The sequence below is a fragment of the Paraburkholderia sp. SECH4 genome (assembly GCF_030511745.1).
Lineage (GTDB): Bacteria > Pseudomonadota > Gammaproteobacteria > Burkholderiales > Burkholderiaceae > Paraburkholderia > Paraburkholderia madseniana.
The window spans coordinates 57,672-173,014 of sequence record NZ_JALOCP010000014.1 but is presented as its reverse complement, the minus strand read 5'-3'; the positions used below and the strand labels follow the sequence as shown (position 1 = coordinate 173,014).

The window sequence follows — 115,343 nt, the reverse complement described above, 5'->3', positions numbered from 1 at the left end:
GGCTGGAAAACTGTTGCCTGCTGAGGTTGTAAGGGTCTCGGAACTCGACTATCAAAGGCTTCGTTAGATTCCAAAGGTGTTCGAGCGTTTTCCAGGCAATCGAGTCCTTGTCCGGTACGTCAAGTAGGGCAGGCGGGAGGCGAAGTTGGCCCCAGGTTGCATTGGGAATGCTCATTAAGCCGTCAAGTTCGCTAGGCGTGAGTTTCCGAGGCCGGCGTGCGGTTCGCGCTTCGTTGGGCTCTCCGACCCACATTGCGTAAGCACAGTCGTCGAACATATGAGTCAGGCGCAGAAATCGAGTCTGGCCGTTCTCCGTCACGCGCAAAACCATCCCGGGGCGTGGTTTCGAGGTTGAGCTGGATTGAAAGTCACGCATTATTGACCGCGCAGGATCACAGGACAGTTTTTCGCGATCCGTCCTGTCAGAGAGAGGGGGATGCGATGCGACCACGCGCAATACCGGAAAATGTCCAATGCGGTATCAGGCGGGATCCTCAGTACTTTGCGTACCGATTCGACCAGCTCATCGAGAACGAGGTTGTTCTGATAGTGGTCCATGAAAAATTTTGCAAACGTGTCGGCGACCTGGGGATCGGGTACGTACCTGTGGCGGTACCAACCACGTATGAAGCGTAGTGAGTCGAGCACAGTTCTGTCGAGCTTGGAGGTGTCAACCAGACTCCAACCTATGCCATGGTCGTTGCACCACTGCCGTGCCACTTGCTTTAGCCGCTGATTTCTTGCGCTCATTCGACGTGAGTCTGCTGATAGCGCTACGGCTCGAAATTTAAGCCCATCTGGGCCCCTCTCCGTTAGGAGGAAATCGACACAGATCGGCTCTGGAAAAATGTCGTGTTTGGAGTGGGTCACGTCGAACTGGCAGCATAACCGCACGGTGCCGTTGATGTCGAGAATTGGCCAGGATTCTCTGATGTCAACGATCTCTAGCACCCGTTCCAACAGAAAGAAGTAGATCCGGGCGCGTTCGTCGAGAATTTCATAGCGCCGGTCGATGCGTATGCCATGCACGCAGCCAGCCGTGCCCTTGACGCCGGAATTATTAATGGTTCGCCATGGTTTATAAGCGGTAAGCGAACCAACGCCCAAGCCGCGTCGTATGCGGGAACGCAGATACGGCGGATAGAGGGTGGGGTCGGGCGCCCATTCCATAATGGACGAAGAATAGTCAAGAACAGGGAAAAGTCCAGAGATTTGGAAGAAAATCCCATAGTTTTAGGAATTCGACGCCAGATCTTGGGTTGACTATTTCCGAAGCTCGTCTTCACACAGTTCGCCAAAGCTCGAACCGCTCGAAAGGTCGGTCTGGATTCAATCTTCCGCTGAAGGCTAATTGAAAGAAATTGAATGGACCTGATGCACCCGCCAGGCATTGGCCGAGAACCCGGCCAGGTGCCAGACGCGATCGACGCGCGGCGTTATTCCTACTCCGGCCGGCCAATCCGAAGAACGTCACTGGGTTTGCCCTACTGCAAGTGTAGGGGGGTGACCCATCCCAGGCTCCGTCGCTCTTGTTCAGAATCCAGATACGGACTGATGTAACGACGTAACCAGCCCGCATTCGCAGTAGAGCATGACGTCCAGCGCGTATGGCGCTGGCTGACCCCTGGGACGGAGGTCATATGTTCAGTACCCGCGCTTATCACAGCAGTGTTGCCGCGCTGCTGTTCCTGCTATTTGCAGTTCCTTCGTTTGGCCAGTCGTTCCGGGTGCAATGCCCGCCGACCACGCCGGCGCATCCGACGGCGCTGCCGCCCGGTACGGGGGAGCCCGCCTACACCGGGCCGTCCTACACGGGACAGACCTCCACGTCGACCGGCGTCATCAACGGCGCGGTCAAGTGCCAGCAGATCTCGGGCGGCGATGGTTACGCCACGATGGCGAACGGCGTGCAGACCTACCTGTTCGCTTTCGGCCCGTTGTCCGGGCTTGCCGACATCAAGGCCGGTCTTCCTGGCACCGAGTTCGCCTCGGTGTTCAACACCGTCGGCGACCCAAGGTTGGACCCGACCTACAACGGTGCGGTCGGCCTCGTGCCTGATCCGGAATCTGTGCCTCCGGGCCAGTTGACCGGCCACGTCGATCCGCGCCCCATCATGGATATCGGCGTGATGAACGGCAACGAGCCGGCGCCGACGATGGCGATCGACGAGGACGACGAGTTCTTCCTCACGCTGACGAACGTCGGGATGATCATGCGCCCCGACCTGTTCGAGCGGCACACGGTGCACTTCCACGGCTACCCGAACGCATCGTCGTTCTATGACGGCGTGCCGGACGCGTCGGTGGCGATCAACATCGGCGCGAGCTTCACGTACTACTATCTCGCGCCGGATGCCGGCACCTACTTCTGGCACTGCCACATCACACCGCCCGAACACTTGCAGATGGGCATGGTCGGCCAGATCTTCGTGCGGCCTCGCCAGAACCGCGTTCCCGGCGGTGCGTCGCTGTATAGCTCGCTGCTGCTGCAGCAAAAGGATCTGCGTACCGCGTGTGGCAACGACATTCTGTGCACGACACCGCTGCCTCCGGCGAACGGCGTGCTCCACGCGAACAACAAGAGCGGTACGCCGACGCTGTACGCGTACAACGACGGCGACGGTTCGACCGCCTACGACGTCGAGTATCCGGTGCAGATACACGGCTTCGATCCGAACTTCCACTTCATTGGCATGACGTTCAATCCGGAGCCATTCACCGACATGAAGGACAAGCTCTTCATGTTGAACGGACGCAGCTACCCGGACACCGTGAATCCGAACCCGCTGTCGACACAGGTCGCCGATGGCACACCGCACTTTTCGCAACCGCTGCCGACGCTGATCAACATTCCGGCGGGCGGCAGGGCGCTGCTGCGGATCTCGGATCTGGACGTCACTGAGTTTCAGACGCTGGCGTCGCTGGGCATTCCGATGCACGTAGTGGGTGTCAACGCCCGCTTGCTGCGCGACATGTCCGGCAACGACCTGACCTACAACACGAACTCGATCACGTTGGGGGGCGGCGAATCGATCGATGTGATCCTCGACGCCAGCGACACGACGAAATATAAGCCGGGTGCGATCTTTTACCTGTACACGCCGAATCTCGATCACCTGGCCAACGACCAGGAGAACTTTGGCGGCTTGATGACCGAGGTCCACATCTGCAACGCAGTGGACCCGACCAAGAAGTCCTGCACCTAGGAGAAGAGCCGTGGGACACATCAATCACACCACATGGATCGCGAAGCTCGCGCGCTTTGGGCGGCTTGCACGGTTCGGCGCGGCGATGCTCGCCACGCTCGTCTGCATGCACGCGCAAGCCGCCGCGCCCGGCATCACGGGGACGCACTTCGATTTGAGTGCCGAGGCGAACCGTATCACCCAGCCAGACGGCGCGAGCGTTTATTCGTGGGGCTATGGATGCCGCACGGCGCCGTCCGGCTTTTCGCCGTCCACGATCGCGGGCGCGAACTGTCCGAGCATGCAGATTCCCGGTCCGACGCTGATCGTCAAGCAGGGCGACGTCGTCACCGTGACGCTCACCAATAACCTGCCGGCGGCGGCGGGCAACACGTCGATCCTCTTTCCGGGATTCCAGGTCTGCGCCGCGGTGCTGAACCCCGACGGGACCTGTCCTGCCGCGCTCACCGGCTCGCCGGGATTGCTGACCCGCGAGGCTGCCCACGGCAGCACGGTCACGTATAGCTTCGTCGCGGCGACGCCTGGCACGCATGCCTACTACAGCGGCACGCAGGGCGATCTGCAGATCGAGATGGGCCTGTATGGCGCGATCATCGTTTTGCCGACCTCCTCGCCCGGCACGGTTGCGGTGCCTACCGGTTGTCGCGCGGTCGCGGCGACGCTGCCGGACGGGCAGCCGGACTTCCGCAATGCCGGCGCGGCCTATAACCACAGCGCGGCCTGTTACGACCGCGAGTATCTGTTCCAGTTCGCCGAATTGGATCCACGCATCCATGTGCAGGCGGAACAACAGGCGGCGAACGCGTGCACGGCGCCGAACGGCTGCATGACCGTGGAGACGGAGCCCTATCACCCGGCCTATTTCATGGTTAACGGCCGCTCGATGCCGGACGACATGGACCCGAACTACGCGGTGCAGTATCCGCATCAGCCCTACAACGGCAATCCGCACATGCATCCGGGTGAACTGGTGCTGTTGCGGATCATCGGCACCGGCCGCTGGCAGCATCCGTTCCACGAGCACGGCAATCACGTGCGGGTGCTGGCGCGCGATGGAAACATGCTGCTCAGCAAGACGGACCCGACCAAGGTCGCCGGACCGCTGCTGTTCACGACGACCACGACGCCGGGCCTCGCGATGGACGGTATTTTCTACTGGACGGGCAAGGGTCTGAACTGGGATGTCTATGGGCATAAGCCTGGGGACCTGTACACCGATACTGATCCGAAATATGCGGCTTACGTCGGCAAACCGGTCGTCTGCATTCCGGACGTGAACGGCTATTACACGGCCGACCCGCTCGCGCCGAACTACTACGAGTGGTGCGCCGATCACGGCAAGGCGCTCGAAGCGCATCCGTTCGGCAACGTCGGCAGCGGCGGGCCGGTCACCCTGCCGGATTCGCATGTGGTGACCAACGGCTTCTGGTTTGGTGGCAGTCCTTATCTTGGGCCTGACGCGACCATACGCGCCACTGCGCCCACCGGGACCACGCCGCCGAGCGGGACGGTCGCGAATCCACCCGCAACGGAAGCAGGTTTTGCATTCATGTGGCACTCGCATAACGAGCGCGAGATCACTACGAACAACATCTTCCCAGGCGGAATGATGATGATGATGCTCGTCGATCCACAGGTTTTCCTGATTGACGAATCCAATTAGAGGCGGGGAGAAGCGCGATGAGATCCACTCAGTTTAAGGCGACCCTCTTCGCCGTGCTCAAGGCAGGGGTCACAGCGTCCATTCTGCTGACTGCCAGCAGCATATCTTTTGCTCAAGTCGTCAATCTGACGGCGAAGGCGACGACTGCCACGCTGCCCGACGGGCAGGCGGTGCCGATGTGGGGCTACACCTGTACGCCGGCTGCGGTTGCGCCGGCGACCTGTGCGGCGGCAAATCCGGGCGCCGGAGCGAACTGGTCGCCTGTGGTGATCACCGTGCCGCCAGGACCGCTGACGGTCAATCTCACCAATAGCTTGCCCGGTGCCGTGCCGACCTCGCTCGTCGTGGTGGGGCAGTTGGGCGGCGGCCTGGGGACGACGGCGACGAGCATGCCGAGTCCGCCGCATCCGACTCAAACCGCAACAACCTGGCCGATTGCCACCACCGCGAGCGGCGCGACATTCACGCCGCCCGCGCAAGGGCCTCGTGTCCAGTCGTTTGCAACCGAGGTGGCGACCGGCAAGACAACCGCGCTCACCTGGAGCAACCTCAGCCCCGGCACTTATCTGATCGAGTCGGGAACGCATCCGTCGATCCAGGGGCCAATGGGGCTATACGGCGTGCTGGTGGTGAAGGCCCCGGTCGGCGGCACCGTGAGCTGCCCTGTGACGTCGCAGACGTATCAGGCCTATACGAGTCCGGCTATTTGCTACGACGCCGACGTACCGCTTGTGCTGAGCGAAATCGATCCCGTGCAAAACACGGCTGTCGCAGCGGCGGTGACGACGACAGGCTTCAGCGAAACCCTGGCGTGGTCGGGTCAGCCCGGCGGTTGCGGCGATTCGAAGTCGACGGCGTTCGGCACCTGCTATCCGCCGACCGTGAACTACGATCCGCGCTACTACCTGATCAACGGCGTCGCCTTCGACCGCACCAATCCCGGCGGGTCTTCGTTTGCCGCCACCGCGCCTGTTGCGACAGGCCAGGTGCTCGTGCGTTTCGTGAACGCCGGTTTGCGGATGCACGTTCCGTCGATAGTCGGTGCACAAACCGGCAATCCCGTCGCTTCCGGTTTCTCGCTGATCGCCGAAGACGGCAATGTGTTGCCCGGTAACACGCGAGTCCAGTCGGAAGTGTTTCTGGCCGCGGGCAAAACCTACGACGTGATGATCAACGCACCGGCTACAGGCGCAACGGCGCTTCCGGTGTTCGACCGCGAACTGAGCCTGTCTACAAACAATCAGCGTGACGGCGGGATGCAGGCCTATGTCGCCGTCAATGGCGGCGTGCTGCCGACGGCTGGGGCCGCGAATCAGAATGCGATTGCCAATTCCGCTGCCTACTTCTTTGTCCCGGGCACCACGTTGACCGTGTCGGATCCTGCCAAGGGCGTGAAAGCCAAGGACGTGAATGTTTACGGCGTGGAGGTCAAGACGACGACCACCGGCGGCGCGCTGACGCTGAACCCGGATGGCACGTTCGTCTATGTGCCGAATGCCGGTACGACAGCTGACAGCTTTGTGTATCAGGCCAACGGCAATCCCGCGGTATCGGCGACGGTCACGCTGTCAGCCTGCAGCGCCGGCAACGGTTGTCTGTCTGGCCCGCCGGTGGCCAGCAATGGCGCTTACGTCAGCAACATCGCGTCGCGGCTGCAAATCGGCGCGCCCGGCGTGCTGGCCAATGCCTCGGATCCGAAGGGGCTGCCGCTTACCGCGGCGATTTCGGGTGCTGTGACAGGCGGGACCGTCACGCTGAATCCAGACGGATCGTTCACCGCGATTCCGACGACGCCGCCGGTCGGCAGCACTGCGACTGCCACCATGACGTTCAAATACACGGCAAAGAATTCGCAGAACACGTCGAGCACCGCCGCGACCGTGATGGTGACGTTCAAGGGCGGCAGCGGACTTATCGTCAAGCCGCTGGACGCGCCGAGCGCGGCGCCGGGCAAGACCGCGGTTCAGCTTGCCGACTACCGCTGGATCATCGAGGAAGACCGTACCTTCCAGATCGATCCCGCATGCCAGACGACCGCGACAACGCGCCCGGCTACGTGCCCGCCGCTGCCGGTTCCCAGCCTCGGCGCAAATTTCCACACCAGCTACATGCCGGTGGTGGCAGCAGGTTGTGTCGGCAAGGTCGCCTGCGAGTCGGGGCAAACGGTATATGACCCGGCGAGCAACTCGCACTTGCCGGCCGTGTGCGATATCGGCAACGGCGTGTGCCGCACTACGGCTGCGCAACAGGTGCCGGTCAATCCGAGCCAGGTGGCGCTCGATCCGAAGAAGCACTACTACATCTCGATCTTGCCCGGGGACGCCGGTAACAGCTTTGGGAACGGTGCGGGCTTGCCGCAACCGGTTAATCCGGCGAACCCGACCGGGCCGCAGAGACAGTTCGACATTTCCAAAGACTGCCCGTCGGGTCCCGCCGGCGCGGATTTTGCGCCGGGCACGGGTAAGTGCGGCCACACCATGGGTGGCGCCCCGATCGCGCCCGGACAGACCAGCGTCAACGTGCTGTTGCAGGAGACGCCGATGGCGACCGCGAAGGTCTCGGTGTTTGTCTTCGAAGACGACGCACCGGTGAATGGCGAAGTGGACGTCAGTGGCGGTACCGACACGTTCGGCTCGGCGCGCGAACCAGGACTTGGCGGATTCGAAATCAAGCTCTGGGACGACGCGGGCGGCACCGGCGACCCAACCGGACAGATGACGTACGACATGTTCAACATGCCGCTGTCCAATTCCTTGCAGGGGACCATCGATCCGGTCACGGGGCTCAATGCCTGCCCGATTTCGACGGCGACCGACGGAATTGTCGGCATGGTCCCGACGTGTCCGAAATTCGAGTCGGACGGCAAGACGTTGTCGCCGCTCGTCGGCCAGGCCATCATTGCCAACCTGATGCCAGGCCGGTACGGCGTCGTCGCGACGCCGGCAGCCGACCGGATCGGCAGGGGAGAGGAATGGCTGCAGACGAACACGCTGGACGGACAGAAGGCACACGACGCGTTCGTCAAGGTGGGTGGGCCGGCGTACTTCCAGGAGTTCGGGCCGGCAGGCTTTCACGTGGCGGTCGGCTTTGCCAATCCGAAAATCATCAATGCTCGCCTGCCGCTCCTTTGCGCAGGTGCGACGTGCACAAGCGGGCTCAAGGGCAGGGTAACGAACCTGCACTACAGCCGTCCGCCGAACGAGAATCTGTATGGCGCCGGCTCGCGTACCTCGCTGAGTTTCACGCAGTGCTATGTCAGCGTCGGCGATCCGGACGGCGAGGATATGGCGTTCACCAAGTGCAACGCCGACGGGACGTTCAGCTTTAGCGGCTTGCCCGCAGGCACGTTCAGAATCACGATCTTCGATCAATGGAACGATCAGATCGTCGACGGGCTCGCGACTGCGGTGCAACTGGCGACCGGCCAGACTGTGGATGTCGGGGATCTTTCGGTGCTCCAATGGCACACGAATCTCTACACCCGGACGTTCATGGACACGACCGGCTCCGGCGTCTCGCAGACGAGTTCGCCAGGGCTCCCGCTGGTTCCGACCAATATCCGCTTCCGCGACGGCAGCTATTCGAACTTCAACAACACGGACCTGAACGGCTATGCGTCGTTTAACGAAGTGTTCCCGCTGTTCAACTGGTACGTCGTCGACACCGACGAAACCCGCTTCAAGCAGACTGGCGTCCATGTGGTCTACGACGCCGGCGGCCCGCCCGACGGCACACCCGGAGGCGGCACCTCGACCATTGCGGCCAATTACGCCAACACCCTGGAATCCGCGACGGCGCACCTGCCCACGAACCTCCGGGTACCGGGCGCGGTGTATTGCAACGACGCGGACTGCAAGGACCGTACGGGTTCGAATCCTTCGACCGGCAGAGTCGATCCGCCGTGGGTGACCACGATGGGTTGGCAGGGCTTCTCGGGGCAGAGTTCCTTTATCGAGTTCGGCAAGGCGCAGTTTGGCGCGACTGAAAACGGCGGCATCCGGGGCGAAGTCATCTATGCTTCGACGCGGCCGTTCGACGATCCTTCGCTGCTGATCCACACAAAGTGGACGCCGGACGTGCCGAACGTCACGGTGAACCTGTATCAGGAGGGCGTCGCGGCGGACGGCACGACCAGCCTGACGCTGGTGGACACGACGAAGACCGCCAGCTGGGATGACTGGGCGCAGGGCTTCCGCTCCGACGGCGTGCCGAACATGAACTGTCCGGGACAGGAGGCCACTGACCCGTTCTTCTTCACGTTGAAGGACACCCCGCAATGGCTCGACGCCCAGAAGCGTGCGTTGCCGGCGCATTCGCAGTTCAAGTGCTACGACGGCATGCACGCGTTCAACCAGTTGCAGCCCGCGCCGTACGACGGCATGTACAAATTCCCCAGCGTGACGGGCCGGAGTACGACGACCGGCAAGCCGACCGCGACGAACTGCACGGTCTGTGTGGCCAATCCTTCGGGCGACGGTACGCAGATGCTGCCTGCCGGCAAGTACGTGGTCGAAGTGATCGTGCCGCCGGGCTACGAACTGGTGAAGGAGGAAGACAAGAACATCCTGATCGGCGACAACTATATTGCGCCGGTCACGCAGCAGTTCGCCGGTATCGGCGCCATCTTCATCCTGCCCGACCAGGCTGCGGTGAACTCCACCTATAACCGGAACAATCCGCAGAATCCGACCCAGGACCTGGGCTCCACCACCTACTCGCGGGGCGAGGGCGACACGGGCAGCATCGAAACCTCCTGGCCTTGCGTCGGTGAGCTGCGCATCGTGCCCGACTACATCAGCTTGTTCCCGGGTTCGCAGGAAGTCGCGCCGTTCGCGGGCGCCTCCCGGCACCTGTGCGACCGCAAGGAAGTTAACCTGACGAGCCAGTCTACAGTGCTGACGAAGTTCTGGATCTTCAGTTCGACGCACGTGGCCGCGCACTACACCGGCTTCATGCTGGATGACTTCTCTTCGGAGTTCGATCCGTATTCGCCGCAATTCGGTGAAAAGTTTGCGGTGCCGAACGTGCCGATCTCGATGAAGGATTTCGCCGGCAACGAAGTCGCTCGCACATATACGGATCAATGGGGCATCTTCAACGGCTTGAACTATTCGACCTGGCAGGTCAACCCGCCGAACCCCACCGGCTATGCGCCGACGATGATGGTCGCCTGCATGAACGATCCTGATATGCCCGATCCGGCGCATCCTGGCCAGACGATTCGCGATCCTCTGTTTAACACGGCATACAGCCAGTTCTGTTACGAGATTCCGTTCATGCCTGGACAGACCCAGTACATGGATACGCCAGTGGTGCCGGTCTCGGCCTTCGCGGAGGGCTACAACCAGCCTGACTGCGCGTACCCGGATGCCACGCCGGCGATCTCCAGCGTAACGGGCGACTCGCTCGGCGCCGGCGCGGGACCCTGGGTGAGCGCTGCCACCCGCACGCTGACCATCAACGCTCAGGGCAACCAGCAGGTGCCGAACCATGCCTACACGGGTCCTGCCGCGACCACGGCGCCGTTCAATCAGAAGTTCCTGACGCGTCACTATGGCTTTGGCAGCCGGCCTTCGACATGCCCGGCCATCGGCCCGTGCAAGAACGCCACGATCGGCGGTGTTCCGATGAACAATGTTTCATGGAGCGACACCACGATCACAGGCCAGGTGCCCATCCTGGTCGGCTCGCAGTCGAGCTGCACGATCCAGCAGCGTGGCGTGCTGAATCCCACGTCCTGCGGTGAACTCGTCATCACGGCGGCCAACGGCAAGCGCTCGATCGACACGGTCACGGTCACGATCGGTGGCAAGATGCCAACCTACGTGAATGGCGAGAACGCCACCAGCAACGCGATTCAGACCGCGATCGATAAGGCGACCCCGGGCGACATGATCGTCGTCGGTCCGGGCGTCTATAACGAAATGCTGCTGATGTGGAAGCCGGTCCGGTTGCAAGGTGTCGGTGCGACGGCGGTAACCGTCAACGCGAACACCCACCCGTCGGGCAAGATGGACCCGTGGCGCAGGCAGGTGGGCTGTCTCTTCGGCGACGCTTTGAACGGCGGCCTGATCTCGGCGAGCAATCCGTACGATCCGACCGGCACGTATTCCTGTTCGCCCACGATGCAGCGCAAGGTGGATGCGATACCGTTCGAACCCGCTTCCGGATGGGATTTCAACCTCAACGGCAATCTCTCTGAACTGCTGATCGAGCCGACGCTGATGGGCGCATATGAAGGTGCGGCCATTACCGTGCTCGCCAAGGGCGTGAGGGACGTGACGGTGGGCGGCGTGACGCAACCCGACCCGAACTGCACCGCGAACGGCATTTGCACGCCGCTCACGGGCCCGACCCTGCTTCAGCCGAACCCGCCGGATTGCATGAACAACCCGAGCAACTTCCTGTGCAATCCGTCGCGTATCGACGGCATGACCTTCACCAACAGCTCGCAAGGCGGCGGAGGGATCTTCCTGCACGGCTGGAATCATTACACGGAGGTCTCGAACAACCGTGTCTTCGCCAACGCAGGAACGCTCACAGGCGGCATCACGGTAGGTCAGGTCGAAACCGCCGAAGCGACCATCGCCGCGAATGGTGTGACGGAGTTGCCGTTCCTGCTCAACCAGCATGTGAACATTCACAACAACGCGGTGACGTCGAATGCTTCGTACGGCGACGAAATCAACTCGACTACGCCTTCGTCGGCGGGCGGCGTGACCTTCTGCACCGGTGCCGACTACTATCACTTCAACTACAACTGGGTCTGCGGCAACATCAGTGCCGGTGACGGCGGCGGGGTCGCGCACTTCGGGTTCAGCTATAACGGCGACATCTCGCACAACTGGGTGTTGTTCAACCAGAGCAACAACCCGACGCTGCCCACGTACGGTGGCGGCATCATCGCCCAGGGCGTACCGCCTGACGGCACGTTCTGCGAGAACGCGACGGTGGACATCGACTGCGCGCCTGAGCTTTCGGATGGCGTTGGCCCGGGCCTCATGATCGACGGCAATCTGATTGTCGGCAACACGGCGGAAAGCGGCAAGGGTGGTGGGTTGCGGCTGCAGAGCGTCAACGGCACAGACGTGCAACGCAGTCCGAACAACTCGAGCGCGTGGTATCAGGTTCGCGTGACCAACAACATCATCGCGAACAACGTGGCCGGGTGGGCAGGAGGCGGTGTTTCGCTGCAGGATGCGGTGGCCGTGAGCTTCATCAACAACACGGTGGTTTCCAACGACTCGACGGCGTCCGCTGGCGTGCTGTTCAACACGTCCGCGGCCACGCAGGCCAACGTCGGGCCGCCGAACTGCACGACGGTGGGATCGGAAACGACGTGCCCGCCGATCACGACGTCGGTGTTCGAGCCGGCTGGGCTGGAGACCGCGCGCCACACGGGGAACTTCATCGTCGCGTTCACCAATCCGAGCGTGGCGTGTCCGGCGGGGTTGCCCAACTGCACGACGTTCTCGAACCCGGTGCTGACCAATAATGTGTTCTGGCAGAACCGCACGTTCTATATCACCGTGGGAGGAAAGAATCCGAACATCGCGGGCCTGCAGAACGCGGTTACGTTGAACCCATCGTTGAATCAGGCAGGCAAGGCGACGGGCTTCTGCGATCCGAACGCAGTCTATTGGGACATCGGCGCGTTCGGCGACACCTCGGCCAGCAACCGTCAGCCAGGTTTGACGATGAGCCCGAAGTACTCAATCCTGACGGATGCCGGCGACTACCCGGGGGCGAACAACAGCAATCTGAATCCGGGGGTGGTGCACCAGTACTGCAACGGTGCGCGTGTGCCGCCGGAAGCGGGCGGAATCGGCATCACGGTGCCCCCGGGCATTGCGGATACGGTTCTTCCGAATCCGCTGTTCACCCTGCTGCCGTCGGCGACGCCGGATGAAGGCAACAACTGGATCAACATGTCGTACGGTCCGCTGTCGCTGTTCAACGAAGCGCTCACGACGGGCATGACCGGCTATAACGTGGTGCTGGGCAACTACTCGATCACGCCCGCTTCGCCGGCGGTCAATCACGGCACGTCAGCCGGTGCGCCGAATCATGACATCTTCGGCACGTCGAGGCCGCAGCCGCAGGGCGGCGGATACGACATCGGCGCGGTCGAGGTCGTGCAGCCAGGCTTGTTGGGCGGCACCCCTCCGCCGATCGATCCGCTCGCATTGGGTGGCTCGTCGACGGGTGGTCTGCTCGGGCTGTTCCAGTTAGTGGCGCCGAAACTGCCCGTCGTGACGCCACCGGTGCCGCCGCTGACCCCGGCGCAGACGCTGCCTGCGGTCATACGGTGAGGGGGCTGTAATGAAACTTCGGTCCCCCTCGACAAAGCCGGCGGTGCTGTTCACGAGCAGCGTGTGGCTGGCCGCGACCCTGGTTCAAGGGGTCGCGGCCCAGCAGAGCGCGCCGCCGGCGCTCACGGCCAGGCACTCGCCGTATTTGCCGGTGAGTGTGTCGCAGCACGCGAAGAACTACTACGGGATGATGAAGGGCATCGATAACCTGAGTGTGCGCCGCACCGCATCGGGCAATCTGATCCGCTTCAACTATCGCGTGACGGATCCGGTGGCGGCGCATCTGCTCGGCGAGAAGACCGCGACCGCCTACCTGTACGGGCAAACGAGCCACGCGGTGCTCGAGATTCCGGTGATGGACAAGGTCGGGCCGTTGCGCCAGACCGGTCCACTTGAAGCCGGGCAGGAATACTGGATGGTGTTTTCCAACAAGGGCGGGCCGATCAAGGCCGGCGAGCGCGTCGACATTTTCATCGGTTCGCTTCATGTCGACGGACTGATCGTCGAATGATCGCGGCACGGTGATTTGCAACACAAATGGGGGAGGTGAATCATGTCCCGGTTTCTTTTGAAGGCGATTTCGGCGGCCTCAGTGGCCTGTGTTCTGGCATCCTGCCCGGTCGCATACGCGGCCTCGGCCGCAGGAACGGCGCAAGCCGCTGCGGCGAGTCATCTTGGTGCGGCGCAGATCGTCGAGCGGAACGTCGCGGCACGTGGCGGGCTTCAGGCGTGGCATGCGGTCAATACGATCACAATGTCAGGGCAGATCGATGCCGGTGGCAAGAAGAACACCAGGCTGCCGTTCACGATGACGATGAAGCGGCCGAACAAGAGCCGCTTCGAGGTTCGCTTCAACGAGCAGACGGCGTTTCAGGTCTACGACGGCGCGCGGGGCTGGAAGGTCAGGCCCTTCCTCGGACGCGACGAAGTCGAACCGTATACCCCTGCGGAGGCTAAATCGGCTGCGGCGTCGGCTGACCTGGAAGGGCCGCTGATCGACTATGCGAGCAAGGGCTCACGGGTGGATGCTCTGGGTATGGAATCGGTGGAAGGGCATCGCGCGTATGTCCTGAAGCTGACGACGAAAGACAATACGTCACGCCGCATCTGGATCGACGCAAGCAGTTTTCTCGAACTGAAGATCGACGGCGAACCACGCAAGCTCGACGGCCGGATGCACGACGTCGCCATCTTCTATCGCGATTACAAGAAAGAAAATGGGCTCGTCATTCCGCACACGCTGGAAACCGCCGTCAGCGGCGTCAAGCCGACGCACAAGCTGACGATCGACCATGTCGTGGTGAATCCGCCGGCGGACGATACCTTGTTTGCGAAACCGCAACTGGCCATGGCCAAAGTGCCGAACCAGCAGCCGCTGGTGAATAGCCACTAGCCGTTATCGTGCGAGGTCCACTGCCATGACACGAATCGCACTGTGGGTGCTCATCGGCTGCCTGACGGCGGCGGTGTACGCGAGCGAGCAAATACCGGAGCACGATCTGAGCGCGGACCAGATCGTCGAGAAAAATATCGCCGCGAGGGGAGGGCTCGACGCATGGCGGAATATCCAGACGATGGTCTGGGTCGGGCACGTGGATAGTGCGAATACACCCGCGGAGGAAATGCCGTTTGCGCTCGCGCTGAAACGTCCGAACAAGACACGCTTCGAGGTCACCGTGCTCAGCCACCGGGCTGTCCGGGTATTCAACGGCAAACAAGGCTGGAAGGTGAGCCCGAGCGCGACCGGCGGCGGCGAAGCGCGGCCGTACACCATGGACGAGCTGAGTTCCGCGCATGACGAGCAGGTCATCGACGGATTGCTGATCGACCATCAGGCGAAGGGTGTCGATGTCACGCTCGACGGTATCGACAAGGTCGACGGACACGATGCATACCGCCTCGGCGTGAAGTTGCCTTCCGGTGTGACCCGTCATGTGTGGGTCGACGCGCAGAGCTTTCTTGACGTGAAGTACGACCGCGTGGCGCGGGGCCCTCGCGGGCCGGTCACAGTGGAAGTGAAGTACGGCGACTACAGGAGCGTCGACGGTTTGCAGATACCATTCACGATCGAAAGCGGCGCAGCGGCGGCCGGAAAGGGTGACAAGCTGATGATCGACAAGGTGACGCTCAATCCGCCGCTTGACGATGGGATGTTCACGAAACCGGGCTCGCAGGGTCGGCGCAACTCGGTGTCGGTGAATGCCGATGCGTCGTCGCCCGCTCTGAGCCGGCCGGGCCCCTAGCCATGGACTGCGCCCGGGTCAGCCGAGGAGCCAGTGCTCGGGTGCGATGGCTCGCGGCGCTCGCGCTCGTTCAATGGGCATTGCTCGCCGCGTTGATTGTGCCGGTAGGCAAGGTGAACGCTGCCCCCTCGTCGCCGCCCGTAACGACAGCGAACACGGGGCAAGCGATCTTCCAGAAAGGCGTGCTGGGTTCGGGCGAACCGCTTGAAGCGATGCACGACGGCGGCGTGAACCTGCGAGGCGCCGCCGCGGCCTGCATGAATTGCCATCGGCGCAGCGGCCTTGGATCCAGAGAGGGGAATAACAACATCCCGCCGATCACTGACCGGTATCTGATCCATGCTCGCGTAGAGAACCCCGACGAGTTCGACCTCCCGTACATTCCCGGCATGCGCATCAATCGCGAGCCCTACACCGATGCGACGATCGCAAGAGCAATACGCGAGGGACTCGATTCGGAGGGCAAGCCGCTCAGCAATCTGATGCCGCAGTACGCGCTGAACGACACCGACATGACAGCGCTGATCGGCTATCTGAAACGCCTCGATCGACGCAGGCCAGCAGGTGTGACGGACACGGTGCTGCACTTCGCGACGATCATCACACCGGATGCGGACCCGGCGAAACGGCGTGGCATGCTCGATGTTCTCAAACAGTACTTCGATGACAAGAACGTGTTTCCGCTTGGCGCGACGCCACCGCTGCGCGCGTCGCACAAGATGATGTTCATGGTCAATCGTCGCTGGGAGTTGCATGTGTGGGAGTTGAGCGGACCGCCGTCGACGTGGCATGAACAGTTGAAGCGCCTACTGGTGGAGCAGCCGGTGTTTGCGGTGCTGTCGGGACTCGGCGGCAAGAACTGGGCGCCGGTCCACGAGTTCTGCGAGCAGGAGGCCGTGCCGTGTCTCTTTCCCAACGTGGAAGTGCCGGTCGAAACCGACCAGGATTTCTATTCCGTGTATTTCTCGAAGGGCGTACTGCTCGAGGCGGAGTTGCTCGCCAGGCGGATTCTCGATGAAGCCCATGGCAAACCCATGCAAGGAACGACAAGGGTGTGGCAGGTCTATCGCACAGGCGACAACGGCGAACGGGGCGCACAGGCGCTTGCCGCCGCGTTGAAGGGCCATGGCATCGCGGTGTCGAGCCGTGCTCTTGCGCCAGGCGACAGCGTTGCGCGCTCCATGCACGGAATTTCGCATGGGGACGTGCTGGTGCTATGGCTGCGTCCGCCCGACGTTGCGGCGCTCGGGCATTTGCCGCCGCCGTCGGACACCGTGTTCATGTCGGGGCTGCTGGGCGGGCTCGATAGCACACCGTTGTCGGCAAGCTGGCGCGGTGTCACGCGCCTCGCCTATCCATTCGACTTGCCGGACGGACGGCGTGTCCGTGTCGACTATGCATTCGGCTGGTTCTCGATCCGAAAAATCCCGATGGTCGCCCCGCAGGTCCAGGCGGACACTTATCTCGCGTGCGGTCTGCTGGCGGAGACGCTTGGTCATATGGTCGATGCGTTTGAGAGGGATTACCTGATCGAGCGCATTCAGGACATGCTTGAACGCCGCATCCTGACCGGCTACTACCCGCGCCTCACGCTGGCGCCCGGACAGCGCTTCGCGTCCAAGGGAGGCTATATCGTCCGCTTTGCCGAGCCGGACCGAGTCAGGCTCGTTGCCGACGGGGCCTGGATGGTGCCGTGACGATGTCGTGAGACGAAGCGTGGACTGGCGCGCAGGAAATCACGAGACGCTATCGCCCGCGCGGCCGGGCGTCTCCCCTACCGCAAGAATAGGACGTTGACCCATGTCGTTTCCTGTCGACGGTTTGCACAATATAAACGTGGCAAGGGGGCGCGAATACCTCACCGGAATGGGGCGCCGTAGTCGCGAGACCTTCTTCTCATTTCGCTCGTTGCCGTCAGGCGCGACACAGCAACGTAGTCATTGAATTTTTCCGCCGTTGGCAAATGTGTGAAGCACGGCGCAGGGAGAGATAGCCATGGCAAAGACTATTATCAGTATTCCTGCATTTAATCAGATGCTTCGCTGTGGTTGGACGGTGGCCTTCGTGGCGCTTTGTCTGTTCCAGGCTTCTACCGCACACGCCCTGCCTATATTCGCGCGTCAAACAGGACAAAGCTGCGTGGCGTGCCACGCCGGCGGTCAGTTTCCCGAGCTCACGCCGTATGGGCGCATGTTCAAGCTGAACGGATATACGCTCGGCGAACGCACCATCCCGCTCGCCGTGATGGGAACAGTCGATGCGACCAAGACCCGGCACAACAACGACGCTAACGGGAATCCCATCTCGCCCAAAGACGGCAATCTGACATGGGATGCGGCCAGCATTTTCCTCGCCGGGAAGATCACCGACAAGATCGGCGCGTTCACTCAATATACCTACACGAACTACGATCACCAGAATGGCGACGGCAGGTGGATCGGTAAATGGGCATCGGACAACACCGATGTCCGTTACGTGGAACGGATCATCGGCGAAGCGAGCGATTTCATACTGGGCGTAACGTTGCACAACAACCCGACTGTGCAGGACGTCTTTAACACCGCGCCTGCATGGAGCTACCCCTACCTTTCTTCGTCGACGAGCGCTGTTGGGTCTCCGGTGTTCACGCCTCTCATCGAGGGGGCATTGGCGCAGCAGGTCGTCGGCATTGGCGGCTACCTGTACTGGAACAAGATGGTGTACGCGGAACTGACCGCGTACAGCACCGCCGACGGAATCTGGTCGTTTCTGAGTCATGGCAGCAAGGCCGGAGACCTGGCCCACCCGCAGACCTATCTGAAAGGCTACAACCCGTATTGGCGCGTTGCGCTGACCCGCGAATGGGGCCCGCATAACATCATGGTGGGGACGTTCGGCTTGCTTGCCGATGTCTATCCCAACGATCCAAACGCTTTCCCGATCTTCACGCAGGGTGTGACCCGCTATCGCGATATCGGTGTGGATGCGCAGTATCAGTACCTGCTGGAACCGCATACGATTACCGCACAGGCGCGCTACACGCATGAGAACATCAGTGATCCGAATAATTTCGTTTTAGGCGACAGCCAGTCGGCAAATCTCAAATCGATGCTGCTGAAAGTGTCGTACATCTATCAGGCCAAGTACGGCGTGAGCCTCGCTTTCTTCAATGTGACGGGCAGCACAGATAGCGTGGCTTACGCCAGCAGCGCGAACTTTTCGCCTGCCACGCAGGGATGGATACCCGAGATCTTCTGGATTCCGGTGCAGAACATCCGGGTCGGCCTGCAATACACGCATTTCACCAAATACCTTGGATCCCGATCCAATTACGACGGCACCGGGCGAAACGCATCGGACAACGACACGCTGTTCGTCTATTTATGGGCCGCGTACTGGTGACGTCGATGCCGGCGTTTCCCACGCAAGTTAGTCGTACTTGCCCCTGGAATAAAAGGAAGGTGCCTTGCGTTTTTGCAGTATCGGCGAAAGCGAAGGCGTTGAAATACGTACTCATTGCGCCGCGCTTTGTCGCGCAGCCTTTAAGGGCGGTAAGCGCAGTCTGGAGGTTCGTGACATGAAAACGTTGGCGCAAATCATCTCCCTTGGGATGCTGCTTGCAGGATCGGGCTGTCACGAAATGGACCGGTCAAGGGCGGTCGATAACCCGGCAGTGGCCGGCAAGACCATTGCTCTGCAGGTCTGCTCGAACTGTCATGGCGTGAACGGCGTTTCGGTATCGCCGGCCTTTCCCAAGCTGGCGGGGCAACGAAAGGAATACATTGTCGATCAATTGACGGACTTCAAGACGCATGCCCGATCAGACCCGAACGCCAAGAGGTTCATGTGGGGCTTTACGCACCTGAGCGAGGCGCAAATCGACGAACTTGCCGCGTATTTTTCCAGTCAGAAGCCGGCTCTGGGTGAATCCGGCGACCAATCGCTCATGGGCGAAGGCAAAGCGATTTTTGTGTCCGGGTTGCCGGACAAGGGCGTCGCAGCATGCGTTTCGTGTCACGGCCAGCATGGCGAGGGCATGAATCAGTTTCCGCGGCTCGCCGGTCAGCACGCGGACTACATCGTCAAGCAGCTAATGGTTTTCCAGCGCGACACCGCTCAAAGACCTCGCGGTGAGATCATGAAGGAGGTCTGCGGCAATATGTCGGAGCAGGATATGCGCGCCGTGGCGGCCTTCGTGGAAGCGTTTCCTCCAGAGACCGAGGCAGCGGCCAACCCGCCGGCCGATCAATGAACAAGTTGACTTGCGTGTCGCTGCGCCCGTGGACGTGGCGATTCAGAGTCCAGGCGGTCCGTCTGGTCTGTGCAGCGCGGATGCACCGTTGCACGGCAGCGGCACCTGCAAGAACGCCTGCGTCATTGTTGAGGTCGCCTCGGTTGGGGGCATCAGCGGCGATGTGGCGAACAGTTTGCGCACCGTCTCCCCCCGGCGGGCGCTTTTTTTTCAATTTGCAGTGGAAACTTACGGAGCGAATCGGGACGCGGGCGCTCAAGGTAGCAACGGGTTTCCCGGTCACGTCTGGCAGCGCGTTTGTGGGACGGGGACCACTACTGGATGACCGCGCCTTGGGGCGCGGCCGTCGAACGAAGCGCGCCGGGAAAGCAGTCAACTGCGTGCCGACGGCATCCTGTCGACGCGATCGGCGCAATGGAGGGGACCATGAATCTGACCCGATCGTCTCTTGATGCCGGTGCGCCGGACCCGGCGCCCGTGCTTAAGTGGGATGTCTCAACGACCGCGGCGCAAACGGTGGATCTGCTCGACGAGCGCCCCTTCCTCAAGCGTCTCGGTGTCGTCGACTGGCTGTTCGCCGTCGTGATGGTCGCGGGCGCGGGCTTCGCGCTGTCGCGCTATCACCCGTTCATGAACTACTACGACAAACTGGTGTTGTGCCTGGCCGTGCCGGTGTTCGTCGTACTCGGCTGGCGCTGGAAGCCGGTGCGTCCGCTGATGGTGGGCATCGCCGCGCTGTCGTTGCTGGCAATCCAGATCTATCAGGGCGATCTGTCGCGCGCGGATAGCGCGTTCTTCCTTAAGTATTTCCTGTCGAGCCAGTCCGCGATTCTGTGGATGAGCGCGCTCTTCGTCTTCGCCACCGTCTTCTACTGGATCGGCCTGCTGTCGCGTTCACCGACCGGTGCCGCGATCGGTTCGAAAATGACGTGGGCCGCGGTGGTGATGGGCTTTGTCGGTCTGATGGTGCGCTGGTACGAGTCGTACCTGATCGGCGCGGACGTCGGCCATATTCCAATCTCGAACCTGTACGAAGTATTCGTGCTGTTCAGCCTGATCACCGCGCTGTTCTATCTGTACTACGAGCAGCACTACAACACGCGTGCGCTCGGCGCATTCGTGCTGCTGGTGATCAGCGCGGCGGTCGGTTTCCTGATGTGGTACTCGGTCGCGCGTGACGCCCAGCAGATCCAGCCGCTCGTGCCGGCGCTGCAGAGCTGGTGGATGAAGATCCACGTGCCGGCGAACTTCATCGGCTATGGCAGCTTCGCGCTGTCGGCAATGGTCGCGGTCGCGTATCTGGCGAAAGAGCGCGGCGTGCTGGCAGACCGCCTGCCGCCGCTCGATGTGCTCGACGACCTGATGTACAAGTCGATCGCCGTCGGCTTCGCGTTCTTCACGATCGCGACGATCCTCGGCGCGCTGTGGGCCGCGGAAGCGTGGGGCGGCTACTGGAGCTGGGACCCGAAGGAAACGTGGGCGCTGATCGTGTGGCTGAACTACGCGGCCTGGCTGCATATGCGCCTGATGAAGGGCCTGCGCGGCGCGGTGGCGGCATGGTGGGCACTGACCGGCCTGCTGGTGACGACTTTCGCGTTCCTCGGCGTCAACATGTTCCTGTCGGGGCTGCATAGCTACGGCAAGCTGTAAAAGAATGCCGGAGCGCCCGGACCCTTCGCCCGAAGCTCCGGCTTGGCGGCGCGTGGTTCGACGGGCGACACCCACTGCGGGTCTCTACCCATTCCCTTGGGCGAGCATTCCTACTTTATCCCTCTGCCAATCCGCGCGAGAATGAAGTCAGGGGTCCGGATAGACCCCGATCTACGGTCAGCGAGGTCGCCATGAGACGCATATATTTTTTGCTGCCGAGCACGCAATGTGCGCGGATGATTGTTGACGAGCTTCTGGTGAGGCGAGTCGACTGGCGGCATATTCACGTGATTGCCAACCATAATGTACGGCTCGACGATTTGCCGGAGGCCACACTTGCGCAGAGCAGCGACTTGCTTCACGCACTGACGCGAGGTACGGCGGCGGGTTGCGCGACCGGCATGTTGACGGGCCTGGTTGCATTGGCTTATCCGCCGGCGGGCCTGACCATTGCGGGCGGCGTTGTCGTTGCGCTCACGCTCGCGGGCGCCGGGTTTGGCGCATGGACGGCGACGATGATCGGCGTCGATGTACCGAATACGCGGCTGAAACGTTTCGAAGCGGCGATCGAGCGGGGTGAACTGCTGATGATGATCGATGTCCCAAAGGATCGCGTCGAGGAAATTGAAAAGATGATCAAGCTTCACCACGCGGAGGCCGAGATCCGGGGAACGGAGCCGACCATTCCCGCATTTCCGTAATCCGTTCCCGGACCCGGCAACAGTACGGCCAGGCCGGCGGCCGGTCACGCCCGGATGTCATCGATACCGGCGCCGGCTTGCCGCCGGAGCACGCAACGTTAACCCGCTGCGAGCATGCGCCGATAGCGCTCCAGAACCCGTGGCACGTAAGCGCGCGTTTCCCGCAGGGAGGGCACGCGATAGCCGGCCCGAATCACGGCATTTTCCCCAGCGTTGTACGCGGCCACGGTGAGTTCGACATCGTCCTTGAAGAGATCGAGAAGGAAGCGCAGATAGCGTGCTCCGGTCAGCACGTTGTCGCGCGGATTGAGCATGTCTCCACCGGCAAAGCGCCGTGCTGTCTCCGGCATGACCTGCATCAGTCCTTGCGCACCTTTGTCTGAAACCGCCTTCGGGTTGTATCGGGATTCGACGTCGATCACTGCGCGCAAGAGTTCGGGCTGAACGCGAAAGGTGCGGCTTGCTTCGTCGATCACATCGGCGAACCGCGACGCGTCGCCGCTCCCGGACGACGATGCTTGTGCACGCTTCGCATCGCGTTCGGAAGGCGGATCGCCGGCAACGATGACGGCCATCCCTGCTTTGCCAGGTACGTTGGTCAGGACGATTGCACCGTTACTCGCAACCGCTCCAAAAATCTCTGCGCGTGCATCCCCCGCTGATGCCATGCCAAGCATCGCGCATGCGATGAGGATCGCATGTCCTGGTCCGGATGAAAGGCTATAGCGCATGGTTGTGTTCCCCCGCATCTCAATTGTGGTGTGGAGAAATGCGCATCTGCAATGGGGCACCTCCCTACACTTTGAGGCGCAAAACGGACGGGTCGGAGGGCTGTACAAAATCGTTACGTTCGTAACGCCCGGTAACCGTGGGAAATCAGGTGCCGTACGACCCGGCATACACGTTGAAGGGGAATATTCCCGATTTGAACTGGCAAGCGGTAAGTATTGTCCCGTTGCCCAATTCGGCGCGTAATGTCTACTCCATCGGTATTGCTACTAATCTCCCGTCCGGGGAAAATTTGTTCAAATTTGAAACATACACGCAGCTATCCTCGGTCGTTTCAAACGTCATACGAATTTCACATACTGATCCATGCTGGCTCGCAGAGACATGGCGCGAACCTTGCGACGGGCAGACGCATGCAGCGTGGCTGCATAGCAAGTGAAAGTTAGGAATTCGAAGGTAGGGGATGTAAAAAAGACGAGACATGCGGTGGGCGCCGTTTAACGGCTGCACAGCCTTGTCGCGACCGGTTCCTGGCTGCCAGGGGTAAAAACATGAATACCAAATGCCGCGTCTTGATCGCCGAAGACCACGATCTGCTACGAAACGGTCTGCGCTCGATGCTTTCGGCGCAAGGAGGCTATGACGTCATCGGTGAAGCGAGGGACGGCAAGGAAGCCTGTCAAATGGCGATGACGCTGAATCCCGATCTGATGCTGATGGATCTGTCGATGCGAGGCATGAACGGAATCGATGCCAGCGCGGCGATCAAACGACGATCGCCGAACATACGAATCGTGGTGCTCACGGTTCACCAGAGCGAAGAGTATGTGCGTGAGGCACTGCGCGCCGGCGTCGAGGGTTACGTGCTGAAAGATGTCTCGTTCGATGAACTCCTGGTCGCCATGCGCATGGTGATGCAGGGGAAGAAACATCTGAGCGCCGACGTGTACGGGTACATGGTCGACTCGTTCGTCACGGGCCGCGAAGTGCATGCGCCAAAGAAGGCGTGGGACGTCCTGACGGCGCGGGAGCGCAGTGTGCTGAAGCTGATCGCCGAAGGGCGTACCAACCGGCAGGTCGGGCAGTACCTGAATCTCAGCCCGAAGACGATCGAGAAGTATCGAGCCAGCATGATGCACAAGCTCAATATCGCCAATCTGACGGAACTGGTCCTGGTCGCCATCAGCATGGGCCTGCTGACTTCTCTGGCCGAGAAGTGCTCCGAGCCGAACGTTGACGATACGCCTGTCCGCTTGCAGGCCGAGCCGGATCGACCGCCGGAGTCGCCTGAATACTCGGGAGAGCCCAAGTACGGGCTGGGCGGGGCCTGCTGAGTGCGAACGGAACTTGCGCTAGGCGGTCCATGCCGCCGAGACCAGCGTTCCGCTCGTACCGAACGACTGGATTGAAAACTTGCCGCCGTGCGACTCGACCCGGTGTTGCATGCCGATGAGGCCAAGCCCGGTTGTGCAGGCGTCTTCTGTCGACAGCGGACGGTTTTCGTAGCCGATGCCGTTGTCCAGAATCGTCATCAGGAGGCCGCCCGCAATGCGCCGGAAACCGAGCGTGACTTCCGTGGCCGCTGCATGCTTGACGGTGTTGTTCAACGCTTCCTGGGCGAGCCTGAATATGTCGGCCTTCAGATGCTCCGGCACGTCCTCGTCGCCGACGTCGCAGTTGAACACAACTGAGACGTTTTCGGCGCCGTGCTCGATGCGCCGGCATAGTGAACCCAGTGCGCCGGGCAAGCCGAGCTGATCGAGCATCAGCGGACGCAGTTCGCCGCATATCTGCCTCACGTCGCCGATCGTCTCGCGGATTCTGAGCACGGTTGCATCCAGCAACTGGGCCGCGTCGTCGACCTGCCCGCGGCGTATCCGCATCAGCGCGTCCTCAGCCATCAGCTTGACGAGCGTCAATGCTTGCCCGAGACCGTCGTGCAGTTCCGCCGCAAGGCGCTGACGTTCTTTCTGTTGACCCATCGTTAGATACGTCAGATGGTCCCGCGCACTCGCATCGGGCAAACGCGTGGCATTCGCAAGTTCGGGTCCGGAGATCAGCGGCTCCTCAAAAAGCGTCAGCAACGCACTGCGCCCGGTCTCGCCGGTGGGGACCGACTGCTGGTGCAACATGAGCTGGATCGGGTGGCCGGTGCGGCCGCTGAGTACCGCAGGAAAGGAGTGAAATTCTCGATGAGCGCTCACGGACAATTCGCTCGCGAGCGGCGCCCAAAAGCTGTTCGGCGCCATGTCGGCGAGTTGCTTGCCGACCAGGTCGGCATTCGAGTAGCCGAGGAGGGCCGCCGCAGTGCGGTTCGCCGACAGGAACGTTCCATCTGACGTGAGAATGGCAAGTGCCGCGCCGCGCGCATCGGTGACGTTGGCGGTAGCTGGTTTGTGGGTCCGGGCCGCAATGCAAAGCTTGCGCATGGCCTCGATCAGGTCGGCCAGCTTCATCTGCAATCCCGTGGGCTCGTTTGCATCCATTGGAGATCCCGATGCGTTTTCTTAAGGAAACCTTAAGGCTATAAGTAATTGTAGGCCTCGACTAACCCTCGCTGCAACCGGGCAAGTACTGAGTCGCGATGTGGGGACACCCCGGCTGAACGAGGCGGGTTTTCCCGCTGGCGGACATGCCCTACCGTGCTTTGGGGGCTCTCATCCAATGACGCTCGCGCACAAATTCATGAGACTGAATATGCACGGTGGCGCACCTTTCATGCGCTCACGCGGGTATCGACGCCGTGCTCATGATACTTCTGGAGCCAGCGATGAGAACGACCAACGTAGTCCTGATCGGCGCGGTTCTGCTAGCCGGCGCCGGACTGGCAGGTCCCGCGGCATGGTGCGCGGCTGCCGCAGATGCCGCCGATGGCGCCGACGCGCATATGCATCATCACATGATGTCGGGCACCATGCGCTCGACCGTCGACTATACGCTGCCGCCGGTGAAGCTGGTCAGGGACGACGGTAAGACGGTCTCGTTGATCGATGAACTGAACGACGGCCGGCCGGTGATCCTGACTTTCATCTACACCACCTGCACCACCATTTGCCCCATGGTCAGCCAGACGCTCGAGAAGTTGCAAAGCGAGTTGGGCGGCGAGCGGGACAAGGTGCACATCGTGTCGATCTCGATCGATCCTGAGCAGGACACCCCGGCACGCCTTAGAACGTACGCAGCCCGATTCGACGCGGGTCCGGAGTGGCAGCACTACACCGGCACCGTCGAGGCGAGCATTACGACGCAACGCGCCTTCAACGTCTATCGGGGCGACAAGATGAATCACACGCCGGTTGCATTCGTGCGATCGGCGCCCGGAAAGCCGTGGCTGCGTATTGACGGCTTCGCGACGCCAGCGGAACTGCTGAGCGCCTACCATGACGCCGTTGCGTCCAACTAACCGCGCACGGTGCTGTCAGGAGCGACGAAATTGGCTAAACAGCATCGTGTGCTGATTGCGGAGGATCAGCATCTTTTGCGCAGCGGCCTTTGTCGCATGGTGTCCGAACTATGCGACTACATCATCGTTGGTGAGGCGTGCGACGGACTCGAAGCATACCGGCTAGCGATCGCGACGCTGCCCGATCTCATCCTGATGGACCTGTCGATGCCGGGCGGAAGCGGTTTCGAGGCGATCGCCGCAATCAAGCGCCGCGCGCCGCGGATCCGCATCATTGTCCTCACCGTTCACCGCAGCGAAGAACACGTGCGAGAGTCGTTTGCCGCGGGCGCCGACGGCTATGTGATCAAGGACGCGTCTTTCGAAGACCTGGTCGGCGAGATGCGGCTTGTCATGCAGGGCAGGCACAACACGAGTCTCGACGTTCTCGGCCGCTGTGCCGATTCGCTGCACCTCGTTGCGGGTACCCCGCAAAAAGCACACCTCTGGGATGCGTTGACCGGCCGTGAGCGGTCAGTGCTGCGACTCGTTGTCGAGGGGCACACCAATCGGCAGGTCGGCGAGCACCTGAGGCTCAGTCCGAAAACGATCGAAAAGCATCGTGCGAGTCTGATGCGCAAGCTGGGCATCACGAACGTGACAGGTCTTGTGCGTATCGCAATCGACATGGGTGTGCTGACGCTGCCGGACGAAGAACGCGTGCATCACCCCTCCGCATAAGCGCGGCGCAACTGGAGGGTCTTTACCCATGTCTTTGGACGGCTCTCCCTACTTCTTGCCCGTATCGACCTGAACAAGAATGCATTCAACGGCTTCGGCAATGCCGAAGCGGTGGGTCGATACAGGGGGGAGCTGTGCACACTGAATTGTCCTCTATCAAGCCCGGCATGCCCGGGCGTCCGTGGCAGTGCGTCCGCCTCGAAAGGGGCGCGCGACGCAGCCGCGGCTTCACGCTGCTCGAGCTGCTCGTGGTGATGGTCATCATCGGCTTGCTGGCAGGTCTCGTTGCTCCCCGATATTTCGAACAGGTCGGCAAGTCGAATACGAAGATCGCGCGCGCGCAGATCGTCTCGCTGGGGCAGGCGCTCGATCAATACCGGCTGGATGTCGGGTCTTATCCGTCGACCGAAGAAGGGCTGCAGGCGCTCATCGCCAAACCGCAGGATGCGGCGCATTGGAGCGGGCCGTATCTGGCGAAGGCGGTGCCGGTCGATCCGTGGGATCGCCCGTACCAGTATCGCTCGCCGGGTGAGCACGGCGACTACGATCTTTTTTCGCTTGGCAAGGATGGACGAGGCGGTGGCGTCGGTGAGAACACGACCGTCTCGTCGTGGTAACGGTGCGCCGCGCGGTCGCCGCGACGCCGGGCCGGTAGTGGGTGGTTTGCAAGGAGAGTCGACGTGAAGTACGTGCTGCGTGTTTTCGATACCAGTGGTGCGGTCCAGACGCTTCGCATCGATAGCGATTCTTCGTCGACTGCTGCGTCGCTTGCACGCGCCCGCGGTCTTCGCGTCGTATCGGTTCGCGCCGACGCCGCACGGCGGCACTACCGGAAGAACTGGGCGGCGCTGCCCGGCGCCAGGTTCAACGTCGAACTGTTCGCGCGCGAACTCGCGGCATTGCTCGATGCAGGCGTCGGGGTCGTCGACGCATTGCGCACGCTTGGCGGCAATGAGCGCCGCGAGGCTTCGGCGCAGGTGTACCGGGAGCTGTTGCGGCTACTGGAAGAGGGGCAGTCACTCTCCGCGGCACTCGAGCACGCGAGCCACATCTTTCCACCGGTGCTGGTCGCCTGCGTGAAAGCCAGCGAGCAAACCGGCGGCCTCGCGGATAGCTTGACCCGCTATTCGCGCAACAGCGCGATGCTTCACGAACTGCGCGGCCGGGTGGTGTCGGCAGCGATCTATCCATCTGTTCTGTTGCTGGTGGGCGCGGCGGTCGTGCTGTTCCTGCTGGGCTTCGTCGTGCCGAGGTTCGCGACCTTGCTTGAACACAGCGGGCGCGAGCTCCCGCTGCTCTCGCGCTTGCTGATCGCCTGGGGCAGCATGGTGCACGCCCACGGGGCGGAGTTGAGCGTCAGCCTCGCCGTGCTGGCGGTGGTGGCCGGTTTCGCGCTGCGCAGGCCGGCGGTCCGGACCTGGATCACCGATCGCATGCTTGCCCTGCCGGGCATCGGGCAACACTTCCGTGTCTTTCGCCAGTCGCAGTTTTATCGCACGACCGCCATGCTGGTCGACGGCGGTATTCCCGCCGTGCGCGCGTTCGATCTTGCGCATGGGCTGGTCGGCCGCGCGGACCAGGCCGCACTCGCAGAGGCTCTCCAGCAGGTGCGCAACGGCACAAAGATCTCCGACGCGTTTCAGCAGGGTGGACTCGCCAACCCGATTTCCTATCGGCTCCTGACGGTGGCGGAGAAGACCGGCGGTCTTGGGCCTGTTCTCGACAGAATCGCTGCGTTTCAGGAGGCACAGGTGTCCCGCACGATTGATCTGATCTCGCGTTTGATCGAACCCGCGATGATGATTTTTATCGGTGTGGTGATCGGTGGAATCGTCGTGCTGATGTACATGCCGATTTTCGAAATCGCATCGAGCATTCAATAGACCTTCCTGGAGAAAAGACGTGGATTCCGTCAGCACAACTCTGGCAAGCCTCAATGCTGAACCGCGTGCCGAACCGCGTGTCGAGCTGCGCGACGCACTGCGAACGCTCGGCGAGCGGCATGGTTCCGGCATTCGTGCGCTGGAGGAGTTGATGACGCAGACGGCGCTGAGCGCGGACGAGATGCGCGCCCAGTTGGCCGAGCAATTTCGCATGAAGCCGATCAGCATGCGCGAGTTGAACCAGTACGAGCCCGATTTCGACGTGATGTCGTTCGTCGAAGCGACGACTCGACTGTGTGTGTGCTTTCGCGAGGCAAGCGGCGCAAATGGTACAAGCGGCACAAACAGTGGCAACGGTCTTCTGTTCGTCATCGCCGATCCGCTCGACGCGCGCACGCGAGGCTGCGTCGAACACCGCATGCGCTCACGGCCGACCGTGCCGTACGGCTGGGCGCTCGCCAGCGCGGGAGACATCAGCGCGTATCTGGCCGTGCGCGAAAAAGACGTGCGGGCGATGGACTCGCTCGCGTTCGACGACCCGATCCAGAGTGCCGTCGATCCGTCTTCGCTCGCGTTGACGCTGCAGGGCATCAGCAGTGACGACAGCCCGGTGGTGAGGCTGCTCAACTCGACGATCTATGACGCGCTGAAGATGATGGCAAGCGACATCCACCTCGAATGCCGTGCCAGCGGTTTGATGATCAAGTGCCGCGTGGACGGCGTGCTGACTGTGGTCCGCCGGGTGGAAGGCCGCGATGTCGCCGACCAGGTCCTGTCGCGCGTGAAAGTGATTTCCGAACTTGATATTGCCGAGCGCCGCGTTCCGCAGGACGGGCGTTTCAAGGCGCAGTACGCGGGACGTGACATCGATTTCCGCGTGTCGATCATGCCGAACCAGTTCGGCGAGGACGCGGTGCTGCGGATCCTTGACCGCTATCAGCTCTCGCAGGCTTCCGGCGGCCTGACGCTCGAGGCACTGGGTTTTCAGCAGGCCGATACACGCTTCATGCGCTCGGTCGCATCGATGCCGTATGGAATGCTGCTCGTGACCGGGCCGACCGGCAGCGGCAAGACGACGACGCTCTACGCGATTCTTACTGAAATCAACAACGGCCTTGAGAAGATCGTGACGATCGAGGACCCGGTCGAATATCAGTTGGGTGACATCCTGCAGATTCCGGTCAACGAAGCGAAGGGGCTGACGTTCGCGCGTGGACTGCGGTCGATTTTGCGGCATGACCCCGACAAGATCATGGTCGGCGAAATCCGCGATCCGGAAACCGCGCAAATCGCCGTGCAGGCAGCGCTGACCGGTCACCAGGTGTTCACCACCGTGCACGCGAACAACGTGTTCGACGTGATCGGCCGCTTCACGAACATGGAGGTCGATCCGTACAGCTTCGTGTCCGCGCTCAACGGCGTCGTCGCTCAGCGTCTCTTGCGGCAGTGCTGTCCGGATTGCACAACCGATGAGGCGGTCGACGCGGACACGCTGGTCCGTTCTGGCATCGATCCTGATACCGCCGGCAGCTACCTGTTTCATCGCGGCACGGGCTGCGCGGCGTGCCGCGGCAGCGGATACCGCGGACGCCGCGCGATCGCGGAAGCTTTGCGCATGAACGACGAGTTGCGGCAACTGTTGTCGGAGCGCGCGCCGCTTGGAGCTATCAAGGCGGCAGCGATGCGCTACGGCATGCAGTCGCTGCGTACCGCCGCGGTCGAACTTGTGAAGCGCGGCGAAACGACTCTCGAGGAGATTAACCGTGTCACGATGGTTGAATAGTCCGCTTGCAATCGGAGTCGGCACACGCGAGATTGTCGTCGGTGCACGCATGCCCCGGCTGTCGCGCCTGCGCAAACCGGCATCTGCCGCCGAGCCTGCCAGCGTTGCGATTCCAGAGGCGCAGTGCTGCACCGAACCGGGCGCACTCGATGCGCTGCGCACAGCGCTTGCCGACACGCTCATCGCCACGCCCGCGGCGGATGCCGCGTCAGTGCAGCAGGAGGTTGTGCAGAAGCGCAGCGCAACCATCGTGCTGGATGATTTCTGGGGCAATCACGCGATCTTGCGCGGCGATTTCCGCGCGCTGCGCGCGCGCGAACTCGAAGAGATCGCCTTAGCCTATTTCACCGATACCTACGGGATTGACGGCGCGTCGCTGGTGGTGCGGTTCAGTGTGCAGCGCGGCGGTCGGGCTCTGTTTGCCAGCGCGATGTCGCGCGAACTGCTTGACGGTATCCACGACGTGAGCGCGGCCGAACATGTCGGGATTGGCCGCTTGACGCTATGCCTTCCGGAGATGCTCAATCGCGTCGGCGATGCAGCCGAGGGCGGCGAGGCGCTGCTGCTGTTCGTCGCGGACGAGCAGATGCAGGCGGTCATGATTGAGCAGAATCGCTGGGTCGCCTACGACACACAGCGCCTGTTTCCGGGTGATGCGGGCGACGCGTCCCGGCTGGCCGAACTGGCCGAGCAGTTGTTCGAACGCTCGGCGACGCGGGCGAGCCTGAAGCACGAAGACTGCAAGATCCATCTCTTCGGGGTCGAGACCGAACTGGCGCCGTTCGAAGCGCGTTTTGCGGCGGCAATCCGGCAGACGCCGGCAACGGACCGCTCGCCTGCGCATCGGCTGATGGAGTGTGCACAATGATCCCGCGCCTTGACCTCGACTTCAGTGGGCGCCGCGCGACCCCGGCGGCGGCCGGCCTGATCCTGCTGTGCGCCGCTGCCGTGCTGTTGCTCGCAAGCGGCGCGCGGCTCTGGCATGCGCACGCGGAAAACGATCGCGCGCAGGCGCAACTGGAGGCCGTCCGGCAGCAGACAATGGCAAGCCGGCATTTGCTGAAGGCGCCGCTGACGCCGGCCGCCAGGCTCGCGGAAAAGCAGAGTCAGTCGGTTCTGCGGGAACTGACCGTGCCGTGGCAGGACCTCTTCTCGATCGTCGAAGACTATCCCGATCACGATGTCGCGCTGATCGGCATCGATCAGAACCCCGCGCAAAGCCAGATCCGTATCACGGCCGAGGCGAAGAACTTCGACGCGATGATCGCGTACCTGAAGTATTTGCAGAGCAGCGTTCTGCTGCGGGAAGCCGTGCTCAACGATCACCTGATCGAGACGAACGTGCCGGGCAAACCGGTGCGTTTCCAGATCACTGCCGTCTGGAGGAAGTCATGAAAGCGGACCAGCTACAGGACATGCTGTTGACGCTGCGCTTCGAGATGCGGCGCGCGTTCGGCCTGCCGGGACTGCTCGGCGCGCTGGTGATCGGCGCGGCCGCCATCGTGTGCGCCTCAACTCCCAGTGTGGACGCCGGGACGCGCGACATGCACGAGATGCAGGATCCTGCGCGCGTGGCGCGGACGGCGAACGCGCATTACCGTGCCGGCGAGCGCAGCGCGCCGGCCGATGCGGTTGCGCTCGATACCTTGCCGGGACTGTTCCCGGGTTTCACGCAAAGCGCGAGCGATATCGCGGTGATATTCGCGCAGGCTCGCGACAGCAATCTGACGCTCGGCTCCGCCGAATATCAGGTGACGACCGAAGCCGGTGCGCCCTTTACGCGGTATCAGGTGCTGTTGCCTGTCAAGGATCAGTACAGCGCGATCCGGCATTTTCTCGCGGCAGTCCTGAACAACGTGCCCAATGCGGCGCTACAGGCGATCCACGTCGAACGTCCTGCGGTCGACGGCAACATTCTCGATGCGCGGGTCCGCTTCGAACTCATCTATCGGACGGCGCAGCCATGAACCTCGCTCTGGTCAAACGCGTTCGAACTCATCTATCGGACGGCGCAGCTTTGAACCTCGCTCTGGTCAAACGCGTTCGAGCTCATCTACCGGACAGCGCAGCCGTGAAACCCGCTCTGGTCAAACGCGTGTTGCTGACGTTCTGCGCGATCGCCGCCGTGGGGCTCGGATATCGCGCGCAGGTGGCGGCGACCCAGACGCCGACGGTGCTTGCCGCGCTCCACGGCGCGAGGCATGACGACATGCGGGCGCGGCCTGCTTCCGCTCATCTCCAGTCCACCACATCGGCCGCGTCCGCAGCTACACACGCAACGACGCACGCAGTTGCGCCGGCCCCGGTTCCTGCGTCGCACGTCGGCGCCGCCAACGCGAAGCCGACGATAGCGGCGACGCCACGCGCAAGGCTGATCTCCCTGCGCGCGCCTCTGTCCGTCGAATCGACCAACAATCCGTTCGCCGCCTCTTCGTGGCTTCCGCCGCCGCCTCCTGTCGAGGTGCCGGTCGTACCCGAGGTGCGAGCACCGGCGCCGACCGCGCCACCCGTGCCTTTCACGTACGTGGGCGAGCTGGATGCGAAAGCGGCCAAGCCGCAGGTATTTCTTAGCAACGGCGAGCGGTTGCTGATTGTTTCACCGGGCGAAGTTGTCGATGACCAGTACCGCGTCGAGTCGGTTTCGGAATCCGACGTGGTGCTGACCTATCTACCGCTTAACCAGACGCAGTCCGTATCCATACCAAGAGAGGCAAAGTAGATGACAACCTCACGCACACGGGGTGCGGGCCGCAATGGGGACAGCGGCCCAGCGAACCATCTCTTGCCACCTGTCCCATTCCGTGCTCAGCGCAGGCCAATCGCGGGGGTCGCGAGAAAGCGTGCGCTCGCGGTCGCTATCTCCATGCTTGCCGTCAGTGGTTGCGTGCAAATGCCGATCCTGCATGACACTCCAACCGGCGCCGAGGCGAAACTCAACTATCTGCACGACCGCAATGATCAGGTCAACACGCTACTCGATCAGGCCGACCAGTTTCGTCAGAGCTACCAGTTCGATGCCGCGATCCAGAGGCTTTATGCGGCAAGCCAGATCGATCCGACCAGTGAACGCGGCCGCAAGATCGGCGCGCTGATCGACCAGGACCGCCGGGATCTCGCAACCCTGCAGGAAGCGGACCGCATGATGCAGCGCGGCTCGTTTGGGCCGGCGTCCGATCGCGTGCACCGCGTATTGCTGGCGAATCCGACCAATGCGCTCGCGTTGCAGATGCAAAAGGAAATCGACGACAAGATTCGGCAGCAACGCGCGGACAAGGAAGAGCAGCGTGCCGCATCGTCGATCATGCGTACCCCAATCACACTGCAGTTTCGCGATGCCAATGTGCGCATGGTCTTCGAAGCGTTGTCGCGCACGTCGGGATTGAACGTCATCTTCGACCGCGACGTTCGTGCGGACTTGAAGACGACCATCTTCGTGACGAACGCGTCGCTGCAGGATACGGTCGATATGATCCTGATGCAGAATCAGCTCGACAAGAAGCAACTCAACGCGAATACGCTTTTCATCTACCCGGCGACGCCGGCCAAGCAGCTTGAATATCAGGAATTGAAGGTACGCACGTTCCAGTTGTCGAATGTCGACGCCAAACAGATCCAGTCGCTGCTGAAGAGCCTGCTGAAGATCAAGGAAGTCGTGATCGACGAGCGCGCGAACACCGTGACGATCCGCGGCACCCCGGACACCATCAAGGTTGCCGAAGAGATGATCGCCGCGCAGGATTTGCCCGAACCGGAGGTGATGCTGGAAGTCGAAGTGCTGGAGGTGTCGCACGAACGCCTGTCCAATCTCGGGATCGAATGGCCGAACTCGTTCTCGGTGTCGACACCGTCCACCGTGGACACATGGGGCGCATTGCACCATCTTCCCATCAATGCGCTGAATGTCAGCGGTCTGTCCGCGACGGCAAACTTCAAGCTCACCGATACCGACGCGAATTTGCTGGCGAGTCCGCGCATCCGGACGCGCAACAAGGAGAAGGCCCGGATCCTGATCGGCGACAAGTTGCCGGTGATTTCGAGTTCCAGCACGCCCAGCACGAGCGGACCGTCATACACGCAAATGATTCAGTACATCGATGTCGGTATCAAGCTCGAAGTGGAGCCGCAGGTCTATCGGGATGGCGATGTCGGCATCAAACTGAATCTCGAAGTCAGCAATATCACCAATACGATCCAGAGCGGCAATTCGCAAACAGGTCTGAGTTCGCTCGCCTATCAGATAGGAACGCGTAGTGCGTCGACAAGCCTGCGTCTGAGAGACGGTGAAAGCCAGATTCTCGGCGGGCTGATCTCGGATCAGGACCGCAGGTCGGCCGACAAGGTGCCCGGCCTCGGGCAGTTGCCTGTGCTCGGGCGCCTGTTCTCGGACCACAACGGCGACCATGTGAAGACGGAGATCGTGTTGCAGATCACGCCGCACATTGTCCGGCCGCAGCTCGCGGCTGATGTGGACACGCAGGAGGTCTGGTCCGGCACGGACGTCAATGTGCACGCCGACCAGCTTCGGCTCGATCCCGTCATGGCCGCCGCGGCGGTGCCCGGAGTGCCTGCTGTAAAGCCGCTGCCGGGCAGCGTAGGCGGTGGCATGACAGGTGGTAAGTCCGCTCAAGCCGGCGCAGCGGCGAACAGTTCGACGACGGTGCCCGCGACCGGTTCGTTTGGGCAACTGCCGCCGCCGCCGCGCACGACGCCGCCACCCGCACCCTACGGAGGACGCTTTGCGCCGCAATCGACCGCGCCGGCGCCGGTGCCGGTTCCCAATGCGCCGCCGGCAGCGGAGCAGGCGGGAGGCGAGGCCGAGCCGGGCGCTGGGGCGAATGCGGCGCCGGCGGCCACCCAGCCGCCCGCGCCTGCCCCGGCGGCACCCGCACCGGTACCCACGCCCCCTCCGTTGATCCTGCAGATGCCGCCGGGTGACATGCCGACCGAGAACCCGCTTCGCTCGATTCAAAACGGGTATTGAGGCGTGGCCATGCCGACGAACACGGTCCACTCGGGTAGCGCAAGCCGGCTCGATCAGCGTGGGTTCACGTTGATCGAGCTGGTGATCACGCTCGCGCTCGTGTCCATCCTGGCGCTCGCGATCATGCCGTTCTCCGAACTGATCGTGCAGCGTCAGAAGGAACAGCAGTTGAGCGCCGCGTTGCGCGAGATTCGCACGGCACTTGACGCCTACAAGGATTCGAGCGACGCGGGGTTGATCGACAAGGAGGCAGAAGCGTCCGGCTATCCGGCGTCGCTGACCGTACTCGTGACAGGCGTACCCAATGCGAAGGATCCGAAAGGCAGTCTGTTGATGTTCCTTCGCCACGTGCCACGGGATCCGTTTTTTTCCGGCAATCCGGAAACGGCCGCGGAAGACACCTGGAACGTGCGGTCCTATGGGGTGCCGCCGGATCAGGCCGGTGCCGATGCGCCGTCGGGAAACGATCAGGCCGGCAAGGATGTGTTCGACGTGTCGTCGAAATCCGATCGCGCCGGCATCAACGGCGTGCCGTACAAACAATGGTGACGGTGCATCATGAAACCCGCTTATACGCGCAGATCCCGCGGTTTTACGCTGATCGAACTGGTTGTCGTGATGGCGATCATTGGCCTGCTTCTGACGATCGCGCTGCCGCGCTATATGCACAGCATCGAACGCGGCAAGGAGCAGGTCCGGCAGCAGAACGTCGCGGTGATGCGCGATGCGATCGATAAATACTACGGCGACAACGGCCAGTACCCGGATACGCTCGATGAACTGGTGACGAAGCACTATCTGCGGGCGGTTCCAACCGATCCGGTCAACGGCGACGACAAGTGGGCGGTGATCGCCTCGCCCGATGAAACCAAGACGGGTGTGTACGACGTCGTGCCGGCGAGTAGTCCGCAGGGCACGCCGGCCGATCCAGCAGGAGCAGGCAAGTGAGTCGCGGCGCTTTCTCAGTGCGAGGCGGCGCGCGTATTCCGTCGGCATCGAAGCGGGCTGCGGGGCGCCGAACCAGGCCTCGCGCCGCGCGCCAGCGTGGACTCGTGCTGCTGGCGCTATTGATCGCGCTGACGTTGATGTCGATCGCGTTGGCGGGCGCGCTCGACGTCTGGTCGTTGGAACGGCGGCGCGAGCAGGAGAAGCAACTGTTGTTCGTGGGTGACCAGTACCGGCAGGCGATTGTGCGGTATTACCGCGTCGGCCGCGTCTATCCGGCGTCGGTCGACGATCTGCTGGACGACGCGCGCTTTCCGGTTCCGATGCATCATCTGCGTCAGGCATACCCGGATCCGGTCACTGGCAAGACCGATTGGCTCTTCTTGCGGCAGGGCGATCGCTTTTATGGCGTGTACAGCAGCTCGGAGGCGCCGACGATCAAGCGCGCGGAGTTTCCGCGGCGATATGCAGACTTCGAGACGGAGCAGACTTACGGCGGGTGGAAATTCGTCTATCTTGCACCGGGGCTGCGCAACACGCCCGCCAATGCTGTTACCCCAGCGCCTGGTCGTCCGGTGCAGACCTTTAGTCCACAAAACGGCGCGGGACGCGTTCCGTCGAGACTGACTCGATAATTGATGAGACGCTCGAAGCGAAGCAGCCGGCGCCGCAGCGGCTTTGTCATGCGGGCAGTCTGGCGTGGATGCGGCTGCAGCGCTGGAAGTGGCGGGGTGGCGCAAGACATCTTTACATCAACGCGGGGGCCTGAAAAACCGCCGCCTTAAAAAGAAAAACGCCCCGCAGGGCGTTTTCCAGAACCTCGGGGACAGCAAGGAACTCGCGCTCCTCGCCGACAAGGCAAAACTCGCTTAGAACTTGTGACGCAGGCCTGCGCGAACTGCCAGTTGCGTGCTTGCGCCTGCCACCGGCAGGAAGCTGCTCGTGCTGGAGCCGATCTGCGCTTGCAGACCGGTATTCTTCGACGTCTTGCCCGCAGCAGCCTGATAGACGCCCAGCAGGTACACGTCGGTGCGCTTGCTCAGTGCGTAGTCGACGCTGGCGTCGATCTGATTCCAGTGACCGTTGGTCTGATCCTTGGACTGCATGTACGTGTAGCCCAGTGCGCCCGTCAGTGCCGGCGTGAATGCGTACTTGCCGCCTGCTTCGTACGCGTTGAACGTCGTCATGTGACCGGTAATCTGCTCGATGTTCGTGTGCGTCCAGAGAGCCCACATCGTTGCCGCGCCGATCGAGTACTTGGTGCCGACGCCGACCGTGGACAGGTCCTTCGCCGTACCGCTGATCGCCGAGTTTGCGAGCGTCGTCGAGAAGGTGGTCGGCGATGCCGAACCCGGGTAGCGGATGTCCGTGTACGCAGCGCCGATGCCGAACGGGCCGTTCGCATAGTTCACGCCAAAGCTGTAAACCGACGACGAACCGCTTGCGCCCGGCGCGCCAGCAAATGCGCCAGCCTGGTTCGAGAAGCCGTACATGCCGCCGAAGGTCAGGCCCGCGAAGTTCGCGCTGGTGAACTTGACCGCGTTGCTGACGCGGCTCGACGTGAGCTGGTCGACATCGTTGATGTGATAGCCGTAGTTACCAGCGACGGTCTGGCTGCCGTTGCTGTAGACGCCACCCAGAAAGTCGGTCGAGAACGAGTATTGGCGACCGAACGTGAGCGTGCCGATGCCGTTCTGCGACAGACCGACGTATGCCTGACGGCCGAACAGCGAGCTGCCCTGGCCGAGCGCGCCGGTGCCGGAGTTAAAGCCGTTTTCCAACGTGAACAGCGCCTTCAGGCCATTGCCGAGGTCTTCAGAACCGCGCAGGCCCCAACGGCTGGCTTGGGCGACACCGTCGCCGTATTGATAGAGCTTCTGGCCTTGAGGGCCAGCATGGTTGACATAGGTGAAACCGGCATCGATCAAGCCATACAGCGTGACGCTGCTTTGTGCGTGTGCGGCGGTGGCGAAGACGGCGAGCGTAGCGGCGGCCAATACTTTCTTGTTCAAGACTTTCTCCGATTAAAAATTAAGCGATCACCACGCCGTACTCTTTGGTAAGGTCGTGCGATGGCCCGAAATTTAAGGGAACGCAGAGTAAGGTATGTGACAGCTTTGCTTATTTTTGTAATCTGTCGCGCCGGCGCGACACTCACATAGCGTTGCCAGTTGAAATCAAGCAAGGCACGCCGCTCATAAGCTTTTTCCAGATCGTGCGTATAAGCGTGTGAAAAACGATTGGTTTTCGGGTGCATCGGGGGCATGCGAGGATCCGCACCTACCAATCAAAATCGCTTGTGGGGAAACGCATGCAACGCCGCAAAATCATCCAGAATCTGCTCGCTATCGCCGCCGTTTCGCTTACGGCAACGTTTGCGCACGCTGATGACAAACAACTGAAGATCGGCACGATGAGTGGCCCGGACGCACAGATCTGGTCGGTCGTGACCAAGGTGGCGGCGCGCGAAGGGCTGAATGTGAAGGTCATCGAATTCAACGACTACGTGCAGCCGAACGCGGCACTCGACTCCGGCGACCTCGACGCCAACGGTTTCCAGCACCAGCCGTTTCTCGATAGCCAGATCAAGCAGCGCGGCTACAAGATCGTCAACGTCGGCCTGACCTACGTTTCGCCGATGGGCTTCTATTCGAAGAAACTCAAGTCACTGAAGGACTTGCCGGAAGGCGCGAAGGTCGGCATCCAGAACGATCCGTCGAATGGCAACCGCGCGCTGCTGCTGTTGCAGAAGTACGGCGTGATCAAACTGAAGCCGGGCGTCGGCACGAACGGTGTCAACGCAACGCCCCTCGACGTCGCCGACAATCCGAAGAAGATCAAGCTGGTGGAGCTCGACGCCGCGCAATTGCCGCGCTCGCTCGACGACCTCGACGCGGCGTCGATCAACACGGACTACGCGGTGAAGGCGGGCTTGCAGCCGACGAAAGACGCGATCGCGATCGAGGACCTCAAAGGTCCGTACGCGAATCTGATCGCCGTGCGCGCGCAGGATCGCGACAAGCCGTGGGTCAAGAAGCTGGTCGCGGCGTACGAGTCGGATGAAGTGCGCAAGTACATCGACGCGCAGTTCAAAGGCGCGATCATTCCGGCTTTCTGAGCGGTTTTATAGGCGGCTTTCCGGCCGCCTTTGAGCACTCTGCTCTTTCGCAACAGACCCGTAAACGCAAAACGCCCGCAGAAATAGCGGGCGCTCTGCTTTGCTGGCACAGCTTCCGCAGATGAATCCCGGGAAGGCGCGGCTTCAGTTGTTCCTCAGTTGCTCAACAACGACCCGCTTCTGAACGCCTTCGCACCGGCAATGCGCGCGAATTCCAGGCCGGCCGTCGCGAAGCGCGTCAAATGTCGCGCATATAGCACGCCGGCTACGGTGCTCTTCAGCGTGACGACACGATCGGTCAACGGATCGACGATATCGGCGATCTCATGGCCGACATCGACCCAGGTACCGACTTCACAGCGATACACGAGCACACCGCTGATCGGCGCGACGATCGGCTCGGCGCCGGCCAGAGGCGTGGCGGCGAATTCGAGCGCCGGCAGCGGCGCCGGTGTGCCGTCGATCACGCCACGCGAGGTCAGGTACTCGATGATCGCCTGAGCGTCACGCTCCGCGTACTCGTACGACACTTCGCGTTGACCGCGCAGTTCGATCGTGACCGAGACCGAGCCGTTCGGAATCGGAAAACGCTCGCCGTAGCGGCCGCGCAGATCCGACCAGCAGAAGCTGTGGATTTCGTCAAACGGATTGCCCACGGAATTCAGCGCCAGCAGCGAGGCCTTGGCGTCCAGATAGCAGGCGAGCGGCTCGACTTCCGGCCACAGGTCCGGGTTCGTGTAGAGGTGCATCGCGGCTTCCCAGTCGCAGTGCAGATCGAGCACGACATCGGCGTCATACGAGAGCTTTTGCAGCGCCAGACGTTGCGATTCGAGTTCGGTTTCTGGCTTCTGCGCGTCGAGCGCTTCACGCATCGCCGCGCGGATCGCCGTGCGATTGGCGTCGATGTTGTCGGTCAGGCGCGCTTCGATGCCGGGCTGAATCAGCGCCGACAGCTCGTAGAAATTGCGGTTGAAGTTCTGCGCGCTGTTGGTCTCGAAGCGGCCCGTCAGATGGCCGAGAAAGTGCTGATTCAGGCCGATCGGATTGGCCACCGGCACGATCACGACTTCGCCGCGCACCTTGCCGGCCGCTTCCAGCGCGGCGAGCTTGCGGCGCAACGCCCACGAAACCAGCATGCCAGGCAACTCGTCGGCATGCAGCGACGACTGGATGTAAATCTTCTGCCCGCCGCCAGGACCATAGTGAAAACTCGTCAGATTACGGGCGGTGCCGAGCGTCGGGGCAATCAGCGGATGGGTTTGGGTTTGCATGGTTTTCAAATCCGCGGGCATCTGGGGCGTGCCGCGCTATGTCGTTGATTACAAGGGGAAAGGGTGTCTAAAGGTCGGTCATTGGTGGGCGGGTTCGCAGCGCCTCTAGCGCACGATCTTAGCCGATATGACGCGGTGCGTGGTCTTATGCGGCGCGGCCCGGAGCGCACGGCGCGCGGGCCGGCCGGTCCGCTTCGATCGCAGTCCAGGCGGCGCGGCAAAGCGGTCCCGCAAACGAAACGGGCTCCGCGTGATGCGGAGCCCGGTTTTTGCGAGCCGGCAAGCGCGCCGTCAGGCGCGCGTGGCTGGCTTAGCCGCCGTACACGTCGAAGTCGAAGTACTTCTTCTCGAGCTTCTTGTACGTACCGTCCTTGATGATGTCGGCAATCGCCTTGTCGACCTTCGCCTTCAGATCAGCGTCTTCCTTGCGCATGCCGATGCCTGCGCCGTTGCCGAGGATCTTCGGATCGTCGAGGTCCTTGCCGACGAAGTCGAAGCCCGCGCCGCGCGGCGTCTTCAGGAAGCCGATGTCAGCTTGCACCGCGTCTTGCAGCGCTGCGTCCAGACGGCCCGACAGCAAGTCGGCATAGACCTGGTCCTGGTTCTGATATGGCACGACCTTCGCGCCCTTCGCTTCCCAGTACGTCTTCGCGTAGGTTTCCTGGATCGTGCCTTGCTCGACGCCAACAGTCTTGCCCTTGAGCGAATCGGCGGTCGGCAGGATGCCCGAACCCTTCTTCGCGACGAGGCGCGTCGGCGTGTTGAACAGCTTCGACGAGAAGGCGATCTGTTCAGCGCGTTGCGGCGTCATGGACATCGACGACAGCACGCCGTCGAACTTCTTCGCCTTCAGGGCCGGGATCATGCCGTCGAAGTCGTTTTCGACCCACACGCACTTGGCCTTCAGGCGCGCGCAGATTTCATTGCCGAGGTCGATGTCGAAGCCCGCGAGCTTGCCGTCCGAGCCCTTGGACTCAAACGGGGGGTAGCTGGCGTCAACGCCGAAACGGATTGTCGACCAATCTTTAGCGTGTGCGCCAATCGAGACGGTTGCAAGCAGAGCAACCGTCAAAGCCGCTAGCAGTTTTTTCACTGTTTAACTCCTCGGTGTAGTTCGAATACTCCCGTATGCGGTTGTGCCGCTGCGGGACGCCCGGCGCGACTCACGACCAGGCTTGGGTTGAAGCTGCCGGCCGGGGCGGCCAGCAGCGCGCGCCAAGCTTATCAGTTCAAAAAGATAGGGTAGTTAGTGAAACACCGGATAGCGTTCGGGAATAGCTTCGAAAGCCTGAATGTGGTGGAGATTCGACGGCGCCGCCATGCGTCTTGCATGGCCTTGGGATGCTACCTGTTGTCGTGTAAAGAAGCCGTAATGAAGTTGGCTAACCACGGCGCGTTGCCGGCGTACTTCGCAAGACGCGTTGTACCGGCAAAACCAGTATTCAGAATGGCGCTATTACCAGCGCTTATTGCAGACTATTACGGCGAGCGCGATTGTTTCAATTGCCTGTCGACGAGTTAAAGATTTCGCTTGAACAACCGTTAAATACAGATGAGCGTATTTGTTAAATCACACCTGACCGATTGTTTTTTCTCGATTGAGGCGGGGCCGGAACCAAAAATGCATTGCTTGGCGCTATGATCAACGCTCCGAACGGCTGCCGTTGCAGCGTACGATCATGTCGGTATCTGTCTGAACAAAGTCATCGAGCACTACGCCCGCGATTAAATACCGCGCGCCTGTTTGCGTTCGTCTTAATGACCTTCTGCTAAGCGGTTGTATATGCACACGATTTCGATGGCAGACGAAATGCGCTGTTTCAAACCATCGCGCCGGAGCCGAACTGCAGTCGCAGCGGCACGCGCGAAGTCACTGCGCGGCCGCTGGTTTTCCGGGTTTTTGACATTACTGATAAACGCCGCTTTCTGCTGTAGCCTTTTGTCTTCAGCACCCGTCGTGGCCGCCGACAACGTTCTGCGTGTACTGGCATGGCCCGGTTATGCGGACGCCGACGTCGTCAAGACTTTCGAGGCGCGCTACAACGCGAAGGTCGAAGTCACGCTGGTCGATTCCGACGAGGCGCTATGGGCGCAGATGCATGCTCAGGGCACGCCGCAGTTCGATGTGCTCGCTGCGAATACTGCTGAAATCGAGCGCTATACCCGCGCGAATCTGCTGGCGCCGCTCGATCTGGCCAGTTTGCCGAATACGAAAAAACAGTTGCCGCGGTTTCAGGCGCTGTCGTCGATCAAAGGGCTGACCTCGGCAGGCAATGTGTACGCCATTCCATTCACGTACTCGTCGATGGGGCTGATCTATGACCGCAAGCAGATCGCCGTTGCGCCGCGCTCGATGCGCGAATTGTGGAACCCGCGCTATCGCGGCAAGGTTCTCGACTTCAATAGCGCCCAGCATAATTTCTCGTTCACCGCGCTGGCGCTGGGCTATCCCCATCCCTTCCAGCTCGACGCCACGCAGATGGGCGTGATCGCTCACAAGCTCGTCGATCTGCGCCGCAACCTGCTGACCTATTACACGCTGCCCGAAGAAGCGACCGCGTTCTTCATCCAGCATAAAGTTGCCTTGATGTTCGGTAACTACGGCACCCAGCAGGTTGAATCATTGCGCCGCGCTGGCGCCGACGTGGGCTACGTGATTCCCGACGAAGGGGTGCTCGCCTGGCTGGACTGCTGGTCGATGACGCGAACCGCCAAGGATCGCCCGCTCGCGCTTGCGTGGATCAACTACATGCTCGAACCGGACGTCAGTGCGTTGCTGACGCAACGCCAGGGGCTCGCCAACACGTTGACGGCGCCGGCGGAGAACAGCGACAAGGCGCATATCGTCTGGATCGGCCCGGTGGAAGATATTCAGCGGCGCGAAGACCTGTGGAGCAGAATCGTGTCCGGCGACAGGTCGGAGCGTTTTTGATGATGCGCCCCGGCTTGACATTCAAGTTATCGATTCTGCTTGCGTGCATTGGCGTGCTCGCGTCCGGTGCGACCGGTTATTACACGTATCGTGCCAACCGTACGATGCTCGTGAACGAAGCCGGACACAGCCTGCTGACTTCAACGGAGCTGTTGGGCCAGCGCTTTTCCGTGGCGATCGACGATGTTGCCGCGGACGCGCTGGTGCTCGCGAGCTTGCCGTCTTTGGCGGACGTCGCGCAGACCGACGACGGCGTTGGCGCGAATGCGCCGCGCGAACAACTGGCGCAGGTGTATGCCAGCTTCATGATTCACCACCCCGAGTACCTGCAGATTCGTTTCATTACTCGCAAGCACTACGGGCTCGAGCTGATCCGTTTCGACCGCGATGCCGACGGCCTCGTGCGGGTCGAGGGGAACAACCTTCAGGAAAAAGGCCAGTTTGCGTATGTGTTCGACACACTGGCGTTCTCGCCCGGACGCATTTACACCTCGCCGATCGCGGTGAACCACGAGTACGGCGCGCATGCCGCCGAGGGCAAACCGACGCTGCGGCTCGGCACACCTGTGGCGGACGCGAGTGGCGCAGTGGTTGGCGTCGTGATTATCGATATCGATCTGGCCGGACTGCTCAACCGTTTGCAGAGCGATTTGCCGAGCGACTATCAGGTTTATCTCGCCAACGAATGGGGTGATTTTCTGGTCCATCCGGATGCCTCGAAAACGTTCGGCTTCGACAAGGGCCGCCGCGTTCTGATGCAGGACAGCTTTTCCGCTACCAGACCGCTCTTCGATCTGTCAAAAAGCGAAGTTCTGCTGGACGGTCTCGAGCGGCCGAGGCAGGCGGCCGGTCAGGTGCTTGCTTTCGTGCGCAGACCGTTCGGCGCCTCCGAAGGCAACCGTTTTATCGTGATCGGCCTCGCCAAGCCGCTCGAGGATGTATTGTCCGGCGCCACCCAACTGGGTAACAGAATCATTCGCATGGTGTTGATCTTCAGCGTGCTGGCGCTGTTCCTCGCGATTCTGTTTGCGCGCGCCCTGACCAAGCCTTTGCACATTCTCGCGTATGCGGCGACGCATCTGTTCGCCGAGCACGCGATGGAAACGCTGCCGCTCAAACGTACCGACGAGATCGGCATACTCGCGCGCTGCTTCGATCGTCTGCGCCGGGAAATCAAGTCGCAAATGGATGTGCTGCATAACAAGCAACGTGAGCTCGTGCATCTCGCCACGCACGACGGGTTGACCGGCCTGCCGAACCGCATGTTGTTCATGCAGAAGCTCGAGGCGGCGATCGGGGAAGCGACACGGCGTCAGGAAGGGCTTGCCGTGCTGTTCGTCGACCTCGACCGCTTCAAGCAGATCAACGACCAGTTCGGCCATTCGATTGGTGACAAGGTGCTCGCCGCGGTGGCGCAGCGGCTGAAGCAGGTGCTCTGCAGCGCGGATGTCGCCGCGCGCCTCGGCGGCGACGAGTTCATCGTGTTGGTCGAGGGGCCGCGCTCCGCGGAGACCGCACCGGGGATTGCCTCGCGCATCATGGGGGCGTTGAACGAAGAACTGCTGATCGACGGACAAAGCATGACGGTGGGCGCGAGCATCGGCATCAGCCAGTTTCCGGACGATAGCGCCACGGTGGAGGAGTTGCTGCTCCACGCCGACGCGGCGATGTATGCGGCCAAAGCCGGTGGACGGTGTGGCTATCTGCGCTACCAGGATGTGCTGGCGGCGCGCAAGCGGGAACAGGAGCAGGCGAGCGAAGGCGCAACGCAAGGCCGTGAGGCGGAGCCGACCGCCTGACACGCCGAATTTCATTGCAATGCCGCAATGGCCCCTTGCGCGCCGTTTTCGTGAAGCAACTGCAATGCGTGTCGAAGCGCTTTCCTGAACTCGGGAAGGGCGGCCAGATCTTCCGGAAACACCTCACGCACAGACAGTAACGCGTCCATCAGCGCCTGCGGCTCACCTTGCGCGGATGCCTCGAGCGTCTTCAATCTGCTGGCCAGCGGATCGCTGATTTCGTAACGCGTGCCGTCGTCCGCGTGGCCGCGCAAAAATATCATCCAGGCCGCTATCGCCAGCGCGAGACGCGTGAACGGTTGACCCGCGCCGATCCGCGCCGCAATCGTGGCGAGCAGACGCGGTGGAATCTTCTGGCTGCCATCCATCGCGATCTGCGCGCAGCGATGTTTCAGCGCCGGATTCGCGTAGCGTTCGAGCAGTGCGTCCCGATAGGCGGCCAGGTCGAATGATGCGGGCATGGTTAGCGTCGGCGCGATTTCTTCCGTCATCATCGCGTGGATGAGATTGCGCATGGCGGGGTGGGAGATCGCTGCATCGATCGTCTCGAAGCCGCCGAGCATCGACAGATAGGCCAGCGTCGAGTGCGTGCCGTTCAGCATGCGTAGCTTCGCCAGTTCGAAGGGCGTGACGTCCTCGACGAGTTGCGCGCCGACTGCGTCCCATGCGGGACGTCCCCCGGCAAAACGATCTTCAATGACCCATTGCCGGAACGGTTCGCATGGCACCGGTGCGGCATCCGCGTAAACGATTGCGTGGGCTACGGTGATGCGTTCAGCGTCGGTGGTGGCCGGCACGATACGGTCGACCATCGTCGATGGAAACGCAACGTGGGCGGCGATCCAGTCGGCCAGCTCGGGATCGTGTTGCCGCGCGAACGAACAGACCACCTGGCGGAGCGCGGCGCCGTTATGGGAAAGGTTGTCGCACGAGAGCACCGTGAACGGTTTGCCGTTCGCACTGTCGCGCCGCTCGCGCAATGCCGCGACGAGGATGCCCGGCACCGTGCGCGGTTCGAGCGGGTTGGCCAGATCGTGTGCAACGGCGGGATCGTCCAGCGCGACCTCGCCGGTTTTCGGGTCGCGGCAGTAGCCTTTTTCCGTGACGGTCAGCGAGACGATCTGTACCAGCGGATCCGCGAGGCGCGCGAACAGGGCGGCGCGATCGTGCGGCATGGCCAGCACTTCGCACAGCGCACGCACGACCGTTACCTTGGCGCCATGCGGCCCGCGTTCAACCACGCTATACAAGCCTTGCTGCTCCATCAGCGCGTCGCGCTTGCCGACATCGCCTTGCAGCGTGACGCCGCAAATACCCCAGTCGCCGCCCGCGGCAAGCATGGCCTCCTCCGTGTAGAGGGCTTGATGTGCACGATGGAAGTTGCCAATCCCCAGATGAACGATGCCGATGCGCGGCTCCTGCCATTGCGGTGAGAGCAGATGTGTTTGCAGCGTAGGTAGTGCTTGGCGGACGAGGCGAGGCAAGGTAGCTACAGAAATCATGTGACGAATTCCAGGTTGCGGAAAGGCTTCAGACCGACGCCGTTCAACGGGAAAACCCTGATTTGACGTGTCGCTATACTTGTATGGTAGCATCGTTCAAACGATTTGAGACAGGTTGACGAGTGCGATTTTCCACTTCAACCGGCACTCAAAATCGACATGAAAAACAGCCAGTCGCATGCCGCCGTTGTGCACGGTTCGCGACTCGCCTCTGCAAGGAAGATGTCATGAAGATCGTTCGCGCCGACGTGATCGTCACGTGCCCGGGCCGCAATTTCGTCACATTGAAAATCGTCACGGACGAAGGGGTATACGGCATCGGCGATGCAACGCTGAACGGCCGCGAACTCGCAGTCGCTTCGTATCTGAAAGACCACGTGTGCCCGTTGCTGATCGGCCGCGATCCCGGTCGTATCGAAGACACCTGGCAGTACCTCTACAAAGGCGCGTACTGGCGCCGCGGCCCTGTCACGATGTCGGCGATCGCCGCGGTGGATATGGCGCTGTGGGACATTCTCGGCAAGGTAACGGGCATGCCGCTGTACAAGCTGCTCGGCGGCGCGTCACGAGAAGGCGTGATGGTGTACGGCCACGCCACCGGCCGCGACATTCCCGAAGCGCTCGACCGTTACGCGGAACACATCGAAGCCGGCTATCAGGCCATTCGCATTCAATGCGGTGTGCCGAATATGCGCTCGGTGTATGGCGTGTCGAAAGGCAACGGTATGTACGAGCCGGCCACCAAGGGCGCGGTGGAGGAGCAGAGCTGGTCGTCGGAAAAGTATCTCGACTTCGTACCCAAGCTCTTTGAAGCGGTGCGCGACAAATTCGGCTTCGATACGCATTTACTGCATGACGTCCACCACCGTTTGACGCCGATCGAGGCCGCGCGTCTCGGCAAATCGGTCGAGCCGTATCGCCTGTTCTGGATGGAAGACCCCACTCCCGCGGAAAACCAGGCCGGCTTCCGGCTGATCCGCGAACATACGGTCACGCCGATCGCCGTCGGCGAAGTCTTCAACAGCATCTGGGATTGCAAACAGTTGATCGAGGAACAGTTGATCGACTATATCCGCGCGACCTTAACGCATGCGGGTGGCATTACGCATCTGCGGCGCATTGCGGATTTTGCTTCGCTGTATCAGGTGCGAACCGGTTGTCACGGGCCGTCGGATCTGTCGCCAGTGTGCATGGGCGCGGCGCTGCACTTCGATCTGTGGGTGCCGAATTTCGGCGTGCAGGAATACATGGGCTTTCCACCCGAGGCGCTCGACGTATTCCCGCATGCATGGCGCTTCGAGCGCGGCATGATGCATCCCGGCGAAGCCCCGGGCCATGGCGTCGATATCGACGAAGCAGCGGCCGCGCGGTATCCCTACGACCCCGCATATTTGCCGGTCGCGCGTCTCGAAGACGGAACGCTGTGGAACTGGTGAGCTGATTTTGCTTCTTCAACTTCTTTCGCGCAGCACTGAGCGCGAGACCTTTGTCATACCGGAGTCTTTCATGCTCGCAGCCGTGCTTCACGAACCCAAACTCATCCGCATCGACGAAGTCGAGCCGCCTGTACCCGGCCCCGGCCAGGTGCGAGTACGCGTGCGCGCCGGCGGCATTTGCGGCTCCGATCTGTCGTACTACTTCAAAGGCAAGAGCGGTGATTTCGCGGTGCGCGAGCCATTCGTGCTCGGACATGAAGTGGCCGGCGAGATCGATTCGCTCGGCGAGGGCGTGAGCGCGGAGAGTCGTCTGACACCCGGACAGCGTGTTGCCGTCAATCCTGGACTTGCCTGTGGGACGTGCCGCTTTTGCATCGGCGGGATGCCGAATCATTGTCTGAACATGCGCTTCATGGGCAGTGCATCGACGTTCCCGCATACTCAGGGCATGTTCCGTCAATACATCGTCGTCGCGGCGCGGCAATGCGTACCTGTGCCGGATGGCGTCGATTTTGCGCAGGCGTCGATGGCCGAGCCGCTTGCCGTTGCATTGCATGCGGTGAAGCAGGCGGGTTCGCTCGTCGGCGCGAGTGTCTTGCTGGTGGGTTGCGGGCCGATCGGTTGCATTCTGCTGAGCGTGGCGCGCCGCGCCGGTGCTCATCGCGTGGTCGCGCTGGATCTTTCGGATCGCGCGTTGCAGGTTGCGCAGCAACTCGGTGCGGATCAGATCGTGAACGCGACAGACAGCGCCACGATCGATCAATGGTCCGCGCAACGCGGCACGTTCGACGTGGTCATCGAGGCATCGGGCAGTCCCGCCGGACTCGATACGGCGCTGCGTGCGGCGCGAGCCGGCGGCACGGTGATTCAGGTGGGCAATCTGCCGGCCGGCCAGTCGCCGGTGGCGGCGAACCTGGTGATGTCGAAAGAACTCCGCTATCAAGGCTCGTTCCGCTTCACCGGCGAATACGCCATCGCTGCCGATGAAATCGCCTCCGGCAAAGTCGATTTGCGACCGCTCATGACGCATGCATTCGCGATGAACGAAGCGAACCATGCGTTCGAAGTGGCGCTCGACCGCTCGCAGTCGATGAAGGTGCATCTGAACTTCGATTGAACATCGCCCGTGGCATGAGGCGTTGCACGTGAGCGCTGCGCCATGCCTGGCCAATCCAGATACTTAAGCTATTCAAAACGCCCATCAAGAGGCGACCCGAAGGAGACACCTGATGATCAAGAGTCAACGCTGGTTTGTTGTCGCGCTACTGTTTCTGGCCGGCGTCATCAACTATCTCGACCGCGCGGCGCTGTCGATTGCCGCACCGTTGATCCAGAAAGACCTGCACTTCTCGCATGCGCAGTTGGGCATCGTGTTCAGCAGCTTTTTCATCGGCTATGCGCTGTTCAATTTTGTCGGCGGCGTGCTGTCGGACAAGGTTGGCGCGAAACGCGTATTCGGCACCGCGATGGGCGTGTGGTCGGTGTTCTGCGGCGCGACCGCGTTGGCCACCGGCATCGGTTCGCTGATCGTGCTGCGTGTGCTGTTCGGCATGGGCGAAGGTCCGTTCAGTTCGTCGAACAGCAAGATGGTCAATAACTGGTTCCCGCGCAAGGAAGTCGCGAGCGCGATTGGCGTGATCAGTTCGGGCACACCGCTCGGCGGTGCGCTGGCGGGGCCGGTGGTCGGCTTCATGGCGGTGCAGTTCGGCTGGCGCTGGGCTTTTGTCGCGATCATGATGCTGGGACTCTTGTGGCTTGTATTGTGGGCGGCAACGACCACCGAACACCCGCACGAAAACTCGCGCGTTACGCCTGATGAGATCGAACTCATCCGTGCCGGTCAGGCGGACGAACATGCGATCGCGCATTCGGCCGACGGCGAGCGGCTCGGCCTGCGGCACTTCCTGAAGAAGCCGATCATTCTCGCGACCGCCTTCGCGTTCTTCTCATACAACTACGTGCTGTTTTTCTTCCTGTCGTGGTTCCCGACCTATCTGACCGAAGCGCATCATCTGAGTCTGCGCGACATGAGTTTCGCCACGGTGATTCCGTGGCTGCTCGGCAGTATCGGGCTCGCGGCGGGCGGCTTCATCTCGGACTTCATCTTGCGCCTGACCGGTAAGCCGCTGCTGTCGCGCAAGATCGTGCTGAGTACTTGTCTGGGCGCGGCGGCGGTGTGTGTCGCGTTGGCCGGGCGTGTTGCCAGTACTCAGGGGGCGGTCGCGCTGATGTCGGTGTCGATCTTCTTCCTGTATGTGACGGGCGCGGTGTATTGGGCCGTGATTCAGGACACCGTGCCGCGCGAACACGTCGGCGGCGCGGGCGGTTTTGTGCACTTGCTGGCGAATCTGGCCGGCGTGATCGGACCCGCGGTGACGGGCTTCATCGTCGAAGCGACGCACGGGAATTACGCCAGTGCGTTCGTGCTGGCGGGGGCGATTGCCGTGCTCGGCGCGCTGTGTTCGCTGGTGTGGATTCGCGAGCCGCGAGCGAGTGCCTTAAACATGAAACGTGCATGGTAGTATGGTGCGACACACTTTAGTGGATATCCTGGTGGGTATTCATGGTGTGCGCCGTCTCTGTCGCTATTCATTCGTTGCTATCCGCTGCTTTACCCGATGCCGACCAAGAACCTCCACGCCAACGCGTCTTCTTTCTCCTCCGATGCCTCGCTTGCGTCCCGCACAAGGCGTCGCGCGAGCGTGCAGGCCGGCGCGCGTGTCGAACTGCCGGATCTGACCGCCAGCGTCTCGTTCGACTCGCATGAGCCGATCGGCAAGCAGATTTTCCGTGCGCTGCGTCAGGCAATTTTCGTCGGTCAACTGGTGCCGGGCACGCCGCTCTCGGAGAAGGAAGTGTCCGACATGTTTCAGGTGTCGCGGCAACCGGTGCGGGAGGCGTTCATCAAATTGGTGGAAGCAGGTGTGCTTCAGGTATTGCCGCAGCGCGGCACTTTCGTGAAGCGCATTTCGCCGCGCCAGGTGCGGGAAGGGCGTTTCATTCGCGAAGCGATCGAGACGGCGGTGGTGAAGAAGGCAGCCGTGTCGATCACGGACGAGCAGTTGCAGGCACTGGCCGATAACCTTCGTGACCAGAAGCTTGCGGCGAAATCGAACGACACCGCCGCCTTCCTCGCGCTCGACGAGGCGTTTCATTACGCGATCGCCCAGGCGATCGATTGCACGGCGGCATGGGAAACGATTCAGGACATCAAGGCGCAGATGGACCGGGTGCGCTACCTGAGCTTGCCCGACGTGTCACCGCTCGATCTGCTGATCAAGCAGCACGCGAAGATTCTGGCGGGCCTGCGCGCGCACGACCCGAGCGCGGCTGAAGAAGCAATGCGCAGTCACCTGCGCGAGATTCTGATGTCGCTTGGTCCGATTGCGGAGCGCAATCCGGCGTGGTTCGACGCGGACGAACCGGAGCGCGTGCCGCTGTCGACTTAGGCCGATGTGCCGGTAGGCCGCCGGCTTGCTCGCTTACGGCCATATTACGGCCCTAGGCGTAGCCCCCCGCTGCGCCAGCCAATTTCATGCACGCATAACCCGCGGAGCCCCGTCTCGCGGCGTCTCCAGCCCCAATCATCAGACGATTTCAGTGGCAAAAACCCGAGGGAAGTTTGCCTCGATCGGTGCTTCGTCGAGCGCTGGCGCAATCGTTTGCGCCGATCTTGAGGTAACTCTGTCTGATTTGCGCCAATGCGTTTTCCGCCTATCAACTTTTGATGTGGGTTTGCCGAAAACATCGTTACAGCAACGGGATTGACTGGAGACGGGTGTGAAGCGACAGGTGTGGTTTTTGGTAGCCGTTCTCGCGCTGGCCGGGTGCGCACAGATGCCTGCGCAGAATGCCGCGCACACGGACAAGGCGCCCAACGAAGTCATCAGCTTCGAGATTCCGCCGGATGCGCTCGGGGCGCATGACCCGCAACTCACCGCCGTGCTGACCAAGGCAGGCGCACTGGCTGCCGCGCAACAGCAGTCCACGGTCGTGCTGGTCACCGCGCTGGGTCAGGATTTCGCGTACCTGAACCAGGCAGTGTGGAAGGGTGTGCCTGCGCAACGCATGTCGAAGGTGAGCTTCGAGAATCGAACCGCCGGCCTGGGTCAGCCGTATACCGTGTCGATCAGGACGGTGCAATGAAGGAGGCCATCGCGATGCTTCGAATCACCTTACTTACCGTGGCCACGCTGCTCGCCGCGCCTGCTTTTGCGGGCTCACCGGGAACGGATCTGCAGTCGGCCGGCGCGTTTCCTGCCACGTTTCCTCCGGCGGCGGACAAGGTTTATCCACCGTTGCCAACGCTTGCGATGCTGCCACCGTCGAGCGGCAGCGATGATGACTTGCCTGTGAAGCCGACGACGCATCGAAAGAAGTCGCGTGCGCCGATCCAGTCGCAGGAACGCAAGGGAGCGCCGCTGCCGGCTGTCCGGCTCGTCGTGTCCGATGCTTCGCATACGTACCTCGACTCCGTGCAACGGCAAATCGATCTGGCGTTGGCCAAGTAATTCGCCCGCGGCGTGGAGCTCGCCACTTTTGCCGCTATCAAGCGGAAGGATGAATCGTGTCCTTGAAACTCTTCTGTGCCGCGCTAGCGTGGCTGTCGATGTGCGGCGCGGCCTACGCGGCCGACGATTGCTTCAATGAGGCCGCAGCCTATCAGGGCGTCAATCCCTGGATATTGCGCGCGGTTGCATGGTACGAATCGAAGGGCGACCCGGACGCGATACACCAGAACGCGAACGGTTCGATCGACGTCGGCCAGTTGCAGATCAATTCGATTCATTTCGGTGACCTCGCGCGCGAGGGCGTACCGCACCGCGCATTGACCGATCCGTGTGTGAACGTCTACGTGGCCGCGTGGCTGCTGAAGCAGAAGATGGTCAAATACGGCAATACCTGGCGCGCGATCGGCGCGTACCACTCGGAGTCCCCGAAGCAGCGTGACGCCTACGCCCGCAGCATCCAGCACGTGCTGGTCGGATGGGGGCAGTTGCTGCCCGCCCGCCAAACGCTAGTCGCCGATCGCTAGTCACGAAAACGCAGCTTCGCGTGGTTATCATGAGGCCCCCGGACGGCCTCGATTTCACGCACGGCGCGGCCTCATGCATGCTGCATCGTGCGGAGAAAGCGGGGCCAGGCTGTACTTGCTGAGGCCTTCGTTGATCAGATCACATACGCGTAAAGCGGCAGTGTTGGTGGCGCTTGCCGGTATCGGCCTCGCCGGCGGCGCGCCTTTCGTTCTCAATTCGCACGCGGCGTTCGCCGGGCTGCGTAACGTCTCTCTCTACGTATTCGCCGCGCTTGCCGCGAGTGCTGCGATCAGCGCGATGGCAAAAGCGGGCAAGCTGCATCTGATGCAGACCGCGCTCGGCTTCCGGGTCAGTTTCCTGCGCACGTTTGCCATCACGCTGGCTACCGATTTCGCGTTCCTGGCTTCTCCGTTGGGCGCGGCGGGCTACGGCGTCAACATCGGCCTGCTGCAGCGCGCCGGCGCATCCTGGTCGCTTGCGACGACGGTTGTCGGCGCGGATCAGGCGCTCGATCTCGCGTTCTTCACGACCGCCGTACCGGTGTCCCTGCTGTTTGCCTTCGGACCGTTGACGCAGGTGATTCCGCACGCGAGCGCGCCGCTTGTGTTCGGCGTGCTGGCCGGAGCCGCATGCCTCGTCGGTGTCTGCTGGATGAATCGCCGGCGCGTGGCGGCGACACTGGACGCCGCCGGCCGGCGCGTTCACTGGCTCAACGAGCGCCGCGCGAGATTGAGCCGGTTTTTCCATAGCGTTCGCCGGCAATGGCTGGAACTGGTCGCCGGACCCAAGTGGCGGCTTGCCGCGTTGTGTCTGCTCACGACGCTGCAGTGGTTGCTGCGCTACGGCGCCCTCTGGTTTATCTTGCGCGAACTCGGTTACCGGCTGCCGTTGGGTTTCGTTCTGGCCGTGCAGGCCGTCGTGCTGCATGCCGCGTTGTGGACCGGCGTGCCCGCGGGCGGTGGCACCGGCGATATCGCTCTCGCTGCCGCATTCGCGAGTTGGGTGCCCCGCGCGGGCATCGCGACGGCGCTGGTGTTGTGGCGTTTCGCGACGCTTTACAGCCCTCTGGCGCTGGGCGCGGCAGGTTTCGTTGCGCTGGCAACGAGGGGGCGCAACCCACTGTCGGCCGCCGACTGAAACCTCGAGGGCCGGGCTGGAACGGCACAGCGCGGCACAGTGCGGCTCACGGCGTTCGCCAGGTTCGGTAAGCGCTTCAGCGCGGACTATCGGTATCGGGCACTTTGCGCATGCGGGCCGCAAAACTCGCGCGTGAGTCCTGCTCACTGCGTAAGCGAAGCATTTGAAAGGTCTGTGAAATCAGCGCGAGCGGATAGACCGCCTTCAGGAGGTCGGCGATCATGCGCCATTCCGCACGCATGCCTTTCCAGTAACCGAGTTTCTCGGTTTTGCGAGCCTGCGTGACGTGTGGCCAGTGAGTCACCGCAATCGGCAGACGGCGCGCGATGATGCGGCGGTTCATGAACACTTCGACCCCGAAGCGCGGCAAGCCGTGAACCTCCTGCAGGACTTCGCTTAGCAGCGCTTTTTTGACCACGCGCTCGCCGGAGACGAAATCGAGGCCGATGGCGCGGAATGCCAGCAGGCTGTTCTGGCGCAGGCTCATGCTCACTTGCGCGCTGCCTTGCAGGACAGGCAGGGCGAGCGCGCTGATGCTCTCGGCCGTCAGACCCTTCAGGTCGGCATCGAGCAGCATCAACAGTTCGCCACGCGCGGCGGCGATCCCGGTTGCCATGGCGGCGCTTTTACCGCGGTTCTCTGCGCACCGGATCAGCCGCGCCGACGCGAAACGCTCGACCACATCGGCGGTGCCGTCGGTCGAACCATCGTCCACCACGATGACTTCGTCGAGCAAAGGATGCGCGCAGGCCACGGCCAGCACCGTGCCGATGCGGGGCGCCTCGTTGTACGCGCAAATGACGCAGGAGATTCGTGGAGCAGGTCTGAGCGGGGCGCGAGCGGTCATGTAAAGGGCAGTAAAGATCAACAATGGTGCGCTGCAGCACAATGCGTGTTTTTCAGCTATAGTCAGGGCACGGCATATGTCCAGAGAGGTACAGAATGTACGACGCCGAAATCGCCGCCACCCTCCTGAATCGTTGGGCCACACGTTCGTCAACGACTGACTTCGACGTCTACCTCGAGTTGTTGCGCGAAGGCAATCTCAGTTTCACCTACCAATCCGGTCACGTGCGCGACGCCGGCATTGAAGAGGGGAGCGCATTCAATATCGAATCCCTGGTATTCGGCGACGGCTCGCGCACCTTGCGCGTCGAAGCGCCTGACCAGACACCCCGCTGGACGCGCTGGGCCGCGGTGGAACCACTGCTGCCCGTCACCAGCGAGGCCTGACAACATCGTCAGACGATCCGTGCCCCGGCGCGATACGTCGCGCGCGGCACCGGCAACGCGTCGAGCATCGTGACGCGCACGAAGTCCGCGCGCAAACCCGCTTCGATTGCCCCGCGGTCATGCAGGCCCGCCGTGCGGGCCGGCTCGGCGGAAACCGTCGCCATGGCGCGCGGCAGGGTCCAGCCGGCCTTGTTCACCAGGTCGAACACGGCCGTCATCAAACTGGACGGCACGTAATCCGAGGACAGGATATCGAGCAAGTCCGCCTTCGCCAGTTCGAGGGCCGACACGTTGCCCGAATGCGAGCCGCCGCGCACGATATTCGGCGCCCCCATGATGGTCGAAATGCCATGCTCGCGTGCCGCCTCGGCGGCGATGCGGGTGGTCGGAAATTCGGCCAGCACGATGCCTTCGGCCTTGGCCTGTTCGACGTGTTCGATCAGCGTGTCGTCATGGCTCGCCACGGGAATGCCGAGCCGGTTGCAGCGTGCCACGATCTCGCGGCGGTGCGCGTCGGCGTAACGTTCCTGTTCGACGGACAGTTCGACCAAGGCGGTCGCCACGTGTTCGTCAGTCAGCTTGCCGTTGCGCTCCTGGAAGCGGCGCCATTGTTCGCGGTCGTGCCATTGACGTTGGCCGGGCGTGTGATCCATTACCGAGGCGAGCCGCAGCAACGGATGCGTGCACAACGAATCGAACAACTCGACCACGTCGGCGGTGGCGATTTCGCAGCGCAGATGCAGAAAGTGTTCGGCACGCAGCAGCTTGCGCTCCGAGAAGCGCGTGAGGGATGCGGCACATTGCATTTGCATATCGCGGCCGCGCAGCCCTACGTTCGAGCGCGAACCGATCGCGAGGGCATCGAACACCGTGGTGATGCCGGCCGCCGCCACTTGCGCGTCGTGGATCACGAAGGCGGCATCGGTATTCCATTGCACGCCCGGACGCGGCACCAGATGCTTCTCGAGGTTGTCCGTGTGCAGTTCGATCAGACCCGGCAACAGATAGTCGCCTTCCCAATCTTCCGCTTCGCGCGCGGAGGTCGTGCCACGCTCGACGTCGCGAATCACGCCGTCTTCGATGCGTATCACACCGGTAAATACTTCGTCTCGCGTCACGATGCGAGCGTTCCTGATCAACATCGTCTTGCTCCGTAGTCTGTCCTGAGTGTTGCAGTTGAGTGCTTCGACTCGCTGCTTCGACTCAAGGTTTCAGCTCAGTGGTTTAGTTTAGTGCCGTTTCGTGTCAATTAATGGCGTAACGGCGGCTGGAGTTCAAGACGGCGTGTGGCCACCTTGTTGCGGGTATCTTCGTCGTGAAAGATGCCGACGATCGCCGCGCCGCGCTCGCGCGCTTCGACGATCAGATCGGCGACCACGTCGCGGTTCTCCGCGTCGAGCGAGGCCGTGGGCTCGTCGAGCAGCAGCAGCGGGTGCCCGGCGATCAAACCGCGGGCGATGTTCACGCGCTGCTGTTCGCCGCCGGAAAAGGTGGCGGGCGCGAGCGACCACAGCCGCTCGGGCACGTTCAATCTCGCCAGTAGGGCTGCTGCACGCGCACGGGCTTCGTCTTCGGCCACGCCGCGCGACAGCAGCGGTTCGGCGACGAGCGTCAGCGTCGGCACGCGCGGAATCACGCGCAGAAACTGGCTGACGTAGCCAACCACGCCGCGGCGCAGCCGCAACACGTCGTGCGGCTCGGCTCCGGTGATCGACACCGGCGGCCCGTCATCCGCCGCCGCATCGCGAATGGCAATCGAGCCCGCGCTGGCCAGGTAGTTGCCGTACAGACAGCGCAGCAGCGTACTCTTGCCCGCGCCTGAAGGTCCGATCAGCACGACGCACTCGCCGCGCTCGACATCGAGCGACACGCCCGCGAGCGCTTCGATCTGCACGCCGCCCTGGCCGTGCAGCGTGAAGGTCTTGCCGATGCCAACCGCGCGCAGCATCAGTGCGTTGTTCTCGATGAACGCACGTTCGGTGGCGTGGAATTCCTTGCTTGTTTCAATGGATCGCATTTGTGAGCCTCAAACCGGCAGAACCGAGGAAACCAGCGTTTGTGTGTACGGATGCTGCGGATCGTCGAGCACCTGGTCCGTCAGGCCCGACTCGACCACTTCGCCGCCTTGCATGACCATCAAACGATGCGCGAGCAGCCGCGCCACGCCGATATCGTGCGTGACGATCAGCACCGACAGATGCAGCGTGGACGTCAACGTGCGCAGCAAATCGAGCAGACGCGCCTGCACCGAGACGTCGAGACCGGCGGTCGGCTCGTCCATGAAGACGAGGCGCGGACCGGTGACGAGGTTACGTGCGATCTGCAAACGCTGCTGCATGCCGCCGGAAAACGCCGCCGGAAATTCGTCGATACGGGTGGCGTCGAGTTCGACGCGTTCCATCCACTGCGTTGCGGTGTGACGGATGTCGCCGTAATGGCGGGCGCCGACGGCCATCAAAGGCTCGCCGATATTCGCGCCGGCGGAGACGCCGCTGCGCAGGCCGTCGCGCGGATTCTGCTGCACGAAGCCCCATTCGGTGCGCATCAACAGACACCGGCGCGGTTCGGACAAGGCGAGCAGATCGAGCTTTTCGCCATGCGTTGCCGTGTAGTGGAGCGAGCCGCTATCGGTTTCGGTTTTCAGGGCGAGCGCATTGAGCAGCGTGGTCTTGCCCGAACCGGATTCGCCGACGATGCACAGCACTTCGCCCGGATACAGATCGAAGCTGACGTTCCTGCAGCCGTTGCGGCCGCCAAATTGTTTGGTGAGCGAACGGGCGCTCAGCAGCGGCGTCATGCGGTTTCTCCTTTGCGCGCTTCGTAGGCCGGCAACTCGAGGTCCTGATCGCCGCGGCGTTCGTGGCAGTAGTCGCTGTCCGAGCAGACGAACATGCGCTTGCCGGCGTCGTCGACGATCATTTCGTCGAGGAAGCTTTCCGTCGATCCGCACAGCGCGCACGCGTGCTGCCACTTCTGCACTTCGAACGGGTGATCGTCGAAGTCGAGACTGCGCACGGGCGTGTACGGCGGGATCGCGTGAATGCGCCGTTCGCGGCCGGCGCCGAACAATTGCAGCGCGGGGTTCATATGCATCTTCGGATTGTCGAACTTCGGAATCGGCGACGGCGAACTCAGATAGCGGTTGTTGACGATCACCGGGTAGTCGTACGTGGTGGCGATGCTGCCGTGATGGACGATGTCCTCGTACAGCTTCACGCTGATCAATCCGTAATCAGCCAGGGCGTGCAGCTTCTTGCATTCCGTAGCGCGCGGTTCCAGCTTGTATAGCGGTTCGGGCATCGGCACCTGATAGACCAGAATCTGCTTGTCGGTGAGCGGCGCTTCCGGAATCCGGTGACGTGTCTGGATGATCGTCGCTTCGGTCGTGCGGCGCGTGGTTGTCACGCCCGTGGTGCGCGCGAAGAAGCGGCGGATGTTGACCGCGTTGGTGGTTTCGTCGGAACCTTGATCGATGACTTTCAGCGTATCGTTCGTGCCGATGATCGCCGCGGTCACCTGAATGCCGCCCGTGCCCCAGCCGTACGGCAGGGGCATTTCCCGCGAGCCGAACGGCACCTGATAGCCCGGCACGGCGACCGCCTTGAGCAACGCGCGGCGCAGCATGCGCTTGGTCTGTTCGTCGAGGTAGGCGAAGTTGTAGCCGTCCGCGGCGCTGTCGTACGACGCGGTGGTGTGAGATGTGGCCGGCGCGTTCATGCGGCTTGCTCCTGCTGATCATGATCCTGACTCTTGCGCAGATCCGGACCCTCTGCGCTGTGTCGCGCCCGCAGTCGCCGCACGAGTTCGAGTTCGGACTGAAAGTCGACGTAGTGAGGCAATTTCAGATGCTGAACGAAACCGGACGCTTCGACGTTATCGCTATGCGAGAGCATGAATTCGATGTCCTGCGTCGGCGAGGCGAGCGTTTCGCCGAGTTCCTCGGTGCGCAACGCACGATCCACGAGTGCCATGGCCATCGCTTTGCGTTCCGAGTGTCCGAAAGCGAGACCATAGCCTTGCGTGAAAGTAGGGGCCACGTTGCCGCTGCCGGCGAACTGGTTGATCATCTGGCATTCGGTGACATCGATGTCGCCGATTTCAACGGCTTCGCCCAGTTCATCGAGTTCCATTTCGACGGCGATCGTGCCGAAGCGGATCTCGCCGGCAAACGGATGCGTGTGCGCGTAGCCCCGTTGGGTGGCGTAGCCCATGGCGAGCAGGAAGCCTTCGTCGCCGCGTGCGAGATTCTGCAAACGCGTGGCGCGGCTCGCGGGAAACGCGAGTGGCTCGCGCGAGAGATCACCGGGTTCCGGCGCGTCCGGCGTGGGGCGTTCCTGTTCGATCAGGCCTTCCTTGTCGAGCAGCGTGACCACGCGCGGCACGGCTTCTGCTGCGGACTGGGCGGCTTGAATGGAAGCCGGGGTTGTGGCCGCATCGGTTCCGGCATCGCCTTCGGCAAGCAGCGCGAAATCCAGCAGACGTTGCGTGTAATCGTAAGTCGCGCCGAGCAATTGCCCGCCGGGCACGTCCTTGAACGTTGCCGAAATACGGCGCTCAACTTGCATGGCTTCCGTGTCGATCGCCTGCGTATAACCGAAACGCGGCAACGTAGTGCGATACGCACGCAGCAGAAAGATCGCTTCGACCAGATCGCCCGCGGCCTGCTTGATCGCGAGCGCGGCGAGTTCTTCGTCGTAAACCGAGCCTTCGGTCATCACTCGCGCGACGGCGAGGCGCAATTGCTCGCGAATCTGCGCGACGCTGAGCTCGGCCAGCCGCGTATCGCCGCGGCGCGACTTGTCGAGCAGACGCCACGACGCTTCGATCGCGCGTTCTCCACCCTTGACGGCAACGTACATCAGTTCACCTTCGCTTGAGTTGTGCGCGGCAGGCCGATCAACGTGCTGCCGCAGACGAGATAACAATCGATGCCGCACGGAAACAGCGGCGCGAGGGCGGCGCGTTCGCGCCAGAAGTGCTCGGGCAGACCGATCGGCGCAATCGTCGTGGTGTGCTGAATGCCGGGACCGCTGAGCACGATCGGTGCGCCACCTGTCAACGCTTCGACGCGGATCAGCAAGGTCACCGAGTGCTCAGGCGATTCCGCTTCGCCGAGTGCAAAGCTTTCCAGCGCCGGCATTGCGCCTGCATCGTGAATATAGGCGAAGGCCGCAAGTCCCGGTTCGTCGACGAGCGGCGCGCCGGTATGAAAGCGCAGCGCCGAACCCAGTGCCGTATCGGGTTGGGCGAGCCATACGGGCGTGGCGTAGTCGCACAGGGTCAGCAGCGCGGCGAAAGCGGCGAGCGCGGCGCGAGTGGCCCGCACCTCCGGCAAGCCTTTTTCGACGACGCCCACCGTGCCCGGACGCGACAGTGCGTCGAGCAGCGTGCGGAATACCGCCTGGGTGTCGTGGACCGGGTCTGCGAAACCGGGCGTCAAGGTAGACAATGCAATCTGCGAGTTTTCCATCAGTCGCCTCTGACCATCGTGAAGAATTCGACGCGCGTGGCTGCGGCGTCCTGTCTGCGTCCGGCGCGTTGCGCGGCTTGCTGTTCGGCAAACGGCGCGATCAATTGCTGGTGCAAGGCGGTGTGATGTTCGGGCATCTGCAGCAACGCATCGGCAAGCGCTGCCAGTTCGGCGCGGCGGCGGTCGCGGCCCAGATGGCACGCCACGCCGACGGCTGCGGCTGTATCACCCGTGACGCGCAAACGCAACGTGGCGCGCGTGACGGTGGCCTCGCCGAGATTGAACGGGTCGCCGCTGCCGCCGACGCGGCCGCGCACCATCGCGAGGCCGATTTCGGGTGGCCGCAGCCAGTCGTAAGCAGGGGGTGGAACGCCTTGCAGCGCACGTTCCAGCGCGGCTTCGAGATCGGCGCGCGGGGTGCGGGCCAGCACGGCCATCCATGCGCGCCGCGTGGCGGAGGAAGGCGAGGCGGAAGTGGCACTCATCGAAATTCCTGTTGATCCAGCGAGTGGACATTTAAGCATCTATTCATCTAAACGTCTAGATGTTTAGGGGTATGCTGGCCGGGCGTTGCTGTGCATGGTCACCGTTTCACATTTCCATCACGGCTTGCGCACTACAATGCATGGCATAGCGAATATTTGAACCCAAGGGAATGACAGCACCATGACATCGAACGACAACGCGACGCCGGGCACGCTGCTCGAACGCGGCGCGGGCGTTGCCGTCTGGCGGCAGATCGAACAGATTCTGGCAGCGGAAATTGCAGCGAGCGGCTTTGGCGAAGACGGCCGTTTGCCGAGCGAGGGCGAACTGGCCAAACGCTTCGACGTGAACCGGCATACCGTGCGCCGCGCCATGCTCGGTCTTGCCGCATTGGGCCTCGTCAGCGTCGAGCAGGGACGTGGCACCTTCGTGCAGCCCGGCGCGATCGACTATACGATCGGTCGGCGCACGCGGTTTACAGAAAACTTGCGGCAGCAGCATCATGCGGCGGCGGGCACGATGTTGTCGTCCGCGCGCGTGAAGGCCGAGCCGAATGTCGCGAAGGCGCTCAGCTTGCGGGCGGGCGCCTCGGTCTACCGGATCGAGACGTTGCACGAATCGGATGGCGTGCCGCTCACGTTCGCGCGCAACTGGTATCCGGCTGCGCGTTTTCCGGACTTGCCGGAAGTGCTGGAGCGTACCGGCGGCATTACCAAGGCGATGGCCGAATTGGGCGTGACCGACTATCTGCGTAAGTGGAGCCGTATCGGCAGCGTGTTGCCTGAGCCGGAAGTGGCGCGGCGTTTGAATATCAACCGGCAGCAGCCGGTGTTGTGGGTCGAAAACGTCGACGTCGATCTGGAAGGCACACCGATTAAATACGGCTTCACGCATTTTGCGGCGGATCGTGTGCAGTTGCTGGTGGAGCACGAAGTATGAGCGCCGTGGTGGAGAACACCGGCGATCAGGCCGAATGGAGCACCGGCGCGCGGTTCGCGGTCTATTACGCGCCGTCGCGCGGTTCAGTGTGGTGGCGCGCCGGTTCGGCGTGGCTGGGGCGTGACGCGGAAAGCGGCGAGCGCTGTGCGGCGCCCCAGCCGGAAGGCTTGACGCGTCCGCTGGCGGAGCTAACCGAAGCCCCGCGTCGCTATGGTTGGCACGGCACACTGGTCGCGCCGTTTCGTCTCGTTGAAGGCGTGACTCAACACGATGCGCTGGAAGCGACGCGTCGATGGGCGCATACGCAAAACCCATTCGCGTTGCCGGTCGAAGCCGCGACGCTCGGCGATTTTGTGGCGCTGCGTCCCGCGGATCAGAACGGCGAAGCAAACATTGGCGCTGTTGCCGCAAGTGCACTGCGCTCGCTCGATGCACTGCGCGCCAGACCGTCCGCGGCCGATCTCGCGCGCCGTCTCGCCGCGCCGTTGGGTGAACGGCAACGTGCGCTGCTGATCGAATGGGGCTATCCGTACGTCTTCGACGAATTCCGTTTTCACATGACGCTGTCCAGTTCTCTCGCCAATACCGACGAGCGCGCAACGCTGGTTGCGTGGTGGCAGGCGCAAACACCCGCGCTCGGGCCGCTCGTTATCGATCACGCGGCGCTCTTTGTCGAACCCGCGCCTGGTGAGCCATTTGTCCTGTGGCAGCGCGTGCCGTTTCAGACCCGCGAGGTGAAATAACAATGGCAGGTCGTTTGATTTATGTAATGGGGCCGTCCGGCGCGGGCAAGGATTCATTGCTGGGTTTTGCGCGTAGCCGTCTGATGGGCGAGCCGATTCTGTTTGCGCATCGCTACATCACGCGGCCGAGCGGCAACGGTGAAGCGCATGTTGCGTTGAGCGTCGAAGAATTCGCGGCGCGTTCGGTGCTGGGTCTGTTCGCGCTCGAATGGTCGAGCCACTCACTGCGTTATGGCATCGGTATCGAGATCGATGCATGGCTTGCGCGCGGTTGCACAGTTGTCGTCAACGGGTCGCGTCAGCATTTGCCGCATACGCTGGCGCGTTATCCGCGCACGGAAGTCGTGCATGTGGACGCCGCACCGCATATTCTCGAAGCACGGCTCGGCGCGCGGGCGCGTGAGTCGGCGGAACAGGTCGCGGCCAGGCTTGCACGACGGGCACCGTTTTCATTGCCGGAAGGGCTTCGGTGTACAACGATCGATAACTCCGGGGCACTGGAAGACGCAGGGCACGCGCTGATCGCTTTTTTGCAGGCGGAGGGCGACATTCGCCACGTTTCCCACGCTCCCCACGTTCGCTAGGCTCGACTACCCGGCCGCCGCCATGCGCTCCCGGGTCGCTTCCTGCAAACACGACACGAACTGCAGCACCGCCGGCGTGGGCAGCAAATCGCTCCGCGGGATGATGCTAAAAAGAACAGTATCTTGTTCGAACAAGATGGCGTGGCTATAGTGCTCGTCTGTTTGCCGCGTGATGCGGCGTGAATTCCATGGAGCGATAGATGAGCGAAGCCGCGCGTTTTACCGAAGTGTCCGACCTGGCGCCTGCAACCGAGAGCCTGCGCGAGATCCGCCATCACATCCATCAGCATCCGGAATTGGCGTACGAGGAAGTCCAAACGGGCGCACTGGTGGCGGAGAAGCTCGAACAATGGGGCTGGCAGGTCACGCGCGGGGTCGGTCAAACCGGCGTGGTGGGCACGCTGAAAGTGGGCAACGGCACGCGCAGCATCGGCATTCGCGCCGACATGGATGCGCTGCCGATCATCGAACAAACCGGTCTGCCGTATGCGAGCGGCACGCACGGCAAGATGCACGCCTGCGGTCACGACGGCCACACGACAATGCTGCTCGGCGCCGCGCAGCATCTTGCCGCCACGCGTAATTTCTCGGGCACCGTGCATCTGTACTTCCAGCCGGCCGAAGAAAGCGGCATCGACAGCGGCGCGATGAAGATGATCAACGACGGCCTGTTCGAGCGCTTTCCGTGCGACGCCGTGTTCGGCCTGCACAATCATCCGGGCGAGGAACCGGGCGTGATGCTGTTCCGCAAGGGGCCGTTCATGTCGGCGGGCGACAAGGCGATCATCACGATCGAAGGCGTCGGCGGCCATGCGGCGCGTCCGCATCTCACGGTCGATCCGGTGGTCGTGGCGGCGAGCATTGTGATGGCGTTGCAGACCATCGTGGCGCGTAACGTGGACCCGTCGCAGCCGGCGGTGGTGACGGTCGGCTCGATGCATGCGGGCACCGCGAACAACGTGATTTCGAGCAGCGCAAAGCTGGAATTGAGCGTGCGTTCGTTCAGCCCCGAAGTGCGTGCACTGCTGAAAAAACGCATTACCGAACTCGCCGAAAGCCAGGCCGCGAGCTATGGCGGCAAGGCGGTAGTGGAGTATATCGAAGGCTATCCGGTGGTGATCAATTCGGATGCCGAAACGGACTTCGCGGTGCAGGTGGCGCGTGAACTGGTTGGCGACGACAAGGTGATCGAGCAGACCGACATCTTGATGGGCAGCGAAGATTTCGCCTTCATGCTGCAAAAACGGCCCGGTACATTCCTGCGGATCGGCAACGGGGCGGGCGAAGACGGCTGCATGGTGCACAACCCCCATTACGACTTCAACGACCGCAATCTGCCGGTCGGCGCCGCATTCTGGACGCGCCTGGTGGAGCGGTATCTGGGGCAGTGAGGGGCCCGGGTTGTTAGCGAGGGGCCTCAGGCGCAATGGGCGCGCATGCGAGAAACGCGCGCCTTTCGAGGCACCTTCGTGTACTCAATCGCGCTCAATCGCAATCAACCGCGCCGCGCCACCATCTCCGAGACCGTCTGCGCGGCCTGCTGCAGCGGCTCCAGAAACGCCTTCACCATCTGCTTGGCTGAATTGCGCTGAGCATTGCCGCTGATGTTCATCGCTGCGATCACGCGCCCCTGGCGGTTGCGAATCGGTGCGGACAGCGAAATCAGACCGCCTTCCAGCTCCTGGTCGACGATCGCCCATCCCTGGCGGCGCACCTGCGCGATCAGCTTTTTCAGCTCCTCCTTGTCGGTCACCGTGCGCGGCGTATGCGCATAGAGCGGCGTCGAATTCAGAGTTGCTTCGAGCGTGTCGTCGTCGAGCGCGGACAGCAGCACACGGCCCATCGACGTGCAATACGCCGGCAAGCGGCTGCCGATCGACAGGTTGATGGTCATGATCTTGTGCGTCGGCACGCGCAGCACGTAGACGATCTCCGTGCGATCGAGCACGGCCGCCGAGCAACTCTCGTGAACCTGCGACGACAGATTTTCCATCACCGGTTCGGCGAGGTTCCAGAACGGCATCGAGGTCAGATACGCGAAACCGAGGTCGAGAATCTTCGGCGTGAGGCGGAACAGGCGGCCTTCGGCCTCCACGTAGCCGAGCGTCTGCAGGGTCAGCAGAATGCGGCGTGCACCGGCGCGTGTCAGGCCGGTGGCCGCGGCGACGTCAGTAAGCGTCTGTTCGGGGCGGGTGGCATTGAACGCGCGAATTACCGAGAGGCCTCGTGCGAACGACTGCACATACGAGTCGCCCGGTTTGTCCGCGACCGGTTCGGCGCTGGCAGGAACGGCAGAAGGCGGTGGCAGGGCTTTGCTCATGGACCTTGAAAGATGCGTTCGAAGAAGGGCGCGTAGCGTTCGCGCGTTTCAGCCGGCGCGATGCGGTGCAAAGGCGTGACGATAGCTTAAGCCTTCTGTTTCGCCAACTTTGCCCGCTTTTGCCCCTAGGTCGCCGCGAGTGAAATCTGCCTTGCGCCTAGTGGCTAAGCCATTGATTATAAATAATTCGTAGGCTTGGAAGGCGGGTTAAACGCTAACTCGCCTCCTGCGCGGCAGCGTCCCGATGATGATCGGCGGCGAGGAACATATACATCGCAGGCACCACGAACAATGTAAAAAGGGTGCCGATCGAGAGCCCCGTGAAGATCACGAGCCCCATCGCATTGCGGCCCGCGGCACCCGCTCCCGAGGCGAACACGAGCGGCACGACGCCGAGCACCATCGCCGCGGTGGTCATCAGAATCGGGCGTAGCCGCACGGCCGCCGCTTCTTCCAGGGCTTCGCGCTTCGATTTGCCGGCGTGTTGCAGCTCGTTGGCGAACTGGACGATCAGGATGCCGTGTTTGCTGACGAGCCCCATCAGCGTGACGAGCCCGACCTGCGTGTAGATGTTCAGCGTCGTCAAGCCGATGTTGATGAAGATGAGCGCACCGAACAGCGCCATCGGCACCGAAACCAGGATCACGATCGGGTCACGGAAACTTTCGAATTGCGCCGCAAGCGCAAGGAACACGATGATCGTGGCGAGCAGCAGCGTGATGACGAAGCCGCCCGATTCCTGCACGAACTGCCGCGACTGGCCCGAGTAGTCCGCTGCATAACCTGCTGGTGCGACCTGGGTGGTCGTCTTGCGCAGAAAATCGAGCACCTCGCCTTGCGACACGCCCGGTACGATCACGCCTGAGATCGTCGCCGAGTTGAGTTGCTGGAAGTGGTTGATCGATTCCGGCACGACGTTGTGTTCGAGATGTGCAATCGTCGAAGCCGGCATGACGCTGCCGTCCGGCGTACGCAGGTAGTAATCGAGCACCTGCGAAGGATTCAGGCGGTCGGTCTGCAGGACCTGCGGAATCACCTTGTAAGAGCGCCCGGCGATCGAGAAGTAGTTGACATAGCCGCCGCCGAGCGCAGAACCGAGCGCTTGCCCGACGTCGCTCTGCGAGAGCCCGAGGGAGGCGACCTTGTCGCGGTCGACCACGAGCGTGGCTTCCGGCTTGTCGAGCTTGAGATCGCTGTCGACGAAGAAAAACATCCCGCTCTCGCGGGCTTTTTGCAGGACTGCCTGTGAAACTTCGTTGAGGTTCTCGAACGGCTCGGTCGTGCTGATGACGAACTGCACTGGCAGGCCCTGCGAGCCTGGTAGCGGCGGAAACTGGAATGCCGCGACGCGCGCACCTGAAATCTGATTCCATTTCTGCTGCAATTCCTGCTGCAAGGCGGTCGCGCCCTTGCTGCGCTGATCCCATGTCTTGAACAGCACACCGCCGATCCCCTGGTTGAGTGTCGGCGCGCCCGTGAGCTGGAACATCTGCGCGTATTCAGGCAGCGCCTTGGAGATATCGAACACCTGGTCCGCGTACATCTGCATCTGCTGAATGGTCGCGTTCGGCGGTCCCTGGATCTGCGACAGGACGATCCCCTGATCCTCCTGCGGCGCGAGCTCCGATTTCGAGGTCATGAACAGGTAGACCGTGCCGCAGAGCAGCAGCGCGCCCATCACGGTGAACACGGGCCAGGTGTCGAGCGTCGCGTGCAACAGGCGGCTATAGCCACGATGGACGCGTTCGAACTGGCGGTCGACGAAACGCGCGAAGCGCCCGGACTCCTGGTCCGCACGGAAGAAGCGCGAGCACATCATCGGCGACAACGTCAGCGCGATTACACCGGACACCGTCACCGCGCCGGCGAGCGAGAAGGCGAACTCGGTGAAGAGGGCGCCCGTCAGGCCGCCTTGAAAACCGATCGGCACATAGACGGCGATCAGCACGACAGTCATCGCGAGAATTGGTCCGCCGAGTTCGCGCGCGGCGATCAGTGCTGCGTCGAATGGCGCCTTGCCTTCCTCCTTCATGTGGCGATCGACGTTTTCGACGACGATGATCGCGTCGTCCACGACGAGGCCGATCGCGAGCACGAGCGCGAGCAGTGTCAGCAGATTGATCGAATAGCCGAGCAACTGCATCACGAAGAACGTGCCGATGAGCGATAACGGCATCGCGATCAGCGGCACGATGACCGCGCGGAAGCTGCCGAGGAACAGGAAAATCACCGCCGTGACGATCAGCAGCGCCTCGACCAGCGTCTTGATCACCTCGACGATCGCCGTGTTGACGAAATCGGTGGCGTCATAAACGATCTCACCGGTCATGCCGGTCGGAAACTGCTTCTGCAGCCCGGGAAACACGGCCTTCACGCGTTTGGCGACATCGAGGATGTTGGCGTCCGGCGCCACCTTGATGCCGATGAACACCGAACGCTTGCCGCTGAACGCGACGTTGAAATCGTAGCTGTCGGCGCCGAGCACGACGTTCGCGACGTCTTCGAGGCGCACGATCGCGCCGTTTTTCTGCTTGATGACGAGTTGCTTGAAGTCGTTGACGGTATGCAGGTCCGTGCCCGCGTTCAGGTCGACGCTGACCATTTGCCCCTTCGTCGTGCCGAGTGTCGCGAGGTAGTTGTTGTTGCCAAGCGCCGTGAAGACGTCGCTTGCCGTTACGCCGTGCGCAGCGAGCCGTGTGGAATCAAGCCACGCGCGTAACGCGAACTGCCGTCCGCCGAGGATTTCCGCCGTCTGCACGCCTTCGATCGAATCGAGCTTGGGCTTGATGACGCGCAGCAGATAATCCGTGACGTTGTTGCTCGGCAGCACGTCGCTGTAGAAACCCATGTACATCGCGTCGGTGGTCTGCCCGGTTTGTACCGTCAGCACCGGCTGCTGCGCCTGCGGCGGCAACTGGTTGCGCACCGAGCCGATCTGCGTGTTGATCTCGGTCAGCGCGCGGTTCGCGTCGTAGTTCAGCCGCAGTGTGGCGGTAATGGTCGACACGCCAGTGCTGCTCGTCGAAGACATATAGTCGATGCCTTGCGCCTGAGCAATCGCCGCCTCGAGCGGCTGCGTGATGAACCCGGCGATGGTGTCGGCGTTCGCCCCATAGTAGGCCGTGCTGATCGTCACGACGGCGTTTTCGGTTTGCGGATACTGGCTGACTTTCAGGGTGGCCAGCGAGCGCAGTCCGAGCACGAGAATCAGCAGGCTGACGACCGATGCAAGCACGGGCCGCCGGATAAAGAGATCGGTGAATGTCATCGCGCGGTCTCTCTATTGTTCCTGCGGCGTCGGGTTGGGACTGTCCGAGGGCTGCACGCTGTTGTTGATGACGAGCGGCGTGCCGTTCTTGAGCTTGAGTTGCCCGCTCGTCACGACCTGCGTGCCGGCGGCGACACCTTTGAGGATCGCGACCTGATCGCCGCGCGTCGGCCCTGGCGTGACGAACACCTGCTGCGCGACGGGTAGCGATTTGCCTTGCGCATTGGCTTGTGTGCCCGGTTTGACGACGAACACGGTCGCGCCATACGGGTTGTAGGTGATGGCCGTTTGCGGCAGTGTCAGGTAGCGCTGTCCGGCGCCCGCGTCGATCTTCACGTTCGCATACATGCCCGGCAGCAGCTTGCGCTCGTGATTGTCCACGCTAGCTTCGATCTGCACGTTGCGCGTGGTGCTGTCGACTTTCGGGCTGAGCGACTGGATCTTGCCCACGAACGTTTGCCCGCTAAACGCGTTGGTGTCGACCACGATGGTCTGGCCGATCGCAAGCTGGCCGAGCTGCTGTTGCGGCACGTAGAAATCGGCGTAGATCGGATCGATCGCCTGCAGCGTGACGATCGCATCGCCCGGATTAATGTATTGGCCCGGATTGATCGTGGTGATGCCGAGGCGCCCCGCAAACGGTGCGCGGATGGTTTTCTTTTCGACGAGCGCGGCTTGTCCCGCGACTTGCGCCTTCTTGCCCTTCAGGTCGGCAGCGTCCGCATCGAGCTGCGCTTTGGCGATCGCCTTGATGTCGTACTGCGCCTGATCGCGCGTGAAGACGGTCTGCGCGAGTTCTGCCGCTGCCTCTAACGAATGGAGCAGCGCCACGTCGGTGTCGTCGTTGAGCCGGACGAGGACTTGCCCGGCCTTCGCTTCCTGTCCCGAGCTGAACGCCACCTCGCGCACGAGGCCCGCGACTTCGGTGGTGACGTCGACGCCGCGCACGGCACGCAGGCTGCCGACCGCCGCCAGCTGCGGTTGCCACGACTGATAACCGGCGACGACCGCCGAAACGGTGGCGGGCGGCGCCGCGTTGCCCGCCATGAACTTGGCGAACATATATGAGCGGAACTGGTTGAAACCGACGAGTGCGGCCAGCAGCAGGCCGACACAGATCAGCATGATCACCATCCGCTTCGTCATCGGTTTTCTTTCGGTCATCGTGATGTCCTTGCACGGCATTGGGCGAAGCGCCCGACTTTGCATGCCTTCGTGTCTGACAGCGCGTGTTGCAAAGAGCGGTACGGCGAGCGTTCTGTCCGGCTATGTCAATGCGTCAGTCATTGCGTCGGTCATTGCGTCGTCGCAGCGGCGGTCGGCGCAGCGGCGTTCCACCAGCCGCCACCGAGCGCCTGGAAGAGGGCCGCGGTGTCGGCGTAGCGGGAGGCCTGTGCCTGCGCGAGGCTCACCACTGTTTGCTGGTACTGGCGTTGGGCATCGAGAAGCGCCAGGTAGCTCACGCCGCCGACGCGATACTGCCCGCGCGTGAGTTCCAGCGAGTCGCTGGCGGAGCGCCAGGCGTCCGTCTGTGCTTTCAGGCCGGTCGCGTCGTGATCGAGCGCGCGCAGCGAATCCGCGACGTTCTGGAACGCCAGCAGCACCGTTTCACGATATTGCGCGTCGGCCTGCTCGTACGCCGCCTCGGCCGCGCGCTTCTGCGCGCTCAGTTGCCCGCCGTGGAAGACCGGTTGCAGCAGGCCGGCGCCCAGGCTCCAGATCGTGCTGCCGGCCTTGAACACCTGGGCCGGCGTCAGGGCCTCGGCGCCGTAGCTGGCGGACAGCGTGATCTGCGGATACATCGCCGCTGTCGCCACGCCGATTTGCGCGCTGGCCTGATGGAGCACGGCGTCGGCGGCGAGAATGTCGGGCCGCTGCTGTACCAGTGCCGACGGCAGGCTCACAGGCAGCGCCTCGGGCAACGAAAACATATCGAGCCTGAATTCAGGCAATGTGGCGTCGCTGGGCAATTTGCCGGCCAGCACGGCGAGCTGGTGACGCGTCTGGTCGAGCTGTTGTTGCAGCGGCGGCAGCGTGGCGCGGGTCTGCGCGAGGAGGGTTTGCTGCGCGAGCACCGCCGTGCGGCCCACGCCGCCCAGTTCGAACTGCTTGCCGAGTACGCCCAGTTGCTCGTCTTCCTCCGCGGCGATCCGCTCGGTTGCCTCGATCTGTGCGCGCAGTGACGCTTCCTTGACGGCCGCGGTCACGATGTTGGCGGACATCGCGAGATAGGCGGCCTGCAACTGGAAACGCTGGTAATCGATTTGCGCGTGCAGCGCTTCGAGTTCGCGCCGCGAGCCGCCGAACACGTCGAGTTTGTACGACACGTTCACCGACGCGTTGTACAGATTGAACTCATCGACCACGCCGGGTTGGCCGAACGCGATGCCGTTCAGTTTTTCGCGCGTGGCGCCAAGTTGCGCGTCGACGCTGGGCAAAAGCGTGCCACCGGCTTGCGCCGAGAAGTTTTCGCGTGCCTGCCGCAATGCGGCTTGCGCCGCGGTGATGTTTGGACTGTTGACGAAGGCCTGACGGATCAGCGCGTCGAGCGGTTCGCAATGAAAGAGCGCCCACCAGGCGGCGGGAATGTCCTGTCCCGGCACAAAGCGCTGCGGCAAGCCGGCGGCCCCTGGAGAAGAGGCCGTCTGCTCGGGCAATGGCGAGGCGGTGTAGGTGTCGGTAGCGGGCGCGGGGGGAGTACGGTAATCGGGACCGACCATGCAGCCGGCGGCTGCGGCGCAGCCGCATAACGCGACCCACAGGCTCCGCTGCCGGACAATACGCTGGATAACGTCGATCATCGATCCACCTTATATCGCTTGCGTTTAACCTAAACGACGGAGCGGACGCGGATATTCAGGCAACTTGAACTTTCGATGTTTCTTTTCCTGACGCCGGAATTTATACCATGCGGGACATTTCTACGCTTAGCCTAGCATGGTCGATCTCAGCGCTTGCGCACGAGATCACGTAGTCAGGGCGCTTGACGGGCTTTCAGGCTTGGGGATTAACGTCACCGGGACATCCAGATGAAAGAGATCGCCTCATTTCCCTCCTTTAGCCGCCGCGACAGCGAAGCGGTCCCATGGCAGCGATCGGCCGTCGCCTCTGGGGTTGAAGTCAAAAACCTCGGCACCGCGGACGGCCGTGCCATTCAGTTAGTGAAGTTCGCTCCGGGCGTGACCTTTCCGGACCATTACCATACGGGGCCGGAATTCATTTACATGCTCGAGGGGCAGGCTGTTCAGAACGGCGAGATTCTGTCAGCAGGATGGGTTGGCATTGCCAGCGCGGGAACCGTCGATCACGGGTTCAGGAGCGAAACAGGGTGCGTGTTCCTGTTTGTCTACGACCATGGGCAGGTATTCGATTCTGTGCAGCCGCCAATGAAGGGATAGGCACGCCACCGCCGGCTGATGTTCGATCGGCGTTACGACGCGTGCGCGGTAGACGTCGCGCGACCGCGCTCGGAAAACTCAGGGTTTGCATCGATGCCGCCCGAGCCTCAAATTTGTATGATGACCCGACAACCTGATTCATCGGGGCCCTCATGTTCGACAAGATTCCTGCCCGGGCGCTGAGCGATACGGTCGCGCAGCAGTTGCTCAAGCAGATCGACAAAGGCACCTTCGCGCGCGTCGGCAAGCTGCCGACCGAGGCGGTGCTGGCGCAGCAGTTCGGCGTGAGCCGCACGGTGATCCGTGAGGCGATTTCGCGGCTGAAGAACGAAGGCGTGGTCGAGCCGCGCCAGGGCAGTGGTGTATTTATCGCCACTCATGGCGCGATCCGGCCGCTGCGCATCGACTATGCGGAAGCGGTCGAAACGGGCTCGGTGCTGCAAATCCTCGCGTTGCGGCGTGCGATCGAGGCTGAAGTTGCTTCGGAGGCGGCCATGTGCCGCAGCGACGCAGACATGATGTCGATCGACGCCGCCCTCTCGAAGATCGACGAAGCGGTGGCCGAAGGCGAGAACGGCGTCGCCGAAGATGTCGCTTTCCATCGCGCAATCGCCGCGGCCACCGGCAATCCGTATTTCCTCAAGACACTCGCCTTCCTGAATCAGTACCTCGAGGCAGGCACCCTGGTCACCCGTCGCAACGAAGCGCTGCGCGATGACTTCTCACGTCAGGTGCGTGAAGAGCATGCGGCCATCGTCGCGGCGATCCGGGCCGGCGATTCGATGGCGGCGCGCAATGCGGCGAGCACGCATATGAACAATGCGGCACGGCGGCTCGCGGACGCGGGCATTTGTTGAGCTGAACCAAGTCGAGGCGGGTTGCCCGGTTGGGTTTCATCGGGCGCTCGCGGCTAACCAATATAGAGGTCAGGCATGTCCAGAAATGTCGGCGTTATCGGTCTCGGGGCGATGGGCATGGGCGTCGCGCGCTCACTGCTGCGCGCGGGCTTTCAGGTCCACGCATGCGATCTGCGCAGCGAGATCCTGCAAGCGTTCGTGGCGGCAGGCGGCGTCGGCTGTGCGTCGCCTGCCGAGCTCGGCGCGCAATGCGAGGTGGTAGTCACGCTGGTCGTGAATGCCGCCCAAACCGAAGCGGTGCTATTCGGCGCACAAGGCGCGGTCGCCGCGATGAAACCCGGCAGCGTGGTGATTGCAAGCGCAACCGTCGCACCGGACTTCGCGATCGAACTCGGCAAGCGCATCGAAGCGGCCGGTTTGCAGATGCTCGACGCGCCGGTATCCGGTGGCGCGGCACGCGCGGCGTCCGGAGAAATGACGATGATGACGTCCGGCCCGGACACCGCCTATGCCGCGTGCGAGGACGTGCTGCCCGCGATGGCGGGCAAGGTCTATCGGCTGGGCTCGGCGCACGGCGCGGGTTCGAAGGTGAAAATCATCAATCAGTTGCTGGCCGGCGTGCATATCGCCGTGGCCGCTGAGGCGATGGCGCTCGGTTTGCGCGAAGGCGTCGATCCCGATGCGCTGTACGAGGTCATCACGCATAGTGCGGGCAATTCGTGGATGTTCGAGAACCGCGTGCCGCATATTCTGAGCGGCGATTACACGCCGCTCTCGGCGGTCGATATCTTCGTGAAGGATCTCGGTCTGGTGCTCGATACCGCGCGCCGCTCGAAATTCCCCTTGCCGTTGTCGGCGGCGGCGCATCAGATGTTCATGATGGCGTCGACGGCGGGGCATGGCGGCGAGGACGATTCCGCGGTGATCAAGATCTTCCCCGGCATTGACTTGCCGGCGGCGAAGTAAGCGCGGAGCCTGCCATGACCACTCCGTCCAGACGCGCGCTGCTCGGCTGTATCGCCGACGATTTCACCGGCGCCACCGACCTCGCCAACATGCTGGTGCGCGGCGGCATGCGCACAGTGCAGACCATCGGCGTGCCCGCGTCGAACGATGCCGTAGAAGCCGATGCGCTGGTCGTCGCGCTGAAATCGCGCACGATCCCCGCCGCCGACGCGGTCGCACAATCGCTCGCCGCGCTCGACTGGTTGCGCGGGCAAGGATGTCGCCAGTTCTTTTTCAAATACTGTTCGACGTTCGATTCGACCGACGCCGGAAACATCGGTCCGGTCACGGATGCCTTGCTCAACGCCTTGTCCGCTGAGGTGGGCGCAACGGCTTTCACGATTGCCTGCCCGGCGTTTCCCGAGAACGGCCGCACGATCTATCGCGGCTATCTGTTCGTCGGCGATACCTTGCTGAACGAATCGGGCATGGAAAATCATCCGCTGACGCCGATGCGCGATGCGAACCTCGTGCGCGTGCTGCAGCGGCAGACCGGATCGAAAGTCGGCCTTGTGCGTTACGACACGGTGGTAAAAGGCGTGTCGGCAGTACGTGATTCCCTCGATGCACTATGCGGCGACGGCGTGCGAATAGCGATTGTCGATGCGGTATCGGACGCGGATCTTTACGTGCTCGGCGAGGCATGTGCCGACCTCACGCTGATCACGGGCGGCTCCGGCGTGGCGCTAGGCCTGCCCGCCAATTTCCGTCGCGCCGGTTTGCTTGCGGAAGGCAACGATGCCGCGCAATTGCCGCGTGTCGAAGGATGGTCGGCGGTGCTGGCAGGCAGCGCTTCGAAAGCGACCAACGCGCAAGTGGCGGCCTGGCGCGAAACACGGCCCGCGTTCCGCATCGATCCGCTGGCGGCGGCGCGCGGCGAGCCGGTGGTCGAGCAGGCGCTGGCCTTTGCGCAGCAGTACCTGGATAAAGCCGAGCCTGTGTTGATCTATGCCACCGCCACGCCCGACGAAGTCAAAGCGGTGCAACGCGAGCTCGGCGTCAACGAAGCGGGACACCTGGTTGAATCCACGCTGGCGTCGATCGCACGGGGTTTGCGCGAACGCGGCGTGCGCAAGTTCGTGGTGGCGGGCGGTGAAACCTCGGGCGCCGTAGTGCAGGCACTTGACGTGCACACGTTGCGGATCGGTGCGCAGATCGATCCCGGCGTGCCCGCCACCGCGACGACGGACGCCGACCCGCTCGCACTCGCATTGAAATCCGGCAACTTCGGCACGACCGACTTTTTCGAAAAGGCACTGCGTCACCTCGATGGAGGCGTGCAATGACCAGCACACCCGCACTCCACACGACGAACGAAGCACGCGTGCGCGAAGAAATCTGCGTGACCGGTGCAAGTCTCTATCAACGCGGCTATACGGTGGGCAGCGCGGGCAACATCAGCGCGCGCCTTGACGACGGCTGGCTGATCACGCCGACCGATGCCTGTCTCGGCCGGCTCGATCCCGCCGATATCGCCAAGGTCGATTTCGCCGGCAATGCGGTGTCCGGCGGCAAGCCGTCGAAAACGCTGGCGCTGCACCGGGGCATCTATGCACGCAACGGCGAGGCACGCGGCATCGTCCACACGCATTCGACGCATCTGGTGGCGTTGACGCTCGCCGGCGTATGGCACGACGACGATGTTCTGCCGCCGATTACGCCGTACTACGTGATGAAAGTGGGTCACGTCCCCCTGATTCGTTATAGGCGCCCCGGCGACCCGCAAGTGGCCGAGCAGATCGCCGCACTCGCCGGCACCGTTCGTGCGGTTTTGCTCGAGCGCCTCGGCCCGGTGGTGTGGGAGCGCTCGGTGGCGCAGGCGTCGTATGCGCTTGAGGAGCTCGAAGAGACCGCTCGCCTGTGGCTGATGACGAACCCGCGACCCGTGCCGCTCGACGATGCGGCGCTCGAAGAACTGCGAACCGTATTCGGTGCGCGCTGGTAGACGCACACGCCATCGCGAGATCTTGTGCCCGGAGCATGCATTCATTGCTGCTTGCGCACGCTGAACGAAACCGCTTTAAAGGAGTTGCTGCCATGCCTCGCTTTGCTGCCAACCTGACCATGATGTACAACGAGCACGCTTTCCTCGATCGTTTCGCCGCAGCGGCAAAAGACGGTTTCACCGCGGTGGAGTTTCTGTTTCCCTACGATTTCCGTGCCGGAGAAATCAAGGCGCGGCTCGAAGCGAACGGCCTGACTCAGGCGCTCTTCAATGCGCCGCCCGGCGACTGGGCCGCGGGCGAACGCGGCATCGCTTCGCTGCCGGGGCGCGAAGACGAATTTCGTCGCAGCATCGAAACCGCGCTCGATTACACGCGCGTGCTCGGCAATCGCAAACTGCATGTGATGGCGGGTTTGATCGGCGCGGATCAATCGCGGGCGAAGCATCGCGAGGTGTATCTGAAGAATCTCGCCTATGCCGCCAAGGCCGCGCAAGAAGAGGGCATCACCGTCGTGATCGAGCCGATCAATACGCGCGATATGCCGGGCTTCTTTCTGAATCGCCAGGATGACGCGCAGGCGATTTGCGCGGAAGTGGGCGCACCGAATCTCAAGGTGCAGTTCGACTGCTATCACTGCCAGATCGTCGAGGGCGACCTTGCGGTGAAGCTTAAACGCGATATGGCCGGCATTGGTCACATTCAGGTCGCCGGTGTGCCGGAACGCCATGAGCCCAATATCGGCGAACTGAATTATCCCTACCTGTTCGATCTGATCGACACGCTAGGCTACGACGGCTACATCGGTTGCGAGTACCGGCCGCGGGCCGGCACCTCGGCTGGGCTCGATTGGCTTAAGCCGTATCTGAATGCCGCGCGCTAGCAAGCGACAGAGCAGCCGATCAAGCAAGGACAAAGCACATCATGAAAGTACTGATTACCGGCGGTGCAGGTTTTCTCGGCCAGCGTCTCGCGCGTGAACTGTTGACGCGCGGTTCAGTGAAGGATGAACACGGCAAGCCGCAAGCGATTACCGAGCTGGTGCTGCTCGACGTGGTGCACGGAAGCGATTTCGGCGACACGCGTGTACGCACGGAAGTGGGCGATATCGCCGAGCGCAGCGTGCTCGAGCGCGTGATCGACGACAAGACGTCGGCCATCTTCCATCTTGCCGCGATCGTGAGCGGGCAGGCCGAGGCGGATTTCGATCTCGGCATGCGCATCAATCTGGACGCATCGCGCCTGCTGCTGGAAACGTGCCGGCAACGCGGGCATGCGCCGCGTGTGGTGTTCACGAGTTCAGTGGCCGTGTATGGCGGCGATCTGCCCGAAGTCGTGCAGGACGACACCGCGCTGAATCCGCAATCGTCGTACGGCGCGCAGAAGGCGATCGCGGAGTTGTTGCTCAACGACTACACGCGGCGGGGTTTCGTCGACGGCCGGGTGTTGCGCCTGCCCACGATTAGCGTGCGCCCGGGCAAGCCGAATGCGGCGGCCTCGTCGTTCGCGAGCGGGATCATTCGCGAGCCCCTGAACGGCGAAGCGGCGGTATGCCCGGTAGCGGGCACGACGCGTTTGTGGCTGCTGTCGCCGCGCAAGGCCATCGAAAGCCTGATCGCCGGACTCGAAATCGATGCCGCTGCGCTCGGCAACCAGCGCGTGCTGAATCTGCCGGGGATTTCGGTGAGCGTCGACGAAATGGTGGCGGCGCTGCGTGAAGTCGCGGGGGAAGAGACCGCGAAGCGGATCGTGTGGCAGCCGGATGCGCGGGTTGAGAGGATCGTCGGCAGTTGGCCGGGGCAGTGGGATCCCTCGCGTGCCGAACGGCTCGGGTTGACCGGCGACCACAGCTTCGCCGATGTGATTCGCGGCTATATCGCCGACGAGGGTATTCAGATCCGCTGATAACGCGCGTGCTGGGGCGGGTATTTCAACGGCATCCCGGACCGGACAGCAGAACGACCCAAAGCCTCGTGCCGACAGGCGTAAGAACACGCTTGCCGGCACGAGCGCGTCAATCTTCAGACCTTTTGACTGGTCATGGCTAAACGCCGCCGGCCTGCAGATATTCCCTGGTCCGAGGCCGGCTTTGCTTGACATGGTTTCAGGCACACGCCTATTATCGAGTCTAGTTGTTCGATATATGACCTTGTGTTCGTATATAGAACAAATGGCCGCAGTCCTGAGCCCATCGTTCACCATCCTGCGCTAAGCTGATCTGTCGCGACGGCTGCCATGTGACCGTTCCCGTTGCGTCAACCGGGTCGATACCGCACGGTATCCAGCGCGCGTCACGCGCAAGCGGCCGGCGTCACGAACCGATATCCGCTAGCGGCGCAGCGCATGCAGCACATCAACTGGAGACATCACATGACCGAAGCATTCCTGTGCGACGCGATTCGCACCCCCATCGGCCGCTATGCGGGTTCGCTGTCGTCGGTTCGCGCCGACGATCTGGGCGCGGTGCCGCTCAAAGCGCTGATGGAGCGCAACAAGGACGTCGACTGGAACGCGATCGACGACGTCATCTACGGCTGCGCGAACCAGGCCGGTGAAGACAACCGCAACGTCGCGCGCATGTCGCTGTTGCTGGCCGGTTTGCCGCAAGGTGTGCCGGGCTCCACGGTGAACCGCCTGTGCGGCTCGGGCATGGACGCGGTCGGCATTGCCGCACGCGCGATCAAGTCGGGCGAGGCTGCGTTGATGCTGGCCGGCGGCGTCGAAAGCATGAGCCGTGCGCCGTTCGTGATGGGCAAGGCCACCAGCGCGTTTTCGCGCCAGGCCGATATCTTCGACACGACGATCGGCTGGCGTTTCGTGAACCCGTTAATGAAGCAGATGTACGGCGTCGATTCGATGCCCGAGACTGGCGAAAACGTCGCGACCGACTACAAGATCAGCCGTGCCGATCAGGACGCGTTTGCGCTTCGCAGTCAGCAGAAAGCGGCACGTGCACAACGCGACGGCACGCTCGCGCAGGAAATCGTCGGCGTGACTATCGCGCAGAAGAAGGGCGATCCGATCACGGTGTTGCAAGACGAACATCCGCGCGAAACCAGCCTTGAAACGCTTGCCAAACTGAAGGGCGTGGTGCGCCCGGACGGCACGGTCACGGCAGGCAACGCGTCGGGCGTGAACGACGGCGCAGCGGCGTTGCTGCTTGCCAACGAAGAAAGCGCGAAGCGCTTCGGCCTCACGCCGCGTGCACGCGTGCTGGGTATCGCAACGGCAGGCGTCGCGCCGCGCGTGATGGGCATCGGCCCGGCGCCGGCCACGCAGAAGTTGCTGGCGCGTCTGAACATGACCATCGACCAGTTCGACGTGATCGAACTGAACGAAGCATTCGCCTCGCAAGGTATTGCTGTGCTGCGCACGCTCGGCGTCGCGGACGACGACGCGCGCGTGAATCCGAACGGCGGGGCGATCGCGCTCGGCCACCCGCTCGGCATGAGCGGCGCGCGTCTGGTGACCACCGCGATGTATCAGTTGCACCGCACGCAAGGCCGTTTTGCGCTGTGCACGATGTGTATCGGTGTCGGTCAAGGCATCGCGATCGCGATCGAACGTGTGTGATGGTTTAGCGCGTGTGCAGGGAAGCGCTGAGGCATCTTGAGTGTCGACGCTTCGCGTATGGCGACTCCTGTAGCCGCATCATGAACGGCCCCTTCGCTCAGGCGACGGGGCTGTTTTATTTTGCGCAGCGCGTTGATTCACCGGCTATTGAATTGATGTTTAATCGGTGTTAATGCGACTTTATATTGCGTTGCGGCGAATGTCGTCGATAAAAGAATAATGAAACCATCGGGCTGTCATGCAGTATGCGTTTAATGCTTTATGCATAGTATGAATTGTCGCCCTATATAGATAGGTCTGGCAGGTAAAGCAGTGCTGTCAACCCGCTAGACGCCGCTGAGACGCCACACTGCGGCATTTCGCAACATGTCGTTCACTGATTTGAAAATCACAATATAAACAGTCGTAGCTTCTTGTAAGGCATGTACAATCGTTGCGCCGTACCCATTTACTCATTGTCACCCTGAAGCTGTATGCATTCGCGGCGTTAATCGGCATCCTGCGGTTTTAGATCGCCGTAACGCCAGATCGAACAATTTCTCGAGGAGAGAGTAAATGAAGGCAGCGACGATTGGAGCAGCGTTGATGGTAGCGGCTTTCGCCGCGGCGCAACCGGCGTGGGCGCAAGATGCGATGGCCAGTGCCGCGCAAGGCATTGTCAGCGCGGTGCAACCGGTGCATGTGAAGGCGCAGATCGTCGGTATCGATCAGGGCAGCCGCACGCTCACGCTCAAAGGGCCGGGCGGCAACGCGGTGGTCGTGCTGTACAAGAATGCGTTGCTGGTGAAGGCCGAAAAGGTCACCGGCCCGGACAAGGGCATTCGTGAGCGCGTCGATACGCAAGTGTATGCCCCGGCCTCGGGCGGCTTTGCATCCGCGCGCCAGATCGAGGTGCTCGCCACCGTGCAGAAGATCGATCACAAGAAGCGCCTCGTCACGCTGCGCGGCGCGTATCAGACGCAAACGCTCGAAGTCGGACCGGACGTCGATCTGAAGGGCGTCAAGGTCGGCGATACGGTTCACGCGGTATTCGTTTCGGCAGCGGCCGTGCAGGTGACGCCGCAATAGGCGGCACAGTCAATGTCATGCCAGTAAGCGGCACACGTTCAAGCAGTATCAAGCAGCCGCGCAACACGGCATGACTGGCTCCTCGCAGCCGGCATGGCTAATCGGCAAACACCCCTCATCGCAGGGGTGTTTGCTTTTGTACGGTACGAAAGTCGACCATCGAGTTGCGAGGGGGCACGCTATCGAGTCGCCGGTGCCCCCAGGCCCAACCATGCGAGCCGCCCCAGCCATCGCCTGACGAAACCGCGTCTGGCAGGCAGCGCGCAACTCAACGACACGCGCGCGCTGCGTTCGCTATCCGTGCTGAGCCACACGCGTTCGCCGCGCTGCAGCCGGAACTCGTTGCCCGGTTCGAGCCAATGATCGTAAGGCGAGTTGACGCGCGTGAGCCATAGGCGCGCGCCTTGAACACTGAGCGTGCTGTCGGCGTCGACACGCCACGTCAGCGTTGCGCCTCGCACTACGGAAAAATGTACGACTACCTTCGGCAGACGCTCGTCCGGTTGATATGCAGACAGACTTGAGTCGTCATCCATGCACTGCGGGCTTGCCTGATCCATCTTGCTCTCCGTCATCGAGCCGGCGGACGGAGGCACCTATAAAACAAAAGGCCCCTTCCGTTACCGGCGGGGCCTTTGGGTCTTGTTTGCAGATTCAGACTGCTAACGCGCACATGCTCCCAAACGCCTGCCGATGATGGCATGCATTGTTGGGTTTTTAATCGCGACTGCGATGGAGGTGTGCGTCAACATGCGAATGAGTGTGCCGTTTTGCCGCATGTCTTGTCAATAAAAAAATCGCAATGGATTCAAACGACAACACGAGGCACGCAGGGGCGGCTCGCTTTGCTTGCTGAGACGCTGACGCGGATTTGCGCGGCGAGTGCGCTTCGCAATGCGTAACGCTTGCGACGGGTTGCGTTGCCGGTATCGTCGCCCTGACGTTCGGCCAGATAGCGCGCCGGCGGCGCGAGAACGAACCAGCCATTCCAGCGCGCGAGCGCTCCGCACTCGATCGACAGCCGATCGTAGTCTGCAGCCACGCGACGCTTTCTCAGGCAATAGCGCCAGTTCGCATAGATGTGCGCCTGCTTCGAGACGATGAAGGTGCCGCCTGCATCGAGCGCCGCGGCGACACATTGCGCGAGATAAATCACCAGCACTTTCGGCCGCAGTCCATACCACCGTTTGGTGAGCGCGCGAAACAGCTCGCGGCCGTTGATCGAAGTGTCCGGACCCTGGACGGAGCCGATGCAAAGACGTGGTCGCCGCACTTTGCCGCCGAGATAGGCGAGGCTGAAGGTACAGGAGACAATGCGCCGGTCCCGCGCATCGCGGATGCACAAGGTCCAGTCGCCTTCCTTCTGAAACTGTTCGATCGACTCGAGCGACACGTGCCAGCGCTCGGCGCCTACCTCGAACGATGCGATCGGCGCCGAGCCGGCTGCGGTGATGCGCGCGGCGAGTTGCGGCACGCGCTGCTGGGTCAGCGCATGATGATCGAGGCTCGCCGTGAGGCGTTCGCGCGGACTGAAGCGGGTATGGAGGAACGGCCGATGCATGCGTTCGAGCGCGGTGGGATGGCGTCGCACCAGATCTTGCAAGGGTGAGATGGCGCAGCCTTTGAGCCATACTTGCGTCGAACGCCACGACAGGAGCGAGCGCAGCCACAATCGCACGCGGCGCCAGCGATGAAACACGCTGGTGCCGGGATAGAGTGCATGAGCGGCTTGCTGAATGACCGCAAAGGACGCAGTGGCTCTCGCGAACCACGGCGAGCGGGCGCGAGCCCCCTGGTTGGAAACGGTCGTCATGGCAGATCCCTTGGCTATTTCAACGAGGCGATGCAAGTGGCGGGGATCGCGCTTCCGTGTCGAATTACTTGAGTGTTTGTCGAGTTTTGTCGCGCGTGTCGCATGATGTGCGGCGCATCCGCTATGCTGTGCGTCGAGCCGCCTCGTCCGCCTCTTCCGGCTCGTTGCCGGCCGGGTCCGCGCCGTGCGGATGCGTATGTAGAGCGGCGCCATCGCTTGCTGGCCGTGCAGCGCGCCGTACCGTTGCCGGCCGCTATTAAATCAGTTAGCCCTGAACGATTTGTCCATGCCATTCCGGATCCTGCTTGTCGAAGACGATGACCGCCTGTCCGCGCTGGTCGCTGGTTATCTGCGCAAACACGAATACGAAGTCGAGACCGTGCTGCACGGCAACGACGCCGTGCCGGCAATTCTCAAGCGCCGCCCGGACCTGGTGATTCTCGACGTGAACCTTCCCGGCAAGGACGGGTTCCAGATTTGCCGCGAGGCGCGCGAGCAATTCGACGGCGTGATCATCATGGTGACCGCGCGCGATGAGCAGTTCGACGAAGTGCTGGGCCTCGAATTCGGTGCGGACGACTACGTGCATAAGCCTGTCGAACCACGCGTGCTGCTCGCGCGCATCAAGGCGCAACTGCGCCGCGTGAGCGCACGCACGCCGGAGGCCGGCCGACCGGAGAGCTATACCTTCGGCAAGTTCGAGATCAGCCGGGCCAGCCGCACGGTCAAGCTGCCGGACGGCAGTCTGCCCGATCTGACATCGGCCGAATTCGATTTACTGTGGGCCTTGGTGAGTTGCGCGGGCGAGGTGGTGAGCCGCGACGAGCTGATGCGGCAACTGCGCGGCATCGAATTCGACGGCCTTGACCGCACGATCGACGGCGGCATTTCCAAGCTGCGCCGCAAGCTGCATGACGACGCCGGCACCCCGCAGCGCATCAAGACGATACGCGGCAAGGGCTATCAGTTCAGCAAGCTGGCATGGGATTGAAGACGCATGCGGCGGTTGCAGTCGCGGTTGAGTTGCGGTTGCAATTCGGCTGAGTCGGCATTGAGTTTCAGTCGAGTAATACGTCGAAATATCGGCCGACAAAACTCCACAAACGCGGCAGCAAATCGACAGTCACGCGAGACGGGGATGATTAGCATCGCAAGCTTGTGTAATGACAGGCTTATCGATGTCCGCTCGCGTTTCCCCACTTTCCCGCCATGCCGTGTTGATGATTCACGGCTTGGGTGGCACACGCCATGATTTCGGCGCGCTCGACCGCAAGTTCGAGCAGATCGGTTGCGACGTACATTTGCCGTCGCTGCCGGGCCACGGTTCGAACCCTGACGCGTTGAGCCGCGTGACGTTGAGCGACTACATGCAGTTGCTGAGCCGCACCTACCGCGAACTGGTCAAACGTTATGAGCGAGTCGACGTGGCGGGCATTTCGATGGGGGCCTTGCTTGCATTGATGTTGAGTGCGCGCGAGCGCATGACGACAGGGCGCCTGATTCTGCTCTCGCCGCCGTTATTCCTCGACGGCTGGGGCGGTTCACGCCTGCGTCCATTGCGCTACTTGATGTATTGCGTGCCGGGCCTGCGCCGATTGATTCGCGTCCCGGAGGGCGACCCGTTCGGTATCAAGAACGCGCGCATACGCAACCTGATCCGCCGCCATCTGCAGAAGGGCAGTGGCGTCCACTATCCGTATGTGCCGTTGGCGGCGATCGAGCAGGTGGACTGGATGCGCTTCGCGGTGAAGCGAGCCCTGAGCCGCGTGACGTGCGAGACCCTGGTCATGCATTCCGAGGAAGACGAAGTGACGAGCATCCGCTCCGCGGAATTCGTGTGCGAACACTTGGGAAGCCGCGCCGTGACCTTCGTACGCTTGACCGACAGCTACCACATGATCACACTGGACAACGAACGAGACACAGTAGCGGAGCAAACCCTGGCATTCGTACAGAGGGCGTAAGGGACGAGCGGAAGAGCAAGCAAAAAAACGCAGCCCAGAGCAAAGCAAACCACGGTGCCGCACCGAAGGAACCGAGCTAAACTGCCGGTTGGTTTCAAGAAATACGCTTCGGCGCGCGCAGCGCCGCCGGAAGTATGGCGCCCTTGTCACTGGCGTATGCAGGTGCACGAACCCAGATTCCAGATGCACCACTACCCTGTGCAAACTACGGAACCCGCTTAGCAGGAGTGGTTTGAGCCGCTTTCTTTTGCCTACTTTTCTTTGCGGCATGCAAAGAAAAGTAGGTGCCGCCCCGCACAGGGGCAACACTAATAGACCACAACCGCATTAAAGAAATCGAAGAGAAAAAAATGCCACCCCCAGCGGAGCAAAAAAAACTAACTGCCTATCGCTATGGAAAATGGCGCTGGCACCGTTTCCGCCGCTCGTGGACGGACACACGAGCAGACAGAATCCCGAGCTGGTCGAGGCTATACCTACGTGTCTACACGCGCCTCCTGACACTGACAGTGCTGGTACTAGCAGCGTCGATAGCAACCCTAGCCCTGACACTAAAAACCTCACCATCAATCTGGCAAACCCTAACAACAGCAAAAGCATCAATCCCAATCGCATTGGCAACCCTACTGCTGCCAGCAGTCACCGCCTACCGCTGGATGCGCCCAGTCTGGCTAGACCTGGTAATGGTCCGCGAACGCGCAATAGACTTCACAGGCGGCCGCTTCAACACCCGCGCCCGCGAATCACACAGCGTCATAATCGGCCCACTGGCCCGCACACTAAACGCCCTGGCCGAACGCATGGAACGCCTGATCGCCGCGCAGCGCGAACTCACCAACGGCATCTCCCATGAATTGCGCACACCCTTGGCCCGCGTGCGCTTCGCGCTGGAAAACCTTCGCGAACCCGCGTCCGCGGCCGAATACAACAGCGCATTGGCGAGCATCGACCAGGACGTCACCGAGCTCGATGAGCTCATCGACATGAGCCTGACCTACGCGCGCCTCGAATACAGCTCCCTGCAATCGAACCTCGAATCCACGTTGCTCACGGCATGGTTCGACAGCCAGGTCACCGACGCCACGCTGCTTTACGCGGACAAGCAACTCGTCCCGCAAGCAGACGTCGACGCATCGCTACGCGTGGTGATGGACAAACGCCTCATGTCCTACGCAATGCGAAACTTGCTGCGCAACGCCGGTAAATACGCACACTCGCGGATCATGGTCGGCCTGAGCGTCAAGCACGGCAATGTGGAAATCTACGTGGAAGACGATGGCACAGGCGTGCCGCCCGACCAACGCGAACGCATTTTCAATGCCTTCGTGCGGCTCGATCGTCAGACTGGCGGCTACGGGTTGGGTCTCGCGATTACGCAACAGGTGCTGCGCGCCCACCATGGCCGGATCGCCGTGACTGATCCGTTGACGCTTGGCGGAGCACGCTTCGAAATGAGCTGGCCGGTGGGCACGGTGGCGTGAAACACACCGTACCCGCGCAGCTTCAATAGGTATGTCCCAACTGGAAGTAAAAGTTATGACGGCCGCCCGGTGCGAACGCTACGCCCAGATAGATCGGTCCGAATGAGCTGGTCATCGCGGTGAAGACCGTCACGCTGCGCTTCAGCGGCCCGCTGCCGAACTGCGAATCGCGGTTCCAGACGTTGCCGGCTTCAAGGCTCAGCCCGGCAAACAGACCGCGAATCGGCGAGGCATTGAACGTGGCAAGCTGATTCATATAGGTGATCTGACCGTACGCCATCGAGTTGCCGGACAGTTGGTCTGCAGCGTAGGCCGACAAATGCTGGAAACCGCCCAGCGTGAAGCCGAACGGATTCGTCAGATTGGTGCCGCCGAAGTCGTTACCGGCTTCGATGCTCGCGTTGATGCTGTGTCGTCCATAGCTTGCCGCGACAAGGCTCTTTCCGTATACCTCGGTGAAGCTGTCGCTGCCCGCGAACAACGAACGTTCCACGCGTAGTTCGCCGAAATAACCTTTGCGGGCAAACAGCGGATCGTCGAGCTGATCGATCACGAGGCGTGCGCGCGCGCTAAGCTGACGCCCATAGATATCGGGGAACAGCAGCGGCGAGTTAAACGCATCCTCGAGCGGCAAGTTGTATTGCGGCGACGCGAAACCATGTGCGTAGGCCACGCCGATACGGAAGTCGCCGAGACGGGCGAGTGGTACGCCGAAGTCGATCCCTGCGCGCTCGGTTTGCAAGCTGTATTGCGTGATCTTGACGTTGCCGGAATCGTCGTAGAGATTGGCATAGCGACGCTGAAACTCGAGATATGGCGCCACGTAATAGCCGAAAGAACTCGACAGTGGCTGCCGCAGCTCCGCGTGCAGGTCGATCAGATCGCTGCCGACGGTCCCGTCCACTCGCCCTTCGAGCCCTGACGAGGTGAGCCACGGCCGGCGATAACCGAGATGCAGCCGGAAGCCGCCTTCATCCGTCGAACTGCTCGACAAACCCAGCCCGAACAGCAGGAAATTCGGTCCCCACAGCTTCTGCTGTGCGGAGACAATGAGCGTGTGCGCGTCGCCGTCGTCGACGAGTTGCTGGCTTACGCTGTCGAAGTCGCCCGCGGTGGTGAGAGCCAGCAAGTCCTTGTTGAGCGCGACCGGATCGTAGACATCGCCGGTTTTGACATGCAGCGCGGCGCGAATGCGTGCCTCAGGTACGGAGCCCTGCGAGGCGATCTCGATCTGCGTGATCCGCACCGGATGCATTGCGGGCGCACCGTGCCGGGCGCGCCACGCGGCGTAGTCGGCGGGCGAAAGCGCCAGATGCTGAAGCTGCGGCATGGCCGCGCGCGTGGCAGCGGCGCCGGCGGCGATGGCCTGGCTCGCATTGGCGAAATCGGTGAAACTCAGCGAGCCGAGCGCCGGTTCGATCAGGACGTCACCGGTCTGCAACTGTTCACGTTGCCGCGCAACGTTCTGGTGAATCAGAATGCCGATCATTTGCTGCATCACGTCGGCGGGCGAAGCCAGCGCATCCAGTGGCCGCAGCGGCGAGCCGATATCGACCGCGATCACGACTTTCGCGCCCATGTCGCGCGCCGTTTCGATGGGCAGATTGCTGACGATGCCGCCGTCCACCAGCGTGCGCCCGTCGATATCGGCCGGCGCGAACAGGCCGGGCAATGCCATGCTGGCGCGAATTGCCTGCGGCAGCGAACCGCGATCGAGCACGACCTTCTGGCCGGTGCGCAGATCGGTTGCGATCGCGCGATAGGGGATCGGCAGCCGGTCGAACGAAACGTTGCCTGGCACGGCGGACGTCCAGTCCTGCAGCAGCGCTTGCAGACGATTGCCCTGGACGAGCCCGACCGGCAAGCGGAAACCATTGGCGCCGTAGCCGAGCGAAAGGCTGTTCACATACAGCCGCTCGTCTTCACGACGCGACTGCGGCAGATCGGCACGCTCGGTGACGTCGAACGCGATGTCCGCGAGATTGATGCCCGCGAGGCGGTTTTGCATGTCCTGCGCCGTCATACCGCTCGCGTACAGGCCGCCGACCACGGAGCCCATGCTGGTGGCGGCGATGCAATCGACCGGGATGCGGTTTTCCTCGAGCACCTTCAGTACGCCGAGGTGCGCATAGCCGCGCGCGCCGCCGCCCGACAGCACGAGACCGACGGAGGGGCGGCCGACGGGCCCGGCTTCTGCGCTGCACGCGGATTCGGCTGCGAGAGCGGGGCGTGCGAAGGTGGCGATCCCACACGCCAGCAGCACCACGGTGCAGCGCAAACGAAGAACGATGGGCTGGCGACGCGTGTGCGCCGCCGTTTGTTGAAGTTGTTCGCTCGCCAACGCTCGACTCATCGGTTTTGATGCAGAAAGAAAACCGAGAGATTACATGGTTTTGTCCCGGTAAAAACAGGTGATTTGGTGAAAACGCGCGTTTGCGAAAAAACGTAGTCCTGATGCTTTTTATCCTGCCTCGCGGCGCAATACGTGTTGTGACCGTGAGCGCGGTCCCTGAAACACGTCCCGCGTTCTTCGCCGCTAGCGACGCATCAAAGCTCGCACGGCCCTTGCCGCCATCGGATGCCCCAGATCTGATGCAACGAAATGAGCCACTTTGCGTTCGGCGAGGTTGATCGTTACGTAGTCGTTCGGCGCTTTCGTGTTGAGGCCGTCGGACGCCGAGTGATACTCGATACGCAACTGCGTCGCGGTGACAACCACGCGCAGATAGCCGTAGTTGGTGTCGTCATAGTTTTCCAGCACGACCTGATCGGTGGTGGCCGACGCCGCCTGCATGATTTGCGGCGCGCGGATGGCGGGCGCACCTTGTGCGGCGAGCTTGACTAAACCGTGTCCGCCGTTACCGCACACGAGGTAGGGAATCTGCGTGCCGTCCGCATTTCGCGTACGCGTGAAGCGCTGATAATTGTGTGCATGGCCGGACAGAAACGCATGTGGCCACACACCGTTGGCTTCGCACACCTTGTCGATCTGCGCCAGCATATCGACGCTCGATCCGTGTCCGCCTGCGCTGTACGGCGGATGATGATCCGCGATCAGCAGTGCGCCGGTGAACTGCTCGGCTTTGACGCGCTTGAGCGCGGCGTCGAGAAAGTCGAGCTGAGTACTCCCGATCTTCGGGTCTGAAATCACACCGGGATCTTCGAGCGTATTGCTGTAAATCACCAGCACGCGCACGAACGGCGCCTCGAGCGTGAAGAAGACGCCGGGCTGGATTTGCGCGGTGCGCGACAAGCCGCCGGCTTCTGGCGTAACGGCGAACGTCTCCGCGCAAAAATTTCGCAGGAACGCAGTGAGACTCGCGGCGTGCGCTTCCGGCGAAACCATCCCGTCATGATTGCCGACGCAGGCGAGGATCGGCGCCGGATAGTCTCGATACGGTTCGTAAAACTGATCGTAATAGTACTGGCTCTCGCCAAAGCTATAGACGACGTCGCCGAGCAGCAAGGCAAATTGTGGCACCTCGCTGGCGTTGGCTTCGTTGAAATCGGCGGTCAATTTGTCGGCCACTTCGTTCTGGGTGGCCGGACCTTTCGTATTGCCGCAATCTCCCAGCGCGTGAAACACCAGTTGTCCGGCGGCTGTGATCCTGTCGATGGCGGTTGCGTTGCCGCCCATGACCTCGGCCAGCGTGAGTTGGGGTTCGACGCGGCCTCTCGGCGCAGGAAACGGCAACGGAAACAGTTTGTGCTCCGCATTGAGCTTGTCGATTTCCTTGTAGGCCGCATCGTCTGATGGATGAGGCACACGAAACACCGTCGGGTCCGCGGTCGGTTGGGGCTGTGCGAACACGGGCTTGTCCAGCATCCGGGAACGGAGTGCCGTCGCGCCGACGGTCGCCACGGGCTGGTTCGAGCCGCTGGCGAGCGCAGTAGCCTTTTTGCCGGGTGCCGCTGCCTTGCCGCGCGACTTTGGTTTGCCTTCTGCTTTCGCCGTGCTTTCTTTTGCCTTGGCCTGGGATTTCGACTCGCGTTTTGCCGACATGACCACCTCTTGAGGAAGAGTAAGCGGGGGATACGCAAGCGGCTTTCGCCGTTGCGTTCATCGAACCCTACGACATGCGTATTTCGGAAAAGTGTCGTGGCGGTGTCGAAGCTGGCCTGCTGACGCGCTTGCGCCCCACGCGCGACACGGGCGGAGGCTGCCCTGAAACACTTTATGTCAGCTTATGTCACGGCGCCTCCGAATCGCCCGCAAAGCCTTGCCCTGCGGGCCTCTGTCATGGTGAAACAGGGTGACATATCTTCGCTGCTGATTAAATCCAGGCGTCCTTCTATAGTCCGTTTGTCGCCACGCCGCAGTGAGCAGAAGTGGCCCGAAATCAAGAAGGACATACCGTGAAAAACTGTTCGTTCGTCGTCGCAGCCACCGCCGCTTCCCCTGCCTCCGTGACACCCGCCGCATCCGTACGTGGCGCGCTGCGCAAGCTCGCGCTTACCGCAACCGTTACCGTGCTCGCGCTCAGCAGCGCTTCCGCTTTCGCCTGGTCGCAGCACGGCACCGCCTACACGTCGCGTGGCACCTATAACGGCGCGCGTTACGGCTCGTGTGGCGGCGGTAGCTGTTCGCATGCTGGCGGCGTGGCCGGCCCCTACGGCGGCGTGGCGACCAACACCGGCACGGTGACCCGCAACGCGCCGGGCCAGTTTTCGAATTCGGGCACCGCGACCGGACGCTACGGCAATCAGGTCCAGCACGCCGGCGACACCAACTGCGCGGGCGGCACGTGTTCGCACACCGGCACCCTCACCGGACCCGACGGTAAAACAGCCACGACCTCAGGCGATGTGACCAAAACCGCGCCCGGCCAGTATTCGTCATCCGGGTCGGTCACGGGCTCGAACGGCAACACGGTCAACCACTCGGCATCGACCAACTGCGCGGGCGCGTCGTGCTCACGTTCCGGCACGGTGACCGGGTCTGATGGCGGAACCGTCAATCATTCCGGCACGGCAACGCGTGTAGCACCGGGCGTCGTTACAACGTCGACGAGCACGACGGGCACGCATGGCAACACCGTGACGACAAGCGGAACGGTCACGACTACCGGAGTCGTCACGACGGGCAGCACGACGGTGGTGGTTGCACCGAAGCCGGTTGTTGTCGTACCGCCTCCAGTCGTTGTTCCGCCGGCGGTTGTGTATGTGCCGCCGCCTCCGGTTGTCTACGTTCCGCCGCCCCCGCCGCCTGCTGTGTATGTCGCGCCGCGTGTTGTCTATGTGGCTCCTGCGCCGCGCCCTGTCGTGTGGGTGCCGGGGCACTGGGTGGGGAATGTCTGGGTGCCGGCGCACTGGTCATGAGTGAAAACGTGCGAGCGAGAACCGGCGAGGAGGCCGGCCGGACCGGTCCGCAGTGGAAGAGCGAGAAGGGAAGTGCTCAGACGCTGCGGCCACGTTTCAACGCGGTATGCACACGGACGCTATGCAAGGTAGGTGTGTTGGCAACGATGATCGTCGCAATAGGGATGGCGATTGCAGTCGGTGAGGGCGTCGCAAGCACCGAAACACCGGCTGTGCACCGAGCGATTGAACCTGAACAGGACTGTTCGGCGAAATACGCAGCGTTGCTCGACCTCGCCGAATTGGCGAGACGTGACGGCAAGTCATCCGAAGTTGTGATGCGTGGACTGAGCGACCGCGGCGGCGCAATGGGCGACTGTTTGCCGACTGGCGGGAACGTCGCGGCGAGGTAAACGAAACGCGCGAATGGCCGGAGCAGCCATTCGCGCCTGTCAAAAGCAGTCCTCCAGAGAAGGCACGCCTTTGACCAATGGCCGGCCGCTACCGGCCCTGTTGCTGCAGATACTGTCTGACGTCGCTCATGGTCACACTTCCTTTGTGGCTGGTGTCGATCTGATCGAAGTGCTTGGCGACGTAGCCGAGCCCCGCGGTCTGAGCCTGCGTTTTCGTGACCGCGGCGCCATTGCTGAGGGCCGTGTTCGCCCCCAGTCGCGCTTCAAGCCGCTGCTGAGCTTCCTGCTGGAGAGCTGTGCCGGTCGTCGGCGTGACGGGAGCAGCACGGTTTTGAGGAAAGAACGGACCGTCGACTCCCCTGGCCCCGTTTGGCGGCGTCGCCGGCGCTACCGCTTGCGGCGGTAACGCATGCGCGCTGCCAATAAAGCAGCCGAGGACGATCAACGGGGAGACACGCCGCAACATATCGAAAAGGGACATGATGACTCGCATTGATTGAGTGAATAGAGTATCGCGAACGAGGCACATCGCGTCAGTTCAGTCAGGGTGCCGTGGCTTGCGCCGTGGCAGTAGCGGTCGGCTGACTGGCGGGGCTCTCGTCGCGCCACGGCGGCGGCAGCGTCCAGAGGGCGAGCGCATCCGGAAGCGGCGTGCCGCGGTAGAACCGCACCAGATCCCGTTTCATCAGCGGGCGGGCGACGTCATCCAGATAGATCATATGTCCGCCCTGGAAGAAGTTGACCTGCAAGTCCGGATTCAGACCGGGTACCGTCTGCAGCCGTGCCAGTTGCTTCTCGGTATTGAAGAACGGTGTGGCCAGATCATGAAAGCCGTTTTCCGCGAGTACCTTCAATTGCGGGTTGAGCGTTAGCGCGCCCAGCAGATCCGGAATCGTGTCGGGCAGGGGTTGGCCATCATGCGAGAAATCCCATACCTGGATGATGTTGTCGTTCAGCGGCAAATAGGTCGCGTTCGGCGCTGTGTATCCCAGGTAGTCAGGCATCTGCGTAGCCAGAGCCGTGGTGAACGGCTGGGAGATCAGGATGTCGGACGGGTCCCCGTCGTTTTGCAGCCGCGGATCCGAATTCGGCAATGACACGCGTCCGTCGTACCGGCCGATCGTCGTGCCAGGTATGAGGCTCGTCGAGAACGGGTTGGCGCCGAAGTAGCCTTGTAGCGCCTGCACGGTCAAGCTGGATGGCAAGGTCCACGACTGAAGCGTTTTTGCATTGGGAAACACCGGCGTACCCAGGGCGTCCGGTATACCGAGCTGACTGAGCACCCACGACTGCGAATACCGCCTGAACTTGTTGTATTCGTTCGTGACGAACAGGCTTGCCTGGTATGCGTAAAGGTCCTGATTAAGCGGCGCCGGCGACACCTGGTTGTAGTAAGCCGAGACTTCCGCGTAGGCGGGGAAATAGCCGGCCAGCGTATCCGTATCCAATGCCAGCGCGCTCGTCGAGTTCGTGATGGCGACGGCCTCGATCGCATCCGCGAAATAGTTCAGGATTGCAGATTGAAGGACGATGCCGGTCAGATGCACGCCTGCCGATTCGAGCGCCAATGCGAGCATGTCGGTGCGCGGCGTGCCGTACGACTCGCCGTACAGATAAATCGGCGAGCTGCTGCGACTGTTGACCGTCAGATAGCGCTGGATAAAGTCGCGCATGATGTTGACGTCGGCGTCGGTCGTCCAGTACTTCTGGTTCGTATTCGGCAGAATCGCCTCGGAAAGACCTGTTCCGGGCGGGTCGATGAAGACCATGTCCGTGGTGTCGATCAGGCTCTCCTTATTGTCGACGAGCGGATAATTCGGCCAGTTCCCGAACACCGGGTCGGGCGTGGCGACCCGCGTCGGCGCGAACGACCCGAGCCGCAGCCAAATGGAAGAGGATCCCGGGCCGCCGTTGTAGACGAACGTGACAGGTCGCGCCGAGCCGTTCGTACTCGGCACGGTGTACGCGACATAGGACATCGTGGCTTCGGGGCTGCCGCTCGAATCGGTGGCCGTCAAATGGCCGGTCGTGGTGGTGTAGTTGATCGGTGTTCTGCCTTGGGTCCACTGGTAATGCATGACTGCAGCTTTTTCGGAGGCTTGAGCCGGTGCGAGGCCATCTGTGGCATTCCCCGAATAGGCGACCGGGTCGATATAGGTTTGATTGGCCGTTGGCGCTTGCGACTGCGCGGCGGCCTGCGCGCTGAGTTGCTGATTCGCTGCGGTCTGCTGCATGCTCACAGCCGTGCCGGAGGACGAACCGCCGTCCCCTCCGCCGCATCCGCCGAGAAGCAGGATCGCGACCGTTAATGTTCCCAGACTCGTTCCCAGGCCCGGCAGCCTGTTTTGGCGATGTTGGCTATTGCCGGAAAGACGCTCGTCTTGTTTCATCTCTATCCTTGGTGGTGGGTTCAGATACCGTTTCACAAAGGCAGCTATCGCCGATGAAGATATATCGGAGTTCGAAATATTAGTGATGCATCGTCGGCATGCAGCGGTGAGACCAACTTACTTCAAAGCGCATAGATTCAGATCTCTATGCAGTATGCGTAGAATAACTAAATATCCGATTTGGATATTCCGGTTCTTTTCGGGGCATATTTCCGCAATCGGAAATTCGTATATTGGCGGCAGATGAAAAATAGGTGACGCCACTGGCGTTTGTCAAGGATGTACCGGATTTCCGTAATTGCAACTTCGGGAAATTGTGCTTGAAGTCGCGTAAGAGCCGGCCAGTCCGGGCGTCGCGCCCGTGTGAGTTAATCGATTATTTATTACGAGGTTAAATATGTTTGTTTGTTAATCGTAATAATTAAAATGTACTGATCATCCGCTTCTGGCGCCGGATGCCGGCAGGCGGTTATTCGGCTTCGGCCAGCACGAGCGGGAACCGGATTTCGAACTTCGTCCCAACGCCTTCGTGTGACGCAAAATCGATCCGACCGTTCAGCACGCGGCAGAGCTCCTTGACGATCGCGAGGCCGAGGCCCGTGCCAGGAATATCGTCGCCTGCAGCGCGCTCGAATTCGTCGAAAACGCGGTTCGCGTCCGAAGGAGCGATACCCACGCCGGTATCCGACACGCGAATCGACCAGTGCTCCGCATCGGCCATGGCGAAGGCAAGTTCGATCTCGCCGGACTTCGTGTACTTCGTCGCGTTGGAGAGCAGATTGACGGCAATCTGCTTAAGCTTGAGACGACTGGACGTGACTACGGATAGCGCCGGATCGAACGCTGCGCGTAACTTCAGTCCTTTGGCCTCGATGGCCGGGCGCGAGGAGGCGACGAGTTCGTCGTAAAGCGCATGCAGCTCAACCGGCTCGAATGTGTTCGGCGTGCTGTCGCCTAGCACAACGGAGTACTCGACCATCTGGTCGACGAGTTGCTTCATATCCGAGGCTTGCCGGTTGGCCAGCGTCAGCGCCATATCGGCCTTTGAAGGCGCCCGTTCGATCAGTTGCAACGCAATCGAAAACGCGTTCAGGAAATTGCGCAGATCGTGGACCACGCTGCGGGTGATCTGCATGCGCGACTCGTAAAGATCTCTGACCAGGCGCTGCTTGAGCGTCAGTTCGTGATTGGCGCGCTCGAGCCTGCCGGTGTACTCATCGATCTTGCGGTCCCGTTCGCTGACCACCTCCTTGATCGACGTGAGCGTCACCATGCTGAGTGTTTCCGCGATCAGGCGCCGCGCCCGTCCTTCATGGCGGCGCGTGAACGTGCTGTCCTGGTCGGCGAATTCTTCCAGCGCGTCAGCGAGCACCTGATGGAACAGATCGAGTTCGCGCACGAGTTCCTCGATCCGGTAGCCCTGACGCCAGCGGACCAGGCCGTGTTTTCTCGCATCGCGTTCGATCGCCGGCTCGACTCGTTCGAGATCTTCGACGTCGAGCGCAAGGCATAGTCCTTCGAGAAGGTCCGGCAAGTGATCGGCGAGCTGTTGATAGGTGAGCTTGTCCGCTTCGACGAGGTCGACATCGCCGAAAACGGTTTTCATCCATTGCGCGGTCAGGCGCGTCCGCTGCTCGCGAACGAAATCGGCAAATTTGCGCAGCGGGCTAACGCGTGTTTCGGTCATATTGGCTACATCGGTGTGAAGTTTCTAACAGAAGTTTCTGCCTCATTATGGCCGCAATTGCTGATTGTGGAACACGCTCTTGCGTAACCCGGGCCAGATGAACACGAGGTTCAACCCGGCGGTCCCGATGTTGTTGTTCAAGCGGCTTCGTGTCCGGCAATCTTTGCCGTTCGGGCGCGTGGGAGTGAAGGTAACGGTTCGACCTTACCGACAACGAACAGATACGACAGGGCACCGACCACGCATAGCGAGCCCGCAACCATCAGCGGAATCACAAACGAACCCTTTGTGATCGCCAGCATGACCCCGGTAAATGTGGTGATGAAAATGCCGGCGAGATTCCCTGCAAAGTTCTGGATGCCGCCGAGCGACGCCACATGAGCGGGTGTCGGCGCCACTTCGCCAACCAGGGTCCATACATTGGCGCCGGCGAACGACAAGCAGGCTAACGACGCGGCTGATCGTCAGTTTCACATGCGCATTGCCGAAGCGACCGGCAATGCGGTGCTGTTGCATATGGTCACCGCGATGTGGGACTGTGCGCGAAGCGATCCGCTGTGGGCCAAGATCGAGGAACACTTTCATACGCCGGCAATGCGTGCGGCGTCACAGGAAGATCATCAGCGTATCTTTGCTACCATCATGGGCCGCGATCCGGCGGCGGCGCGCGATGCGATGCAGGCGCATCTCGCGCGCGTGGTGGGGGAGTTTACTCGGGCGTGGCGATAAGCATGCGCACCTTTTTCGCTTGATGCGGCAGGTCTTCTGAACGTGCCATTTGCGTGTTCTTTTCGCACCACGCAATTTTTTATTTTTGACGCGGAATTTATTTTCGCCGTCATATGATTGCACTGTTCGTTTTCGGCAGCGCCTCGCGAGATGCGCCTGTGTAATTCAATTGAAAACCATGCTGTAGTCAGCACGCGCTATCGACACGTTATTCAATGCGCCACACGCAATAATCAACAAACAATATCGGATGTTTTCGCAATTCGCACGGCGCCGGCCTGCGAATGCGTTGCCTATCCGTTCGTAGACCCTGTTGGCGACCAACGCGCTAGCCAGTGGGAGTCGAACGCACACAATTGATTACGTCCATCACCGCTAAATCACGGAGCCAACAGGTATGAAAAAGTCTCTACTCGTGGTCGCGCTTTCCGGCGCCTTTGCTATTTCGGCGCATGCGCAAAGCAGCGTGACGCTCTATGGTCTCATTGACGCAGGATTGATCTACACGAACAATCAGGGCGGACATAGCAACTGGCAGGAAGTAACCAGTTCGACGCAAAACACGGTCTTCGGCCTCAAGGGTTCGGAAGATCTCGGTGGCGGCTTGCATGCGGTCTTCAAGCTGGAGCAGGGATTCCTTTTGAATAACGGCGCCCAGGCTTTCTCCGGCGATGGTTTCGGCTCTCAGGCGTGGGTCGGCTTGCAAAGCGATCCATACGGTACGGTGACGTTCGGCCGCCAGTTTGACGTGATGAACGACCTCGTCGGTCCGCTCACGGCGGAGTTCAATACGTGGGGCGGCAACATGGCTGCGCATCCGTTCGAAAACGATAACCTTGCCGGCAATTCGGTCGTTTTCAACAACACGGTCAAGTACACGAGCCCGACGTTCAGCGGCGTCACGTTCGAAACGATGTATGCCTTCAGCAATAAGGCAGGCAGCTTCGCGAACAACCGTTCATACGGCTTCGGTGTTTCCTATACGCAAGGGCCCGTCAATCTTGCTGCGGGATACCTGCAATTGAACAACGCAGGCAGCGCAGGCGGCGCCGTTACCACGGGCGACACCAGCGCGAACTTCCTTGCGCAACGCCAGCGTATCTGGTCGCTTGGTGGTAACTACACGTTCGGACCGGCTACCGTTGGCCTGGTCTGGAGCCATACGCAATTGGACAACGCGTCGGGCGTCTTCTCGTTCGGAACCGGCACTTACCTCGGTGCGAACGACGCTTCTGCCGGAACCCTGAGTGGCTCGCTGCGCCTCGACAACTACGAAGCGAACGTCAAGTACGCGCTCACGCCTGCGTTGACTTTGTCGGGCGCGTATACCTACACCCATGGTGCGTATAACGGCTCGTCGCCGGGATGGAATACGGGGATGCTTCAGGCCGACTATTCGATCAGCAAGCGCACCGACTTCTATCTTGAAGGCGTCTATCAGAACGTGCACGGCGCACCGGCTGATTCCGTGCTCTCGCATGCCATGATCAACACGCTCTCGCCTTCGTCGTCGAATACGCAAGTGGCCGTCACGGTGGGGATGCGTCACGCATTCTGATCGGCCTCGCGTCACGCGACCCGTTATGACGGATGCCTGCACCTTGGCAGGTGTCCGTCGACACTGAGAGTTTCACGAGTAGGGTGGTCTTCACGGTGGTCTGGCAACAGTCGAGCCAATATAAGGCGCAGTTAAAACGCTCGCGCTAAGCACCCGCCTTCAGGAAATCGACAAATGCGCGCAACGGCGCCGGCAAGTGACGCCGGCCCGGATAGTAAAGAAACGGCCCTGAAAAGCGTTGCCACCACGGCTCCAGAATCGGCTCCAATGCCCCGCTATCGAGATGCGGGCGCAGCATGTCCTCGAACAGGTGAATCACCCCCACGCCTGCGACAGCAGTACTGACTGCAAGGTCGATTGCCGCGCCGGGTCTGACGAGGAGCGGTCCCGACGGATTCAACTGCACTACCTCGCCGTCGCGCTCGAAATACCAGGTCGGCGTAGCGCCGCCGGCAAACTGGCCACGCAAGCATGCATGAGCGAGCAGGTCGCGCGGATGCTCGGGTCTGCCATGCGTGTCGAGATAGCCCGGCGTCGCGGCGGTAGCGAAGCGCTGCACACGCGGACCGATTGGCATCGCGATCATGTCCTGCTCGAGCCGCTCGTCGTAGCGAATGCCCGCATCGCAACCGATCGACAGCACATCGACGAAGCCGTCCTCCACCACAACCTCCACGCGTATGTCGGGATAGGCCTTCAGGAACTGGGGAATGACGGTCGGCAACACGATGCGTGCGGCGCTCGACGGCACGTTGAGTTTGAGCGTGCCGCTCGGCTTGTCCCTGAAGCGGTTCAGGACGTCCAGCGCGGCTTCCATTTCGCTGAACAACGGCGTTAGCTTTTCGATCAGACGCAATCCGGCTTCGGTCGGGGCCACGCTGCGTGTGGTTCGGTTGAGCAGGCGCATACCCAGCTTCGATTCGAGACGGCGCACGGCAATGCTGAGACTGGAGGCGGAGACGCCGCTGATGCGCGCGGCGTCGCGAAAGCCGCCGGCGCGCGCGACTGATACGAAGGCGGCAAGATCGTTGAATTCCATGGCCATTGTTCAGAATGTTTAACAACCCGTGCAATTTAGGCCGGATTATCGAACAACGCAATCCTCGTCATACTGCTGCTCAAACCCTCACCTCAAGGAGCGCGCTATGTCGAACTTCACCCCTGTGGACACATTCCCGCTGGCTGGCCACCCTGTGCAACGCATGGGCTACGGCGCCATGCAACTGGCCGGACCCGGCGTATTCGGACCGCCGAAAGATCGCGACGCGGCGATCGCCGTGCTGCGCCAAGCGGTGGCGTCGGGCGTCAATCACATCGATACGAGCGACTTCTACGGGCCCCACATCACCAACCAGTTGATTCGCGAAGCACTGCATCCGTATCCGGACGACCTCATGATCGTCACGAAGGTTGGCGCGGTTCGTGGCAGCGACGGTTCGTGGTTGGCGGCGCTCGAGCCGGAAGATATCGAGCGCGGCGTCCACGACAACCTTCGCAATCTCGGTGTCGACGCACTCGACGTCGTCAATATGCGAATCATGGGCGACGTGCATGCCCCGTCCGAAGGGTCGATTGAAAAGCAGGTCGTGGCGCTTGCCGAACTTCAACAGCGAGGGCTGGTTCGCCATATCGGCTTGAGCAACGCAACCGCGGCCCAGGTTGCCGAGGCACAGGGCATCGCGGAGATTGTCTGCGTACAGAATCACTACAACCTGGTTCACCGGGAAGACGATGCGCTGGTCGATGAACTGGCGGCGAAGGGCATCGCATACGTACCGTTCTTCCCGCTTGGCGGATTCACACCGATTCAGTCGTCAGCGCTTTCCACGATCGCGCAAACGATCGGCGCGACGCCGATGCAGGTGGCGCTCGCCTGGCTCCTGCATCGCGCGCCCAACATCCTGCTGATTCCGGGTACTTCGTCGCTCGGGCATCTGCGGGAAAACATGCAGGCAGCACACTTGAGATTGACCGACGAGGTGCGCGCTGAACTGGACGCAATTGGCGGCAGGAATGAGAAGGCGTAATCGCACTTATTGGATTGCGCGCACGATCGGCTTCGGGTCGATGCTATCGATGTCCTTGCGCGGATGGACCCGCCCGGTAGCGCAGCGCATCGACCAGCACGGCCTTTTCAACCACTCATTGCGTTGGCACCGACCTAGGCCACGGCACATGCACAGGCGTTCAAGTCGCCACCGCGTCCACGATGCATTCCCGCAACCATTGGTGCGCCGGGTCTCGATGAGAGCGCTCGTGCCAGAGCATCGCCATTTCATAGCCCGGCACTTCAACCGGCGCCTCGACGACTCTGAGCGCGCCATTGCCGCGCACCAATCGCGCCGGCACCATCGCCACGAGGTCCGTGCTCGCCAAGGCTGACATCACAAACAGGAAGTGCGGAACCGAAAGCACAACCCTGCGCGTGAGACCCACCGCAGCCAGTGCCTCATCCGTGACGCCGCTAAACCCGCCACCATCCGGCGACACGATCACGTGCTCCAGTTTGCAGAACTGCGCAAGCGTTGGCCGGCGCTTCAGGCGCGGATGATCCGCGCGGCCTGCCAGCACATACCGCTCCTTGAAAAGTAGCCGCCCGCGCAATCCCGGCGGCGCGCCTTCGCTGGTATGGAATGCCAGATCGATGTCTCCCTGTTCCGCCTGCTTGGCGATGCGTGGCGGAACAGCTTCCACGATCGCGAGCCGGGCGCCGGGCGCTGCCGTGCGCAAGCTGGACAGGACGGGCAGCAGGATCGTCGATTCGGCATAGTCGGTCGCGGCAACGCGCCACGTATGACTCGCTTCGGCAGGATTAAACGGGCTGGCCGGCGACACCGCGTGCTCAAGTGCATCGAGCGCCTGGCGCAATGGTTCGCGCAATTCTTCGGCTCTCGAGGTGGGGCGCATGCCTCGGGGCCCAGGCAGCAACAGCGGGTCGCCGAAGATATCCCGCAGCTTGGCGAGATGCACGCTCACCGAAGGCTGAGAGAAGTTCAGGCGTTCGGCTGCACGGGTCACATTGTGCTCCGACAACAGGACATCGAGTGTCACCAGCAGGTTGAGATCCAGCCTTCTGAGATTATTCATGGCAATACCTGACATGTTGGTTATTCATTTCCAATATACCGGCATGAGACCTATCGTGACGCTTTCTCGCAAAGGAGGTCAGGTCATGAATGTTCTTCTCGTCTATGCACATCCGGAACCCCGGTCATTGAACGGGTCCCTTAAGGACTTTTCGGTCAAGCGTCTCGAGGATGCCGGCCACGTTGTCCAGGTATCCGATCTGTATGCGATGAACTGGAAAGCATCGCTCGATGCAAACGACAGCCTGGACAGGCAACCGGGCGCGCGTTTCGATGCCTCTCTCGATTCGAAGCGTGCTTTCAAAGACGGACGGCAAAGTCAGGACATCGCACTCGAACAGGAGAAGCTGAAGTGGGCGGATGCGGTGATTCTGCAGTTTCCGCTGTGGTGGTTCTCGATGCCTGCGATCCTGAAAGGTTGGGTGGAACGCGTCTATGCATATGGCTTCGCGTATGGAGTCGGGGAGCACTCCGACGCGCGCTGGGGCGACCGTTACGGGGAAGGCAACATGGCGGGCAAGCGGGCAATGCTGGTCGTGACAACTGGTGGCTGGGAGTCACATTACAGCCCGCGCGGTATCAACGGGCCGATCGACGATGTCTTGTTCCCCATCCAGCACGGCATTCTGTATTACCCTGGTTTCGACGTGTTGCCACCGTTCGTGATTCATCGGACAAGCCGGATTGACGAAGCACGATTTTCAGAAGTCCGTGACGAACTCGGGCAACGTCTCGATGACCTCTGGAAGACTGCGCCGATACCGTTTCGCCCGCAGAACGCTGGCGCATACGACATCCCGGCGCTTACGTTGCGGCCGGATGTTGCTACGGATCAGGTTGGTTTTTCAGCACACATTGAATAGATGCGTTGCGTTCCCCACATTCGTGAGCAGGGCGTAATTGTTAAATAGACGTTCGGATTGGGCCGTTCCAACTCGCTTGGAATGGCGCCAAGCTGACGAGACCGTATGCTTCGCTGAAATTTGGTTGTAAGTCGCCGTTGTTAGAGTCGTTGACAGAATTTTGCCGCTAGATGCCAGACAGTGTTCTTTGGACACATAGAAAGGGGGAGAGCGACAAACCATGAAAATGAATCGTGCGTTCTGGCTCATTCTGACGCTGCTTTTTACGAACCCGGTCTGGGCGTTCCAGTCCAGGGTCGTCACCATTCCCAGCGCGGCCATGCATAGGTCGTTTGAGGCGACTGTGGTGCTGCCTGACCAATACACGCACGGCAAAGCGGCCGATCGCTTTCCCGTCGTCTATTTGCTGCACGGCTCGGGCGGCGACTACACCGACTGGACGACGAATTCGCACATCGGCAAACTGGCCGACCGCTATCACGTGATCCTCGTCATGCCGGACGGCGGTCACGAGAGCTGGTATATCGACAGCCCTGTAGATCCGCGCAGCCGTTACGCAACCTATGTAGGTACAGAAGTCGTCGGATATATCGACACGCATTTCCGCACGATTGCGACACGCCAGGCGCGCGCGATTACGGGGTTGAGCATGGGCGGGTTCGGGGCGCTGCATATCGCGCTAGATCGGCCGGACGAATTCGGCGCGGCAGGAAGTATTAGCGGAGCGGTCGATCCGCGCGGGTGTGAGGATGAGCCCGGGATCGATCAGGTATTTGGTGATCCGACTCGCCACGCCGACTTCTGGAACAACGAGGCGATTGTCGAGAACGCCCGTAGTCTGGGAAATGCGCATATTGCGCTGACGATCGATTGCGGGGTGAACGATTCGCTTGTCCAGTCGAACCGGATGCTGCACGCGCGGCTCGTCGAGTTGGGCGTACCGCATGATTACGCGGAGCGGCCTGGCGGGCATACGTGGAAGTATTGGGCGAATGCGGTGCAGTACCAGGTGCTGTTCTTTGCCAGTTCATTCAAGCGGAGTGGCGGAGCGGCACAGACGTGACGCGTGCATGGCTTGAGCCATCACTGCATGCCTGAATGCTCGCTTAGAAACTGGCAGACGGTGTGATGCATTGCCTTTACGCCGGGACTCGATTCGAGCGCACGCCAGCACCCATGCACGAGTCCGGTTCCAATCCACAACCGGGCGTGTCCGCCGGCCGCATTAACGCGGTCGACAAACACCCTCGCGTCGTCCCGCAACGGATCGTGTTCAACACCTACGGCAAGTGTCGGCGGGAGTCGGTCGAAGCGCGTCGCATCGAGCGGTATCGTCCACGCAGGATAGGGCGGCCGTTCGCCCCAATACAGATCGCGAAACGCATGGACATCGGCAAGCGTGAGCATCGGCGCGTGCGCTTCGCTTTCGCGCGCGGGCATTTGCGGCTCGGTGCCGAGCATTGGATAGACCAGCGCAAGTCCGCGCACGCCTTGTAGACCGTCATCGCGCAACCGCATCGCGACGCTGGTAGCAAGCGTGGCGCCGGCACTGTCACCCGCTAACTGCAGTGCGCCACCTGAGAGCGAATCGAACGGCAACTGGCCGGCCAGTGCGGCGAGCGTAATCTCCAGGCAATCCTCATGCGCTGCCGGAGCGCGGTGTTCGGGAGCCAGCCGGTAGTCGACCGCAATTACATCGAGTCCGGTATCCGCGGCAATTCGTGCGGTTACGATCTCGTGACTATCTAGCGAGCCGAGCACGAAGCCGCCACCGTGAAAGTACAACACGGTGCCGACGGGTGTCCCGCTCGCCTTTCTACGATTTCGATAGAGCCGCAACCTGATCAGATGCCCGGCGCTCGCCTGAAACACAGCGTCTTCGGTTATCACATCGGCTGGCAAAGGCGGCGTGAGTGCCGCCGCATAGCGATCGTAAATCGCGCGCTGTTCGCTCGGCGGCAATGAAGTCGAATGCCCCGCATAGATGGCGGCGGTCCGTTCGATGAACGCAGCGATCTCGGGCTCAAGCATGCTCATTCCCCTCGCTACTCATACGCGGCGTCCTGACAGGCAAGCCGATCACGCGGCCTGCAAACCTGGCCGTCGGCAACCCAGTATGCGCTTCTGCCAACGCCCGCACGCGCGCCTCGACATCCGGGTCGAAGGCAACAGCGCGTGGTCCGCCGGTATCCACATGCAGCAGCATCTGTTCGCCTGCGGCCACCGGTTCAATGCCCTCATCAGCGAACATTTCGAGGTACAGATGCAGCCGCTTCGCATCATGCCCAAGCACGCGCATATCGACGCGAACCTGCACACCCTCCTTGATTTCATGCAGGTAGTTGATATGCGCTTCGAGCGTATAGATCGAGCGGCCACGTTCCTTGCGCACCGAATCAGGCAGCCCGATTACATCAATCAACGCATCAGTCGCGAAGCTGAAAATCAGCATGTAGAAGGCGTCGCGCAAATGGCCGTTGTAGTCGACCCACTCGGCGCGCACGACGTCGCGATAGCAGGGCAGTGAAGCATGGTGCGGCGTAGACATATGCAATCGGTTCCTTTATCCCTATGGACGGTGCGGGCCGCAGCGATCTTGTGCCGCCAACGTGTCCCGCCAGAGCGGGGCGGGGCGTCTTCCGGCACACAGTATCACTCCGCAGGAAGCATGCCGTGCCGCGCCTTGGCTTCTCCAATCGCCGCCAGGACACTCGTAATGCAATCGTCCCGATAGCGCTCAAGCTGCTTGATCGAGCGCTGCCCAACCTGTTTGGATGTTCCGTCCACCACCCGGTCGATCAATTCGTCGGTGAGCTGCGGCGCTACCAGTTTAGTCCACGGCAGCTCCAACGCGGGTCCAAACTGCTGCATGAAGTGGCGCATACCCGCATCGCCGCCCGCCAGGGTGTAGGTCAGGAACGTGCCCATGAAAGACCAGCGGATGCCCGCGCCGAAGCGGATCGCATCGTCGATTTCGCCCGTGGTGGCCACGCCTTCGTTGACCAGATGCAGCGCCTCGCGCCACAGCGCTTCGAGCAAGCGGTCGGCGATAAAGCCGGGCACTTCCTTGCGTACGAGAAGCGGGCGCATCGACAGCGAACGATAAACCTGCATCGCGGCGTCGATGGTTGCCGGTGCGGTACGTTCGCCGCCAAGCACTTCGACGAGCGGCAGCAGATACACCGGATTGAACGGGTGCCCGACGATGCAACGCTGCGGATTCACCGCTCGTGCGTAGAAATCGCTCGGCAGCAGGCCGGAAGTGGATGAGGCGATGATCGCATCAGGCTTCGCCGCACGACTGATCTGCTCGTGCAAGGCGAGCTTCAGTTCTTCGCGTTCGGGCGCGCTTTCCTGAATGAAGTCTGCCTGTTCGACACAGGCTTCAATCGTATCGACGAAACGCAACCGGTCGGGCGTTGCACCCTCGGCGAGGCCGACGCGCTCCAAGGCTGGCCAAGCATTCGCGATGTTCTCGCGCAATTGTTTCTCCGCGCCGGGAGCGGGATCCCACGCGACGACGTCAAGTCCGTGCGCGAGCGCGCGCGCGACCCAACCGCTGCCGATCACGCCCGCGCCGATTGCCGCAAATGTTTTGATATCGACGATCACTGCCATTGCTGATGTTTCCTTTGCCTATGAGTTTTAGGTTCCGCAGCGCGCTATATGAAGCGCAATGGGTACGCGACATCTTCACGCGTACTGCCCGGCCACGCGCCGCTCCAACTGCCGCTCGCCACGCGCGGGCAAGCCGAGTTTGCGGCGGCCTTCCGCGGGTGTCAGCGCGCGCCCGCCGAGCCGTTCGATGATCTCGACCGCGCGTTGCACCAGCGTGCCGTTTGTTGCATGCACACCTTTGTCGAGCCAGATGTTGTCTTCGAGGCCGACACGTACCTGGCCGCCGAGGAGCATCGCCTGCGCGACCATCGGCATCTGCATGCGGCCGATGCCGAAGCCGGCCCATTGCGCGCCAGGCGGAAGGCTGTCCGCCATCGCTTTCATCGTCGTGGTATCGGCGGGAGCGCCCCATGGAATGCCGAGGCAGATCTGGAACAGCGGCGGCGCGTCGAGCAAACCTTCCTTGAGCAATTGTTTTGCGAACCACAGATGCCCGGTATCGAAGATCTCCAGCTCCGGCTTTACGCCGAGTTCCTGGATACGCTGCGCGCCGGCCCGCAATTGGGCGGGCGTCGACACGTAGATGTAGTCGCCGTCGCCGAAATTGAGCGTGCCGCAATCGAGTGTGCAGATTTCCGGCAGCAGTTCCTCGACGTGCGCAAGGCGCGTCAAGCCGCCGACGAGGTCGGTTCCCGCGCCGAAGCGCATCGGATCTTCGCCGGGACCGATCTCGAGATCGCCGCCCATGCCCGCCGTCAGATTGATAATCACGTCGGTGCCTGACGAACGGATCCGGTCGACAACTTCGCGATACAACTGCGGATCGCGGCTGCCGCGGCCGGTTTTCGGATCGCGCACGTGGCAATGCGCGACGGTGGCGCCGGCTTTTGCGGCTTCGATAGCGGCTTCTGCAATCTGCTTCGGCGTGACGGGGATGGCCGGATGCTTGCCGACCGTATCGCCCGCGCCGGTGACCGCGCAGGTCACGATGACTTCATGATTCATGCGTGCTAGTTCCTGTGGATTGAAATGCGCGACTGGATGGATGCAAATCGGACTGGGTTAAGGCGGCCCCGTTAAAGCCCGAGATAGGCTTTCACCGCCGGCAAACCGTCTTTACCGTCATATGTCTTCACGCCTGCGAGCCACGCATCCAGTACTTGCGGGTTCTTCTTCAGATACGCTTTGGCGGCATCGGCAGGCTCCCCCCCCCCCCCCCCCCCCCCCCCCCCCCCCCCCCCCCCCCCCCCCCCCCCCCCACACCCCTCACGAGCTTGCCGGCGTTCGGGCAACGCGTCAGGAAGTCGGGGGACGTCAGCGTATAAACGCGTGCTTCGCCATCGTTCGGACCGAATACGCCATCGCTGCCGGTGAGGTATTTCATATCGATCTGGATATTCATCGGATGCGGTTCCCAGCCGAGAAACACCACCCATTTCTTCGAGCGAATGGCGCGATCCACCGAAACCAGCATGCCCGCTTCACTCGATTCGATCAGCTTGAAATCGCCGAGGCCGAACTGATTGCTGGCGATCATTTTCTGAATCGCGGCGTTCGCGCTGCTGCCGGGTTCGATGCCATAGATCTTGCCGTCGAGCTGATCGCGATGTTTGGCGATGTCGGCGAAGGTCTTCAGGCCGGCGTCGTATTCGTAACTCGGCACGGCGAAGGTCGCTTTAGCGCCAGTCAGGTTAGGCGGTTGCAGCACCTGAATCGATTTCGAATCGATGAACGGCGTAATCGCTTTCTCCTGCACCGGCCACCAGTAGCCGAGCGATACGTCGAGCTGTTTGCTCTTCAGGCCCGCGAACGAAATCGGCACCGACGCGACGGTCGTCACAGGCTGATAGCCGAGTCCCTCGAATACGGTCGAGGCGAGCGCCGTGGTCGACGTGATGTCTGTCCAGCCGATGTCGGCAAAATGCACCGCGCGGCAGGTGGCGGGATCCTGTGCGAGTGCAGGCGACGCAGCGACGACAGCCGCCAGACAGGCAAGATGGGCAAGCAAGGCTTTGACGCGTAACTTCATGACGTTCCCCCTTCGGACACGTTGAACAGCGTGTTACGAAATGGCCGCGGCGAGAAAAAAACCGAGCGGCCCCCGGACCTGCGCGATACGGCTCGAGCCATGCTTGAGCAGGGCTTGAGTTGCACGAGTGACGTAACGTTAATGCCCCATATTCCTGCCAAAGCGACCGCCAGCGACCCGTTCTTGCTCCCACGCGACAACGAGGGAAAACCAGCATCGTTCGTCATTGCGGTGCAGCATCGATTTGCAGCATTGAATTTTGGTGCGCCTTGCCGGCTTGCGCGCTGCTTGCTACGCTCGCCCGGAACCCCGCGTTCTCTTGCGGCTTGTGTCCCTCTGTGTCCCTGATCGAGTCATCTGCACGATGCCCGAAGATATGTCGTTCCTGCTGCTGCCTGGCTTTTCGGCGATCGGCTTCATGTCGGCGGTCGAGCCTTTGCGCGTGGCGAACCGCTTTCGCGGCAATCTCTACCGCTGGCGCATTCTGAGTCTCGACGGGGCGCCGGTCGCGGCCAGCAACGGTATTTCGATCAATGCAGAAGCGGCAATCGCCGATGTCCATGAGGCGCAGACGGTATTCGTCGTCGCGGGCTTCGAGCCGCTCGCCTGCTATACGCGCGTGCTCGGCGATTGCCTGAAGCGGCTCGAGCGCGCGGGCGCGACGCTTGGTGGCATCGACACGGGCAGCTTCATCCTTGCGGAAGCCGGGCTCCTGAGCGGCTCGGACAGCGTGACCGTACATTGGGAAGCGTTGTCGGCGTTCAGCGAGCGCTATCCGTCGCTGAACGCAAGTCAGGAGCTGTTTGAAATCGGTGCGCGGCGTATTACCTGTGCGGGCGGCACGGCGTCGATCGACATGATGCTCGACCTGATCGGCCGCAAGCACGGCGCAGCGTTGGCCTCGGCGGTGTCGGAACAGTTTGTCGTGAGCCGGATCCGGCAGCGTTCGGACCATCAGCGGATGGAAATTGCGGCGCGTTACGGCGTGCACAACCGCAAGCTGATTCAGGTGATCGGCGCAATGGAACAGCATATGGAAGAGCCGCTGACGCCCGACCAGCTCGCAGAGGAAATCAGCGTGACGCGGCGGCAACTGGAGCGGTTGTTCTGTGCGTCGCTGAAGGACACGCCGACGCATTTCTATCTGCAACTGCGCCTCACCCGTGCGCGCGAGTTGCTGCAGCAGACGGACATGTCGATCACATCGATTTGCGTCGCATGCGGATTCGAGTCGCCCTCGCATTTTTCGCGGACGTATCGCGCGCGGTTCGGCGTGAGCCCGAGAAGCGACCGGCAGGTGACGGGCGGCAGAAATGGTAGCGCGGTGTTGTCATCAAGTGAGGCAACCCAGGCATCGACTCCCGCATTGTCGGAAAGCTGACTTCGTTGCGCGCGAAGCCTCAAACATTGGGAGCCTGATTTGCCGGCTTGATGACTCATATTTCAACAAGCGTTCACGGCAATTGTGCCGTTTCTAGCAACAGTGAATTCGTTTATTAGGGGTTTACCCTATATCTGCTGCCTCCTAGACTGTCGTCACTGGCTGCAAACAAACACGTTTGCAGCGCCGCAAAAAACAATCTCTGGAGGTAGTCGTCATGAAATCCCTGATCGAAGCTGTTGTTATCGCCGCTCTCATTACTGCGCCGCTCGCTGCTTTTGCTCAATCCAATCAGCCGGTGACCCGCGCCCAAGTGCGTGCGGAGCTGGTGCAACTGGAAAAAGCGGGTTACAACCCGGCTTTGTCGAATGCGGATGACTACCCGGCGAACATTCAGGCTGCTGAAGCCCGCGTCGCAGCACAAAACGGCGTCGCCCAAACCAGCGGTTATGGAACGGCAACGAACGGCTCGTCGCAAGCAGGCAGCCGCACCGAAACGACGCCGAGCTCGTATTCGGCTCCGGTTGTCAACGTCGGTCATTAATAGGCGGTGGCGCGAGCAGTAGTCTCGCACCGGCTTGATTGACCGCGATTGACAGCGGCCCCGCTTTCACTTGAATGTGAAAGCGGGGCCGCTGTGCTATTGAGCGTTGAATGAGGCCTTCGGCGCTCCTGGCCTCATGCGGGCACTTAGCCCTGAACGGCAGTCAACTGCCTGAGTTGCTCCAGCAGCTTCACCGCCGGACTCGGCAGAATCCCCTGACGGCGCCGGAACGCCGTCAACGTACGGCGCGCGACCAGACCAGGAATCGGCAGCGTATCGAACACGCCGGCCGCGCTTTCGGTGTCGTACATTGGCGTCGCCATCCAGCTTAGAAATCCTGCACGCGTTACCAGGCTTTTCAGCACCGTGATCGAGCGCGTCTCGACGGCAATCTGCGGCATGCCGAGCCCATGTTCGGCAAACACATGCTGCATATGCTCGAACGGACCCGTCCCACGAGGCGGCACACACCACTGCTGATCGAGTGTGTCAGCAAGCGATAAGTCCGTTTTGCCTCGCAGCGGATGATCGAGCGCGGCGACCACATAGCTCGCGTCTTCCCATCTGCAATCGGCAATCGCCGTAATCTCATCCGTGTCGGGCACCGCCATGCTGAGCGCGAGATCGATCTCGTGTTTCATCAGACTGTCAGCAAGCCGGTCCCATACCCCCTCCATGATCTCCACACGCAGATTTGGCCAGCGCGCGAGCACGCCGCTCACCGCGAGCGGCAGCACGAGCGTCGCGATGCTCGCCACAGCGCCGACGCGAATCGTCCCTTTCGCGAGGCCGCGCATCGCGTCGATTTCCTCGCGCGCGTGATCGGCTTCGCGTTGCAGCAGCGTGGCGTGCGGCAGCAGCGCGCTGCCGATCGCAGTAAGCTGCATACCCTTCGAGTGCCGTTCGAACAGCGGTGCGCCGACCTGATCCTCGAGCCGTTTGATGGTGCGGCTCAGCGCGGGCTGCGTGACGTGCAGCACCTCCGCGGCACGGCCCAGGCTGCCGCTCGCGACGATGGTTGCAAACGCGTGCAGTTGCTGAAGATTGAAAGTCATGCGCAAAAGTAATGCCTTTTCTCAAAAAAGGCAATTTTCAATCAACCTCGAGCTTCCGATAATGAGCCTTCAAGAAACGGCGCTCATCACTAGGAGACATGGATGACCAGCAACGCGCCCCGTTCAGACGCATCGGGATCTTCTCAACACGAACCCTTCACCGTGCGCCACGCCGTCATCGATCTCATGCGGCGCCTCGGCATGACTTCGGTGTTCGCCAATCCGGGGTCGACGGAATTGCCGTTGTTCCGCGATTTCCCGCAAGATTTCCGTTACGTGCTGGGTTTGCAGGAAGCAGTCGTGGTCGGCATGGCCGACGGTTACGCGCAGGCCACCCGCAACGCTTCGTTTGTCAATCTGCACTCGGCGGCGGGCGTGGGCAATGCGATGGGCAACATCTTCACCGCGTTCCGCAATCGCACGCCGATCGTGATTACCGCCGGGCAGCAGGCCCGTTCGATTCTGCCGTTCGACCCGTTCCTCGCGTCGGCGCAAGCCACCGAATTGCCGAAACCGTACGTCAAATGGAGCATCGAACCGGCACGCGCCGAAGACGTGCCGCTGGCGATCGCGCGCGCCTATCACGTGGCGATGCAGGAGCCGCGCGGGCCGGTGCTGGTGTCGATTCCCGTCGACGATTGGGACCGCGCCGCGGAGCCGGTGCCGGCACGCGTAGTGAGTACCGAGACGCGGCCGGAGCCGTTCGTGCTGGCGCAGATCGGCGCGGCGCTCGATGCCTGTGAACGGCCGGCGTTTGTGGTGGGCGGCGCTGTCGACCGCGCTGGCGGCTGGGACGAAGTCGTGCGTCTTGCCGAACGCCACAACGCCCGCGTGTTCGTCGCGCCGATGACGGGCCGCTGCGCGTTCCCCGAAGACCACCGCCTGTTCGCCGGTTTCTTGCCGGCGATGTGCGAGAAGATCGTCGAGCTGCTCGGCGGCCATGACCTGATCTTCGTAATCGGCGCACCGGCCTTCACGTATCACGTCGAAGGTCACGGCCCGCATCTGCCTGCCGGTGCAACGCTGTGCCAGTTGATCGACGATCCGGCCATTGCGGCGTGGGCGCCGACCGGCACCGCGGTGGTCGGCAATATTCGCCTCGGCGTGACCGATCTGCTGACGCGGCCCGCGCCGAAGACGCGCTCTTTGCCCGCGCCGCGCGCCGCATCGCCGCGCGCAGAGCCGTCTCCGTTAATGTCGGTGGCGTTCGCCTTGCAGACCCTCGCCGAAGTGCGCCAAGCGGACGACATCGTGGTCGAGGAGGCGCCGAGTTCGCGGCCGGTCATGCAGAACTATCTGCCGTTCACACGCAGCGGCACCTTCTACACGATGGACAGCGGCGGCCTGGGCTTCGGCATGCCGGCTGCTGTCGGCGTGGCGTTGGCGAAGCCCGGCACACGCGTGATCGGCCTGATCGGCGACGGCTCCAGCATGTATTCGATCCAGGCCATCTATAGCGCCGTGCAGATGAAATTGCCGATCACATTCGTGATCCTGAACAATTCACGCTATGCCGCGTTGCAGGATTTTGCCCCGGAATTCGGCTTTGGTCCGAGCGATCCGGTGCAAGGCACCGATCTGCCCGGGCTCGACTTCGTGGCACTTGCTGCAGGCATGGGTTGCCAGGGCTCGCGCGTGACCGACGCCGAACGCTTGCATGACGTGTTGCGCGACGCGTTGGCATCATCGGGGCCGATGCTGGTCGAAGTCGTCGTGGCTTGAGCTCAGGCGAGCGTCGCGCCCGCATTCATAAAACTTTCCGCAGGAGACAGGACGATGCAGAGTATTTCGATGCTGATCAACGGCGCAGCCGTGCAAGCGAGCAACGGCGCCACCTTCGAGCGCCGCAATCCGCTCGATGGCGAAGTCGCGACGCGTGCTCCCGCGGCGACGGTTGCCGACGCGGTAGCCGCCGCCGATGCCGCGGCAGCGGCGTTTCCGGCATGGTCCGCGCTGGGGCCGAGCGAGCGTCGCGCGCTGCTGATGAAGGCCGCGCATGCGTTGGAAGCGCGCAGCGAGGCGTTCGCCGCGGTGATGGCAGCGGAGACCGGCGCGTCGGCAATGTGGGCCGGCTTCAATGTGCATCTCGCTGCCGGCGGATTGATGGAAGCGGCAGCACTTACTACGCAGATCGGCGGCGAGTTGATCCCGTCCGACGTGCCCGGCAGCCTCGCGATGGGCGTGCGTCAGCCGGCCGGCGTCGTGCTGGGCATCGCGCCGTGGAACGCACCGGTGATCCTCGCCGTGCGTGCGATCGCGTTGCCACTCGCATGCGGCAATACGGTCGTGCTGAAGGGTTCGGAAATCTGCCCCGGCACACACGGACTGATTATCGAAGTGCTGCAGGAAGCGGGCTTGCCGAAGGGCGTGGTGAACTTCGTCACCAATGCGCCGGCCGATGCTGGCGCGGTCGTCGAGGCGCTGATCGCGCATCCGAAAGTCCGGCGTGTCAATTTCACCGGCTCCACGCATGTGGGCAAGATTATCGCGGCGACGTGTGCGCGCTATCTCAAGCCGTCGGTGCTGGAACTCGGCGGAAAAGCGCCGTTGATCGTGCTCGACGACGCGGATCTCGATGCAGCCGTCAACGCCGCTGCGTTCGGCGCGTTCGCCAACTCGGGGCAGATCTGCATGTCGACGGAACGGATCATCGTCGACGAACGGATCGCTGACCAGTTCGTTGCAAAGCTCGCGCAGAAAGCGCGCGGCCTGCCGCTCGGCGATCCACGCAAAGGGCCGGTGGTATTGGGATCGGTCGTCGACATGAGCACGGTGGAACGCTGCAATGCGCTGATCGACGACGCGCTGGCCAAAGGCGCCACGCTCGTCTGCGGCGGCAAGGCGGACAGCACTTTGATGCCCGCCACGCTGCTCGACCACGTCACACCCGCCATGCGTATCTATGGCGACGAATCGTTCGGACCGGTTAAGGGCATTGTGCGCGTCAACGGCGAAGACGAAGCCGTGGCCTGTGCGAACGACAACGAGTATGGGCTTTCGTCGGCAGTGTTCAGCCGCGATATCGCGCGCGCGATGAATGTCGCGCGGCGCATCGAATCGGGGATCTGCCATGTCAACGGGCCGACTGTTCACGACGAAGCGCAAATGCCGTTCGGCGGCGTGAAAGGCAGCGGCTTTGGACGCTTCGGTGGGCAGGCGGGGATCGCTGAGTTTACGGATTTGCGCTGGATTACGGTGCAGACCACGCCGCGTCATTACCCGTTCTGAAGGGCGGAGTGCCGTTGTAGCCGCTGCGTATCGCTGCGCGCAGTTTCTCCGCAGCGATACGTAGCGTCGTGAAAGCCATGCATACATGTCATGGCTTTTGCGCGAAACGGCAATGTCAAAAGCCGTTCGCTCACTCACATACTGACTAAAAAACGTGACCTCAAAAGCGCGGCGCCCAGATCGCGCACACAAACCAGGAGACAGCTTCATGACCAGTTATGTACCGCCGGCCGGCTCGGCCAGTGCGGCAACCGGCGAGGCCAATGCGCCACTTGCCGGCCATCAGGCGGGAGTCGAGGAGGGGCGCTATGCCGTCGATATCGGCCGCACGCTCGACGAAGGTCCTTACACCACGATGCAGAAGATCGTGGTGTTTCTCGCGGCCTTGTCGATCGTTCTGGACGGCTTCGACAGCCAGTTGATCGGCTTTGCGATTCCCGTGCTGATAAAGGAATGGGGCGTCACGCGCGCGGCTTTTGCACCGGTGGTCGCGGCCGGATTGATCGGCATGGGTATAGGCAGCGCGTGCGCCGGGCTGCTGGCCGATCGCTTCGGCCGCCGCTGGGCGGTGATCGGCAGCGTGCTGGTGTTCGGCGCCGCCACCTGCGGCATCAGCTTCGCGCCCGACATCGTGACGA

General features: G+C 62.0%; 99 protein-coding genes and 3 pseudogenes (2 of these 102 cut by a window edge). 66 read left to right on the top strand and 36 right to left on the bottom strand.

Translation table 11 applies throughout. From position 1 onward, the window contains the following. Together M0D67_RS20490 and M0D67_RS20485 are read right to left on the bottom strand one after the other, a co-directional pair. Nucleotides 1–175, bottom strand: the start of a protein-coding gene (locus M0D67_RS20490) for a hypothetical protein (RefSeq protein ID WP_266239522.1). 1,793 nt of this gene lie to the left of the window's left edge; only the first 175 of its 1,968 coding nucleotides appear in the window; its start codon is at nucleotides 173–175; its stop codon lies off the left edge, out of view. Nucleotides 176–375: 200 nt separating this feature from the next. Continuing rightward, entirely contained in the window at nucleotides 376–1,107 is a 732-nt protein-coding gene (locus tag M0D67_RS20485) for a TnsA endonuclease N-terminal domain-containing protein (protein ID WP_266239521.1), read from the bottom strand. 533 nt (nucleotides 1,108–1,640) lie between these two features. Here M0D67_RS20485 and M0D67_RS20480 point away from each other — a divergent pair. The 11 genes from M0D67_RS20480 to M0D67_RS20430 all read left to right on the top strand — a co-directional run bounded on the left by M0D67_RS20480 (nucleotide 1,641) and on the right by M0D67_RS20430 (nucleotide 22,006). Further along, nucleotides 1,641–3,206: a multicopper oxidase family protein gene (locus tag M0D67_RS20480; RefSeq protein WP_266239520.1), complete on the top strand. Its 1,566-nt coding sequence runs from the start codon at nucleotides 1,641–1,643 to the stop codon at nucleotides 3,204–3,206. 85 nt (nucleotides 3,207–3,291) lie between these two features. After that, nucleotides 3,292–4,869: a multicopper oxidase family protein gene (locus tag M0D67_RS20475; RefSeq protein WP_266239541.1), complete on the top strand. Its 1,578-nt coding sequence runs from the start codon at nucleotides 3,292–3,294 to the stop codon at nucleotides 4,867–4,869. Between the two features lie 17 nt (nucleotides 4,870–4,886). Further along, nucleotides 4,887–13,181: an Ig-like domain-containing protein gene (locus tag M0D67_RS20470; protein WP_266239519.1), complete on the top strand. Its 8,295-nt coding sequence runs from the start codon at nucleotides 4,887–4,889 to the stop codon at nucleotides 13,179–13,181. 10 nt (nucleotides 13,182–13,191) lie between these two features. After that, entirely contained in the window at nucleotides 13,192–13,692 is a 501-nt protein-coding gene (locus M0D67_RS20465; protein WP_154565703.1) for a hypothetical protein, read from the top strand. Nucleotides 13,693–13,734: 42 nt separating this feature from the next. Further along, on the top strand, nucleotides 13,735–14,574 hold the full coding sequence (locus M0D67_RS20460; protein ID WP_266239518.1) for an outer membrane lipoprotein-sorting protein: 840 nt from the start codon (nucleotides 13,735–13,737) through the stop codon (nucleotides 14,572–14,574). 25 nt (nucleotides 14,575–14,599) lie between these two features. Then, on the top strand, nucleotides 14,600–15,424 hold the full coding sequence (locus M0D67_RS20455; RefSeq protein WP_154565702.1) for a hypothetical protein: 825 nt from the start codon (nucleotides 14,600–14,602) through the stop codon (nucleotides 15,422–15,424). Between the two features lie 2 nt (nucleotides 15,425–15,426). Then, nucleotides 15,427–17,121 carry a c-type cytochrome gene (locus M0D67_RS20450; RefSeq protein WP_266239517.1) on the top strand — a complete coding sequence of 565 codons (1,695 nt, stop codon included), beginning with the start codon at nucleotides 15,427–15,429 and terminating at the stop codon, nucleotides 17,119–17,121. A gap of 442 nt (nucleotides 17,122–17,563) precedes the next feature. Next, entirely contained in the window at nucleotides 17,564–18,805 is a 1,242-nt protein-coding gene (locus M0D67_RS20445; protein WP_266239516.1) for a cytochrome C, read from the top strand. A gap of 175 nt (nucleotides 18,806–18,980) precedes the next feature. Continuing rightward, nucleotides 18,981–19,655: a cytochrome c gene (locus M0D67_RS20440; RefSeq protein ID WP_266239515.1), complete on the top strand. Its 675-nt coding sequence runs from the start codon at nucleotides 18,981–18,983 to the stop codon at nucleotides 19,653–19,655. Between the two features lie 522 nt (nucleotides 19,656–20,177). After that, nucleotides 20,178–21,305 carry a c-type cytochrome biogenesis protein CcsB gene (gene ccsB / locus M0D67_RS20435; RefSeq protein ID WP_266239540.1) on the top strand — a complete coding sequence of 376 codons (1,128 nt, stop codon included), beginning with the start codon at nucleotides 20,178–20,180 and terminating at the stop codon, nucleotides 21,303–21,305. Nucleotides 21,306–21,496: 191 nt separating this feature from the next. Then, nucleotides 21,497–22,006 carry a DUF1269 domain-containing protein gene (locus tag M0D67_RS20430; protein WP_154564741.1) on the top strand — a complete coding sequence of 170 codons (510 nt, stop codon included), beginning with the start codon at nucleotides 21,497–21,499 and terminating at the stop codon, nucleotides 22,004–22,006. A gap of 98 nt (nucleotides 22,007–22,104) precedes the next feature. Here the strand turns inward: M0D67_RS20430 and M0D67_RS20425 are convergent, their stop codons facing one another. Next, entirely contained in the window at nucleotides 22,105–22,737 is a 633-nt protein-coding gene (locus tag M0D67_RS20425; protein ID WP_266239514.1) for a lytic transglycosylase domain-containing protein, read from the bottom strand. Nucleotides 22,738–23,286: 549 nt separating this feature from the next. Here M0D67_RS20425 and M0D67_RS20420 point away from each other — a divergent pair. After that, the gene (locus M0D67_RS20420; protein ID WP_154564737.1) at nucleotides 23,287–24,069 is read left to right on the top strand and encodes a response regulator transcription factor; all 783 of its coding nucleotides are present in this window, start codon (nucleotides 23,287–23,289) and stop codon (nucleotides 24,067–24,069) included. Nucleotides 24,070–24,087: 18 nt separating this feature from the next. On the opposite strand, the gene M0D67_RS20415 is transcribed toward M0D67_RS20420, so the two are convergent. Next, nucleotides 24,088–25,221, bottom strand: coding sequence for a histidine kinase (locus M0D67_RS20415; protein ID WP_266239513.1), 1,134 nt, complete (start codon nucleotides 25,219–25,221; stop codon nucleotides 24,088–24,090). Nucleotides 25,222–25,505: 284 nt separating this feature from the next. On the opposite strand from M0D67_RS20415, the gene M0D67_RS20410 reads away from it, so the two are divergent. The 14 genes from M0D67_RS20410 to M0D67_RS20345 all read left to right on the top strand — a co-directional run bounded on the left by M0D67_RS20410 (nucleotide 25,506) and on the right by M0D67_RS20345 (nucleotide 37,323). After that, on the top strand, nucleotides 25,506–26,138 hold the full coding sequence (locus tag M0D67_RS20410; protein ID WP_266239512.1) for an SCO family protein: 633 nt from the start codon (nucleotides 25,506–25,508) through the stop codon (nucleotides 26,136–26,138). A 30-nt stretch (nucleotides 26,139–26,168) separates the two neighbouring features. Next, nucleotides 26,169–26,858 carry a response regulator transcription factor gene (locus M0D67_RS20405; protein ID WP_266239511.1) on the top strand — a complete coding sequence of 230 codons (690 nt, stop codon included), beginning with the start codon at nucleotides 26,169–26,171 and terminating at the stop codon, nucleotides 26,856–26,858. A 167-nt stretch (nucleotides 26,859–27,025) separates the two neighbouring features. Then, entirely contained in the window at nucleotides 27,026–27,475 is a 450-nt protein-coding gene (gspG, locus tag M0D67_RS20400; RefSeq protein ID WP_200652037.1) for a type II secretion system major pseudopilin GspG, read from the top strand. Nucleotides 27,476–27,538: 63 nt separating this feature from the next. Beyond that, nucleotides 27,539–28,741, top strand: a complete 1,203-nt coding sequence (locus M0D67_RS20395; RefSeq protein ID WP_171928180.1) for a type II secretion system F family protein — start codon at nucleotides 27,539–27,541, stop codon at nucleotides 28,739–28,741. A gap of 151 nt (nucleotides 28,742–28,892) precedes the next feature. Then, nucleotides 28,893–30,524: a GspE/PulE family protein gene (locus M0D67_RS20390; protein ID WP_266239539.1), complete on the top strand. Its 1,632-nt coding sequence runs from the start codon at nucleotides 28,893–28,895 to the stop codon at nucleotides 30,522–30,524. Beyond that, nucleotides 30,505–31,392 carry a hypothetical protein gene (locus M0D67_RS20385; protein WP_266239510.1) on the top strand — a complete coding sequence of 296 codons (888 nt, stop codon included), beginning with the start codon at nucleotides 30,505–30,507 and terminating at the stop codon, nucleotides 31,390–31,392. Before M0D67_RS20390 ends, M0D67_RS20385 begins: the two co-directional genes overlap by 20 nt. Then, the gene (locus tag M0D67_RS20380) at nucleotides 31,389–31,919 is read left to right on the top strand and encodes a hypothetical protein (protein ID WP_266239509.1); all 531 of its coding nucleotides are present in this window, start codon (nucleotides 31,389–31,391) and stop codon (nucleotides 31,917–31,919) included. Before M0D67_RS20385 ends, M0D67_RS20380 begins: the two co-directional genes overlap by 4 nt. Next, nucleotides 31,916–32,491, top strand: a complete 576-nt coding sequence (locus M0D67_RS20375; protein ID WP_266239508.1) for a hypothetical protein — start codon at nucleotides 31,916–31,918, stop codon at nucleotides 32,489–32,491. Before M0D67_RS20380 ends, M0D67_RS20375 begins: the two co-directional genes overlap by 4 nt. Nucleotides 32,492–32,595: 104 nt before the next feature. Then, nucleotides 32,596–33,243 (top strand): hypothetical protein, encoded by a 648-nt coding sequence (locus tag M0D67_RS20370; protein WP_266239507.1) that lies wholly within the window; start codon nucleotides 32,596–32,598, stop codon nucleotides 33,241–33,243. A gap of 171 nt (nucleotides 33,244–33,414) precedes the next feature. Then, nucleotides 33,415–35,505, top strand: coding sequence for a type IV pilus secretin PilQ (locus M0D67_RS20365; RefSeq protein ID WP_266239506.1), 2,091 nt, complete (start codon nucleotides 33,415–33,417; stop codon nucleotides 35,503–35,505). Between the two features lie 9 nt (nucleotides 35,506–35,514). After that, nucleotides 35,515–36,054, top strand: a complete 540-nt coding sequence (locus M0D67_RS20360; RefSeq protein WP_266239505.1) for a type II secretion system protein — start codon at nucleotides 35,515–35,517, stop codon at nucleotides 36,052–36,054. Nucleotides 36,055–36,063: 9 nt separating this feature from the next. After that, nucleotides 36,064–36,453: a type IV pilin protein gene (locus M0D67_RS20355; RefSeq protein WP_266239504.1), complete on the top strand. Its 390-nt coding sequence runs from the start codon at nucleotides 36,064–36,066 to the stop codon at nucleotides 36,451–36,453. Between the two features lie 107 nt (nucleotides 36,454–36,560). After that, nucleotides 36,561–37,085 carry a type II secretion system protein gene (locus M0D67_RS20350; RefSeq protein WP_266239538.1) on the top strand — a complete coding sequence of 175 codons (525 nt, stop codon included), beginning with the start codon at nucleotides 36,561–36,563 and terminating at the stop codon, nucleotides 37,083–37,085. Nucleotides 37,086–37,149: 64 nt separating this feature from the next. Next, nucleotides 37,150–37,323: a hypothetical protein gene (locus M0D67_RS20345; RefSeq protein ID WP_266239503.1), complete on the top strand. Its 174-nt coding sequence runs from the start codon at nucleotides 37,150–37,152 to the stop codon at nucleotides 37,321–37,323. Here the strand turns inward: M0D67_RS20345 and M0D67_RS20340 are convergent. Further along, a complete protein-coding gene (locus M0D67_RS20340; RefSeq protein ID WP_266239502.1) occupies nucleotides 37,320–38,462 on the bottom strand; it encodes a porin in 1,143 nt (380 codons plus the stop codon). The genes M0D67_RS20345 and M0D67_RS20340 overlap by 4 nt on opposite strands. 299 nt (nucleotides 38,463–38,761) lie before the next feature. Here M0D67_RS20340 and M0D67_RS20335 point away from each other — a divergent pair, with 299 nt between their 5' ends. Next, complete coding sequence (locus M0D67_RS20335) at nucleotides 38,762–39,568, top strand: MetQ/NlpA family ABC transporter substrate-binding protein (protein ID WP_266239501.1); 807 nt, start codon at nucleotides 38,762–38,764, stop codon at nucleotides 39,566–39,568. Nucleotides 39,569–39,723: 155 nt separating this feature from the next. Here M0D67_RS20335 and M0D67_RS20330 read toward each other — a convergent pair whose 3' ends face one another. Continuing rightward, on the bottom strand, nucleotides 39,724–40,839 hold the full coding sequence (locus tag M0D67_RS20330) for a succinylglutamate desuccinylase/aspartoacylase family protein (protein WP_266239500.1): 1,116 nt from the start codon (nucleotides 40,837–40,839) through the stop codon (nucleotides 39,724–39,726). Nucleotides 40,840–41,149: 310 nt separating this feature from the next. Then, the gene (locus tag M0D67_RS20325; RefSeq protein WP_168435873.1) at nucleotides 41,150–41,932 is read right to left on the bottom strand and encodes an ABC transporter substrate-binding protein; all 783 of its coding nucleotides are present in this window, start codon (nucleotides 41,930–41,932) and stop codon (nucleotides 41,150–41,152) included. Nucleotides 41,933–42,622: 690 nt separating this feature from the next. Between M0D67_RS20325 and M0D67_RS20320 the strand changes: the two genes are divergently transcribed. Continuing rightward, nucleotides 42,623–43,771 carry a PotD/PotF family extracellular solute-binding protein gene (locus tag M0D67_RS20320; RefSeq protein ID WP_266239499.1) on the top strand — a complete coding sequence of 383 codons (1,149 nt, stop codon included), beginning with the start codon at nucleotides 42,623–42,625 and terminating at the stop codon, nucleotides 43,769–43,771. Then, the gene (locus M0D67_RS20315; RefSeq protein WP_266239498.1) at nucleotides 43,771–45,570 is read left to right on the top strand and encodes a diguanylate cyclase; all 1,800 of its coding nucleotides are present in this window, start codon (nucleotides 43,771–43,773) and stop codon (nucleotides 45,568–45,570) included. Before M0D67_RS20320 ends, M0D67_RS20315 begins: the two co-directional genes overlap by 1 nt. Nucleotides 45,571–45,581: 11 nt before the next feature. Here the strand turns inward: M0D67_RS20315 and M0D67_RS20310 are convergent, their stop codons facing one another. Next, nucleotides 45,582–47,072 carry a mannitol dehydrogenase family protein gene (locus M0D67_RS20310; protein ID WP_266239497.1) on the bottom strand — a complete coding sequence of 497 codons (1,491 nt, stop codon included), beginning with the start codon at nucleotides 47,070–47,072 and terminating at the stop codon, nucleotides 45,582–45,584. Between the two features lie 227 nt (nucleotides 47,073–47,299). Here M0D67_RS20310 and manD point away from each other — a divergent pair, with 227 nt between their 5' ends. The 8 genes from manD (at nucleotide 47,300) to M0D67_RS20270 (ending at nucleotide 54,681) form a co-directional block, all read left to right on the top strand. Beyond that, nucleotides 47,300–48,508: a D-mannonate dehydratase ManD gene (manD, locus tag M0D67_RS20305; RefSeq protein WP_266239496.1), complete on the top strand. Its 1,209-nt coding sequence runs from the start codon at nucleotides 47,300–47,302 to the stop codon at nucleotides 48,506–48,508. A gap of 70 nt (nucleotides 48,509–48,578) precedes the next feature. Then, nucleotides 48,579–49,625, top strand: coding sequence for an L-idonate 5-dehydrogenase (locus tag M0D67_RS20300; protein WP_266239495.1), 1,047 nt, complete (start codon nucleotides 48,579–48,581; stop codon nucleotides 49,623–49,625). Between the two features lie 112 nt (nucleotides 49,626–49,737). Continuing rightward, nucleotides 49,738–51,030, top strand: coding sequence for an MFS transporter (locus tag M0D67_RS20295; protein ID WP_266239494.1), 1,293 nt, complete (start codon nucleotides 49,738–49,740; stop codon nucleotides 51,028–51,030). A 96-nt stretch (nucleotides 51,031–51,126) separates the two neighbouring features. Further along, nucleotides 51,127–51,957, top strand: a complete 831-nt coding sequence (locus M0D67_RS20290) for a GntR family transcriptional regulator (RefSeq protein ID WP_154564699.1) — start codon at nucleotides 51,127–51,129, stop codon at nucleotides 51,955–51,957. 388 nt (nucleotides 51,958–52,345) lie between these two features. Continuing rightward, nucleotides 52,346–52,654, top strand: coding sequence for a hypothetical protein (locus tag M0D67_RS20285; protein WP_266239537.1), 309 nt, complete (start codon nucleotides 52,346–52,348; stop codon nucleotides 52,652–52,654). A gap of 14 nt (nucleotides 52,655–52,668) precedes the next feature. After that, nucleotides 52,669–53,019, top strand: a complete 351-nt coding sequence (locus M0D67_RS20280) for a hypothetical protein (protein WP_266239493.1) — start codon at nucleotides 52,669–52,671, stop codon at nucleotides 53,017–53,019. 98 nt (nucleotides 53,020–53,117) lie between these two features. Next, nucleotides 53,118–53,543 carry a lytic transglycosylase domain-containing protein gene (locus M0D67_RS20275; RefSeq protein ID WP_266239535.1) on the top strand — a complete coding sequence of 142 codons (426 nt, stop codon included), beginning with the start codon at nucleotides 53,118–53,120 and terminating at the stop codon, nucleotides 53,541–53,543. A gap of 130 nt (nucleotides 53,544–53,673) precedes the next feature. Next, nucleotides 53,674–54,681, top strand: coding sequence for a lysylphosphatidylglycerol synthase transmembrane domain-containing protein (locus M0D67_RS20270; protein ID WP_266239492.1), 1,008 nt, complete (start codon nucleotides 53,674–53,676; stop codon nucleotides 54,679–54,681). Between the two features lie 76 nt (nucleotides 54,682–54,757). Here M0D67_RS20270 and M0D67_RS20265 read toward each other — a convergent pair whose 3' ends face one another. Then, nucleotides 54,758–55,528, bottom strand: a complete 771-nt coding sequence (locus M0D67_RS20265) for a glycosyltransferase family 2 protein (RefSeq protein WP_266239491.1) — start codon at nucleotides 55,526–55,528, stop codon at nucleotides 54,758–54,760. Nucleotides 55,529–55,623: 95 nt separating this feature from the next. Between M0D67_RS20265 and M0D67_RS20260 the strand changes: the two genes are divergently transcribed. Next, nucleotides 55,624–55,914, top strand: a complete 291-nt coding sequence (locus tag M0D67_RS20260; protein ID WP_097395939.1) for a hypothetical protein — start codon at nucleotides 55,624–55,626, stop codon at nucleotides 55,912–55,914. Nucleotides 55,915–55,922: 8 nt separating this feature from the next. Here the strand turns inward: M0D67_RS20260 and M0D67_RS20255 are convergent, their stop codons facing one another. The 7 genes from M0D67_RS20255 to phnG all read right to left on the bottom strand — a co-directional run bounded on the left by M0D67_RS20255 (nucleotide 55,923) and on the right by phnG (nucleotide 61,869). Then, nucleotides 55,923–57,056 carry an alpha-D-ribose 1-methylphosphonate 5-triphosphate diphosphatase gene (locus M0D67_RS20255; RefSeq protein ID WP_266239490.1) on the bottom strand — a complete coding sequence of 378 codons (1,134 nt, stop codon included), beginning with the start codon at nucleotides 57,054–57,056 and terminating at the stop codon, nucleotides 55,923–55,925. Between the two features lie 107 nt (nucleotides 57,057–57,163). Continuing rightward, nucleotides 57,164–57,931, bottom strand: coding sequence for a phosphonate C-P lyase system protein PhnL (gene phnL, locus M0D67_RS20250; protein WP_266239489.1), 768 nt, complete (start codon nucleotides 57,929–57,931; stop codon nucleotides 57,164–57,166). Between the two features lie 9 nt (nucleotides 57,932–57,940). Then, entirely contained in the window at nucleotides 57,941–58,711 is a 771-nt protein-coding gene (gene phnK, locus M0D67_RS20245; RefSeq protein WP_266239488.1) for a phosphonate C-P lyase system protein PhnK, read from the bottom strand. Further along, nucleotides 58,708–59,631, bottom strand: coding sequence for an alpha-D-ribose 1-methylphosphonate 5-phosphate C-P-lyase PhnJ (locus tag M0D67_RS20240; protein ID WP_266239486.1), 924 nt, complete (start codon nucleotides 59,629–59,631; stop codon nucleotides 58,708–58,710). Before M0D67_RS20240 ends, phnK begins: the two co-directional genes overlap by 4 nt. Then, nucleotides 59,628–60,773: a carbon-phosphorus lyase complex subunit PhnI gene (locus M0D67_RS20235; RefSeq protein ID WP_266239485.1), complete on the bottom strand. Its 1,146-nt coding sequence runs from the start codon at nucleotides 60,771–60,773 to the stop codon at nucleotides 59,628–59,630. Before M0D67_RS20235 ends, M0D67_RS20240 begins: the two co-directional genes overlap by 4 nt. Continuing rightward, on the bottom strand, nucleotides 60,773–61,384 hold the full coding sequence (gene phnH / locus M0D67_RS20230) for a phosphonate C-P lyase system protein PhnH (protein WP_266239484.1): 612 nt from the start codon (nucleotides 61,382–61,384) through the stop codon (nucleotides 60,773–60,775). Before phnH ends, M0D67_RS20235 begins: the two co-directional genes overlap by 1 nt. After that, on the bottom strand, nucleotides 61,384–61,869 hold the full coding sequence (gene phnG / locus M0D67_RS20225) for a phosphonate C-P lyase system protein PhnG (RefSeq protein WP_266239483.1): 486 nt from the start codon (nucleotides 61,867–61,869) through the stop codon (nucleotides 61,384–61,386). Before phnG ends, phnH begins: the two co-directional genes overlap by 1 nt. Nucleotides 61,870–62,050: 181 nt before the next feature. On the opposite strand from phnG, the gene phnF reads away from it, so the two are divergent. The 4 genes from phnF (at nucleotide 62,051) to M0D67_RS20205 (ending at nucleotide 65,527) form a co-directional block, all read left to right on the top strand. Continuing rightward, nucleotides 62,051–62,809, top strand: coding sequence for a phosphonate metabolism transcriptional regulator PhnF (gene phnF / locus M0D67_RS20220; RefSeq protein WP_266239482.1), 759 nt, complete (start codon nucleotides 62,051–62,053; stop codon nucleotides 62,807–62,809). Next, on the top strand, nucleotides 62,806–63,552 hold the full coding sequence (locus M0D67_RS20215) for a DUF1045 domain-containing protein (protein WP_266239481.1): 747 nt from the start codon (nucleotides 62,806–62,808) through the stop codon (nucleotides 63,550–63,552). The genes phnF and M0D67_RS20215 overlap by 4 nt, the downstream gene beginning before the upstream one ends. A gap of 2 nt (nucleotides 63,553–63,554) precedes the next feature. Further along, nucleotides 63,555–64,136 (top strand): phosphonate metabolism protein/1,5-bisphosphokinase (PRPP-forming) PhnN, encoded by a 582-nt coding sequence (gene phnN / locus M0D67_RS20210; protein WP_266239480.1) that lies wholly within the window; start codon nucleotides 63,555–63,557, stop codon nucleotides 64,134–64,136. Nucleotides 64,137–64,336: 200 nt separating this feature from the next. Beyond that, nucleotides 64,337–65,527 carry a M20 aminoacylase family protein gene (locus M0D67_RS20205; protein WP_266239479.1) on the top strand — a complete coding sequence of 397 codons (1,191 nt, stop codon included), beginning with the start codon at nucleotides 64,337–64,339 and terminating at the stop codon, nucleotides 65,525–65,527. Between the two features lie 104 nt (nucleotides 65,528–65,631). On the opposite strand, the gene M0D67_RS20200 is transcribed toward M0D67_RS20205, so the two are convergent. From M0D67_RS20200 to M0D67_RS20185, 4 genes are all read right to left on the bottom strand, one after another. After that, nucleotides 65,632–66,456, bottom strand: coding sequence for an IclR family transcriptional regulator (locus M0D67_RS20200; protein ID WP_266239478.1), 825 nt, complete (start codon nucleotides 66,454–66,456; stop codon nucleotides 65,632–65,634). 214 nt (nucleotides 66,457–66,670) lie between these two features. Continuing rightward, nucleotides 66,671–69,724 (bottom strand): efflux RND transporter permease subunit, encoded by a 3,054-nt coding sequence (locus M0D67_RS20195; protein WP_266239477.1) that lies wholly within the window; start codon nucleotides 69,722–69,724, stop codon nucleotides 66,671–66,673. A gap of 12 nt (nucleotides 69,725–69,736) precedes the next feature. Continuing rightward, the gene (locus M0D67_RS20190) at nucleotides 69,737–70,888 is read right to left on the bottom strand and encodes an efflux RND transporter periplasmic adaptor subunit (protein ID WP_266239476.1); all 1,152 of its coding nucleotides are present in this window, start codon (nucleotides 70,886–70,888) and stop codon (nucleotides 69,737–69,739) included. 131 nt (nucleotides 70,889–71,019) lie between these two features. Beyond that, nucleotides 71,020–72,525: an efflux transporter outer membrane subunit gene (locus M0D67_RS20185; protein WP_266239475.1), complete on the bottom strand. Its 1,506-nt coding sequence runs from the start codon at nucleotides 72,523–72,525 to the stop codon at nucleotides 71,020–71,022. A gap of 228 nt (nucleotides 72,526–72,753) precedes the next feature. Here M0D67_RS20185 and M0D67_RS20180 point away from each other — a divergent pair, with 228 nt between their 5' ends. The 9 genes from M0D67_RS20180 (at nucleotide 72,754) to M0D67_RS20140 (ending at nucleotide 81,568) form a co-directional block, all read left to right on the top strand. Next, nucleotides 72,754–73,122: a cupin domain-containing protein gene (locus M0D67_RS20180; RefSeq protein WP_266239474.1), complete on the top strand. Its 369-nt coding sequence runs from the start codon at nucleotides 72,754–72,756 to the stop codon at nucleotides 73,120–73,122. Nucleotides 73,123–73,274: 152 nt separating this feature from the next. Further along, nucleotides 73,275–73,979, top strand: coding sequence for a FadR/GntR family transcriptional regulator (locus M0D67_RS20175; protein WP_266239473.1), 705 nt, complete (start codon nucleotides 73,275–73,277; stop codon nucleotides 73,977–73,979). Between the two features lie 75 nt (nucleotides 73,980–74,054). After that, a complete protein-coding gene (ltnD, locus tag M0D67_RS20170; RefSeq protein WP_266239472.1) occupies nucleotides 74,055–74,945 on the top strand; it encodes an L-threonate dehydrogenase in 891 nt (296 codons plus the stop codon). 14 nt (nucleotides 74,946–74,959) lie between these two features. After that, nucleotides 74,960–76,270 carry a 3-oxo-tetronate kinase gene (gene otnK, locus M0D67_RS20165; RefSeq protein WP_266239471.1) on the top strand — a complete coding sequence of 437 codons (1,311 nt, stop codon included), beginning with the start codon at nucleotides 74,960–74,962 and terminating at the stop codon, nucleotides 76,268–76,270. Beyond that, nucleotides 76,267–76,929: an aldolase gene (locus tag M0D67_RS20160; protein WP_266239470.1), complete on the top strand. Its 663-nt coding sequence runs from the start codon at nucleotides 76,267–76,269 to the stop codon at nucleotides 76,927–76,929. The genes otnK and M0D67_RS20160 overlap by 4 nt, the downstream gene beginning before the upstream one ends. 92 nt (nucleotides 76,930–77,021) lie before the next feature. Next, nucleotides 77,022–77,810: a 2-oxo-tetronate isomerase gene (otnI, locus tag M0D67_RS20155; RefSeq protein ID WP_266239469.1), complete on the top strand. Its 789-nt coding sequence runs from the start codon at nucleotides 77,022–77,024 to the stop codon at nucleotides 77,808–77,810. 41 nt (nucleotides 77,811–77,851) lie between these two features. After that, a complete protein-coding gene (gene denD, locus M0D67_RS20150) occupies nucleotides 77,852–78,832 on the top strand; it encodes a D-erythronate dehydrogenase (RefSeq protein WP_266239468.1) in 981 nt (326 codons plus the stop codon). A gap of 465 nt (nucleotides 78,833–79,297) precedes the next feature. Further along, nucleotides 79,298–80,500: a 3-oxoadipyl-CoA thiolase gene (gene pcaF / locus M0D67_RS20145; protein ID WP_266239467.1), complete on the top strand. Its 1,203-nt coding sequence runs from the start codon at nucleotides 79,298–79,300 to the stop codon at nucleotides 80,498–80,500. A 555-nt stretch (nucleotides 80,501–81,055) separates the two neighbouring features. After that, on the top strand, nucleotides 81,056–81,568 hold the full coding sequence (locus M0D67_RS20140) for a hypothetical protein (RefSeq protein WP_266239466.1): 513 nt from the start codon (nucleotides 81,056–81,058) through the stop codon (nucleotides 81,566–81,568). Between the two features lie 179 nt (nucleotides 81,569–81,747). On the opposite strand, the gene M0D67_RS20135 is transcribed toward M0D67_RS20140, so the two are convergent. Beyond that, entirely contained in the window at nucleotides 81,748–82,128 is a 381-nt protein-coding gene (locus M0D67_RS20135) for a DUF2917 domain-containing protein (protein WP_266239465.1), read from the bottom strand. Nucleotides 82,129–82,376: 248 nt separating this feature from the next. After that, nucleotides 82,377–83,381: a DUF535 family protein gene (locus M0D67_RS20130; RefSeq protein WP_266239464.1), complete on the bottom strand. Its 1,005-nt coding sequence runs from the start codon at nucleotides 83,379–83,381 to the stop codon at nucleotides 82,377–82,379. A gap of 286 nt (nucleotides 83,382–83,667) precedes the next feature. On the opposite strand from M0D67_RS20130, the gene M0D67_RS20125 reads away from it, so the two are divergent. The 3 genes from M0D67_RS20125 (at nucleotide 83,668) to M0D67_RS20115 (ending at nucleotide 86,826) form a co-directional block, all read left to right on the top strand. Then, nucleotides 83,668–84,372: a response regulator gene (locus M0D67_RS20125; RefSeq protein WP_175048743.1), complete on the top strand. Its 705-nt coding sequence runs from the start codon at nucleotides 83,668–83,670 to the stop codon at nucleotides 84,370–84,372. A gap of 187 nt (nucleotides 84,373–84,559) precedes the next feature. Beyond that, on the top strand, nucleotides 84,560–85,345 hold the full coding sequence (locus M0D67_RS20120) for a carboxylesterase (RefSeq protein ID WP_266239463.1): 786 nt from the start codon (nucleotides 84,560–84,562) through the stop codon (nucleotides 85,343–85,345). Nucleotides 85,346–85,695: 350 nt separating this feature from the next. Then, complete coding sequence (locus M0D67_RS20115; RefSeq protein WP_154566039.1) at nucleotides 85,696–86,826, top strand: ATP-binding protein; 1,131 nt, start codon at nucleotides 85,696–85,698, stop codon at nucleotides 86,824–86,826. A gap of 22 nt (nucleotides 86,827–86,848) precedes the next feature. On the opposite strand, the gene M0D67_RS20110 is transcribed toward M0D67_RS20115, so the two are convergent. Both M0D67_RS20110 and M0D67_RS20105 read right to left on the bottom strand, forming a co-directional pair. Continuing rightward, nucleotides 86,849–89,179: a patatin-like phospholipase family protein gene (locus M0D67_RS20110; RefSeq protein WP_266239461.1), complete on the bottom strand. Its 2,331-nt coding sequence runs from the start codon at nucleotides 89,177–89,179 to the stop codon at nucleotides 86,849–86,851. 183 nt (nucleotides 89,180–89,362) lie between these two features. Beyond that, complete coding sequence (locus M0D67_RS20105) at nucleotides 89,363–90,829, bottom strand: metallophosphoesterase (RefSeq protein WP_266239460.1); 1,467 nt, start codon at nucleotides 90,827–90,829, stop codon at nucleotides 89,363–89,365. A gap of 353 nt (nucleotides 90,830–91,182) precedes the next feature. Between M0D67_RS20105 and M0D67_RS20100 the strand changes: the two genes are divergently transcribed. Next, nucleotides 91,183–92,145 carry a hypothetical protein gene (locus M0D67_RS20100; RefSeq protein WP_266239459.1) on the top strand — a complete coding sequence of 321 codons (963 nt, stop codon included), beginning with the start codon at nucleotides 91,183–91,185 and terminating at the stop codon, nucleotides 92,143–92,145. Next, nucleotides 92,142–92,537 (top strand): hypothetical protein, encoded by a 396-nt coding sequence (locus M0D67_RS20095; RefSeq protein ID WP_266239458.1) that lies wholly within the window; start codon nucleotides 92,142–92,144, stop codon nucleotides 92,535–92,537. The genes M0D67_RS20100 and M0D67_RS20095 overlap by 4 nt, the downstream gene beginning before the upstream one ends. A gap of 88 nt (nucleotides 92,538–92,625) precedes the next feature. On the opposite strand, the gene M0D67_RS20090 is transcribed toward M0D67_RS20095, so the two are convergent. The 4 genes and pseudogenes from M0D67_RS20090 to M0D67_RS20075 all read right to left on the bottom strand — a co-directional run. Further along, the gene (locus M0D67_RS20090) at nucleotides 92,626–93,018 is read right to left on the bottom strand and encodes a 2-oxoglutarate dehydrogenase (RefSeq protein WP_266239457.1); all 393 of its coding nucleotides are present in this window, start codon (nucleotides 93,016–93,018) and stop codon (nucleotides 92,626–92,628) included. Between the two features lie 61 nt (nucleotides 93,019–93,079). Further along, a complete protein-coding gene (locus M0D67_RS20085; RefSeq protein WP_266239456.1) occupies nucleotides 93,080–94,927 on the bottom strand; it encodes a peptidase S10 in 1,848 nt (615 codons plus the stop codon). Between the two features lie 469 nt (nucleotides 94,928–95,396). Beyond that, nucleotides 95,397–96,614 carry a sensor histidine kinase gene (locus M0D67_RS20080; RefSeq protein ID WP_266239455.1) on the bottom strand — a complete coding sequence of 406 codons (1,218 nt, stop codon included), beginning with the start codon at nucleotides 96,612–96,614 and terminating at the stop codon, nucleotides 95,397–95,399. Nucleotides 96,615–96,751: 137 nt separating this feature from the next. After that, nucleotides 96,752–97,054, bottom strand: a pseudogene (locus tag M0D67_RS20075) (MFS transporter); the annotation flags it as partial. Here M0D67_RS20075 and M0D67_RS20070 point away from each other — a divergent pair. Further along, nucleotides 97,047–97,343, top strand: a pseudogene (locus tag M0D67_RS20070) (FadR/GntR family transcriptional regulator); the annotation flags it as partial. The pseudogenes M0D67_RS20075 and M0D67_RS20070 sit on opposite strands and share 8 nt — an antisense overlap. Nucleotides 97,344–97,740: 397 nt before the next feature. Beyond that, nucleotides 97,741–98,901, top strand: coding sequence for a porin (locus M0D67_RS20065; RefSeq protein WP_266239454.1), 1,161 nt, complete (start codon nucleotides 97,741–97,743; stop codon nucleotides 98,899–98,901). Nucleotides 98,902–99,046: 145 nt separating this feature from the next. Here M0D67_RS20065 and M0D67_RS20060 read toward each other — a convergent pair whose 3' ends face one another. Next, entirely contained in the window at nucleotides 99,047–99,940 is an 894-nt protein-coding gene (locus M0D67_RS20060) for a LysR family transcriptional regulator (protein ID WP_266239453.1), read from the bottom strand. A gap of 106 nt (nucleotides 99,941–100,046) precedes the next feature. On the opposite strand from M0D67_RS20060, the gene M0D67_RS20055 reads away from it, so the two are divergent. Continuing rightward, nucleotides 100,047–100,928, top strand: coding sequence for an aldo/keto reductase family oxidoreductase (locus M0D67_RS20055; RefSeq protein ID WP_266239452.1), 882 nt, complete (start codon nucleotides 100,047–100,049; stop codon nucleotides 100,926–100,928). A gap of 160 nt (nucleotides 100,929–101,088) precedes the next feature. Here M0D67_RS20055 and M0D67_RS20050 read toward each other — a convergent pair whose 3' ends face one another. After that, nucleotides 101,089–101,988, bottom strand: a complete 900-nt coding sequence (locus tag M0D67_RS20050; RefSeq protein WP_367892349.1) for a LysR family transcriptional regulator — start codon at nucleotides 101,986–101,988, stop codon at nucleotides 101,089–101,091. A gap of 85 nt (nucleotides 101,989–102,073) precedes the next feature. Here M0D67_RS20050 and M0D67_RS20045 point away from each other — a divergent pair, with 85 nt between their 5' ends. Together M0D67_RS20045 and M0D67_RS20040 are read left to right on the top strand one after the other, a co-directional pair. Beyond that, nucleotides 102,074–102,850, top strand: coding sequence for an NAD(P)H-dependent oxidoreductase (locus M0D67_RS20045; RefSeq protein WP_266239450.1), 777 nt, complete (start codon nucleotides 102,074–102,076; stop codon nucleotides 102,848–102,850). A gap of 220 nt (nucleotides 102,851–103,070) precedes the next feature. After that, on the top strand, nucleotides 103,071–103,913 hold the full coding sequence (locus tag M0D67_RS20040) for an alpha/beta hydrolase family protein (RefSeq protein ID WP_266239449.1): 843 nt from the start codon (nucleotides 103,071–103,073) through the stop codon (nucleotides 103,911–103,913). A gap of 20 nt (nucleotides 103,914–103,933) precedes the next feature. On the opposite strand, the gene M0D67_RS20035 is transcribed toward M0D67_RS20040, so the two are convergent. The 5 genes and pseudogenes from M0D67_RS20035 to choX all read right to left on the bottom strand — a co-directional run bounded on the left by M0D67_RS20035 (nucleotide 103,934) and on the right by choX (nucleotide 108,497). Next, a complete protein-coding gene (locus M0D67_RS20035; protein WP_266239448.1) occupies nucleotides 103,934–104,881 on the bottom strand; it encodes an alpha/beta hydrolase in 948 nt (315 codons plus the stop codon). Continuing rightward, the gene (locus tag M0D67_RS20030) at nucleotides 104,874–105,398 is read right to left on the bottom strand and encodes a thioesterase family protein (RefSeq protein ID WP_266239447.1); all 525 of its coding nucleotides are present in this window, start codon (nucleotides 105,396–105,398) and stop codon (nucleotides 104,874–104,876) included. The genes M0D67_RS20035 and M0D67_RS20030 overlap by 8 nt, the downstream gene beginning before the upstream one ends. A 104-nt stretch (nucleotides 105,399–105,502) precedes the next feature. After that, nucleotides 105,503–106,468 (bottom strand): L-carnitine dehydrogenase, encoded by a 966-nt coding sequence (locus M0D67_RS20025; RefSeq protein WP_266239446.1) that lies wholly within the window; start codon nucleotides 106,466–106,468, stop codon nucleotides 105,503–105,505. A 75-nt stretch (nucleotides 106,469–106,543) separates the two neighbouring features. Then, nucleotides 106,544–107,473, bottom strand: coding sequence for a 3-keto-5-aminohexanoate cleavage protein (locus M0D67_RS20020; RefSeq protein ID WP_266239445.1), 930 nt, complete (start codon nucleotides 107,471–107,473; stop codon nucleotides 106,544–106,546). A gap of 71 nt (nucleotides 107,474–107,544) precedes the next feature. Beyond that, nucleotides 107,545–108,497 (bottom strand): annotated as a pseudogene (choX, locus tag M0D67_RS20015) (choline ABC transporter substrate-binding protein). A 364-nt stretch (nucleotides 108,498–108,861) separates the two neighbouring features. Between choX and M0D67_RS20010 the strand changes: the two are divergent. Continuing rightward, entirely contained in the window at nucleotides 108,862–109,878 is a 1,017-nt protein-coding gene (locus M0D67_RS20010; protein WP_266239444.1) for a GlxA family transcriptional regulator, read from the top strand. 217 nt (nucleotides 109,879–110,095) lie between these two features. After that, entirely contained in the window at nucleotides 110,096–110,422 is a 327-nt protein-coding gene (locus tag M0D67_RS20005; protein WP_154566036.1) for a DUF4148 domain-containing protein, read from the top strand. A 146-nt stretch (nucleotides 110,423–110,568) separates the two neighbouring features. On the opposite strand, the gene M0D67_RS20000 is transcribed toward M0D67_RS20005, so the two are convergent. Further along, the gene (locus M0D67_RS20000) at nucleotides 110,569–111,477 is read right to left on the bottom strand and encodes a LysR family transcriptional regulator (protein WP_266239443.1); all 909 of its coding nucleotides are present in this window, start codon (nucleotides 111,475–111,477) and stop codon (nucleotides 110,569–110,571) included. Between the two features lie 102 nt (nucleotides 111,478–111,579). On the opposite strand from M0D67_RS20000, the gene mdlC reads away from it, so the two are divergent. The 3 genes from mdlC to M0D67_RS19985 all read left to right on the top strand — a co-directional run. Beyond that, a complete protein-coding gene (mdlC, locus tag M0D67_RS19995; protein ID WP_266239442.1) occupies nucleotides 111,580–113,199 on the top strand; it encodes a benzoylformate decarboxylase in 1,620 nt (539 codons plus the stop codon). A 54-nt stretch (nucleotides 113,200–113,253) separates the two neighbouring features. Beyond that, entirely contained in the window at nucleotides 113,254–114,705 is a 1,452-nt protein-coding gene (locus tag M0D67_RS19990) for an aldehyde dehydrogenase (protein ID WP_266239441.1), read from the top strand. A 355-nt stretch (nucleotides 114,706–115,060) separates the two neighbouring features. Then, nucleotides 115,061–115,343: the 5' end (the start) of an MFS transporter gene (locus M0D67_RS19985; protein WP_266239534.1), read on the top strand. The gene runs 989 nt beyond the window's last position; only the first 283 of its 1,272 coding nucleotides appear in the window; the start codon lies at nucleotides 115,061–115,063; its stop codon lies beyond the right edge, outside the window.

What these genes read in the sequence shown, in the direction of transcription:
- M0D67_RS20480 (WP_266239520.1), top strand. Translation starts at nt 1,641, where the DNA reads ATGTTCAGTACCCGCGCTTATCACAGCAGTGTTGCCGCGCTGCTGTTC.
- M0D67_RS20475 (WP_266239541.1), top strand. Translation starts at nt 3,292, where the DNA reads ATGCTCGCCACGCTCGTCTGCATGCACGCGCAAGCCGCCGCGCCCGGC.
- M0D67_RS20470 (WP_266239519.1), top strand. Translation starts at nt 4,887, where the DNA reads ATGAGATCCACTCAGTTTAAGGCGACCCTCTTCGCCGTGCTCAAGGCA.
- M0D67_RS20465 (WP_154565703.1), top strand. Translation starts at nt 13,192, where the DNA reads ATGAAACTTCGGTCCCCCTCGACAAAGCCGGCGGTGCTGTTCACGAGC.
- M0D67_RS20460 (WP_266239518.1), top strand. Translation starts at nt 13,735, where the DNA reads ATGTCCCGGTTTCTTTTGAAGGCGATTTCGGCGGCCTCAGTGGCCTGT.
- M0D67_RS20455 (WP_154565702.1), top strand. Translation starts at nt 14,600, where the DNA reads ATGACACGAATCGCACTGTGGGTGCTCATCGGCTGCCTGACGGCGGCG.
- M0D67_RS20450 (WP_266239517.1), top strand. Translation starts at nt 15,427, where the DNA reads ATGGACTGCGCCCGGGTCAGCCGAGGAGCCAGTGCTCGGGTGCGATGG.
- M0D67_RS20440 (WP_266239515.1), top strand. Translation starts at nt 18,981, where the DNA reads ATGAAAACGTTGGCGCAAATCATCTCCCTTGGGATGCTGCTTGCAGGA.
- M0D67_RS20430 (WP_154564741.1), top strand. Translation starts at nt 21,497, where the DNA reads ATGAGACGCATATATTTTTTGCTGCCGAGCACGCAATGTGCGCGGATG.
- M0D67_RS20425 (WP_266239514.1), bottom strand. Translation starts at nt 22,737, where the DNA reads ATGCGCTATAGCCTTTCATCCGGACCAGGACATGCGATCCTCATCGCA.
- M0D67_RS20420 (WP_154564737.1), top strand. Translation starts at nt 23,287, where the DNA reads ATGAATACCAAATGCCGCGTCTTGATCGCCGAAGACCACGATCTGCTA.
- M0D67_RS20415 (WP_266239513.1), bottom strand. Translation starts at nt 25,221, where the DNA reads ATGGATGCAAACGAGCCCACGGGATTGCAGATGAAGCTGGCCGACCTG.
- M0D67_RS20410 (WP_266239512.1), top strand. Translation starts at nt 25,506, where the DNA reads ATGAGAACGACCAACGTAGTCCTGATCGGCGCGGTTCTGCTAGCCGGC.
- gspG (WP_200652037.1), top strand. Translation starts at nt 27,026, where the DNA reads ATGCCCGGGCGTCCGTGGCAGTGCGTCCGCCTCGAAAGGGGCGCGCGA.
- M0D67_RS20390 (WP_266239539.1), top strand. Translation starts at nt 28,893, where the DNA reads ATGACGCAGACGGCGCTGAGCGCGGACGAGATGCGCGCCCAGTTGGCC.
- M0D67_RS20380 (WP_266239509.1), top strand. Translation starts at nt 31,389, where the DNA reads ATGATCCCGCGCCTTGACCTCGACTTCAGTGGGCGCCGCGCGACCCCG.
- M0D67_RS20375 (WP_266239508.1), top strand. Translation starts at nt 31,916, where the DNA reads ATGAAAGCGGACCAGCTACAGGACATGCTGTTGACGCTGCGCTTCGAG.
- M0D67_RS20365 (WP_266239506.1), top strand. Translation starts at nt 33,415, where the DNA reads ATGCCGATCCTGCATGACACTCCAACCGGCGCCGAGGCGAAACTCAAC.
- M0D67_RS20360 (WP_266239505.1), top strand. Translation starts at nt 35,515, where the DNA reads ATGCCGACGAACACGGTCCACTCGGGTAGCGCAAGCCGGCTCGATCAG.
- M0D67_RS20355 (WP_266239504.1), top strand. Translation starts at nt 36,064, where the DNA reads ATGAAACCCGCTTATACGCGCAGATCCCGCGGTTTTACGCTGATCGAA.
- M0D67_RS20335 (WP_266239501.1), top strand. Translation starts at nt 38,762, where the DNA reads ATGCAACGCCGCAAAATCATCCAGAATCTGCTCGCTATCGCCGCCGTT.
- M0D67_RS20330 (WP_266239500.1), bottom strand. Translation starts at nt 40,839, where the DNA reads ATGCAAACCCAAACCCATCCGCTGATTGCCCCGACGCTCGGCACCGCC.
- M0D67_RS20320 (WP_266239499.1), top strand. Translation starts at nt 42,623, where the DNA reads ATGCACACGATTTCGATGGCAGACGAAATGCGCTGTTTCAAACCATCG.
- M0D67_RS20315 (WP_266239498.1), top strand. Translation starts at nt 43,771, where the DNA reads ATGATGCGCCCCGGCTTGACATTCAAGTTATCGATTCTGCTTGCGTGC.
- M0D67_RS20310 (WP_266239497.1), bottom strand. Translation starts at nt 47,072, where the DNA reads ATGATTTCTGTAGCTACCTTGCCTCGCCTCGTCCGCCAAGCACTACCT.
- manD (WP_266239496.1), top strand. Translation starts at nt 47,300, where the DNA reads ATGAAGATCGTTCGCGCCGACGTGATCGTCACGTGCCCGGGCCGCAAT.
- M0D67_RS20300 (WP_266239495.1), top strand. Translation starts at nt 48,579, where the DNA reads ATGCTCGCAGCCGTGCTTCACGAACCCAAACTCATCCGCATCGACGAA.
- M0D67_RS20295 (WP_266239494.1), top strand. Translation starts at nt 49,738, where the DNA reads ATGATCAAGAGTCAACGCTGGTTTGTTGTCGCGCTACTGTTTCTGGCC.
- M0D67_RS20290 (WP_154564699.1), top strand. Translation starts at nt 51,127, where the DNA reads ATGCCGACCAAGAACCTCCACGCCAACGCGTCTTCTTTCTCCTCCGAT.
- M0D67_RS20285 (WP_266239537.1), top strand. Translation starts at nt 52,346, where the DNA reads ATGCCTGCGCAGAATGCCGCGCACACGGACAAGGCGCCCAACGAAGTC.
- M0D67_RS20280 (WP_266239493.1), top strand. Translation starts at nt 52,669, where the DNA reads ATGCTTCGAATCACCTTACTTACCGTGGCCACGCTGCTCGCCGCGCCT.
- M0D67_RS20275 (WP_266239535.1), top strand. Translation starts at nt 53,118, where the DNA reads ATGTGCGGCGCGGCCTACGCGGCCGACGATTGCTTCAATGAGGCCGCA.
- M0D67_RS20265 (WP_266239491.1), bottom strand. Translation starts at nt 55,528, where the DNA reads ATGACCGCTCGCGCCCCGCTCAGACCTGCTCCACGAATCTCCTGCGTC.
- M0D67_RS20260 (WP_097395939.1), top strand. Translation starts at nt 55,624, where the DNA reads ATGTACGACGCCGAAATCGCCGCCACCCTCCTGAATCGTTGGGCCACA.
- M0D67_RS20255 (WP_266239490.1), bottom strand. Translation starts at nt 57,056, where the DNA reads ATGTTGATCAGGAACGCTCGCATCGTGACGCGAGACGAAGTATTTACC.
- phnL (WP_266239489.1), bottom strand. Translation starts at nt 57,931, where the DNA reads ATGCGATCCATTGAAACAAGCAAGGAATTCCACGCCACCGAACGTGCG.
- phnK (WP_266239488.1), bottom strand. Translation starts at nt 58,711, where the DNA reads ATGACGCCGCTGCTGAGCGCCCGTTCGCTCACCAAACAATTTGGCGGC.
- M0D67_RS20240 (WP_266239486.1), bottom strand. Translation starts at nt 59,631, where the DNA reads ATGAACGCGCCGGCCACATCTCACACCACCGCGTCGTACGACAGCGCC.
- M0D67_RS20235 (WP_266239485.1), bottom strand. Translation starts at nt 60,773, where the DNA reads ATGTACGTTGCCGTCAAGGGTGGAGAACGCGCGATCGAAGCGTCGTGG.
- phnH (WP_266239484.1), bottom strand. Translation starts at nt 61,384, where the DNA reads ATGGAAAACTCGCAGATTGCATTGTCTACCTTGACGCCCGGTTTCGCA.
- phnG (WP_266239483.1), bottom strand. Translation starts at nt 61,869, where the DNA reads ATGAGTGCCACTTCCGCCTCGCCTTCCTCCGCCACGCGGCGCGCATGG.
- phnF (WP_266239482.1), top strand. Translation starts at nt 62,051, where the DNA reads ATGACATCGAACGACAACGCGACGCCGGGCACGCTGCTCGAACGCGGC.
- M0D67_RS20215 (WP_266239481.1), top strand. Translation starts at nt 62,806, where the DNA reads ATGAGCGCCGTGGTGGAGAACACCGGCGATCAGGCCGAATGGAGCACC.
- phnN (WP_266239480.1), top strand. Translation starts at nt 63,555, where the DNA reads ATGGCAGGTCGTTTGATTTATGTAATGGGGCCGTCCGGCGCGGGCAAG.
- M0D67_RS20205 (WP_266239479.1), top strand. Translation starts at nt 64,337, where the DNA reads ATGAGCGAAGCCGCGCGTTTTACCGAAGTGTCCGACCTGGCGCCTGCA.
- M0D67_RS20200 (WP_266239478.1), bottom strand. Translation starts at nt 66,456, where the DNA reads ATGAGCAAAGCCCTGCCACCGCCTTCTGCCGTTCCTGCCAGCGCCGAA.
- M0D67_RS20195 (WP_266239477.1), bottom strand. Translation starts at nt 69,724, where the DNA reads ATGACATTCACCGATCTCTTTATCCGGCGGCCCGTGCTTGCATCGGTC.
- M0D67_RS20190 (WP_266239476.1), bottom strand. Translation starts at nt 70,888, where the DNA reads ATGACCGAAAGAAAACCGATGACGAAGCGGATGGTGATCATGCTGATC.
- M0D67_RS20185 (WP_266239475.1), bottom strand. Translation starts at nt 72,525, where the DNA reads ATGATCGACGTTATCCAGCGTATTGTCCGGCAGCGGAGCCTGTGGGTC.
- M0D67_RS20180 (WP_266239474.1), top strand. Translation starts at nt 72,754, where the DNA reads ATGAAAGAGATCGCCTCATTTCCCTCCTTTAGCCGCCGCGACAGCGAA.
- M0D67_RS20175 (WP_266239473.1), top strand. Translation starts at nt 73,275, where the DNA reads ATGTTCGACAAGATTCCTGCCCGGGCGCTGAGCGATACGGTCGCGCAG.
- ltnD (WP_266239472.1), top strand. Translation starts at nt 74,055, where the DNA reads ATGTCCAGAAATGTCGGCGTTATCGGTCTCGGGGCGATGGGCATGGGC.
- otnK (WP_266239471.1), top strand. Translation starts at nt 74,960, where the DNA reads ATGACCACTCCGTCCAGACGCGCGCTGCTCGGCTGTATCGCCGACGAT.
- M0D67_RS20160 (WP_266239470.1), top strand. Translation starts at nt 76,267, where the DNA reads ATGACCAGCACACCCGCACTCCACACGACGAACGAAGCACGCGTGCGC.
- otnI (WP_266239469.1), top strand. Translation starts at nt 77,022, where the DNA reads ATGCCTCGCTTTGCTGCCAACCTGACCATGATGTACAACGAGCACGCT.
- denD (WP_266239468.1), top strand. Translation starts at nt 77,852, where the DNA reads ATGAAAGTACTGATTACCGGCGGTGCAGGTTTTCTCGGCCAGCGTCTC.
- pcaF (WP_266239467.1), top strand. Translation starts at nt 79,298, where the DNA reads ATGACCGAAGCATTCCTGTGCGACGCGATTCGCACCCCCATCGGCCGC.
- M0D67_RS20140 (WP_266239466.1), top strand. Translation starts at nt 81,056, where the DNA reads ATGAAGGCAGCGACGATTGGAGCAGCGTTGATGGTAGCGGCTTTCGCC.
- M0D67_RS20135 (WP_266239465.1), bottom strand. Translation starts at nt 82,128, where the DNA reads ATGGATCAGGCAAGCCCGCAGTGCATGGATGACGACTCAAGTCTGTCT.
- M0D67_RS20130 (WP_266239464.1), bottom strand. Translation starts at nt 83,381, where the DNA reads ATGACGACCGTTTCCAACCAGGGGGCTCGCGCCCGCTCGCCGTGGTTC.
- M0D67_RS20125 (WP_175048743.1), top strand. Translation starts at nt 83,668, where the DNA reads ATGCCATTCCGGATCCTGCTTGTCGAAGACGATGACCGCCTGTCCGCG.
- M0D67_RS20120 (WP_266239463.1), top strand. Translation starts at nt 84,560, where the DNA reads ATGTCCGCTCGCGTTTCCCCACTTTCCCGCCATGCCGTGTTGATGATT.
- M0D67_RS20115 (WP_154566039.1), top strand. Translation starts at nt 85,696, where the DNA reads ATGCCACCCCCAGCGGAGCAAAAAAAACTAACTGCCTATCGCTATGGA.
- M0D67_RS20110 (WP_266239461.1), bottom strand. Translation starts at nt 89,179, where the DNA reads ATGAGTCGAGCGTTGGCGAGCGAACAACTTCAACAAACGGCGGCGCAC.
- M0D67_RS20105 (WP_266239460.1), bottom strand. Translation starts at nt 90,829, where the DNA reads ATGTCGGCAAAACGCGAGTCGAAATCCCAGGCCAAGGCAAAAGAAAGC.
- M0D67_RS20095 (WP_266239458.1), top strand. Translation starts at nt 92,142, where the DNA reads ATGAGTGAAAACGTGCGAGCGAGAACCGGCGAGGAGGCCGGCCGGACC.
- M0D67_RS20090 (WP_266239457.1), bottom strand. Translation starts at nt 93,018, where the DNA reads ATGTCCCTTTTCGATATGTTGCGGCGTGTCTCCCCGTTGATCGTCCTC.
- M0D67_RS20085 (WP_266239456.1), bottom strand. Translation starts at nt 94,927, where the DNA reads ATGAAACAAGACGAGCGTCTTTCCGGCAATAGCCAACATCGCCAAAAC.
- M0D67_RS20080 (WP_266239455.1), bottom strand. Translation starts at nt 96,614, where the DNA reads ATGACCGAAACACGCGTTAGCCCGCTGCGCAAATTTGCCGATTTCGTT.
- M0D67_RS20065 (WP_266239454.1), top strand. Translation starts at nt 97,741, where the DNA reads ATGAAAAAGTCTCTACTCGTGGTCGCGCTTTCCGGCGCCTTTGCTATT.
- M0D67_RS20060 (WP_266239453.1), bottom strand. Translation starts at nt 99,940, where the DNA reads ATGGAATTCAACGATCTTGCCGCCTTCGTATCAGTCGCGCGCGCCGGC.
- M0D67_RS20055 (WP_266239452.1), top strand. Translation starts at nt 100,047, where the DNA reads ATGTCGAACTTCACCCCTGTGGACACATTCCCGCTGGCTGGCCACCCT.
- M0D67_RS20050 (WP_367892349.1), bottom strand. Translation starts at nt 101,988, where the DNA reads ATGAATAATCTCAGAAGGCTGGATCTCAACCTGCTGGTGACACTCGAT.
- M0D67_RS20045 (WP_266239450.1), top strand. Translation starts at nt 102,074, where the DNA reads ATGAATGTTCTTCTCGTCTATGCACATCCGGAACCCCGGTCATTGAAC.
- M0D67_RS20040 (WP_266239449.1), top strand. Translation starts at nt 103,071, where the DNA reads ATGAAAATGAATCGTGCGTTCTGGCTCATTCTGACGCTGCTTTTTACG.
- M0D67_RS20035 (WP_266239448.1), bottom strand. Translation starts at nt 104,881, where the DNA reads ATGCTTGAGCCCGAGATCGCTGCGTTCATCGAACGGACCGCCGCCATC.
- M0D67_RS20030 (WP_266239447.1), bottom strand. Translation starts at nt 105,398, where the DNA reads ATGTCTACGCCGCACCATGCTTCACTGCCCTGCTATCGCGACGTCGTG.
- M0D67_RS20025 (WP_266239446.1), bottom strand. Translation starts at nt 106,468, where the DNA reads ATGGCAGTGATCGTCGATATCAAAACATTTGCGGCAATCGGCGCGGGC.
- M0D67_RS20020 (WP_266239445.1), bottom strand. Translation starts at nt 107,473, where the DNA reads ATGAATCATGAAGTCATCGTGACCTGCGCGGTCACCGGCGCGGGCGAT.
- M0D67_RS20010 (WP_266239444.1), top strand. Translation starts at nt 108,862, where the DNA reads ATGCCCGAAGATATGTCGTTCCTGCTGCTGCCTGGCTTTTCGGCGATC.
- M0D67_RS20005 (WP_154566036.1), top strand. Translation starts at nt 110,096, where the DNA reads ATGAAATCCCTGATCGAAGCTGTTGTTATCGCCGCTCTCATTACTGCG.
- M0D67_RS20000 (WP_266239443.1), bottom strand. Translation starts at nt 111,477, where the DNA reads ATGACTTTCAATCTTCAGCAACTGCACGCGTTTGCAACCATCGTCGCG.
- mdlC (WP_266239442.1), top strand. Translation starts at nt 111,580, where the DNA reads ATGACCAGCAACGCGCCCCGTTCAGACGCATCGGGATCTTCTCAACAC.
- M0D67_RS19990 (WP_266239441.1), top strand. Translation starts at nt 113,254, where the DNA reads ATGCAGAGTATTTCGATGCTGATCAACGGCGCAGCCGTGCAAGCGAGC.